Consider the following 113,527-nt stretch of genomic DNA (forward strand, 5'->3'; position numbering starts at 1 on the left):
GCCGAGCCCCAGCCCGAGCGCGTCCCAGGCGTTGCTGGTCAGGAGGCTCGAGTAGGTGTGGAGGAACGACGCGATGAACAGCAACACCGCTGCTCCGATCACCACGCCGTCGCCCCGAGTGAGGGAGCGGATATTCACGTCAGGTCCTTCTGGTTCGTCGTCTCGTCGGTGGAGGCGTCGCTGTCACCATCTCGCCGTCAGGCCGCGGTGCGAAGCGCGGGGGTGGCGCCTCATCGTACGGATGACACTATCGTCCGTACGGCCACGATGTCCGCCGGGATGAGTGCCCTGATCACGACCCGCGCAGGAAACTCACGATTCCCTCAGAGATCCCCTCTGCCGCCTTCTGCCGCCAGTTGCCGCTGGTGAGCGATGCCGCGTCCTTGCTATCGCGCATGTTGCCGCACTCGATGAACACCTTGGGAACCGTTGACAGATTGAGACCGCCCAAATCCTTCCGCGTGACGAGGCCGGTGCCGCCGCCGATGTAGTTGGACGGCGCCTCGCCCGTGACCCGGACGAAGTTGCCCGCGATGCGCTCGCCCAGATCCCGGGAGGAGGAGACGATCGGTCGGGTGTCGGCGGAGCCGGCGTGCACGGCCCCCGGGAGGATGACGTGGAAGCCGCGGTCGCCGGTCGCCGCGCCGTCGGCGTGGATCGACACGGAGGCGTCCGCGTGCGCGTTGTTGCCGATCCGGGCGCGCTCGTCGACGCACGGGCCCCAGGCCGGAGAGCCGCCGTCGTGGGTCAGCTTCACCGTCGCGCCCTGCGCCTCGAGCAGCGCGCGCAGCCGGTGGGCCACGTCCATCGTGAACCGGGCCTCGGTGTAACCGGCGTTGGTGGACGTGCCGGTGGTGTCGCACTCCTTGCGGTTGGTGCCGATGTCCACCGTGCGGTTGATCTCCGCCGTGTGCCGGAAGTTGCCCTGATTGTGGCCCGGGTCGATGACGACGACCTTGCCCCTGAGCGGGCCGGAGGCGGCGGGGGACCGGCCGGCCCCCTTGCCGTTCTGACCGGAGGAGGAGGGCGGCACCGGCTTCTCGGACGCCTTGGCCCCCTTGGACGCCTCGGACGTCTCGGACGCCGAGGGGGAGCCGGTCGCCGACGGCGGGGCCGCCGTGTCCGAGCCGCCGCCCGGGTCGCCCACCGCCTCGTACACCAGCCAGCCCAGCAGCGCGCCGGGCACCAGCGCCGCGAGGGAGACGGTCAGGAGCCCTCGGCGGAGGCGGCCGGGGCGCTCGGGCTGCGGGACATCGAAGTCGGGGCCTGTGTACGACACGTCTGCGACTCTAACGGCGGGTGCGGGTGCCTGCTTCGGTTCGCCGCAGTACGCGCAGCGATCCGGCCGCCGACTCCTCGGTGAAGGCGCCCGACTCCAGGGCCCGCAGGTAGACGCGGTACGGGGCCTGCCCGGTGAACTCGTCCACCGGGTCCGGGAACACGTCGTGGATGACCAGAAGCCCGCCTTCGGCCAGGTGCGGCGCCCACCCCTCGTAGTCGGCGCCGGCGTGCTCGTCGGTGTGACCGCCGTCCACGAAGACCAGGCCGAGCGGGGTGTTCCACAGGGCGGCGATCTGCGGCGAGCGGCCGACGAGTGCCACCACGTGCTCCTCGAGACCCGCCCGGTGCAGGGTCCTGCGGAACGTGGGGAGCGTGTCCATCAGCCCGGTCTCGGGGTCGACCGTCTCCGGGTCGTGGTACTCCCAGCCGGGCTGCTGCTCCTCGCTGCCGCGGTGGTGGTCCACGGTGAGCGCGGTGACCCCGGCCCGCCGGGCCGCGTCGGCGAGCAGGATCGTCGAGCGCCCGCAGTACGTGCCGACCTCCAGCAGCGGCAGCCCGAGCCGCCCGGCCGCCACGGCCGCCGCGTACAGCGCGAGCCCCTCGTCGGTGGGCATGAACCCCTTCGCGGCCTCGAACGCGGCGAGGACTTTCGGCTCGGGTGCCGCGGGCATGGGGGTCCTTCCTGTCGGTCGTGCATCCGTTCCGGCGCCATGCTGCCGCACCCCCTGCCGCGCGGGCGACAGGGGGTGCGGTGGCATATCTCTCAGGCGTACGGCTGCCTCAGGCGGTGACCGACTCGCCCGGCAGGGACAGGTCCAGGTCGACCGGGTGGTCCTCGCCGGGGTGGGTCGCCGCGCTCGCGTGCGGGCCGTGCCCGGCGGCGCGGGCGGCCAGGACGTACGGGCCCCTGGCCGGGACCGCGAGGGCGTAGCTGCCGTCCTCCGCGGAGAGCGTGGCGCCCGCCTGGCGGCCGCGGCGGTCGATCAGCGTGACCTTGGCACGGGCGACCGGGGTGCCGCCGGAGTCCAGGACCCGGCCGCGGAAGCCGCGCAGGACCGCCTCGGCCCGTGCCAGGTTGGCGTCCTCCTCGCTGCTCGCGCGCAGCCGCGGGCCCGTCGAGAGGTTCGGCCGGGGCAGGCACAGGGCCAGCGCCAGGCCCACCACGACGGCGGCCGTGGCGATCAGGAAGGAGACGCGGAAGCCGTGCATGGTGGGGATCGCGAGTCCGCCGGTGTGGTGCGCGGTGTCGGCCAGCACCATGCCGATCACGGCGCTGGACACCGAGGTGCCGATGGACCGCATCAGGGTGTTGAGGCCGTTCGCCGCGCCCGTCTCGGAGGCCGGGACCGCGCCGACGATCAGCGCGGGCAGCGAGGAGTACGCCAGTCCGATGCCGGCGCCCAGGACCACCGAGATGACGACGGTCTGCCAGGCCGCGTTCATCAGGCCGAGGCCGGCGGCGTATCCGACGGCGATGACCATCAGGCCGATGATCAGGGTGACCTTCGGGCCGTAGCGGGCGGACAGGCGGGCGTAGACCGGCGCGGTGAACATCATGGTCAGGCCCAGCGGGGCCACGCACAGACCGGCGACGACCATCGACTGACCGAGCCCGTAGCCGGTGGCGGCGGGCAGCTGGAGCAGCTGGGGCAGGACGAGGGAGACGACGTAGAAGCTGACGCCGACCATGATCGAGGCGAGGTTGGTCAGCAGCACCTCGCGGCGGGCGGTGGTGCGCAGGTCGACCAGCGGGGCCGCGACGCGCAGCTCCATCAGGCCCCACAGGAGCAGGACGACGACGGCCGCGGCGAACAGGCCGAGCGTGGTGGGCGACGACCAGCCCCAGTCGCTGCCCTTGGTGACGGGCAGCAGGAGCAGGACCAGGCCGACGGACAGGCCCAGCGCGCCCGGCAGGTCGAAGGAGCCCTCGGCGCGCGCCGGGGACTCCGGTACGGCGAGGAGGGTGAGGCCGATGGAGAGGACGCCGAGGCCGGCGGCGCCGTAGAAGAGGGTGTGCCAGTCGGTGTGCTGGGCGACCATGGCCGCGGCGGGCAGGGCGAGACCGCCGCCGACGCCGATCGAGGAACTCATCAGCGCCATGGCGGAGCCGAGCCTCTCGCGCGGCAGCATGTCCCGCATCAGGCCGATGCCGAGCGGGATCGCGCCCATCGCGAAGCCCTGGAGCGTGCGGCCCGCGATCATGGGCAGCAGGGCGGAGGTGAACGCGCTGACCAGCGCGCCGACCACCATCACGGCGAGGCTGGCGATCAGCATGCGGCGCTTGCCGTACAGGTCGCCGAGGCGGCCCATGATCGGCGTGGCCACCGCGCCGGACAGGAGGGTGGAGGTCAGGACCCAGGTGGCGTCGCTGGGCGAGGTGTCCAGCAGTTGCGGCAGGTCCTTGATGACCGGGACGAGCAGGGTCTGCATCACCGCGACGACGATCCCCGCGAAGGCGAGCACCGGGACGACGGCCCCGCTCGCTCTCCGTTCGGGCCGTCCGGTCGTCGTGAGCGTCATCGAGTGGAGCCTCCGGGCCGTGAGGGTGGAGCGTGCGGTCATCCGTGCGGAACGAGCGCTGGGTCAACCCCGTAGGCCGAGGCAGCTATTCCGATGCTTTGGCGTACTAACTATTTCTTGACCGTTCCGTGAGGATCTGAACGCCTGTCAGGCGGCCCGCGGGCCGGGGGAGTGGAGGAAAAACCGGGGCCGGCCCGGCCGTGGAAGCCCTTCTCCGGCTCTTGGGCGCGGGTGCGGGCGGAGTTTCGCACCGGGCCGGGGGTGAGGCCTCTCCGGTCCCCGCCGCGGCCCGGCACCCGCGCGGACAGCGATCCCGCAGCAGCCCGCGGACACCCACTGACCTGGGCTTTCGTGGTGCCCGACCCTAGAATTGGCCCACTTGGGCCCACTTGGCCCATTCGAGCACGTCGAATGCGGAAGGGGGTCGTATGGAGCGGGACATACGCACGGTCGACGATGTGCTGGCGCTGCTGGACCGGCTGTTCGCGCCGGACGCCGACCGGTGGACGGGTGGCGCGGCCGGCTGGTGGGACGGGTTCTACGCGGACCGGACCCGTCCGGTGCCGTTCTTCGCGGACAAGCCGGACGAGAACCTCGTCGAGTGGCTGGAGCGGGGGCTGATCGGCGGCCACCGGGCACTGGACCTCGGGTGCGGGCCGGGGCGCAACGCCCTGCACCTCGCCGAGCGCGGCTTCGAGGTGGACGCGGTCGACCTGTCGCCGCAGGCCATCGCCTGGGCCCGGGAGAGGGCCCGGGAGACGGGGGCCGAGGTGCGGTTCCTGTGCCAGGACGCCTTCGGTTCCGCCGGCTCGCCCCTCATCGGCCCGTACGACCTGGTGTACGACTCCGGCTGCTTCCACCATCTGCCGCCGCACCGCCGGATCAGCCACCTGGCTCTGCTCGACCGGGTCCTGGCCCCCGGCGGCCACCTGGCCCTGACCTGTTTCGCGGCCGGAGCCATGGGCTGCGAGCTGTCGGACGCGGAGCTGTACCGCAGCGGCAGTATGCACGGTGGGCTCGCGTACACGCCCGAGTCGTTGCGGCGGATCTTCGCGGACCTGACCGAGGTGGAACTGCGCCGGATGCGGGACGAGCCGGAGGGGTCGCCCTGCTTCGGGGAGGCGTTCCTGTGGGCGGGGCTGTTCCGGCGGGAGCCGGGGTAGCGAACGCCCGGGGCGCGTCCGGGCGGCGGAGTCACAGCCAGCCCTGGCGGCGGGCCTCCCGTACGGCCTCCGTGCGGTTGCGGGTGCCGGTCTTGCCGATCGCGGCGGACAGGTAGTTGCGGACGGTGGACTCCGACAGGTGCAGCTTCGCGGCGACGTCGGCGACCGTCGCCCCGTCGGCGGAGGCCCTCAGCACATCGCACTCGCGGGCGGTGAGCGGACTGGGGCCCGCGCTGAGGGCGGCCGCGGCGAGCACCGGGTCGACCACCGTCTCCCCGGCCAGCACCCGGCGGATCGCGGCCGCCAGTTCCTCCACCGGCCCGTCCTTGACCAGGAAGCCCCCGGCCCCGGACTCCATGGCCCGGCGCAGATAGCCGGGCGGGCCGAAGGTGGTCAGGATCAGCACCCGGCAGCCGGGAGCCTGCTCGCGCAGCTCGGCGGCGGCGTCCAGACCGCTCATCCCGGGCAGTTCGATGTCCAGCAGCGCCACGTCGGGGCGGTGGGCCAGCGCGGCGTCCACGACGGCGTCGCCCGCCGAGACCTGGGCGACGACCTCCATGTCGTCCTCCATGCCGAGCAGGAGGGCGAGCGCGCCCCGCATCATCTGCTGGTCCTCCGCGAGCAGGAGGCGGATGGGCTTGGCGGGACGGCGGTCTCCGGGCGTCTCGGTCACGGGCCAAGGGTATTGACTCGCGCCCCGCGGGCGCGGGCGCGCGGACCGGTCACCTCGACGACGAGCCGAGCCGGACGCCGTCCTCCACCGGCTCCCCGCCGTCCACGGGCACTTCGGCGGTCACCGTGAAACCGCCGCGGGGCGAGGGGCCGGCCCGCAGCGAACCGCCCGCCGTCGCGAGGCGTTCGGTCAGTCCCTTCAGACCGGTGCCATCCACCCCGGTCGGGTCCGCGTCCCCGGCCGGCCCGGCGGACGCGTCGTACCCGTCGTCGACGACCGTCAGGCGGGCCCGCCCGGCCGTGCCGGTGACGCTGATCTCGCAGCGGCTCGCGCCGCTGTGCCGTACGGCGTTGGTCACCGCCTCGCGCACCACCCAGCCCAGCAGCGCCTCGGCGCCCGGTGTCAGCGGAGGGCCCGACCGGCGCACCACGGGCTCGATGCCGGCGGCGGTCAGCGCCGAGCGGGCCCGGTCGAGTTCCGTGCCGAGGCCGCCCTCGCGGTAGCCGGTGACCGCCTCGCGGATCTCGGTGAGCGCCTGCCGCCCGACGGACTCGATGTCGGTGATCTGCGTCAGCGCCGCCCCCATGTCGCGGGGCGCCAGCCGCCGGGCCGCCTCCGACTTCACCACGATCACCGACAGCGTGTGGCCGAGCAGGTCGTGCAGGTCCCGGGAGAAGCGCAGCCGCTCCTCCTCCACCGCGCGGCGGGCCAGCTCCTCCCGGGCGGCGCGCAGTTCCCGCACGGCGTCGGACAGGCTGAGGATCACCGCCGTCACCACCGTCGACAGGAACGTGCCGTAACCGATGTTGATCCCGTTCCAGCCCTCGCGCAGCCCGGCGACGACCCCCGCGAACAGGCCAAGACCCACACCGATCCGGCCGAGCAGCGGCCCGCGCAGGGCCGCGCCCGTCGCCAGGCCGAACAGCGGCAGGAACAGCAGCCAGGTACCGCCGTACCCGATGGCCAGAGCGCACGTCACCAGGAACAGCAGCAGCAGCGCGAGGCGGGTGGAGCGAGCCGTACGCGTTCGCTTGTGGAAGGCACGGAACACCACATAGATGTAGAGCGAGTTGAAGGCCAGCAGGCCGAGGCCGCCGATCCACGGGTTCGGGGCCTTGCCCTGGAACAGGTTGGAGAAGGCGCCCATCCCCATCAGCAGCCAGGGCAGCAGGGAGAAGCCGGTGGGCGGCGGCCCCGGGTGCTCGGACTCCTGCCCGCCCCCGTGCCCCGTCCCGTGTTCCACGCGGCAGGAGACCCTGCGTGACCAGTTCATGTTCGCGCTCCCCGATCAGACCTTGCCGGCATGACGGCGGTAGGACAGCACGGCGTACGAACCGAACAGCGACAGCCAGCCCGCCAGTACGAGGATGGCACCCGCCGCCGGAGCGTGGCCCTCCGCGACCGACACTCCGAGTTCGGCGATCCCGTGCGTGGGCGTGTACCCGGACAGGGCGCGCAGCCAGTGCGGGAACAACTCGACGGGGAACCACAGGCCGCCGAGCACCGCGAGCCCCAGGTTGCACACCATGTTGACCACGCCCGTGGTCTGCGCGGTCAGCCCGTAGCCGTTGCCCAGGCCGAGCAGTGTGAACGGGACCGAGCCCAGCCACAGCAGCAGCGCCGCCGACGCCCACTGCCACGCCGCCAGCCGTACGCCGTTGAGCAGGCCGCCCGCCAGCAGCACCGCGCAGATCGCGGGCAGCACGGTCACCGAGGCGGTCAGCGCCCGCCCGGTGACGACCTGGCGCGGGGTCATCGGGGTCACCCTGAGCTGCCGCAGCCAGCCGACCGTACGGTCCTCGGCGACGCCGCCGCCGGTGTTGAGGGCCGAGCCGACCGCGCCGTAGGCGGCCATGCCCACCATGGAGGCGGTCCGCCAGCCCCGGTCGGCGCCGTCGCCGAGGTTGGTGAACAGCAGGTACATCATCACCGGCATCGCGATCCCGCCGATCACGAAGCCCGTGTCGCGCAGGGTGCGGCGCACCTCCAGCCGCAGGTAGTCCAGTACGTCGCGCATCACGCCGCCTCCCCTTCGAACTCCGTGGCCGCCCGCGCGCCCGTCAGGGCCAGGAAGGCGTCGTCCAGCGAGGCCGGTGCGACCTCCAGCCCTCGAACGGCACCCAGCCCGGCCAGGGCGATCACGGTCGCGTCCGGGTCGTCGGTGCGCAGCCGCGCCCGGTCCCCGCGCACCTCCAGCGACCGCACGCCGGGCAGGAGTTCCAGGCCCTCGATGCCCCGCCCGGCCAGGTCGAAGGCGACCAGGCCGCCGCCCGCCGCCCGCCGCAGTTCCTCGCCGGTACCGTCGGCGACGAGCCGGCCGTGGTCCAGGACGAGGATCCCGTCGGCGTGCGCGTCGGCCTCCTCCAGGTAGTGCGTGGAGAACAGCACGGTGCGACCGCCGCGCGCGTAGGCCCCCATCGCGTCCCAGAAGGCGTGGCGCGCCTCCACGTCCAGGGCCGCCGTCGGCTCGTCCAGCACCAGCAGCGCGGGGTCGCCGGCCACCGCGACCGCGAACCGCACCCGCTGTGCCTGGCCACCGGAGAGCCGGTCCACCCGCCGTCCGGCCAGATGGGCGATCCCGGCCAGCTCAAGGGCGCGGGCGACGGGCAGCGGCGCCGGGTAGCGGCCGGCCACGAAGGCCACCAGCTCGCGGACGGTGACCCGGGGCACCGCCCGCGCCTCCTGGAGCATGGCGCCGACCAGACCGGCGCGCACCGCCCGCTCGGGCGGCCCGCCGAACAGCTCGACCATGCCCGCGTCGGGCGGGAGCAGGCCGAGCAGCAGCGAGATCGCCGTCGACTTGCCGGCGCCGTTGAGGCCGAGCAGGGCCACCGTCTCGCCGCGCTCGATGGTCAGGTCGACGCCGTCGACGGCGCGCACGGCGCCGAAGGCCTTGACGGCCCGTGTGAAGGACACGGCACGCCCTGTCCGTGTCATGTCTGCGACGTGTGTCATGCCTACGACGCTACGAACTCCCGTGCCGCGCCCGGCAGATGCGCTTGTACGGACTCCGGCAGGACAAATGTCACGGCCGGCCGGCCCGCTTCGTAATGATCTGACTGTGTGTCAGGTGTCTTCACAGCCGAACAGCGCTGGGCTATACAGGAGGGCGCCAGGAGACTCTGATTCCGGAGACCCATGCCCATCGACGCAGCCCAGGCCCTCGCGGCCGAACCCCGAACCGTTGAGATCTCCTGGAGCCCCAGGGACGTCCTGCTCTACCACCTCGGTATCGGCGCGGGCCTGCCCGCCACCGACCCCGGCGAACTGCGCTACACCCTGGAGACGCGGCTGCACGTCCTGCCGAGCTTCGCCACCGTCGCCGGCGGCGGCTCGCCCGGCGTGATCAGCGGCCTGTCCATGCCCGGCGTCGACGTCGACCTCGCCCGCGTCCTGCACGGCGGCCAGTCGCTGACCGTGCACCGCCCCCTTCCGGTGGCGGGCACCGCCACCGCCACCAGCCGCATCGCCGCCGTCTACGACAAGGGCACGGCGGCCGTCCTGGTCATGCGCACCGAGGTCGCCGACGGCGACGGCCCGCTGTGGACCCATGACGCGGAGATCTTCGTCCGGGGCGAGGGCGGCTGGGGCGGTGAGCGCGGTCCCTCCGCCCGCTCCGCCGCGCCGGCCGGCGAGCCGGACCGCATCGTCGAGCGGACGGTCCGCGAGGACCAGGCCCTGCTCTACCGTCTGAGCGGCGACTGCAACCCGCTGCACGCCGACCCGGAGTTCGCCGCGCGCGCCGGCTTCGAGCGGCCCATCCTGCACGGGCTGTGCACCTACGGCATGACCCTCAAGGCGGTCGTCGACACACTGCTCGGCGGGGACGTGACCCGCGTACGGTCCTGCACCACGCGCTTCGCCGGGGTGGTGTACCCGGGCGAGACCCTGCGCATCCGCATGTGGCGGAGGGAGGGCGGGGTCCGGGTGACGGTGGGCGCCGTCGAACGGGAGGACGCGCCGGTGCTGACCGGCACGATCGTCGACCACAGCTGAGACGAAACGGCCCCGCCGTCAGCTGACGGGCGGGGCCGTTTCGTTCGACGTGCCGTCAGGCCGCCGATTCGTTCTGCTCCGCAGGCCTGCGGTGGCGGCCGCTGGGTGCGGCCTCACCGTCGCCGACCGAAACCGGACCCCGGTGCTTTCCGTGAGCCGCGGACTCTTCGACGTCGGCGGCGGACGGCTGGGTCGTGCTGGCGTCGCTCATCGGAAGAAATTCACCCCGTCAACAATGATCTTTCGTACAGCCGGGCGAGTCTAACCGGCACACCTCGGGTCGAATCCAGCCGGGCACGCCAACCGGCACTACTTCGTTACAAGCCGCCCCAGCGGCGCCTGTTGAAGTGGAACCGGGCGGGGGGCGGGGCGGGGGTCGAGAGAGGGCGGAGGGCCGGATTCCGGTGCGGGGGCGGGCGCGGGCGCGGGGTGCGGTCCGGGTACGGATTCGTCTTCCGGTCCGGGGCCGGGGTGAGGTCCGGCGTGTGGTGGGGCTTCGGGGGCGGGGTGGGGTTCGGTTCCGAGTCCGATGCGGAATCCGGTTCCGAGTGTGGAGTGGGTTCTGGCTCGGGGTGTGAGGTGCTGGTGCGAGGTGGCTTCGCGTGGGGCGGGGAGCCTGCTTTCGGGTCCGACGGGGGGCCGGGCCTCGGGTGTGGCGTGGGGGTTGGGTGCGGGCCTGGCCTCGGGTGTGGCGTGGGGGCCGGAGTCCAGACCGGCCCCGGGTGTGGCGTGGGGTTCGGGTGCGGGGTGCGGTCCGGTTCCGGGTGTGGCGTAGGGCCCGGGCTCGGTTTGTGGTTCGGGTTCGGCGGGCGGTCCGGGTTGGGCTCGTACTCCGGGCACGGAGGGCGGTTCGTGTTCGGCTCGTGGTCCAGCGTCGGCTCGTGGTCCGGATTCGGCTTGTGGTCCGGGCTCGGTTCCGGGGCGTGGTCCGGGTGCCGTGGCCCGGTCCGGCGCGTCGTGCGGAGCGTCGGGCGGGGTGGGGATCGGGATGCGTGCCCCCGTCCCCGCCCCCGCTCCCGCCAGTCCCGGTCGCGGCGCCGACTGCCTCGTCGGTGCCGTCCACCGCGCCACACCGCACGGCACCGCGCTCGTGGCGTAGGGCAGACGCAGTACGCCGTCGTCGGTCCAGAGTCCGGACCCGGCCAGCCACCCCTCGGGCGCCGGGAGATGACGTACCTGCCGCTCGGCGGGCCGCCACACGGCCACCCAGCTGCCGACCGCGCCGTCGCAGCGCAGCGCCACCCCGCACTGCTCGGGGGTGAGCACCTGCCCCGGCTGGATCGCGAACGGCGTCGCCACGCAGTCCGGCAGCCGGAGGCACTCGGGGAAGCGCACCGGCTGTGTGCTGCCCAGCACGCCCCAGCCGAGCCGTTGCTGCCCGGGGGAGGGGGCGTCCGAGCGGATCAGCAGCAGTCCGCTGTCGGGGTCGGCGAGCAGCAGCCGGTCGTCGCTGGCGGCCGCGATCTGGAGCAGCGGCGACGTCTCGCCGCCGCGCTCCAGGTCCACCACGACCGCCTTGGTGCGCCCGCCGGTCTCCCGGTCCAGGGCCAGCATCCGCCCGGCGCGGTCCAGCCAGACCCCGCCCGAGCAGCGGCCCGGCACCTCGGCCAGGTGCTCGGGCCCGAAGTCGCCGCCCACCACCAGCCACACCGCCGAGGACCGCTGGCCCACGGCGAGCGCGTAGGCCCGCTCGCCGCCGGGCGCGGGAGGCAGCAGCCGCAGCCCGGTGCCCTCCGGGCACTCGATGGCGCCGAGCGGCAGCTCGCCGGTGCCCGGTCCGGTCGGATACAGCAGCGAGAAGGTGTGCCGGCCGTCCACCAACCGCCGGATCAGCACCCGGCCGTCGCCCATCGGCAGCACCTCCGTGCCGGGCTCCTCGGGCTGGTTGCCGGGCAGCGGCACCGCGTACGGCTCGGGACCGTCCAGCGTCCAGCGCTCCGGGTACCAGGAGTCGCCGCTGCGTGCGAGCCGGGCGGCGTAGGCACCGTCCTTCGTGATCGTGCAGCCCGCCCGCGGGGTACCGTCGTCCGCGCCGGCCGCCGAAGTCTCGACAATGCAGGCTGTCATCGTTCGGTCACCTCCTGCCAGGACGGTAGTTTTCCTACACACACCGGGCGGACCGGCGGGCGGCTGCTTCACACATACGGGTGGCCGAAAAACGATTCGCCTGTGGAAACCGAGACCGATGTGCTGGACGGCCCCGGTCCGGACGTGGGGCGACGGCACCGGTTCAGCCGCGGCGAACACCCAGGTAGCCTTGCACCCGTGCCCCGTCTGTCTGAAGTCATCGCCGCGCTGGAGAACCTGTGGCCCGCCGAGCGGGCCGAGTCCTGGGACGCGGTCGGCACCGTCGTGGGCGACCCCGAGCAGGAGGTCGGCCGGGTCCTGTTCGCCGTCGACCCGGTCCAGGAGATCGTCGACGAGGCGGTGAAGCTGGGCGCGGACCTGCTGGTCACCCACCACCCGCTCTATCTGCGCGGTACGACGACCGTGGCGGCCTCCACCTTCAAGGGCCGCGTGGTGCACACCCTGATCAAGAACGACATCGCCCTGCACGTGGCCCACACCAACGCGGACACCGCCGACCCGGGCGTCTCCGACGCGCTGGCCGGGGCGCTGGATCTCAGGGTCGTACGCCCCCTGGTGCCGGACGCCACCGACCCGGAGGGCCGCCGGGGCCTGGGCCGGGTCTGCGAACTGGACCACCCGCTGACCCTGCGGGAACTCGCGGCCCGCGCCGCCGAGCGGCTGCCCGCCACCGCACAGGGCATCCGCGTGGCCGGCGACCCGGAGGCGCTCGTCCGCACGGTCGCGGTCAGCGGCGGCTCCGGCGACAGCCTCTTCGACGACGTACGGGCGGCCGGCGTCGACGCCTTCCTCACCGCGGACCTGCGCCACCACCCGGCCTCCGAGTTCATCGCGGACCGCGCCCACAGTCCCCTCGCGCTGCTCGACGCGGCGCACTGGGCCACCGAGTGGCCCTGGTGCGAGTTGGCCGCCGCCCAGCTCGACGAGATCTCCGACCGGAACGGATGGGGCCTGCGGGTCCACGTCTCCAAGACGGTCACCGACCCCTGGACCGCCCACGCGGCGTCCGCCGCCACCCTTGCGACGAGCGCTTCGCGCGCCCCGTCCGCTACTTCCTCTTCTTCCTCTACTAGCTAACGGGAGCCCCCAACTGAACGCCGCGCCCGCCGACCAGATCCGACTCCTCGACGTCCAGGCCCTCGACGTCCGCCTCCAGCAGTTGGCCCACAAGCGGAAGTCGCTGCCCGAGCACGCCGAGATCGAGTCGCTGAACCGGGACCTCACGCAGGTGCGCGACCTCCTGGTGGCCGCGCAGACCGAGGAGAGCGACTGCGCCCGCGAGCAGACCAAGGCCGAGCAGGACGTGGACCAGGTGCGCAAGCGTGCCGTCCGTGACCAGCAGCGCCTCGACTCCGGCGCGATCACCTCGCCCAAGGACCTGTCGAACCTCCAGCACGAGATCGTGTCCCTCGCCAAGCGGCAGGGCGACCTGGAGGACGTCGTCCTGGAGGTCATGGAGCGCCGCGAGTCCGCGCAGGAGCGGGTCACCGAGCTGACCGGCCGCGTCGCCTCCGTCCAGGCGAAGGCCGACGACGCGACCGCGCGCCGGGACGCGGCCTTCGAGGAGATCGACGGCGAGGTGGCGTCCGTGACGAAGGAGCGCGAGGTCATCGCCGGCGCCGTACCCGCGGACCTGCTGAAGCTCTACGACAAGCTGCGCGGGCAGCAGGGCGGCATCGGTGCGGCCAAGCTGTACCAGCGCACCTGCCAGGGCTGCCGGCAGGAGCTCGCCATCACCGAGCTGAGCGAGATCCGCGCCGCCGCCCCCGACACGGTCGTACGCTGCGAGAACTGCCGCCGCATCCTGGTGCGCACCGCCGAGTCCGGTCTGTAGGCCGGTCTTCGGTCGGGTCTGTAGTCGCGTCTTCAGTCGGTTCGGTAAGGAGCGAGCGGCGTGCGGGAGTTCATCGTCGAGGCCGACGGCGGTTCGCGGGGCAATCCGGGGCCCGCGGGCTACGGGGCGGTGGTGCTCGACGCGGTGACGGGGGAGACCCTGGCGGAGCACGCGGAGTACCTGGGCGTGGCCACGAACAACGCGGCCGAGTACCGGGGCCTGCTGGCCGGCCTGCGCGCCGCGCACGCCCTGGACCCCGCGGCAACCGTGCACGTCCGCATGGACTCCAAGCTCGTCGTCGAGCAGATGTCGGGCCGCTGGAAGATCAAGCACCCCGACCTGAAGCCGCTCGCGACGGCGGCGGCCCGGGAGTTCCCGGCCGACCGGGTCACCTACGAGTGGATCCCCCGGGAGCGCAACAAGCACGCCGACCGCCTGGCCAACGAGGCGATGGACGCGGGCGCCCGCGGTGAGCAGTGGTCCGGTCCGTCCCTGGACACGTCGGGCAGCCCGAGCGGTGGCCCGGTCCCCGGCACCGATACCGACGCCTCGTCGGCCTCCGGGGGGCCCGCTTCCGCCGACACCGGCGCGGGCGCCGACGTCCGGGCCGCGCGTGCCGCCGCCGCTGGTGGTGGCGCGGCTTCCGGTGCTGGTGGAGGCCCGGGGCCCGATGGGGCGGTCGCCACGCCCGGCTGGGCGCCCGCCGATCTCGGTGCGCCCGCCACCTTCGTGCTGCTGCGGCACGGGGAGACGCCGCTGACGCCGCAGAAGCGTTTCTCGGGCAGTGGCGGCACCGATCCGTCGCTGTCCGGCGTGGGCCGCGAGCAGGCCGAGAAGGTCGCGGCGGCGCTCGCCCGGCGCGGCACCATCCAGGCCGTCGTGTCCTCGCCGCTCACCCGCACCCGCGAGACCGCCGGTGTCGTCGCCGCCCGCCTCGGACTCGACGTGACCGTGGAGGAAGGGCTGCGCGAGACCGACTTCGGCGCCTGGGAGGGGCTCACCTTCGGCGAGGTGCGCGAGCGCTACCCGGACGACCTGAACGCCTGGCTGGCCTCCCCGGACGCCGAACCCACCGGCGGCGGCGAGAGCTTCGAGGCCACCGCGGTCCGGATCGCCGCCACCCGGGACAAGCTGGTCGCCGCGCACGCGGGCCGTACGGTGCTGCTCGTCACGCACGTCACCCCGATCAAGACGTTCGTCCAACTGGCCCTCGGCGCACCGCCGGAGTCCCTGTTCCGCATGGAGCTGTCGGCGGCGTCCCTGTCGGCGGTGGCGTACTACGCGGACGGCAACGCGAGCGTCCGCCTGTTCAACGACACGTCCCACCTGCGCTGACCGCCACGGCCGCGCCGGCCGACCGCCCGACCCGGGCCCCGTCCTGGGCGGCCACCGCCGACACCGTGGACACCTTCGGCACCATGCCGAGCCCACCACCGCGTCCGGCACCGCATCGGCGGTCGTCCGGGGTGCGTCGAGCGCGGCCGGTGTCCGCGGTGTCGCCTTGATCGCGGGCCGCCCGCCGGCCACCAGCGCCCGTGCTCCGGCGGCGTGGTGTCGGGTGGGTGCCCGCGTCAGTGGATCTCCGTCACCACCACGTCCAGTGCCCACGGACGCCCCGCCCTGCCCGGCGGCTCCGCCTCCACCACGTACCCGAGGTCCCGCAGCGCCTCCACCAGTCCGGCCGGGTTCTTCGGGGCGGCCCCCTCGGTCAGCAGGGCGCGTACGATCCGGCCCTTCGTGGCCTTGTTGAAGTGGCTGACCACGGACCGCTTCTCCACCCCGTCCACGATCTGCGAGTGCAGCACCCGCACGGTCGCCGTCCGGCCCGCGACCTCGCCCTTCGGCTTCCACGCCGCCGCGTACGCCGAGGACCGCAGATCCAGCACCAGCCCGTCACCGGCCGCCTCGGGCAGCGCCGAGGCCATCGGCGTGCGCCAGTACGCGGCCAGCGCGCCAAGACCGGGCAGCTTCACACCCATCGAGCAGCGGTAGGAGGGGATCCGGTCGGTCACCCGTACCGCACCCCACAGGCCGGAGAAGACCAGCAGCGAGCGTGCGGCGCGCCGCTTGGCCGACGGGTCGAGGGAGGCCAGGTCCAGGGCGTCGTAGAGCACACCGGTGTAGATCTCCCCGGCGGGCCGCGTGCCCGCCGCGCGCAGCCCGGCGTTCTTGGCGACCTCGCCGCGCAGGCCCTCGCTCAGCCCGAGCACCTCGCGTGCCTTCTCCTCATCCCCGGTGCACAGCTCGACCAGTTCCGTCAGCACCGTCTCGCGGGCGGCGGCCAGCCCCGGCAGCGACAGCGACTCGGGCCTCAGCGGGGCGCCGCGGCCGGAGGCGGCCTTGCCTTCGGACGGGGGCAGCAGCACAAGCACGGGGGTTGCTCCTTCGGGTAGCGCTCCGCGACAGCGTACGGCGTGCCGCCCGTGCGCCCCCGCCCTACGCTCGCTGTATGCCTCGCCGCCCGCTCCGCGTGACCGGTGCCCCCGAAGGACCCCTGAGGGCCGCCCTCGCCGCACTGCGCACCACGCTCGGCGTGCCCGGAGGCTTCCCGCCCGAGGTGCTCGCCGAGGCGGAGCAGTCCGCGCGGGACCCCGCCCTCCCCCTGCACGACGCCACCGACGTCCCGTTCTTCACCCTCGACCCGCCCGGCTCCGCCGGCCTCGACGGGACCGGCCTCGACCGGGCGACGCACCTGTCCCGCCGCCGGGGCGGCGGCTACCGCGTCCGCTGCGCCGTCGCCGACGTGGCCGCCTTCGTCGCACCGGCGGGCGCCGTGGACGCCGAGACGCACCGGCGGGCGAGCACCCTGTACCTCCCCGACGGCGGAGTCCCGCTGCACCCGGCCGTCCTGGGCCAGGGCGCCGCGAGCCTGCTGCCCGGGCAGACCCGGCCCGCCGTGCTGTGGACGGTCGACCTGGACGCGGAGGGCCGCACGCGGGCCGTCGACGTCCGCCGCGCCCTGGTCCGCAGCCGGGCACAGCTGGACCGTGCCGGAGTGCAGAAGGAGATCGACGCCGGGACCGCCGACGAACCGGTCGCGCTGCTCCGGGACGTGGGGCGGCTGCGGGAGCGGCTGGAGGCCGAGCGCGGCGGCATCTCGCTCGTGGTGCCCGAGTTGGAGGTCGTGGAGCATCCGGCGGACGTGCCCGGAGGCCGCGCGTACGAGCAGGTGTACCGCGCCCCGCTCCCGGCCGACCGCTGGAACGCCCAGCTCTCCCTGCTCACCGGCATGGCCGCCGCCGAACTGATGCTGGCCCACGGCACCGGCGTACTGCGCACCCTGCCGGCCGCCCCCGACGGCGCGGTCGGCCGGCTGCGGCGCGGCGCGCACGCCCTGCGCGTCGACTGGCCGCACCACATGTCGTACGCCGCCCTCCTGCGCACCCTCGACGCGGACCGGCCGCGGCACGCGGCCTTCCTGCGCGAGTGCGCGACCCTGCTGAGCGGCGCCGGCCACACCGTCTTCCGGGACGGCGGGCTCCCGGCGATCACCACGCACGCCGCCGTCGCCGCGCCCTACGCGCACTGCACGGCACCCCTGAGCCGCCTCGCCGACCGGTACGCCACCGAGATCTGCCTGGCCGCCGCGGCCGGCCGGGACGTGCCCGAGTGGGTGCTCGCCGCGCTGGACACGCTGCCGGACCGGATGGCCGAGGGCGCCCGGCGCGCGGCCGCCGTGGAGCGGGAGTGCCTGGACGTGGTGGAGGCCGCGCTGCTGAAGGACCGCGTCGGCGAACTCTTCGACGGCGGTGTGATCGACGTCGACGAGCACCGCCCCACCGCCGGCACCGTCCACGTGGAGTCCCCGGCCGTCGTCGCCCGCGTCGAGGGCGGCACCGCACCGCTGCCGCTGGGCGAACGGCTCCGGCTACGGCTCACCCGAGCCGACCCGTCCGCCCCACCACCGGCGAGGGTGCGCTTCACGCCCGCGTGAGCGCCCGCACGAGCACCCCGGCGTCCTCGGCGTGGAACCGTACGAGCCGCACCCGCCTGCGCCTGCCGAGGAGGGTGACGTGCTCGACCGGCGCGGTCAGTTCGAGGGTGACGGAGGTCTGCGAGCCGACCGGCACGTCCAGCTCGCCCTCGGCCCGCTCGTGCGTCGTGCGCGTCTCGCGGCGCACGGACGCGATCCGGTCCAGCGGAATGCGCAGATCCACGTGGACGGCGTGCCGTATGCGCAGATGGTCCGCGCCCAGCACATGCGGCCGGACCACCGAGGCCGCGTGCAGGGACACGACGAAGACGACGGTGTACACGTCGAGGAACAGCACCACCGCGTGCACGGCCGGCCAGTTCCGCAGCAGCACGGCCATCGCCAGCGTCTCGATCACGCAGACGAACGCCAGCCCGGCCATGACCGGGCCCTGACCGCGGGCGTACCCGAAGGCCTGCCCGCCGCCGGTGCCGTGGGTGCGGCGCGCCAGCCACAGGGCCAGGCCGGCCAGCAGCCGCAGCTCGTGCCGGGCGAGACGGAACGCCGCCCGCACCGCGGCACTCATCGCCGTCCCTCCCAGAGGATCCGCAGGGCCTGCCGGATCGCCTCGGCCTGGGCCGGTGCGAAGTCCGCGTAGAGGGCGCGCAGGAATCCGTGGGCCTCGTCGGGACGCGCCTCCTGCGGCAGCATCTCGCGGGGAACGAACCCGGCGATCGCACGGGCCGCCTCCGCGATCCGCGGATCGTCCGGATCCGTCTCGGCGTCCACGTCGGCCAGCGCGTCCAGCAGCGCGTAGGCCTCCCGCGCCCGTGCGGCCCCGTCCGGCGAGCCGAAGACCGTGCTCACGGCGCCCATCAGCCGCTCCCGGTCCGCCGGTGCCGCGGCCGTCTCCAGCAGCGCGAGGACCTCGCGGTCCTTGGCGGCAGCCGGGGAATCGGGCAGCTCGGCCGCCGTCGCGGCGAACAGGGCGGCCAGCTCGGGGGAGACCGGCCCCTCGGCGGGCACCTCCCCCACGTCGAGCAGGGCGCGCAGCCGGACCCTGCGGTCCCGGATCGCCGCCTCCTGCCGCGCCAGGTCGGCGTCGAGCTCTTCGAGCACCTCGGCCAGGTCCTTCCCGGCGTCGTCGGCGAGTACGTCCCGCACTTCCGCCAGGCCCAGCCCCAACTCGGTCAGCCGCCGTATCCGGGCCAGTGCGACGGCGTGCCGCAGGCCGTAGTGCCGGTAGCCGTTGGCCCGCCGCTCCGGCTCGGGCAGCAGCCCCAGGTGGTGGTAGTGCCGCACGGTCCGCGTCGTGACACCGACGGCCGCGGCGAGTTCTCCGATCCGCATACGACCAGTACAGACGTTGACGTCGCGTGAAGGTCAAGCGCAGGGTGCGGCGGCCGGCCGGGGCCTGACCTGGGCCGGGCCGGTGCCGGGCCGGAAACGGCGCGGTCCGCGCGACCGGTACCATGGTGCCTACGGCAGACGAGCCGGGCGGACGGCCGCGTGGAGCCCCCTGGGGCTTCCCGAGGAACGTCCGGGCTCCACAGGGCAGGGTGGTGGCTAACGGCCACCCGGGGTGACCCGCGGGACAGTGCCACAGAGAACAGACCGCCGGGGATCTCGGTCCTCGGTAAGGGTGAAACGGTGGTGTAAGAGACCACCAGTGCCCAGGGTGACCTGGGCAGCTAGGTAAACCCCACTCGGAGCAAGGTCAAAAGGGGCCGCGGTAAAAGGCGCGCCCTGCGCGGACGTTCGAGGGCTGCCCGCCCGAGTCCGCGGGTGGACCGCACGAGGCCGGCGGCAACGCCGGCCCTAGATGGATGGCCGTCGCCCCGGGTTCCGCGAGGAACCCGGGGAACAGAACCCGGCGTACAGCCCGACTCGTCTGCCGCTCCACTTCCCCGGGGCGTGCCGTCCTGCCGCCGGCCGGGGTTCCCCCTCAGTCGTCACTGTCCCTGCCTGTCGCAGTCGTCGCAGTCGTCGCCGTCCCTGCCAGGTGTCCCAACAGTCTTAGATGTTGGGCGTGTTGGGCTTCGGCTTCCGAGTGGTTGGCTGGAAAGTGGCTGCTGGCGTGCGGAGTTGAGGTTTCAGGGGGCGCTCGTATTTACAATTTTGACACTTCGTCAACCCGTTTGGCAGCCTGCGCCTGTGCGTCAGCCGGGTCGAGGTGGTCTCAACTTCCTTATCACGGCGGGTCGTTCGGCCGATCGGTTCACGACGAACTTGGGTCGTTGGCGGACTGGGCAGCCAGTCAGATTCTCTCGCGCAGCAGTGTGGCTAGCATGAGCCAGTACCCGGTCGGAAGATCGTCGTCCTCTTGGCGACCCCCTTTCCGGCCTGCGGCCGCCGAGTGTCGGCTGCCCCGTTTCTTCTGATCTCATGGACCGAGGGACCGCGGAATGTCAGTGCCTGCACCGCCCATTCAGCAACGGTCGGCGAAGGCGCCGCACACCTCGTCGACCGCGCCCCTGGTCGTGCTGGTGGTGAGCGTCGCGGCCGGCGGTGCGGCCGTCGCCCTGGCGCCGTCCGGCGCCCGCACCTGGGCGCTGACCGTGGCGGTGGTCGCCTGGGTGTGCGTCGCAGCAGTCGTCCTCGTCAGCCATCGGCTCGTCCGCCGGGCCCGGCGCACGGCGGCCGTGCAGGCCTCCGAGACCGGTCGTCTCAAGGCGCAGTCGGCGCAGCTGTCGGCGGAGACCGCGCACCTGGTCAACGTGACGCTGCCCGCCGTGGCCAAGCGGTTGCGGGACGGCACGAGCGCGGCCGACGCGGTGGGCGGCGTGACGCCGCCGTCCGACCCGCAGCTGGGCCGGATCGTGCACACCTTCGCCGACGCCGTCGAGGAGGACGTTCAGCACGCGGCCGCCCTGGACGGCGAGCGCCGACAGGCCCGGCACGAGCTGAACGAGGCGGCAGCGGCGCTGGAGCGGCTCGCGCAGGAGACGCTGCCCGCCGCGGTCGCCCGGCTGCGCGAGGGCCAGTCCGCCGACACGGTGCTCGCCGAACTCGACCTGCCCGAGCTGCTCATGGTCCGCACCCCGACCGAGTCGTTCATCCGTGAACTCGCCCACAGCGAGCGGCGCGCCGCCGCGGCACAGGCCGCCTCCGCCAAGGCGCTCAGCCGCGTCCAGGCCAAGTCCGTCAGCATGCTCGCCGACCTGCGGGAGATGCAGGAACGACACGGCGAGGAGGTCTTCGGCGACCTGCTGAAGCTGGACCACAGCACCTCCCAGCTCGGTCTGATGACCGACCGGCTGGCGCTGCTCATGGGCGGCCGGTCCAGCCGCGCCTGGAACAAGCCGATCGTGATGGAGAGCATCCTGCGCGGCGCCGTCGGCCGTATCGCCGCCTACCAGCGGGTGCGCCTGCACTGCTCCACCACCGCCGCGATCTCCGGCTTCGCCGCCGAGGGCGTCATGCATCTGCTCGCCGAGCTGATGGACAACGCCGCGAACTTCTCCCCGCCCATCGACGAGGTGCACGTCTACGTCGAGGACCGCAGCGCCGGCATGGTCGTCACCATCGAGGACAGCGGTCTGAAGATGGCCGACGCGGCGATGCGCCGCGCCGAGGAGGCGGTGTCCGGTCACATGACCGACCTCGCCTCGCTCCAGGGCACCCGGCTCGGCCTCGCCGTGGTCGGACGGCTCGCGGGCAAGTACGGCATCAGCGTCAACTACCGTCCCTCGTCGCGCGGCGGCACCGGCGTCGTCGTCCTGCTGCCGCCGCAACTGCTCGCCCAGCAGCGCGAGTCGGTGTCGCGTGAGGCGACCGGCCGCCCCGCCGCGGGCACCGCGGCCACGCCCGGCCCCGCCCCGGCCGTGTCGCCCGCTCCGGCCCCGGCGCCCGAGGCCACCTCGCGCCCCGGAGTCCCGGAGCGGCCCGCCGCCCGGCCGGAGCCGCCCGAACAGGGGCAGCCCCGAAGCGCCACCGGCTCCACGCTGAACGGACTGCCCGTCCGCGCCCCCGGCCGCACCATGGCCGAGGCGGAACGGGAGCGCGAGCAGCGCCGGTCGGCGTCCGGGGCGGCGTCCGCAGCGGCGTCCGAGACAGCGGACGGAGCCGGCCCGGAGCAGCGTCCGGCACGCGACGCCGGTTCACGGTTCGGCGCCTTCCACCGCGGGCGCCGGTCCGCGGGCGGCACCGCCGGACCGGATGCCCGGCCCGGGTCCGAGCCGCCGGCCGCCCCGTAGCCGCCCCCCTTCCCGTACGGCGCCCGGGACGTCGGCGCCCACTTCCCGCTCGAATTCCTGAGATTGGAGGAACGGGCCGGTGACCGGTCAACCGGGCACCACCGTCCCATCACCCATCATGCAGACCACCGACAACAGCCTCACCTGGCTCCTCCAGAGCCTCCTGGAGCGCACCCCCGGCACCCGGCACGCTCTCGCCCTGTCCCGCGACGGCCTGAAGCTCTGCTGGACCGAACACCTGACGCTCGACCAGGCCGACCAACTCGCCGCCATCTGCTCCGGCATCCAGGCCCTCGCCCAAGGCGCGTCCATGGAGTTCGGCGACGGCACCGGCGGCGTCCGCCAGTCCATGACCGAGTTCCACGGCGGCCTGCTGTTCATCGTGGAGGCCGGCGAAGGAGCGCATCTGGCCGTACTCGCCGAGGAGGACGCCGACCCCGGCGTGGTGGGCCACCAGATGTCGGAGCTGGTGGAGCAGATCGGCGAGCACCTGCGCGCCGAGCCCCGAGAGCCCGTTCCGGGGAGTGCCGCGTCGTGATGCGCAAGCCCGTGGACACCGGTGACCCCGACCGGCTCTACACGGTCACGGCCGGCCGGAGCCGCGCCGACGAGTCCTTCGACCTGGTCACCCTCATCGTCAGTGAGTGCCGGCCCACCGCGGGAATGCAGTCGGAGCACGCCCGGATCCTGGAGCTGTGCCAACACCCCACGGCCGTCGTCGAGATCGCCGCGGAGCTGAAGCTGCCGATCACGGTGGTGCGGATCCTGCTCGGCGACCTGCTCGACACGGGCCGCATCACCGCCCGCCACCCGCGCGCGGCGCAGTCCGTCGCCTCGCTCCCCGATTCCGCCCTTCTCAAGGAGGTGCTCCATGGGCTCCGCAACCTCTGAGCTGCCCTCCCACCGCACGCCACTGGCCGACGCGGCGGAGACCGGCCTGAAGATCGTCATCGTGGGCGGCTTCGGCGTCGGCAAGACGACCCTGGTCCGCTCGGTGAGCGAGATCCGGCCGCTGAACACCGAGGAGGTGATGACGCAGGCCGGCGTCGGCGTCGACGAGACCAGCGAGGTCGCGACGAAGACGACCACGACGGTGGCGTTCGACTTCGGACGGATCAGCCTCAACGAGCGCATGGTGCTGTACCTGTTCGGCGCGCCGGGCCAGGAGCGCTTCTGGTTCCTGTGGGACAGGCTGTTCTCCGGAACGCTGGGCGCCGTGGTGCTCGTGGACACGCGCCGGATGAACGACTCCTGGTACGCGATCGACCGGCTTGAGCACCACAAGACGCCGTTCGTGGTGGCCGTCAACCGGTTCGACGACGACACCCACCGGTACTCCCTTGACGAGATCCGCCAGGCGCTCGCGCTGCCCGAGCACGTGCCGATGCTCGACTGCGACGCGCGGGTCCGGCAGTCCGGCAAGGACGTGCTGGTCACCCTCGTGGACCACCTGTACGAACTGGCCATGGCCCAGGAGGCGACACCGTGACCGACCCCTCTTCCGCGCGACCGGCGCCGCCGGGCTGCCCCGCCCACCACCCCGACGCGGTGCGCCTGGGGGGCCTCGAGTACCAGCAGACGCCGTCGCAGCTGTACCGCGCGCTGCGCCGCGAGCACGGCGCGGTCGCGCCGGTGCTGCTCGACGGGGACATCCCGGCCTGGCTGGTGCTCGGCTACTCCGAGGTCACCTACGTGACCAGCCACGACGAGCTGTTCGCGCGGGACTCCCGGCGCTGGAACCAGTGGGAGAACATCCCGGCGGACTGGCCGCTGATGCCGTACGTCGGATACCAGCCGTCGGTGCTGTTCACCGAGGGCGACGAGCACCGGCGGCGGGCCGGGGTGATCACGGAGGCGCTGGAGGGCGTCGACCAGTTCGAGCTGGCCCGCAGCTGCCAGCTGATCGCCGACCGACTCATCGCCGACTTCGCGGGCAGCGGCCAGGCGGAGCTGATGACCGGTTACGCGCACGCCCTGCCGATGCGGGCCGTGGTGCAGATGTGCGGGATGCCGACCTCGGGTGAGGACACCCGGCAACTCGTCGAGGACCTGCGGATCTCGCTGGACGCGGCGGAGGGCGACGACCCGGTGGCGGCGTACGGGCGCGTGGGCGAGCGGCTGCGGCAGCTGGTGAAGGACAAGCGGGTCAGCCCCGGTCCGGACGTCACCTCGCGCATGCTGCTGCATCCGGCGGGGCTGTCGGACGAGGAGATCGTCCAGGACTTGATCTCGGTGATCGCCGCGGCGCAGCAGCCGACGGCGAACTGGATCTGCAACACGCTGCGGCTGCTGCTGACGGACGAGCGGTTCGCCGTGAACGTGTCGGGCGGCCGGCTCAGTGTGGGCGAGGCGCTCAACGAGGCGCTGTGGCTGGACACTCCGACGCAGAACTTCATCGGGCGCTGGGCCGTACGGGACACCCAGCTGGGCGGGCGGCAGATCCGGGCGGGCGACTGCCTGGTGCTGGGACTGGCCGCGGCCAACACCGATCCGCAGATCTGGCCCGATTCGCAGGTGGGCGTGGAGAACGCCGCGCATCTGTCGTTCAGCAACGGCGAGCACCGCTGCCCCTATCCGGCACCGCTGCTGGCGGACGTGATGGCGCGGACGGCGGTCGAGACGCTGCTGGAGCGGCTGCCCGACCTGGTGCTGTCGGTGGAGCCCGAGGAGCTGGCCTGGCGCCCGTCGATCTGGATGCGGGGGCTGACGGCGCTGCCGGTGCAGTTCACGCCGGTGGTGCAGTAGGCGGGCGCCTGCTGGTGCCGTGGAGCGGGCGTCCGGCAGCGGAGTGGACGGGCGCCTGGTGACACGGCAGTGCGGGCCACCGGGTGGTGCGGCAGCGCGGGCAGGCACATGGGCCCCTGGCAGGGGCCCATCACCTCGGCGGTGGTGCCGGTCGGACGGTCAGGCGGTCACGGGCGTGAACCGTACCGGCAGGCGCTGCGGGCCACGGGTGAAGACGCCCTCCTCCACCGGGTCGAAGCCGTCGGCGAGGCGCATGTCGGGCATGGCGTCCAGCAGCTGGCTGACGCCGATCTCGACCTCCGCCTTGGCGAGCAGCGCGCCCACGCAGAAGTGCCGGCCGAGCGCGAACGCGAGGTGGTCGGCGGCGGCGGAGAAGGCGGTCGTGGTGGTGAGGTCGTCGCGGAAGATGTCGAAACGGTCCGGGTCGCGGTAGCGGCTCTCGTCGCGGTTGGCGGCGCCTATCAGGCAGGTGACGGTGACGCCCGGGGGTATGGTCCCGCCGCTGAGCTTCACCTCGGTCGCGGACTGCCGCATGATCATGTGGACGGGCGGGGTGTAGCGCAGGGTCTCGGCGAAGGCCCGCGGGACCAGGTCGCGGTCCGCGCGGACGGCGGCGAGCTGGTCGGGGTGGAGCAGCAGGTTCGCGAAGATGCTGGCGATCGCCTTGTCGGTGGTCTCGCCGCCGGCGGCGAGCAGCAGGCTGCAGAACGCCTTGATGTCCTCGTCGCTCATCCGCACGCCGTCGACCTCGGCGGCGCACAGCGTGGACAGCAGGTCGTCGCCCAGGTTCTCGCGGCGTTCGCGGATGATCGGCAGCATGTACTCGGCGAACTCGACGCGGGTCCGCTCGCCCGCCGCGGCGACCTCGGGGTCGCCCGAGAGGTTGCCGAGGAAGGCGATGACGGTCGTGTACCAACGGTGGAAGCGCGCGTGGTCGGCCTTGTCGAGGCCCAGCATGTCGGCGATCACGTTGACCGGGAAGCGGGTGGCGTAGTCGTTGACCAGGTCGGCGGAGCCGGAGTTCCGGAAGGCGTCGATCAGTTCGCGCGAGTTGCGCTCGATGACGGGCAGGAACTTCTCCTGGAGGTCGGCGCCGCGGAAGGCGGGCGCGACGAGGGCGCGGCGCACGGCGTGCTCACGGCCGCTGAGCTGGAGGATCGTCTTGCCGTGCACGGGCTCGATCTGCCAGTCGTAGTTGTCGGTGGTGAACTCGCCGTTCTTGTCCTTGAAGACGCGCTCGACGTCCTCGTAGCGCGAGATGATGTAACTCTGCGTGGGCTCGTGCCAGATGAGGGGCGCGGTGTCGCGCATCAGACGGTACGCCGGGTAGGGGTCAGCGGCGAACTCGGGCGAGAGGATGTCGGGCACCTGCTGCGCGGTGGACATGGGGCTCCCTCAAGGTCAGTGACTGGCTTACGGCACAAGGTAATTGATCAAACGTCAACCAAGACAGCCCCCACTCCCTCACCAGCCGCCCCACAAGCACCCGTTGGCCGAAACCATGCCCTGAACGTGGCCAAGGTGACCAGGTCATCGTTTCAGCCCAGGCCCGGCTGAGGGTGCGGCAGCGCCCGGCCGCAGACTGCGGGGCTCAACTGCCTGTCGCCGACCGGCTTTCGAGCATGTGCCCTTCGGCTGGTCCAGGAGGCCCGCTTCGCTGCGTGGCGCAGTCGGTCGGCGGGTCGGTCATGCCCCGGTCGAGGTGCCGGCGCAGGGTGAGGGCGTCGTCCGCCAGGGCGCTGAGCAGGGTGGCGGTGGGGGTGAGGCGCATGACGGCCGTATCGGCGTCGCGGGGGGCGGGGTCGGCCGGGTGGGTGTCGGCCGGGCTGTCGGGGGTGATGACGAGCAGGGTGCCCAGGGCCCGGTGTCCGCCGGTCACGGCCGGGCCGTGCCAGCCCGGGATGCCGGGGCCGACGGCGAATTCCTGGTCGTGGAGGGGACGGCCGGCGAGGGTCACCCGTAGACGCTGGTGGACCGTGCCCGGGGTCTCGCCGTGGCGGCCCAGGAGCAGTTCCTCGCGGGCGAGCAGGCGGGCGCCCGGCTCCAACTCGACGCGCGTCGTGGCGTGGTGGTCGCAGCGGCCGGCGGCGATGACCGGTTCGGGCAGCCAGACCAGGGTGCCGGCCGGCGCGACCCGCAGGTGGGTCTCGGTGCGTGACGGACGGCCGTGCGGCCCCGGCAGCACCAGGGTCGCCGCCACGCTGCGTACGACGAGCGCCGCGCCCGCCGCGACCTCGACGTCCAGCCGCAGGTGGTCGCCGCCGATCGGGCCCGCGGCCGCGGCGGCCAGCGCCACGTGGGCGGCGCCGTCCGGGTTCCATCGGCCCGTCGGCTCGACGGCGGCGGTGGGGCGCAGGACCAGCGGCGCGTCGGAGCGGAGCCGGCTGATCCGGGTCCTGACCCGGCCGGACCGGTCCCGGTCCGCCGTCACCTCGAGGCGGGCGTGGGCACGCATCACCGGGCGGAAACGCCGAGGCACTGCCGCACCCACGCGGCGACATCGGCCGCGGTGGGGTCCCGGACCAGGGAGGTGAACAGCACGGGTAGATCACCGCGCTTGGCGCGGGCGTCGCGGTCCATGACGGCGAGGTCCGCGCCGACCTGCGGCGCCAGATCCGTCTTGTTGATGACCAGCAGGTCGGCCGAGGTGACACCCGGGCCGCCCTTGCGGGGAACCTTGTCCCCGCCGGCGACGTCGATGACGAAGATCTGGTGGTGGACCAGTCCGCGGCTGAACGTGGCGGTGAGGTTGTCCCCGCCGCTCTCCAGGAGGACGAGGTCGAGCGGCGGCAGGGTCGCCTCCAGCTCCTCCACGGCTTCGAGGTTGGCGGAGATGTCGTCCCGGATCGCGGTGTGCGGGCACGCCCCGGTCTCGACCGCGCGGACGCGTTCGGCGGTCAGTACGCCGTTGCGCAGCAGGAAGTCGGCGTCCTCGGTGGTGTAGATGTCGTTGGTGACCACGGCCAGGGAGAGTTCCGGGGCCAGTGTGCGGCACAGCGCCGCGACCAGTGCGGTCTTGCCGGAGCCGACCGGGCCGCCGATGCCGATGCGCAGGGCCCGGCCGGGGTGGCGGGGCAGGGCTCCCGTCGCCTGCCTGCCGGAGTGCGGGTGATCGTGAGAGTGGGCGGGTCGCGGTGTGGGGTCAGGACGCAAAGAGACGCACCTCCCAGGCGGCGTGGTGTTCGGCACGGATGTCGAGGAGAGGTCCCGCGCGGGACGGCAGCTCCTCGGGTGCCGTGTGCGCGTGGCGCGCCGCCTCGGCGGCGACGGCGGCGATCCGTGGTCCCAGCCGGGCGACCGTCGCGTGGACCGCGAACGGGTCGAGCCCGAGCAGCCGCACGGCGGCCGTCGCCGGGGTGAGTACCGCGTCGTGGGCGGCGGCCAGCGCCGCGGCGTCCGGACCCAGGCCCGCCGCGGCGGCCACCGCGCCCAGGGCCACCGGCTGATGGAGGCCGTGCCGGGGTGCGGCGCTCAGCTCGTCCAGGCGTGGGTGGGGCCAGATCGTACGGCCCGCCCGCAGCAGTTGACGCCCCAGGCGGCGGGAAGCGGTCCGCAGCGACGGTGACGGGGTCCTGGCGGCGAACTCGCGGTCCAGCACCTCCAGCGCCTCCACGGCCTCGGTGGCCCGCCGGCCCGTACCGCCGAAGGAGGCACACGCCGCCGCCGTGAACGCGGCGGTCACCACGCCGGTCGTCGCCAGGCGTCCCCGCAGGAACTCCTCCAGCGCGGCCAGGTCGTCCACGCCGTCCAGGGCCGCCGCCGCTTCCAGACCGCCGGAATGGGCGTGCCCGCCGGAGGGGAAGCGCCCGTCGGCGAGCAGCAGCAGCGCCGGCAGCGTCGCCTGCGGCTTCCGGTCCTGGGATTCCCGGGATTCCTGGGCGTTCATCGGAGGGCGGTGGTGGCGGGGGTCAGAAGAGGAAGTAGCGCTGTGCCATCGGCACTTCGGCCGTGGGCTCGTGCTCGATCAGCTCGCCGTCGACCCGCACGCTGTACGTGTCGGAGTCGACCTCGATACGTGGAGTGGCGGTGTTCTCCGGGAGGTCCCGCTTGCCGCGGCCGCGTACGTTCTCCACGGCCACGAGCCGCCGCCGCAGCCCCAGGCGGTCGGCGAGCCCGTCCTCGACGGCCGCCGGCGCGACGAAGGCGACGCCGCTCGCGGCGGCGGCCGGGTTGCCCACGTTGTAGCCCAGCCGGTTCAGCACCGGCTGGGGGGTGGGGATCGACGCGTTCGGGTCGCCGAGGGCGGCGCCGGCGGCCATGCCGGCCTTGAACACGACCGTGGGCCGGACCCCGAACAGGGCGGGCTGCCACAGCACCAGATCCGCCAGTTTGCCGGGCTCGACGGAACCGATCTCGCGTTCGAGGCCGTGGGCCACCGCCGGGCAGATCGTGTACTTGGCGACGTAGCGGCGGGCCCGCTGGTTGTCGGCCCGGCTGTCGCCGGGCAGTGAGCCGCGCAGCTCCTTCATCCGGTGGGCGGTCTGCCACGTCCGCGTCACGACCTCCGCGACCCGGCCCATCGCCTGCGCGTCCGACGACATGATCGAGAGCGCTCCGAGGTCGTGCAGCACGTCCTCCGCGGCGATGGTCGTGGGACGCACCCGGCTCTCGGCGAACGCGAGGTCGTTGGGCACCTGCGGGTTGAGGTGGTGGGCCACCATCACCATGTCCAGCGCCTCGGCCACCGTGTTGACGGTGAACGGGCGGGTCGGGTTGGTCGAGGCGGGCAGTACGTTCGGCTCACCGGCGATCCGGATGATGTCCGGCGCGTGGCCGCCGCCCGCGCCCTCGGTGTGGTACGCGTGGAACGTCCGGCCGCCGACGGCGGCGAGCAGATCCTCCACGAAGCCCGCCTCGTTGAGGGTGTCGCTGTGGATCGCGACCTGCACCCCGGCCTGGTCCGCGACGGTCAGCGCGGCGTCGACCGCGGCCGGGGTGGCGCCCCAGTCCTCGTGCACCTTGAACCCGCCCGCGCCGCCCCGCAGTTGCTCCCACAGCGCCTCGGGGGACACGGTGTTGCCGCGGGCCAGGAACAGCACGTTGAGCGGCCAGGGCTCGCAGGCCTCCAGCATCCGCCGCAGCCACCAGGCGCCCGGCGTGGCCAGGGTCGCCTTCGACCCCTCGGTCGGCCCCGTGCCGCCGCCGACGAACGTGGTGGTGCCCGCCGCGAGGGCTTCCTCGAACAAGTCCGGGCCGACGAAGTGCACATGGGTGTCGATCGTGCCCGCCGTCAGGATCAGCCCGTTGCCGGCCGCGATCTCCGTGGAGGGGCCGATGACGAGGCCGGGGTGGACCCCGTCCATGGTGTCGGGGTTGCCCGCCTTGCCCAGCGCCACGATCCGGCCGTCCCGGACGCCCACGTCGGCCTTGACCACGCCCCAGTGGTCCAGGACCACCGCGCCGGTGATGACCAGGTCGGGCGTCCCCTCGCCGCGGGTGGCCCGCGACTGGCCCATGGACTCCCGTATGGATTTGCCGCCGCCGAAGACGGCCTCGTCACCGCCGCCGCAGAGGTCCCGCTCGACCTCGATGAACAGGTTGGTGTCGGCCAGGCGGACACGGTCCCCGGTGGTCGGGCCGAACGAGGCGCCGTACTCCCGCCGGCTGATCTCAGCCATCGAGTTCACCTCCGCACAGACCCCGCAGTCCGGCCACGATCCGCCGGCCTCCGATCGGGACCAGTTCCACCTCCTCGACCGCGCCGGGCTCGAAACGCACCGAGCCGCCCGAGAGCACATTGAGCCGGCGCCCCCACGCGGCCTCGCGGTCGAACTCCAGCGCGGCGTTGACCTCCGCGAAATGGAAGTGCGAACCGACCTGGACGGGGCGGTCGCCGGTGTTCTCCACCCGCAGCCGGGTGACCTCCTTGCCGGCGTTGATCACGACCGGTTCGTCGCCGTAGAGCACTTCTCCCGGAATCAGCGGCCGGTCGGCCTCCGGCCGATCCCCCGTGTAGCGCTGCCGGGCCGCCTGCCGCGCCCCGGTCCCGACCCGCCGTGGCGGGCTGGGGCTGCCGACGCCGCTGGAGGGGTGGAGCACAGAGCCGTGCTGGTCCTGCCTGCCGGGGTCGTCGCTGGGATGCTCGCCGCTCTTCATCATCATGAGATCGGCCCCGTCACCGTGATCAGCTTCGTGCCGTCGAGGAAGGTCGCCTCGACCTGCACCTGCCCCAGCATCTCCGGCACCCCCTCCATCACGTCGTCGCGACCGAGCACCGCCCGTCCGGACTCCATGAGTTCGGTGACCGTACGGCCGTCGCGGGCACCCTCCAGCAGGAACGACGTGATCACCGCGGTGGCCTCCGGCAGATTCAGCTTCAGGCCCCGCTCCTTGCGCTCCAGGGCCAGCTTCGCCGCCGTGTAGATCATCAGGCGCTCACGCTCGTGCAACGTCAGAAGCATCGGCCGCCTCCACGGGGTGAGAGGAAGAACCACGCTCTTGCAGTTAATCCCAAACCTGCTCCCGTCGCAGAGCGAGAACTCACCCAGGGTGACGATCAGCGGAACCCTCCGACGCGTCGGACGTCCTCCGCGCGCACACCACCGGCCTGGGCGTCCGCCACGGTCGCCCGACGCGGCCGGCCGTGCAGGGTCAGATAGAAGATCTGGAGGGAATCCCGTGCTCCGCCCGTCTCGAAGCGGTTGAGGACCTTGCCCAGCGGGTTCCACAGACGCCCGTCCTGCATGCGGACGCCGACCGGCTGGCCGAAGTAGGCCCGCAGGTCGGCGTCGAAGTCCACCCAGGTCGCACCCGCGTGGCGCACCAACACCTCACCCACGTACGCCCCGAGGCCGAGCAGCGGCCCGCGTACGCGCTCGCGTGAGGCACCGCCCTTGCGCATGCCGTCGATCAGGAAGTCGACGAGCCGCAGACTCGCCACGGAGTAGTCCAGAGGCAGCCGGCTGCGCCCCGTGAGACGGGCGACCAGGGTTGCCGCGTGCAGGTGCATCCCCTCCGCGTCCGGGTTGCTCTCGTCGGCCTCGGCCATGGAATCCCACCCCTTCGCTTGCTGTGGGGCCTTGAAGGCCTCCCCGGTTAGCAAGCGGATTCCATCGCCGGAACGTCACGCGACGCCCGTACGGCGACCGGCGCCGCCGCCCCGGCCGATGGGGACAAGTCGGCCGATGGGGGACGGGGCGGCGGCGTGGCCGGGCGGGTCAGCGCGCGTGTAGCGGGACTGTCCGGCGGCGGTGCGGATGCCCGGCAGCGCGGAGTAGAGGGTCTTGCCGGGGCAGAGGGTGGCGTAGCCGTCCCGGTGGCCGGAGACGGTGTTCAAGACGGCCTTCTGTCCGGTCTTGTACACGCCGGTGTCGCCGGCCGCGGTGAGTGAGGGTGACCTTGGCCTGCGGGGCGACTCCGTCCAGACCGAGCTTCCAGGCGGCGAGGTCGGCGATGGCCTGCTTGGCGGCGGCGGTCGGGGTGCCGCCGTTATTCTGGCCGTTGCCCTGGCTCTGCCCGTTCCCCTTGTTCTGGCCGTTCGCCTTGCCCTTGCCCTGCGGGGTGGTGCCGGGGTCGATCAGGTCGAGGCGCAGTCCGTCGGGGACGGTGGTCTGCTTCCCATCGGCCATGACCCGTGCCTCGACCGCGTCGGAGGGGCCCACCCACAGCGGTTCGGAGGCGCCGCGGGTGCCCGCGGCGCGGCCCTCGGCGGTCTCGGGGCCGACCGTGTCGAAGTCGAGGTCGCGCCAGTCGGTCCACTCGCCGTCGGCGGCGGAGCGGGTACGTATCTGGGCGGTGCCGTCGAAGGTCCTGGCGCGGTCCTTCCAGGAGACGCCGATCAGGGAGAAGGCCTTGGTGTCGGTGCGGGGAAGGGCGCGCTTTTAGCCGGCGGAGCCGATGAGCGCGATGGTGTCCGCACTGGCCGGCCGGGCTTCCTCGCGCCCGTGCCCGAGGGGTGATCGGGGGCCAGGACCACGGCGGCCGTGGCCAGACCCGCGCCGCCGATCACGGTGGCACCGACGGCCAGCCAGACCCGGCGTCTGTCAGCACGTGCGCGGCGGGAACGGGATCTTGAGGAGCTCATGGTCTTCCCTCGGGGTTGTCGAGTGCGTGCTCTTCGCGATCAGGCAGCGCGCGGGGAATGCCGGTCGGCGGATTCGAATGTGACGCAACTCGATGACGTGCCGTCGTCATTTCCGTCCTCCCGCACATGCCATTTCGCTGTTGCGTGAATCGGCGTTTATACCCGGCGCCGGGAACGGTTGTCCACTGCACGGAAATAACGGACAATCGGCGCTCCCGCTTCGTTTGGAGTGTCAGCGAAGCCGACCAAGTGCTGCCAAGTGCCGGTAAAATCCGGTCGCTTGACATGGTGTCCGTGAGATGACTAGAAATTCGTGGGCGGCCGCCCATGGTGTTTACCGCCGACATCGCGAAGCGGAAATGCGGCGCACGGCGCGCACCGATCCGGAAAAAGGGAGTCCAATTCCGGGAATGCGGAATTCATGGCTCCGGAGAATCCGGCGGATCCCGCTCGGCGCGGAGCGAGGTGGATCGGCCGGGTCGTCGAGGAGGACTTCACCGGGCCCGAGAAGGGCCAACCTGCGCTAAAGTACGTCAAATTCGGGCTGTTTCACCCCTGGGAGAGTCCCGTGGCTCAGCAGGAGCGTGCCATCCGGACCCGCCGCGCGGTGCTCGACGCGGCCGCCGCGGTCTTCGCCGAACGGGGTTACGCCGCGGCCACCGTCGCCGAGATCCTCAGCCGGGCGAAGGTGACCAAGGGCGCCATGTACTTCCACTTCGACTCGAAGGCCTCCCTGGCCCGGGGCGTGCTCGCGGCGCAGACCGGCATCGAGCACCACGTACCCCGCGAACTCAAGCTCCAGGAATGGGTGGACGCGGGGATGACCCTCGCCGTCCGCCTCCCCAGGGAACCCCTGCTCCTCGCCGGTGTGCGGCTCTCCGCCGATCTCCAGGGCAGTGACGTCTTCGGCAGCGTCTGGCCCGCCTGGACGCAACGCACCGCGGACTTCATCGAGGAGGCCAAGAGGCGCGGCGAAGTGCTGCCGCACGTCGTGCCGGAGACGACCGCACACCTCTTCCTCGGGGCCTGGATCGGCGTCCAGTTCGTCTCCCAGGCGGTCGCCGGATGGGCCGATCTGGAGCGGCGGATGGCCGATCTCTTCGAGCACGTGCTGCCGGCCATCGCCACCCCGGCGGTACTGGCCCGGCTCGACACGGCTCCCGACCGGGGAAGCCGTGTCATCGCGGAGTTGGAGGCGGAGGCGGAGGCGAGGTCGGAGGCCGTGGCGCTGACCGTCGTGGCCGCCGGCGGCGGATGAACGGCGGGGCGCTCCCCGCACGGCCGGTCGGAACCGGCCAGCCGGAACCGGCCGATCGGAACCGTTCCGGTCAGGCCTCCCCGCCCGACCCCAGTGACCGCTGCTTGACCCGCTCCAGGTGCCGAGTGAAGACCTCCCGGGTCTGAGGGGTCAGGGTGCGCAGGGCCACCAGAGCGGTGATCACCACGTCGCACAGTTCCGCCTCGACGTCGTCCCAGGTGTGGGTGGTGCCCTTGCGCGGGTTCCGGCCGGTCGCGCCGATCACCGCCTGGGCGACCTCGCCGACCTCCTCCGACAGCTTCAGGACTCGCGGCAGTACCGCCGCCTCCCGGCCCTCGTCGAGGGGGCGGTGCGCGTCCAGCCAGGCCCACAGGTCGTCGACGGTGGACCAGATGTCCTCGTGCGGTGCCGGCGCGGTGCCGGGGTGCTGATCGCTCATGCAGCGCAGCCTGCCACGACCGCCGGTTCCTGTTCCCGGCCTTGCGGCGGCCCGCCACGGCCGTCGGACCTGTTCCCGCCCGCGCCGCGGCCCGCCACGACCGCCGCGTCCTACTCCTCGAAAAGCGCCTCCTGCTCCCCCTCCTTCTCCTTACGCAGCCGCCGCACCCGCGCGCCCAGGACCACGGACGTCGCCGCGGCCACCGTCGCGAACGCCGCCGGGACCATCCAGCCGCGGTTGACGGTGTGTCCGAGGGCGTGATCCACGGAGAGCCGGCCGGGGCCCGCGATCGCCAGGCCCGCGGAGGTCAGGCCCAGCGAGGCGGCGTACTCGTAGCCGCCGCTCTGGGCGAAGAAGCCGCTGGGCGCGTGCACCGCCGCCGCCCCCGCCATCGCGCCGGCCGCCGACGCGCCCGCCGCCGGGGTCGCCAGGCCCATGGCCAGCAGCAGACCGCCGCCGGCCTCCGCCAGCCCCGCCGCCATCGCGCTCGCCTTCCCCGGCCGGTAGCCCACCGACTCCATGAACCGGCCGGTCTCCTCGATCCCGCCCCCGCCGAACCAGCCCAGCAGCTTCTGCGCGCCGTGCGCGGCCAGCACGCCGCCGGTACCCAGCCGGAGCAGCAGCAGGCCCAGATCGCGTCGGTCGTAACAGGTCACGGTGACTCCCCAGGCAGACGGCGGATGAACAGCGGCATCGGACTCACTCCGGGTGTCCACCGTCGCACCGCCCACGCCCGCCGTGCTTGTCCTGCGTTCCGTTCGGGTGGCGGGGTCCGGGGACCGGTGTGACGCTGCCGACATGACGATTCAGACCGCCAGACTGAGCGACCCGGCCGTCCGTGCCTTCGTCACCGCCGTCAACGCCCACGACCGCGAGGGCTTCATGCAACTCCTCGCGCCCGGCGCGACCATGGCGGACGACGGAGCCGACCGCGACCTCGCCGAGTGGATCGAGCAGGAGATCTTCTCCACGCACGGCCACATGGAGGTCGACAAGGAGTCCGCCGGCGGCCGCGCCCTCCTCGCCCGCTACAGCAACGACACCTGGGGCGAGATGCGCACCCGGTGGTCGTTCACCATCACCGACGACGGCCGGATCTCGCGTTTCGAGACCGGCCAGGCGTAGCACGGCACCTGCTGTCGTCGCCGAGGGGCGAGCACTGCACGGCCGTGCGGTGCTCGCTGAACGTGCTCCAGGACGCGTCTTCGATGCTCGCGCTGTGCGAGGAGCGGGACCTCGCCGGCGCCGACCCGCAGTCGCCGGCCCGCGCCGAGGCGCTGCGCGAGGTCCTGACCAGCGGCGGCCGTACGCTCGCCCAGGGCGCCCTGGCCCGGCTGTGGGCGCGCAGCGCGCGGACCGTTCCCATCCCCGGGTTCCGCTCGGTCGCCCAGGCGAGGAGAACGCGGGCGCGCTCGCCAAGGGCCCGCTGACCACCGCCCAGCCGGCCGAGACCGACCGCGTCCTGGGGCGGTGAGCGGGCGTGGAGCCGACCGTGAGGGCAATCCGACAGGGCATTCGGTAACCTGCCCTTTGATGATCTTTTGATCAGGCTTTGAGGACATGTCACGCGCGGGCTCGGGCTCGCTTTGTACGGTCCCCGGGTGCTTGATTCCTCTCGGTCCCCCCACCATCTGTCCCGGCGTTCCCTGCTCACCCTGGCCACGGCCGCCCCGCTGACCGCCATGACCGCTGCCGGCCCGGCCGCGGCCGTGCCCCCCGCCCGCACCGCCGGCGTGATCGGTGGCGAGCGGCTGGCCCGTGCGGGGGTGCAGGTGAGCGGTGCCACCGGCCTGCCCGACCGCCTCACCGCCCGTGCCTGGCTCCTCGCCGACTGGGAGACGGGTCACGTGCTCGCCGCCCACCGCGCGCACCAGCCCCTCGCGCCCGCCTCCACGCTGAAGATGCTGTTCGCGGACACGGTGCTGAGGAAGTTCCATCGCGCCGAGCGGCACACCGTCACCGACGCCGAGCTGGCCGACATCCCCATGGGATCCAGCCTCGTCGGGATTCAGGCCGGGACCACCTACACGGTGGAGCAGCTGTGGCAGGGCGTGTTCCTGCGGTCGGGCAACGACGCCGTGCACGTGCTCGCCCACATGAACGGCGGGGTGGCGAAGACGGTCGCCGAGATGCAGGCCAGGGCGGAGGACCTCCAGGCCCTGGACACCCACGTGGTCAGCCCCGACGGCTTCGACCACCCCGGTCAGCTGTCCTCGGCGTACGACCTGACGCTGATCGCCCGGCACGGGCTGCGCAACGCCGACTTCCGCGGCTACTGCGGCACGCACGAGGCCGACTTCCCGGCCGGCCGGAACAAGAGCTTCCAGATCCAGAACACCGACCGCCTGCTGACCGGCGCGTGGGGACTGAGGGCGTACAAGGGCCTGATCGGGGTGAAGAACGGCTACACCAGCGACGCCGGAAACACCTTCACCGGCGCGGCCGTACGCGGCGGCCGCACCCTGCTGGCCACGGTGCTGAACCCCCCGACCGGCAGCAACGCCGTCTACGAGGAGACCGCCGCCCTGCTCGACTGGGGCTTCGGACAGGGGCGTTCCGCGCAGCCCGTCGGCACGCTGGTCGAGCCGCTGAGCGAGGGCGGGGCGAAGGCGGACGCGGGCCCCCCGCTCGGGAAGCAGGCCGCCGCCGGTCCGCCGGGCGTGGCGGCCGGCAGCCCCTCGGCCTGGCGGCTGCTGGAGGGCGCGGGCGGGACGGTCGTGCTGCTGACCGGCGGCATGTGGGCGCTGCGCCGGCGCCGGGCCGCGGCCGCCGACTCCGGAGGCCGCCACCGGCGCTGAGTCGCGGCCGTCCGAGTCGCGGCCGTCCGAGCTGTAGCCGTCTGAGCCGCAGCCGTACGTGCGGCAGCCGTTCCACGCACCGGTGCGTACCCCGCGGTCCCCCCCCTCGCGGGGTCCACCCCCGACCGGTGGCGTGGAACGACTGCCGCCTTCCCCCCGAGATGTGGCTATGGGTCCGTCCGGCGGAAGCGTGTCGCTCCAACTGTGAAGCTCTGATGGAGGAGATGTCGAGCATAGGTGTGCTACCGGCCCCGACGGTACGGAGGTTGGAACTCCGCTTGTGCAGATTGCCCGTCGGCGGCCCGTTTCGCCGTCCGTCCCGGGCCGTTCGGCTCCGTTCCGGACCGCTCAGCCCCGCCCCACGTACGGCATCGTCGTCGCCAGCACCGTCGCGAACTGCACGTTCGCCTCCAGTGGCAGCTCGGCCATGTGCCGCACGGTGCGGGCCACGTCGGCGACGTCCATCACGGGTTCCGGGACCACCTCCCCGTTGGCCTGGAGGGCGCCCGACTCCATCCGGGCCGTCATGTCGGTGGCCGCGTTGCCGATGTCGATCTGCCCGACCGCGATCCGGTACGGCCGCCCGTCCAGGGAGAGCGCCTTGGTCAGGCCGGTCAGGGCGTGCTTGGTGGCGGTGTAGGGCGCCGAGTGGGGCCGGGGTGTGTGCGCCGAGATCGAGCCGTTGTTGATGATCCGGCCGCCCTGCGGGTCCTGCTCCTTCATCTGCCGGTACGCCGCCTGCGCGCACAGGAAGGTCCCGTTGAGGTTGGTGTCCACCACGTGCCGCCACGCCTCGTAGGACAGGTCCTCCACCGGCACGCCGCCCGGTCCGAACGTGCCCGCGTTGTTGAACAGCAGGTCGACGCGTCCGAACCGCTCGACGGTGGCCGCGAACAGCGCGGCCACGTCGTCCGGCCGGGCCACGTCGGTGCGTACGGCGAGGGAGGCGGCCTCGGGGGCGAGCGCCGCCGTCTCCGCCAGCGTCTCGGGGCGACGCCCCGCCAGGGCCACGGACCAGCCCGCGCGCAGCAGTTCCACGGCGACGGCCCGCCCGATGCCCGAGCCGGCGCCGGTCACCACGGCGATCTTCGATTGCCTGTCGGTCATGGCACGGAGCGTACGAGGACGGTCCGCCACGCGGAATCCACTGTCCGCCATACGGATGCCCGCCCGATGCCGCGGGGCTCAGGCGAGCGCGGGCTCCCGGTCCTGGCCGGCCTCCGGTCCGCCCGCCTCCCCCGGATACCGCACGCCGATGCGCTCCCGCACCGCGTCCAGTGTCCGCATCACCGCCAGGGTGCTTTCCAGCGGTACGAGCGGCGACTCCGTCTCGCCGGCGCGCAGGGCCCGCATCACCTCCAGCGCCTCGTGCCGCAGGCTGGTGCGCGGACCGTCGGCCGGGTCCGCGGTGAACTCCTCCGGCTCACGCCCGTGCCGGCGCAGCACGAAACGCTCCGGGTGGAAGAAGCCGGAGGGCACGTCGATCCGGCCCTCGGAGCCGGTGACCGAGGCGCAGGTCGCCGTGGAGCCCGTGATGGAGCAGTGCAACTGCGCCAGCGCGCCGCCGTCCCAGGACAGCAGCGCGCCGGTCTGGAGGTCGACGCCCTCCGCGGAGAGCACCGCCCTGGCCGTCACGTCCGACGGCTCGCCGAGCAGCAACTGCGCGAACGACACCGGGTAGACGCCGAGGTCGAGCAGCGCCCCGCCGCCCAGGCGCGGGTCGCGCAGCCGGTGCGAGGGCGGGAAGGGGCCGGCGAGCCCGAAGTCGGCCTGGACGGTGCGCACTTCGCCGATCACGCCGTCCTCGACCAGTGCCTTCAGGCGCCGTACCAGTGGATTGCAGTACATCCACATGGCCTCCATCAGGAACCGGTCGTGTTCCCGGGCGAGCGCGACGAGTTCCCGGGCCTGCCGCAGGTTCAGCGTGAACGGCTTCTCGCACAGCACGTTCCGCCCGGCCTCCAGGCACAGGCCGGCGGCCGCCCGGTGGGCCGCGTGCGGGGCGGCGACGTAGACGACGTCGACGTCCGGGTCGTGGGCGAGCGCCTCCCAGTCGCCGTAGGCCCGCGGGATCCCGAACCGTTCCGCGAACGCCTTCGCCGGCTCCTCGGTGCGCGAGGCCACCGCCACGACCTCGGCGTCCGGCAGGTCCACCAGGTCCGCGGTGAACGCGGCCGCGATCTGGCCGGTCGCCAGGATCCCCCAGCGCACCGTCTGTTCCGCCACCCCGGACACTTCCGACATCCCGGACCCCACCCTCGATCACGCGTTCCTCGGCACGGTGTACGAGCTGAGAGCATAGGCGGCGGATCAGACGGAGAGGGCCGGACAAGGCCGAAGACGGCCGGTGAGGGCCGGAGAGGGAGGGCCACACATGTCGGAGGGTGGGGCGCCGGCGCCACACGCGCCGCGGACGGCCGTACCGGAGCGAGGACTCGCCGGATCACCGGCGCGCGCGGCCCGCAGCGCCGGGCTGCTGGTGACCCTGATCCTCGGCGGGCTGACCGCGACGCCCCCGCTCGCGATGGACATGTACCTCCCGTCGCTGCCGGAGGTCACCCGGTCCCTGCACGCCCCGGCCGCGACCGTCCAGCTCACGCTGACCGCCTGCCTGGCCGGCATGGCGCTCGGGCAGATCGTGGTCGGCCCGATGAGCGACCGGTGGGGGCGCCGCCGCCCGCTGCTGGCCGGGCTGGCCGTCTACGTCCTCGCCACCGCGCTGTGCGCGTTCGCCCCGAACGTCGAGACGCTGGTCGCCTTCCGGCTGGCCCAGGGCCTGTCGGGCGCGGCCGGCATCGTGATCGCCCGCGCGGTCGTCCGGGACCTGTACGACGGCGTGGCCATGGCCCGCTTCTTCTCCACCCTGATGCTGATCTCCGGGGTCGCCCCGATCGTGGCGCCGCTGATCGGCGGGCAGATCCTGCGGGTGACGGACTGGCGGGGCGTGTTCGTCGTCCTCACGGTGGTCGGGGCGCTGCTGGCCGTCGTGGTCTGGACCCGGCTCCCGGAGACCCTGCCGCCCGCCCGGCGGCACGGCGGCGGGGTGGGGGAGACGCTGGGCTCGATGCGCCGGCTGCTCGCCGACCGCGCCTTCACCGGGTACCTGCTCGCGGGCGGCTTCGCCTTCGCCGCGCTGTTCGCGTACATAGCCGCCTCGCCGTTCGTGATCCAGGAGATCTACGGCGCCTCCCCGCAGACGTACAGCCTGCTGTTCGGGGTCAATTCGGTCGGGCTGGTCATCGTGGGCCAGATCAACGGCCGGGTGCTGGTCGGCCGCGTCCGCCTGGACCGGGTGCTGGCCGTCGGCCTCGCCGTGGTCATCCTGGCCGCGACCGGCCTGCTGCTGATGGCCGCGGGTGTCTTCGGGGACGTGGGCCTGGTGCCGGTGGCCGCCGCGCTGTTCGTGCTCATGTCCGCGATGGGCGTCACCCTGCCCAACACCCAGGCGCTCGCCCTGATGCGCACCCGGCAGCATGCCGGTTCCGCGTCCGCCCTGCTCGGTACGTCCTCCTTCCTCATCGGCGCGGTCGCCTCCCCGCTGGTCGGGATCGCCGGGGAGCACACCGCCGTGCCCATGGCGCTGGTCCAACTGGCGGCCGCACTGGTGGCGCTGGCCTGCTTCATGGGAATGTGCCGTCCCTGGAGGCCACGTGCGGCCGAGAGCCCGGGGGAGGAGAGCTGAGCGCACCGAGACTGCGCGGGGACACACCGGAGAAGGCCGGACTGGACCCCGCCGAGCTGCGTCACCTCGTCCGCGAGGTCCACGACCTCACCAACGGGGAGAACCCCTGGGCGGCGGGCGCCGTCGTGATCGCCGGGCGTGGTCCGGTGGTCGCCGTCGCGGAGGCGGCGGGCTGGGCGGTGCGGTACGCGTCCTACGACCCCGCCACCGACCGGGGGGTCGAACTGCCGCCCGCCCAGCGGGTGCCGATGACCCTGGACACGCCGTTCGACCTGGCCTCCCTCACCAAGCTGTTCACCGCGGTCGCCGCCGTGCAGCAGATCGAGCGGGGCACGCTGGGCATCGACGCGCGGGTGGGGGCGTACCTGCCGGAGTTCACGGCGGCCGCCGCGCACGGCGTCACCGTACGGCAGTTGCTCACCCACACCTCCGGGCTGCGCTCCGAACTCCCGCTGTACGACTGCCCCGACGACGCCTCCCGGTCGGCGATGCTGCGCGCGGAGGCCCCGGTGGGCCTGCCCGGCACGTACACCTACTCGGACCTCAACCCGCTGCTGCTCCAGCACGTCCTGGAGCGGATCACCGGCCGCACCCTGGACGTCCTGGTCCGCGACGGGATCACCCGCCCGCTGGGCATGGCGTCGACCCGCTTCGGCCCGTGCCCCGGCGCGGCGGCGACCGAGGACCAGCGGCGGCCGTGGGCCAAGGCGGACCGGGGGATGCTGCGCGGCGAGGTCCACGACGAGAACGCCTGGGCGCTGGGCGGTGTGGCCGGGCACGCGGGCCTGTTCTCGACGGCCCCCGACCTCGCGGTCTTCTGCCGCACGCTCCTCGCGGGCGGCTCGTACGGCCCCGCCCGGATACTCGGCCCCGACTTCGTCGAGCTGCTGCTCGCCGCGCCGGGCCTGGGTTTCGCCGTGGACCAGCCGTGGTTCATGGGCGAACTGGCGGGCGGCGGCGCGGCGGGCCACACGGGCTTCACCGGCACGTCCCTGGTCCTCGACCCCGCCACGGACGCCTTCCTGATCCTCCTCGCCAACACGGTCCACCCCCGCCGCCGCCCACCGACAAGCACCCCACGCGCGGCAGCGGCGACCCGCCTGGCCCGAGCGGCACGGATGGCCCGCCGGGCCTGAGGGGCGCGAGCGGGTCTGGAGAGGCTCGCCGCAACCCGCCTGGCCCGAGCGGTACGGGCGGCCCGCCGGGCTTGAGGGGCGTGGGGGTCTGGGCGGTGTGTCGGGCCTGGGAGGCGTGGGTGGTCTTGGCGGTGTGCCGGGCCTGAGGGGCGTGGGCGGGTCCGGGGTGGCTCGCCGCAACCCGGCTGGCCCGAGCGGTACGGGCGGCCCGCCGGGCTTGAGGGGCGTGGGGGTCTGGGCGGTGCGTCGGGCCTGGGAGGCGTGGGTGTCTTGGCGGTGTGTCGGGCCTGGGAGGCGTGGGCGGTCTTGGCGGTGTGCCGGGCCTGAGGGGCGTGAGTGGTCCGGGGCGGCTCGCCGCAACCCGGCTGGCCCGAGCGGTAGGGGCGGCCCGCCGGGCCTGAGGGGCGCGGGTGGTCCGGGCGGCCTGCGCAGCGTGAACGGCGGGAGCGGTCCGGGGGCCTGTGGGGCATGAGAGGCGAGAGTGATCTGGGGGCGGCCTCCGGGGCTTGATTGAGGCGTGAGTGTTCCGGGCGGCCTGCCGGGCATGAGAGGCGTGAGCGGTCCTGGCGGCCCGCCGAGCCCGGGGGCGCGGCGGTTTGGGTGGCCTGCGCAGCATGAGCGGCGGGAGCGGTCCGGGTGGCCCGCCGGGCCTGGGGGACGCGCGCGGTCCGGGTGGCCTGCCGGACCTGAGAGAATCGCACGGTGAACGACGTCGTACCCCCGTCGGAGACCCTCCGCTCCGCGCTCTCCGGTCTGCTCGACGGGCTGCCGCCCCGGCAGGCCGCGGGTGCCGTGGAGCGGCTGATCGCCAACTACCGGGGGAGCACCCCGACCGACGCGCCGATCCTGCGCGACCGCGCCGACGTGGTCGCCTACGCCGCCTACCGGATGCCGGCCACCTTCGAGGCGGTCCGCTCGGCGCTGGAAGCGTTCGCGGAGGCCGCCCCCGAGTGGACGCCCGGCAGCCACACCGACGTCGGCGGCGGGACCGGCGCAGCCGCCTGGGCCGTCGGCGCCACCTGGGACGGCGTCCGGCCGGTGACCGTGCTCGACTGGGCCCCGCCCGCGCTCGCCCTCGGCCGGGAGATCGCCGAGGCCGACCCGGCCCTGCGGGACGCCCGCTGGCAGCGCGCCCGGATCGGCGCGGCGCTCACCCTCGACGACACCGACCTCGTCACCGTCTCCTACGTCCTGGGCGAGCTGACCGAGGCCGACCGCGCGGCCGTCGTGGACGCCGCCGCGGCCGCCGCCCGCGCCGTCGTGGTCGTCGAACCCGGCACACCCGACGGCTACGCCCGCGTCATCGAGGCCCGGGACCGGCTGATCGCCGCCGGCTTCCAGGTCGCCGCGCCCTGCCCGCACAGCGCCGCCTGCCCGATCGTGCCCGGCACCGACTGGTGCCACTTCTCGGCCCGGGTCAGCCGGTCCTCCCTGCACCGGCAGGTCAAGGGCGGCTCCCTCGCCTACGAGGACGAGAAGTTCAGCTACGTCGCCGCCACCCGCTTCCCGGTCGTCCCGGCCTCCGCGCGCGTCGTCCGCCGCCCCCAGATCCGCAAGGGCCAGGTCCTGCTGAACCTGTGCGCGCCCGACGAGGGCCTGCGACGGGAGACGGTCACCAAACGCCACGGCGACCTGTACAAGGCGGCGCGCGACACGGACTGGGGCGACCCCTGGCCGCCCCCCGACCCGACGCGCTAGCCACCGGCCCCGCACGGTGCGGAAGGAGCGGCGAGACGCGCCGTCTCACGCCCCTGCTACCGTCGGCGCATGCCCGACAAGCCCGCCCCCGACGCCAGCCGCCGCAGTGAGAAGTCCCGCCGCGCGATCTACGCCGCCGCCCTCGCGCTCGTCGCCGAGACCGGGTACCCGAAGACCACGATCGAGTCGATCGCCGCGCGGGCCGGCGTGGGCAAGCAGACGATCTACCGCTGGTGGCCTTCGAAGGCGGACGTGCTCATGGAGGCGTTCCTCGACCTCGGCGAGCAGGCGGCGGCCCGGCAGGGGGACGCGCAGGGGGAGGGGCAGCCGGACGGCATCCCCGACACCGGCGACCTCGCCGCCGACCTCAAGGCCGTCCTGCGCGCCACCGTCGACGAGCTGTTCGACCCGGTGTTCGAGGCACCCGCCCGGGCCCTGGCCGCCGAGGGCGTGGTGAACGAGCAACTTGGCCGGGAGTTCGTGGCCAAGCTGCTCCAGCCGCAACTGGAGCTGTACGTCCGCAGGCTGCGCTCGGCCCAGGACGCCGGCGCCGTACGCCCCGGCGTCGACCCGCGCATCGCCCTGGAGCTCTTCGTCTCCCCGCTCGCCCAGCGCTGGCTCCAGCGCACCGCGCCGATCTCCTATGAGTACACCGACACCCTCGTCGACTACGCGCTGTACGGGCTCGCGCCGCGCTGAGCGCCGCCGCGGCCACCCCGGAGGCGGGCGCGGCCACCCCGGTTGCGGGCTCCGGCCCCCCGAGACGGAGGATGGTGGCAGCATGGGGCATGCTGTCCACACCAGCGAGGTCAGGGGATAGATGAGCGCGGAGTTCGGCGACCGCACCGGCCGGCAGGGCAAACTCACCAGGTGGCTGCGGGGACGCCGCCCCAAGGAGACGGCCGGCGACGGCGGTCGTGAGGACCTGCTGCTCGCCGCCGCCACCGCGGGACTTCCCCTCGCGCCCGCCGCGCACCCGGCGACCGGATACGGCTGCTCCTGCGACCGCGTCGGCTGTCCCACGCCCGCCCGGCACCCGGTGTCGTTCGCCTGGCAGACGCAGTCGACCACCGACCGCGCCCAGATCGAGCGCTGGGCCCGGCACCAGCCGCAGGCCAACTTCATCACCGCGACCGGAATGGTGCACGACGTCCTCGACGTGCCTCTGGAGGCCGGCCGCAAGGCCCTGGAGCGGCTGCTCGCCGAGGGCGTCGAGGTCGGTCCGGTCGCCGAGAGCGACGACGGCCGCATGCTGTTCTTCACCCTCACCCGCGGCACGCCCGAGGACGAGGACGAGTGGTGGCCCTGCGAGCTGGACTGCCATCCGGAGACCATGGACGAGCACCCGGGTCTGCGCTGGCACTGCCGCGGCTCCTACGTCCTGGTCCCGCCGGCCCGCCTGCCCGGCGACGACCAGCAGGTGCGCTGGCTGCGCGGCCCCGAGTGCGCCCTCCCGGACCCGCTGAGCCTCCTGGAACCCCTCACCGACGCCTGCGCCCGCTACGCCGCCCAGGAGCCGGACTCCCACTCCACCACCTGGCCCCTGCACCACTGAACCTTCGTGGTCCGGGGGTTTCGTCCCGGACGCCGTGTGCGTGGTCCGTGCGCTACTCGCCCTGGGCCGAGGTGAGGCCCTGGACGCGGGCCAGTATCGACACCCGCTGTCCGGCCGCGCCCCTCGGCGGGTCGAGGGCCACCTGGTTGGATATGAACTCCATCGTCAGGGACTGCCTGACCTCGCCCGTGGTGAGAGCCTGGACGTCCTTGTTGGGGGTGGGGACGGAGGCCCCCTCGGCGGCGGTCTGCTTCTCGTAGTGGCGGGTGGCGAAGAACACCAGCGCGCCGCCGTCCGCGGTGCGCAGCGCCAGCGGGGCGTAGGCGCCGTCCGCCATGGGCTGGTCGATGTACTGCCGCGCCAGCCCCGGCCGGCTCGCGGCCTTGGTACGCAGCTTGCGCCAGCCGGTGGTGTGCGTGCCGTCGGCGAAGGCGTCCCCGCCGCTGCCCAGGTACGTCGCGTAGTCCTTGCTCAAGTCGCCGGGCGCGGCCGCCAGTTCGGTGCTGCTCTCGGGCAGGGCCTCGGCCAGGCCGTCCGTGTCCTTCCGGAACTCCGGCACGTCGCCGGGGGCCGCCAGCGTCAGATACGCCACCCGCCACTCCTCGGTGGCGCCGTAGCGCAGGAACACCAGCAGCCACCGCTGGTCGCCGCCCTTGTTCCCCTTGGCGTCGGCGAGGAACCAGCGCGGCCAGCCCGCCTTCTTGGGGATCGTGAACTTCGCGTCCGTCAGCGTCAGCGGCGTGTGCGCCGAGTTGCCGCCCGGGTTGTTGGTGCGCCCCGCCTTCAGCCGCGCCCCGTCGATGGCGCCGAGCGCGCCGGTGACGAAGTCCGCGTCCAGGGTGCGGTCGTAGGCCTTGTCGGCCTCGTTGTAGGCGTCGGTGAACCGTGTCAGCGCCTTCGCGGCATCCGCGGGGGTGGTGGCCGGAAGCACCTCACGCTCGCCGTGCACCACCACGCACCCGCTCGCCGTCAGCGTCAGCGCGACCGCCGTGACCGCCGCCGTCGCCCAACGCTCAAGCCTGCGAAGCCTGTGAGGGCCGCGAACCCTGCTCATCAGCCACCGAAACCTTCCTCTTCCCGGAGGCGAACCCTACCGGGGCGAAGAAGAGCGTGAGCGTCGGGACCAGGTACAGCAGCCACACCGTGACCTGGAGGATGGTCGGGTCGGGCTGGAAGTTGAACACGCCCTTCAGCAGCGTGCCGTACCAACTGTCCGGCGGGATGGTCCCGCTGATGTCGAAGGCGAGGTTGCCCAGCCCCGGGATCCAGGCGGCCTCCTGGAGGTCGTGGACGCCGTACGCCAGCACCCCCGCCGCGACGACGACCAGCATGGCGCCGGTCCAGGTGAAGAACTTGGCGAGGTTGATCCGCAGCGCGCCCCGGTAGAACAGCCAGCCCAGGAAGACCGCCGTGGCCAGGCCGAGGGCGACCCCGATCAGCGGGCGCGGGGTGCCGTCGGAGGCCGCGTGGACCGACGCCCACACGAACAGGGCGGTTTCCAGGCCCTCACGGCCCACGGCCAGGAACGCGGTGGCGACCAGCGCGCCCGTGCCCATCGCCAGGGCCTGGTCCAGCTTGCCGTGCAGTTCGGACTTCAGATGCCGGGCGGTGCGCCGCATCCAGAAGACCATCCAGGTCACCAGGGCGACGGCGAGGACCGACAGGCCGCCGCCGAGCGCCTCCTTCGCCTCGAACGTCAGCTCCTGGGAGCCGAATTCGAGGACACAGCCGAAGCCCATGGCGATGGCGACCGCGATGCCGATGCCGGCCCAGACGGGCTTCAGGGCGTCCCTGCGGCCGGTCTTGACCAGATAGGCGATGAGGATGCACACGACGAGGCTGGCTTCCAGCCCCTCGCGCAGGCCGATCAGATAGTTGGAGAACACGGGTCACGCCTCCTCGGACAGCAGGGTGCGTCCCCACCAGTCGTGCGGATCACGCACGCCGGGCGGGATCGCGAAGACCGCCGAACCCACGTGCTGGATGTACTGGTTGAGCGCGTCCGACGCCGCCAGCTTGCGCTGGAGCGGGATGAACCCGTTGCGCGGGTCGCGCTGGTAGGCCAGGAAGAACAGTCCGGCGTCCAGGCGGCCGAGGCCGTCGGTTCCGTCGGTGAAGGAGTAGCCGCGGCGCAGGATCGTGATCCCGCCGTTGGCGTCGGGGTGCGAGAGCCGTACGTGCGCGTCGGGCTTCATCGCCTTCAGGAACGGCTCGTCGTGCTCCTTGGCTTTGCCGACCGGTGCGCCCTCGCCCTTGTCCCGGCCGAAGATGTCCTCCTGCTCCTGGAGCGGAGCCCGGTCCCAGGTCTCGATGTTCATCCGGATGCGCCGGGCCACGAGGTACGAACCCCCGTGCATCCAGGTGTCATTCGCGGCGCCGTCCTTGTCGCCGACCCAGACGAACTTGTCCAGCCGGCCGTTCTCGGTGCCCGCGATGTTGCGGGTGCCGTCCTTGAACCCGAAGAGGTTGCGCGGGGTGTGGGCGTCCGGGGTGGTGGAGGAGGTCTTGCCGAAGCCGAGCTGGGACCAGCGGACGGCGACCTTGCCGAAGCCGATACGGGCCAGGTTGCGGATCGCGTGCACGGCGACCTGCGGGTCGTCCGCGCAGGCCTGGATGCACAGGTCGCCGCCGGTGCGGGAGCGGTCCAGGTTGTCGCCGGGGAACTTGGGGAGGTCCACCAGGGCGGCCGGCCGCCTGTCCCCCAGCCCGAACTTCTCGAACAGCGACGGCCCGAAGCCGATGGTCAGCGTCAGCCGCGAGGGCTTGAGGCCCAGCGCCTCGCCGGTGTCGTCGGGCGGCGCCTCGGCGAGTCCGCCGTACGCGCCCTCACCGACCTCCTTGCCGGCGGTCATCCGGCGCGCGGCGGCCGTCCAGTCCTTCAGCATCCGCACGAACTCGGCGCGGTCGTCGGTCTTCACGTCGAACGCGGCGAAGTGCAGCCGGTCCTGCACGGGCGTGGCGATGCCTGCCTGGTGGACGCCGTGGAACTCCACCGCGCCGCCCGCCTCCGCGCCGACCGGGTCGAGGTCGGAGCCGGCCTTGGTCATCGCCACCGCGCCGCCGGCCGCGACGGCGCCGAGCGCGATCCCGGCCCCGCCCCAGCCGATCACGGCGCGGCGGGACGGAGTGCTGCCCTGGGTCTCGGTCATCTCCCGCCCTCTACTTCACAACGGCCGCGGCGAGCTTGGACAGCGGCTCGGCGAGCGCGTTCACCGCGTCCGAGAGCTCCTTGCGGTCGTCCTTGCCGACCTTGTCGTAGGAGACGAACTCGTACGACGCCTTGTCCGTGCGGTACTTGTCGAGAAGCGCCTCGAGCGCGGCGAACTGCTTGTCGAGCTCCTCGGCCAGCGCCGGGTCGTTCTTCGAGGCGACCGGCTTGAGGAGTTCGTACGCCTTCTGCGCGCCCTCGACGTTGCCCTTGAAGTCGACCAGGTCGGTGTGGGCGTAGCGGTCCTCCTCGCCGGTGACCTTGCCCTGGGCGACCTCGTCGAGGAGTTCCTTGGCGCCGTTGGCCATGGAGGTCGGGGTGATCTCGGCGGTGCCGACCCGCTTCTGCCAGTCCTGGAGGTCGGTGAGGAGCTGCCCGGCGAGCGTCTTCTCCTCGGCGCCGATCTTGCCGTCCTTCCACAGCGCCTTCTCCAGGCGGTGCCAGCCGGTCCACTTCTGGCCGTCCTCCAGGCCGTCCTCGCGGACGTCGACCTTGGGGTCGATGTCGCCGAAGGACTCCGCGACCGGCTCGGTGCGCTCCCAGCCGAGGCGGGAGATCGCGTACGCCTTCTTGGCGGCCGGCAGATCGCCGGCCTTGATCGCCTTCACGAAGGCCTCGACGCGGGGCAGGGTCTCGTCGGCCTGCTCCTGGACGTACTGGCGGTACTGGGCCACGGCCGCGTCCAGCTTGGGGTCGCGCTTGGCGGCCGTGCCGCCGGCCGCCTTGACCTCCTGGCGGATGCCCTTGCCCTTCATGCCCGGCTTGCAGGCGATGACGTAGGCGCCGGCCTTCACCTCGGCGGTGACCTTCTGCTTGATGCCGGGGCCGATGTTCTCGCGCTCGGCGACGATCCGGTCGTCCGGGAAGAGGAGGTAGACCTCGGTGATCTTCGAGCCCTTGTTCTCGATGGCGAGTTCGACGTGCCCGGCCGGGAACTCCTTCTTCGAGATCTCGCAGGCGTCGTCCTTCGCGGTCACACCGACCACGCGGTCGCCGTCCTGTGTGTCGCTCTTCTGCGTACAGGCCGTCACGGCGGTCAGAGCGACCGCTGCGGCGGCGGTGATGACGGAGAGGCGGACGGCTCGCATGCGAGGGCTCCCGGAAGTGGCTGGAAGGTGACCTGACGCCCCACGACCATTGGTGAGGCTTGCCTAACTTAACCGAGGCTTACCTGGTTCCTACCCGTGCGGACCGTGATTCAGGTCTCATGATCCGCGTACGGGAACGAACTGATCGCGAATGCGTCAAGCAGGGGCAAAGGGATGTCCAAAGACAGGTCAAGGACTTCGTCTGGGGGTCACCAGGACCGCGCCCGTACGCGGGTGCGGAAGCACTTCCACCCGCTGGTCGCAGACCCGGGAGAGCAGCGCCTCGGAGAAGACCTCGGCGGGCGGTCCGTCGGCCACGACACGGCCGGCGCACAGGATCGCGGCCCGGTGCGCGTACGCGGCGGCCAGCCCCAGGTCGTGCAGCACCACGGCGACCGCGTCCCCGGCGTGCGCCCTTGCCCGGCACAGCCGCAGCACCATCTCCTGGTGCTTCAGGTCGAGCGCGGCGGTCGGCTCGTCGAGCAGCAGCAGCGGTGCCCGCTGGGCCAGCACCCGGGCGAGCGCGACCCGGGCCCGCTCGCCGCCGCTGAGCGCCGGGAACGGGCGCGCGGCGAACGCGGTCACCTCGGTGGCGGCCATCGCCTCGGCCACGATCCGCTCGTCCTCGTCCGGGGAGGCCGAGGAAGCGTGCGGGGCTCGGCCCATCCGTACGACCTCCTCCACTGCGAAGGGGAAGGAGAGCGCCGCCGACTGCGGGAGCACGGCGCGGCGCAGCGCGAGTTCGGGTGCGGACCACTCGTGGGCCGGACGGCCGTGGACGCGCACCACGCCCCGCGTGGGCGGGAGATCGGCGGCGAGCGCGCCCAACAGGGTCGACTTCCCGGCGCCGTTGGAGCCCACCAGGGCCAGCACCTCACCGGCGCGGACCGCGACGTCGACGCCGTCGAGCACCTCGCGGGCGCCCCGGCGCACATGCAGCGCCTCCGTCTCGGCGAGCACGTCACCGGCCCGGGCCGGGGCGGGAGGAACCGGTCGGATCCTCGGCAGTCTCATGCCCAGCCTCCTTGCCTGCGGCGGGTGCGGCCCAGCAGCCAGAAGAAGAACGGGCTGCCGACCAGTGCGATGAGCACGCCGAGCGGAAGCTCGGCGGGTGCGGCGACGGTGCGGGCGGCCAGGTCCGCGGCGAGCAGGACGAGCGCGCCGAGCAGGGCGCTGCCCGGCACCAGGAAGCGGTGCCCGGGCCCGGCCGCCATCCGCAGGCAACGCTGACCGAGGCCGGTGCCAAGGCGTTCGGCGGCTTCTACGACAAGGGCACCGCGCTCGACCCGGTGAGCCTGTCCGTCGCTCTCACGAAGGGCGCCGAACTCCCCTCCGGCAACGGCACTTCGGGCGGCGGCTCCGGCACGGGCGACACGGGGGGTACGGGTTCGGCGACCGGGGGCATCGGCTCCACCACCGGCGGCATCGGCGGCAGCATGGCCGCCACCGGCTCGGACGTCCCGGTGGGCGCCCTGGGCGGGGCCGCCGCGGCGACCGTGGCGGCGGGCGCGGGCGTGCTCTTCGCACAGCGCAGGCGGCGCGACACGCAGGCCTGAGGCGCGATGGTGGCGGTACCGTCCCGTTCGGACGGCACCGCCGCCGCGATGCTTCAATGCCCGGGTGACTGACTACGACGTCCTGCGCGTCTTCTGCGGGCCGCGCGGCGGCTACGGCAACGAACTCGGTGTCGTACGCGACGGCTCGCTCGTCCCCGACCAGGACGACCGCCAGGAGCTGGCCGCCAAACTCGGCTTCAGCGAGACGGTGTTCGTCGACGACCCCGAGCGCGGCGTCATCGACATCTACACCCCCACCCTGCGCCTGCCGTTCGCGGGCCACCCCTGCGTGGGGGTGGCGTGGCTCCTGGACGTGCCGGAACTGGTCACCCCCGCCGGCACCGTGGGCACCCGCCTGGACGGCGAGTTCACCTGGATCGAGGCACGCCCGGAGTGGGCCCCACCGCGCACCCTGCGCCAGTACGCCACCGCCGCGGAGGTCGACGACCTGCCCGTACCGCCACCCGGCGAGTGGATCTACGCCTGGTCCTGGGAGGACGAGGCCGCCGGCCGCGTCCGCGCCCGCGCCTTCCCCGGCCGCGACGACGGCATCGACGAGGACGAGGCAACAGGCGCGGCGGCCCTGCTGCTCACGGCCCAACTGGGCCGTGCCCTGAACATCGTCCAGGGCGCGGGTTCGCAGATCCTGACGGCACCCCAGCCGGGCGGCTGGGCGGAGGTCGGCGGCCGGGTGATCCTGGAACGCTGACGGGCACGGGCCGTGCCCCCCTGACTCCCGGCCAGGGTCACGCCGACAGGGGGAACTCCTCGCCCAGGGCGTGGAAGACCGCCGTGTTCAAGGAGAACGCCTTCTTGCACTCGGTCACGATCCGCTGCCTCTCCAGGTCGTCGGCGTTGACGGTGTCCAGGAGTTCGCGGTAACTCCGCTTGAACGCGGCCGGGTTGGGGATCTCCTCGAAGACGTAGAAGCGGACGCCGTCGCCCTTCTTCGTGAAGCCCCACGTCTTCTCCGCCTTGTCGCGGATGATCTGGCCGCCGGAGAGGTCTCCGAGGTAGCGGGTGTAGTGGTGGGCGATGTAGCCGGCCGGCCACCGCTCGGCGCACTCGCGCACCCGTGCCGCGTACGCCTCGGTCGCGGGCAGCACGCTCACCTCCGAGCGCCAGGAGGCACCGCGCAGATGCTCCAGGTCCCGCTCCAGCGCGGCCAACCGGAACAGCTCGGGCCGGATGAACGGGCCCGCCACCGGATCCGACGCCAGCCGTCCGGCCCCGTCCTCCAGCGCCTCGTACACGAACCAGAGCTGCTCGGTGTACCGCGCGTACGCGTCCACGCCGAGCCGGCCGCCGAGCAGATCACTCATGAAGGTCGAGGTCTCCGCCTCCGTGTGCTGCTCGTGGGAGGCGGTGCGGATGAGTGTCGAGAAGGAATCCATGCGGCACATCCTCTAAGGTAAGCCTTACCTAAGTCAATGAGTTTACCGACACCCTGTCGGGAAAACTGTACGTCGAATTCCGGTCAAACGGATACATGAGGATGCAAGAAAAGGCCCGCCCCCGAAGGGAGCGGGCCACAGCCGAGGCCGGCGCGGTCCTACGGCAGCGTGAGGATCTCCGCCCCCGTCTCCGTCACCACCAGCGTGTGCTCGAACTGGGCGGTGCGCCTGCGGTCCTTGGTGACGACCGTCCAGCCGTCCTCCCAGACGTCGTACTCGTACGTGCCCAGCGTCAGCATCGGCTCGATCGTGAAGGTCATTCCGGGCTGGATGACCGTCGTGGCGTGCGGGCTGTCGTAGTGCGGGACGATCAGCCCGGAGTGGAACGACGTGTTGATGCCGTGACCGGTGAAGTCCCGGACCACGCCGTAGCCGAACCGCTTGGCGTACGACTCGATGACCCGGCCGATGATGTTGATCTGCCGCCCGGGGCGGACCGCCTTGATCGCGCGGTTGAGGGCCTCGCGGGTGCGCTCCACCAGCAGGCGGCTCTCCTCGTCCACGTCACCCACGAGATACGTCGCGTTGTTGTCCCCGTGCACCCCGCCGATGTACGCCGTCACGTCCAGGTTGACGATGTCGCCGTCCCGCAGCACGGTCGAGTCCGGGATGCCGTGGCAGATGACCTCGTTGACCGAGGCGCACAGCGACTTGGGGAAGCCGCGGTAGCCGAGCGTGGAGGGATAGGCGCCGTGGTCGCACATGAACTCGTGCGCCACCCGGTCCAGCTCGTCCGTGGTGACGCCGGGCGCGATGTGCCGCGCCGCCTCCGCCATCGCCTGCGCGGCGATCCGCCCGGCGATCCGCATCGCCTCGACGGTCTCCGGCGTCTGCACCTCCGGCCCGGCGTACGGTTTCGGCGCCGGCCTGCCGACGTACTCGGGGCGGCGGATGTTTCCGGGCACGGAACGGGGCGGGGACAGCTCCCCGGGGACGAGCAACGACTGGCCAGACATGTCGGCGAGTCTATCCGGGGGCGATGGGGGAACATGTCCGTGGCGAGAGGAGCTGGTCATGGCCCTGTTCAAGAAGCGGACCGCCGGAAAGCCGGGCGAGTGGTACTACTGCCTGGAGCACAAGAAGGTCGAGGAGGGGCCCGAGTGTCCCGCCAAGGACCGGTTCGGCCCGTACGCCTCGCGCGAGGAGGCCCAGCACGCGATGGACACCGCCCGCGAACGCAACCTCCAGTGGGAGAACGACCCCCGCTGGCACGACGCGCCGACGGGCGGCACCGAGGAGGGCAGCGGGGGCTGATCAGGCCCGAAGGCGCCGATCACATCGATCACGCCGATCGGAGCGATCACGCGGCCGCGCGCACGGCGGCGGCCGCGCGGTCCTCGCGCAGCCGCACCGCGTGCTCGTTCGTCCGGGCGTCGTACCGCATCAGCCCCGGCAGGCACAGCGCCAGCAGCCCCACCGCGCCCCCGCACAGCAGCCCGCCCGACCACACCGACGCCCGTACACCCCACCACGCGGCGAACCCGCCCGAGCGGACCTGCCCGAGCTGCGGGCCCGCCGAGTAGGACAGCAGCTCGATCCCGGCGAGCCGACCGCGCAGCGCGTCCGGGATCGTCTGGTTCCACATGGCGCCGCGGAAGACCCCGCTGACCATGTCGCAGCCGCCGGCCACGGTCAGGAACAGCAGCACCAGCCACACGTTGCCCACGGCACCGGCGGCGGCCACCGCCAGCCCCCACAGCAGCGCCGCCAGTACCACCATCCGCCCGTGCCGGTGCACCCGGGAGGTCCAGCCGCTGGTCAGGCTCACCAGCAGCGAGCCGAGCGGCACGGCGGCGTACATCAGTCCCAGCGCCCAGCGGGCGTCCAACTCGTCCGCGAGGAAGGGCAGCACGGCCAGTGGCATCGCCAGGAACATCGCGGCCAGGTCGACCACGTACGTCCCCAGGAGCTCCTTGCGGCCCCAGGCGTACCGGGCGCCCTCGGCGATGGCCCGCAGGGACGGCTTCGCGGCCTCGTGGGTGGCCGGCTGGGCGGCGATGCGCACGACCAGGACGACCGAGACCGCGAACGTCACCACGTCCGCGGCGTACGCCCAGGACAGGCCCGCGTACGCCACCACCACTCCTGCCGCGGCCGGACCCGCCACCCCGCCGACCGTCCAGCGCAGGGAGTTGAGCGCGGTCGCCGCCGTGAGGTGCTCGTGGGCCACGATCCGCGGCCACAGTGAGTCCAGCGCGGGCCGCTGTACGGAGGTCAGGGCGGCACAGAGGGCGGCGATCACGTACAGCGGCCACACAGCCGGGTGCGGCAGCAGCGCCCCGGCCAGCAGCGCCGCGCTGAGCAGCCCCTGCCCCACCTCGGTCCACACGATCAGCCGGCGCTTGTCCAGCGCGTCCGCGAGTGCCCCGCCGTACAGCCCGAACACGATCAGCGGGACCAGCTCCACGGCCCCGAGCGCGCCCACCGCCGCGGCCGAACCGGTCAGCTCCTTCAGCTGCACCGGCAGCGCGACGAAGGTGAGGAAGCTGCCGAAGTTCGAGATCAGGCCCGACACCCACAGCCGCCGGAAGTCGCGCGAGGCCTTCCAGGGGGAGAGGTCGGGGAGCACGGCCCGCAGGCCGGAGACGGGGGCGGGGGAGTCGTCGGTCACGAGGGGCCATCGTCGGCAGGCGGAGGTCCGGCGGCAACCGGTTTTCCGCGCGGCCCGCTACCAGCGCGGCGGGGGAGGCGCCGTCAGGAGGTCCGTCAGCCGCGACAAGCGGTCCCGGAAGCGGCCGCGGCCCCGCGGGGCCGGCAGCGCGTTCTCCCCGGCCGCCGCGCTCACCAGGTGCTGCACGGTGTCCAGGTCCAGCTCGGCCCCCGGCGGCACCGCCAGCGTCTCGTGCGCCATCGCCTCCAGCTCGCCCCCGCCGGAGCCCAGGGCCAGCACCGTCGCTCCGGCCCGCCTGGCCTCGTGCACCCGCTCCAGGAGCGGGGCGGGCTCCTCCGGGGCCACCACGAGCAGCGTCTCGCCGCGCCGGGCCGCCGCCAGCCGCCCCAGACCCACGGCCAGGTGCTCCCGGTCCGCGGGGCGTGGGGCGTGCCGGACGAGCGTCGGGGCCAGCTCCGGGGTGCCCGACCAGGCGGCCTCGTCCACCAGATGTGCCGCCAGGTGCCAGGGCTCGTCCTCCGGGGTGCCCACGAGCAGCAGCCCGCCCCCGTGCGACACCACGGCCCCCCGCAGTACCCCGGCGAACCGCCGGGTGGCCCCCAGCCACTCCGTTCCGGCGAGCACCTCGCGCAGCAACGTGACCCGTACGGCGTCCATACGCGCGCATCCTGCCGCAAACAGGCAGGGCCGGCGCGGACTTCGGTCCGCCTTCGCTCTTCCGGGGGACCCGGCGGCAGCGGGGGCCGCGGACGTAGAGTCGGCGCATGACCTCTAGCGACAGTGCACACAAGGCCCCCGCCAAGGACCCCTGGGACCTCCCCGACGTCTCCGGGCTGATCGTGGGCGTGCTCGGGGGAACCGGTCCGCAGGGCAAGGGCCTGGCCTACCGGCTCGCCCGCGCCGGGCAGAAGGTGATCATCGGCTCGCGCGCCGCCGAGCGGGCCCGGGCGGCGGCCGAGGAGACCGGGCACGGCGTCGAGGGCGCCGACAACGCCGAGACCGCGCGCCGCAGCGACATCGTGATCGTCGCCGTGCCGTGGGAGGGCCACGGCAAGACACTCGAGGCCCTGCGCGAGGAACTGGCCGGCAAGCTCGTCGTGGACTGCGTCAACCCGCTCGGCTTCGACAAGAAGGGCGCCTACGCGCTCAAGCCGGAGGAGGGCAGCGCCGCCGAGCAGGCCGCGGCCCTGCTGCCGGACTCACGGGTGACGGCGGCCTTCCACCACCTGTCGGCGGTTCTCCTCCAGGACTCCGGCATCGAGCGGATCGACACCGACGTGATGGTCCTCGGCGAGGAGCGCGCCGACGTGGAGACCGTCCAGGCGCTGGCCGGCCGCATCCCCGGCATGCGGGGCGTCTTCGCCGGGCGGCTGCGCAACGCCCACCAGGTGGAGTCGCTGGTCGCGAACCTGATCTCGGTCAACCGCCGCTACAAGGCGCACGCGGGACTCCGCATCACGGACGTATGAGCCGATGGGGGACACTGTTGCCGGACGCTTCCGCACGGAGGCCTCCGCCACGCTCGAAGCAGTGTCCCCGACAGGAGCCGACCGCCATGCAGCCCTCGCCCCCGTCCAGCCCGGCCCGGCGACTCGCCCTCTACGCCCTGATCGTCTGCGTGCTCGCGGTGGCCGCGGCCGTCGTCTCCTTCGTCCAGGGCAGCTGGCTCGGGGTGGTGTGGATCCTGCTGGCCGGGCTGTCGTCCAACATGACCTGGTACTACGCCCGCCGCGGCCGGACGGGGCAGGACCGCTCCGTCACCGGCTGACCGTGCACAACGCGCTGGGGCTTTCCCAGAAGCGATACAGGTTCCCGCCGCAGGCCTGGTCCAGGTACCCGACGCCCAGGTGACCCAGGATCGCGTGGATCATGTCGAAGAAGGCGCTCCCGACCGACGGCAGGAACAGCAGCGCGAAGACCAGCAGCACGCCGAACGGCGCGATCGACTGCACCTGGCGCTTGACGCCCTGCGACAGCCAGGGCTCGATGACGCCGTAGCCGTCCAGGCCCGGGACCGGCAGGGAGTTCAGGATCGTCGCCGTCACCTGGAGCAGCGCGAGGAAGGCCAGCGCGTACCGGAACTCGCGGGGCACGCCGTCCAGCGCGTCGAGCCAGAACGGGGCCGTGCACACCACCGCGAACAGCGCGTTCGTCAGCGGTCCCGCCGCCGAGACCAGGCTGTGCCGCCAGCGGCCCCGGATCCGGCCGCGCTCGATGAACACGGCGCCGCCGGGCAGCCCGATCCCGCCCATGATCAGGAACAGGAGCGGAAGCAGGATGCTCAGCACGGCGTGCGTGTACTTCAGCGGGTTCAGCGTCAGGTAGCCCTTGGCGCCGACCGTGACGTCACCGCTGTGCAGCGCGGTGCGCGCGTGCCCGTACTCGTGCAGGCACAGCGAGACGACCCAGGCCGCGGTCACGAACAGGAACACCGACAGGCCCGGGCGGGCCGGAATCGGATGGAATCCGGTCCAGGCGGCCCAGCCCGCGACCGCGGTGACGGCCAGGATGCCGAGGAAGACGGGGCTGATCCGGCGGTCGCCGCGGCGGGTGGTGACGGACGTCATGGGGGACGGCTCCTGTGCTCGTACGGTTCGTCCGGCGAGCCCGACCGTACCGGGCACACGGGGAGAACGTCCCGCCCCGGGCCGCGGGTTCCGGGACCGACCGGGCGCCGCGCCGCCGAAATCCCGTGACCGGCCGTGACCTCACCGGAGACAATGGACCCCGTGCGCTACCGCATCCTCGGCACCACCCAGGTGCTCCGCCCCGACGGCACCGCCGTCCCGGTCGGCGGGGCGCGGCTGCGTGCCCTGCTGACCGTGCTCGCCCTGCGTCCCGGCCGTACGGTCCCGGTGCGCGTCCTCGTCGGCGAGGTGTGGGACGGCGAGCCGCCCGCCGACGCCACGGGCGCGCTCCAGGCCCTGGTCGGGCGGCTGCGCCGGACCCTCGGCGCGGACGCGGTGGCTTCCGCGGAGGGCGGCTACCGGCTCGCCGCCGCGGCCGACGACGTCGACCTGCACCGCTTCGAGCGGCTGTCCGGGGAGGGCCTGCGCGCGCTGGCCGACGGCGACCCCGCGAAGGCGGCCGTCGTCCTCGACGACGCCCTCGCGCTGTGGCGCGGCCCCGCCCTCGCCGACCTGCCCGACCGCACCGCCGAGGCGGCCCGCTGGAACACCCGCCACCTGGACGTGCGCCGCGCCCGCCTCACCGCCGCCCTCGCCCTCGGGTACGCCGAGCAGAGCCTGCCCGAGCTGACCGCCCTGTGCGACACCCACCCCCTGGACGAACCCCTCCAGACCCTACGCCTGCGCGCCCTGCGCGACGCGGGCCGCACCGCGGAGGCCCTGGCCGCCTACGAGGACGTACGCCGTCTGCTGGCCGACCGCCTCGGCTCCGACCCGGGCCCGGAACTGCGCGCGCTGCACGGGGAACTGCTGCGGCCGCACGGGCCGCGCCCCGCCGGCGGGCCGCGGCAGGCGCCCGGCCCGGCCGCGGGCGCCGGGGTCCGGACCGCCGCGCCCGGTTCCGGCACGGTGTCGGGGCCGCGCGCCGCCGAGGACACCGCCGCCCCCGCGACGGCACCCTTCGCCGGGCCCGCCGCCGGCGTCCCGGCCGGCGCCGGGGGCGAGCAGGAGGACCCCGCCGCGGCCCCCGTGACGGTCACCTCCCGGCCCCCGAGCAACCTCCGCGCCCGGCTCACCTCCTTCGTGGGCCGCGAGGCCGACATCGAGACGATCCGGGCCGACCTCGGGGCCGCGCGTCTCGTGACGCTGCTCGGGCCGGGCGGCGCCGGGAAGACCCGGCTGTCGCAGGAGGCCGCCGAGGCCCTGCGGCCGGTGCCGCGGGACGGGGTGTGGCTGGCCGAACTCGCCCCCGTCGACGACGCCGAGGCCGTGCCCGAGGCCGTGCTCACCGCCGTCGGCGCCCGCGAGACCGTGCTGTACGGCGCCGGGGCCGAGGAGATGCGGGCCGTGGTCGCCGAGCGGCACGACGACCCCGTCGACCGGCTGGTGGAGCACTGCGCCCGGCGCCGCATGCTGCTCCTGCTCGACAACTGCGAGCACGTCGTCGACGCGGCCGCCCGCCTCGTCGAGGAGCTGCTCGCCCGCTGCCCCCACCTCACCGTCCTCGCCACCAGCCGGGAACCCCTGGGCATACCCGGCGAGGTGCTGCGGCCGGTCGAGCCGCTGCCCGAGCCGGTCGCGCTGCGGCTGCTCGCCGACCGCGGGGCCGCCGTACGGCCCGGGTTCCGCCCCGACGCCGACCAGGACACCGCGGACGCCTGCGCCGAGATCTGCCTGCGCCTGGACGGGCTGCCGCTCGCCATCGAACTCGCCGCCGCCCGGCTGCGGATGCTGGCCCCACGGCAGATCGCCGACCGGCTCGACGACCGCTTCCGCCTGCTCACCTCCGGCAGCCGTACCGTCCTGCCCCGCCAGCAGACCCTGCGGGCCGTCGTCGACTGGTCCTGGGACCTGCTCGACGCCGAGGAGCGGAACGTCCTGAGCCGGCTGTCCGTCTTCGCCGGCGGCTGCGACCTCGCCGCCGCCGAGGCCGTGTGCGGCCCCGCCGCCTTCGACGCCCTCGCCTCCCTCGTCGACAAGTCCCTCGTGGTGGCCACCCCGGCCGCCGACGGCGGGATGCGCTACCGGCTGCTGGAGACCGTCGCCGAGTACGCCGGGGAACGGCTCGACGAGGCCGGCGGCCGCACCGAGACCGGGCGCGCCCACCTGACGTACTACCGCGAACTGGCCCGCACCACCGACCCGTTGCTGCGAGGCCCCGGTCAGCGCGGCGCCATCGAGAAGCTGGAGCGGGAGTACGAGAACCTGCGCACCGCCCTGCGCCAAGCCGTCGCCGTGCGCGACGAGCAGGAGGGGCTGTGCCTGATCCTGTCGCTCGTCTTCTACTGGCAGCTGCGTGACGCGCGCATCGAGGCCCGCAACTGGTGCGGCGAGGTCATGGCGCTCGGCCCCGACCCCTTCGCCGAGCCGGTTCAGCGCGCCGCCCCGGTCCGGCAGCGGTGCACGGACACCCCGCCGCCGATGACCGGCGAGGTCCTCGCGGAGGCTCGTCGCGGCCTGCACCTCGCCCATCTGGCCTGCATGGATACCGAGTTGGAAGCCTGGGAGTCCCCGGAGGCGCAACGCAAGCTGCGCGTCATCACCGAGGTCTACGAGCCGGGTATGCCGCAGGTCTGCCGCAGCCCCGGCGTGCTCTGGATGTTCGCGGTGATGCTGACCGGTGACGTGGAGCGTCTGCGCGAGGTCAGCGACGCCGCCGTACGCACCTGCCGCAGCGATCCGGGATTCGAATGGGAGCTCGCCCACGCCCTCCAGTGGCGTGCCAACCTGCTGGCCAACCGCACCGACTCGGCCGGGGACGCCTGCCGCGACGCCGACGAGTCGCTGGAGATCTTCCGGCGCCTCGGGGACGCCTGGGGCACCGCCGAGGCGCTCTCCGCGCGCGCGGAGGCGCACGAGCGCACCGGAGCCCACTTGGCGGCCGCCGCCGACTACCGCGCGGCCGTCGAGCACGCCGAACGCCTCGGCGCCCACGCTCAGATCGCCGTCCTCAACGTCCGCCTCGGCGGCGTCCTGCTGGAGACGGGCGAGGCCGAACAAGGCGAGCGGATGCTGCGCGAGGTCGTCGAGCGGAGCGACGGCGGCCACAACGAGGCCCTGCCGGCCGCCCGGATCTTCCTCGCCGGCCGGCTCAGCATGACCGGTCGCATCCCCGAGGCGCGCGAGCAACTGCGGCTCCTGCGCGAGGAATTCACCATCTCGCACTTCGTCGTCTTCGACGCCTTCATCCTCGGCGCGGAGGCTTGGCTGGATGCGGCCGACGGCCACTACGAGAACGCCCTCGACAAGTCCCGCCGGGCGCTGGAGCAGGCCCAGAACCCGCTGTCCCAGGCCATCGCGCCCCATATGCACTCGGTGTACCTGACCATCGGCGCCACGGCCCTGGCCGGTGTGGACGGCGGACGCCGGGCCCGGGACGCCGCCCGCTGCGTCGGCGCCGCCGACGCCCTGCTGCCGCCCCGCCATGTCTTCTCGTCCCTGGAACGCCATGTCCGTGACGAGGTTGTCGCGCGGACGCGGGCACTGCTCGGCGAGGAGGCGTACCAGGCCGCGTACGCGGAGGGCGGCGGCCTGTCCCCGCAGGAGGCCGCCGCCCTGATCTGAGCCGCACCGGCGCGCAGCCGTGCGGTCAGCTCTTGGTGCGGAACTTGTGGATCGCCACCGGCGCCATCACCGCCGTGAGCGCCGCCGACCAGGCCAGGCTCACCCACAGGCTGTGTGCCACCGGGCCGCCCACCATCAGCCCGCGGGCGGTGTCCGCGAGCGCGGACAGCGGGTTGTACTGGGTGAAGGTCCGCAGCCAGCCCGGCATCGTCCCGGGCGGGGCGAAGATGGACGAGCCGAACTGGAGCGGCATCAGCACCAGGAAGCCCATCGCCTGCACGGACTGCGCGTTCTTCATCACCACGCCGAGCGTGATGAACACCCACATCAGCGCCGAGCCGAACACCGCCGACAGGCCCACGGCGGCGAACAGGCCGGGCCAGTTCTCGATGTCGAAGCCGACCAGGACACCGACGATCAGCAGGATCGCGGTGGCGATCAGCATCCGCAGCAGCTCCACCGCGATCTTGGCGAACAGCACCGAGCCGCGCCCGATCGGCAGGGACCGGAAGCGGTCCATGACACCGGAGTTGAAGTCCTGGTTGAAGCCTGTGCCCACGCTCTGGGCCAGGTTCATCCCCATCATGGCCATCAGGCCGGGCACGATGTACTGCACGTACTGCTGCTGCCCGCCGCCCAGCGATTGCCCGATCGAGCCGCCGAAGACGTACACGAACAGCAGCGTGAAGATCACCGGAAACAGGATCGCGTCGAACATCGACTCCGGGTCCTGCCGGATCCACAGCAGGTTGCGGCGGACCAGCGCGCCGGTGTGCCGCAGATGGCTGCGCAGCGGGATCCGGGCGTCGGCCTTGAGGCCGGGGGAGCCCAGGGGGGTCGTGGCATCCAAGGAGGCGGCGCGGAGCGCCTCGTTCAGGGTGGTGGTGGGCGACGGGTGGGCGCTCATGCGGCGACCTCTTCGCGGGTGTCGGCGGGCACGGTGTCCTGCGGGGCACTGGCGCGGTGGCCGGTGAGGGACAGGAACACCTCGTCCAGGCTGGGCAGTTCGGTGGTGATGGAGCTGATCGTGATGCCGCGCGCGGTGACCGCGCCGACCACGGCGGTCAACTGCTCGTCGCTGAGGACCGGCACGAGCAGGGAGCCGGACGCGGCGTCGACGGTCGTCGCGGCGAGCCCGGTGATGCCCAGCTCGTCGAGCATCCCCGCCAGCGGGCCCAGTTCGAGCGCGTCGGCCGGCTTCACCCGCAGGGTGCGCCCGCCGACCTTCGCCTTCAGCGCCTCGATGCCGCCGCCCGCGACGACCTTGCCGCGGTCGACGACGGTCAGCTCGGAGGCGAGCTGTTCGGCCTCCTCCATGTACTGGGTGGTCAGCAGCACGGTGACCCCGTCGCCGACCATCGCCTTGACCTCGCTCCACACCTCGTTGCGGGTACGGGGGTCGAGGCCCGTGGTCGGCTCGTCCAGGAACAGGACGTTCGGCCGCCCGATCATCGAGGCGGCGAGGTCGAGCCGCCGCCGCATGCCGCCGGAGTAGGTGCGGGCCGGCCGCCGCGCGGCCTCGGTGAGCGAGAACCGCTCCAGCAGTTCGTCGGCGCGGGCGCGGGCCTCCTTGCGCGGCAGGTCGAGGAGCCGGCCGATCAGGTACAGGTTCTCCCAGCCGGGGAGCTTCTCGTCCACGGAGGCGTACTGCCCGGTCAGCCCGATGACCCGGCGCAGCTGCCGGGGCTGCCGTACGACGTCGTAGCCGGCCACGGTGGCCTGTCCGGCGTCCGGGGCGAGCAGGGTGGACAGGATGCGTACGAGGGTGGTCTTGCCGGCTCCGTTCGGCCCGAGTACGCCCATCACGGTGCCCTCGCGCACGTTCAGGTCCACGCCGTCCAGTGCCTTGGTCTCGCCGTAGTGCTTGACCAGCCCCCGCACGGTCACGGCGTTCGGCACGCCGCCGGGGTTGTCGTCGATTCGCGTCATGCCCCGTACGGTGCCAGCCCCCACCGACAAACCACCGACAGCCCACCGACAGACAGCCGACCAGCCGGCGCAGCCGCGGTGAGCCGACCCACCCCAGCCGCGGCACCGGCCCACCGTTCAGGAAACCGGCAGCCCCCGCCGACGGGGGAAGATCGGCGGGGGCTGCCCTGGTACCGCGATGGCTCAACTGGAGGTCAGTGCACCGAGTGCTCCTCCAGCGGGAACGTCCCGCCCACCACATCCTCCGCGAAGGCCTTGGCCGCGTTGCCCATGACCTCGCGCAGGTCGGCGTACTTCTTGACGAACTTCGGCACGCGCCCGCCGGTCAGCCCGAGCATGTCGGTCCACACCAGCACCTGCGCGTCCGTGTCGGGACCGGCGCCGATGCCGACCGTCGGGATGTGCAGCACCCGCGTCACCTCGGCGGCCAGTTCGGCCGGCACCAGCTCCAGCACCACCGCGAACGCGCCCGCGTCCTGAACGGCCTTCGCGTCCCGCAGCAGTTGCTGCGCCGCCTCCTCGCCGCGGCCCTGGACGCGGTAGCCCATGGCGTTGACGGACTGCGGGGTCAGGCCGATGTGGGCCATGACCGGGATGCCGGACTCCACCAGGAGCCGGATCTGCTCGTGGGAACGCTCGCCGCCCTCCAGCTTCACCGCGCCGACACCCGCCTCCTTCACCAGCCGGGTCGCCGAGCGCAGCGCCTGCACCGGGCCCTCCTGGTAGGAGCCGAAGGGGAGGTCGCCGACGATCAGGGCGCGGTGGGTGCCGCGGACGACGGCGGCCGACAGCATGGTCATCTCGTCGAGCGTGACGGGGACGGTCGTCTCGTAGCCGAGGTGGCAGTTGCCCGCGGAGTCGCCGACCAGCATCACCGGGATGCCGGCCTCGTCGAAGACGGACGCGGTCATCGCGTCGTAGGCGGTGAGCATGGGCCACTTCTCGCCGCGTTCCTTGGCGAGGGAGATGTCGCGAACAGTGATGCGGCGGGTGCCCTTCCCCCCGTACAGCGCCTTGCTGCCGTCGGAGGGCTTGTTGTGGGCAGCCGAAAGCTGCGTCATGACAACGGCTCCTTCAGTCATCTCGGGGCGCCCTTACGGCGTCCCCGGATCCCTCTCATGGTGGCACCTCGTGCCGGACGCGGCCAGAGGAGCCCCATGTGCGCAACGTCTCGGCACGGAGGGCGTAAGATCTGGGTAAAGGATTGCGATACGAAACGGTCTCGTATCGGAAGTGGCCCTACGCTCGGCGCCATGACTACTCCTGCCGACCGCGCCGCCCACGGCCTCCGGGTTCCGGAAGCGGTGCACCGCCGCCGTTGGGCGATTCTCGGCGTGTTGATGCTGAGCCTGCTGATAGTGGTGCTCGACAACTCGATCCTGAACGTCGCGATCAAGATCATCTCGACCCCCGCCCCCACCGGCCTGGGCGCCACGCAGAGCGAACTGGAGTGGGCGATCAACGCCTACACCCTCGTCTTCGCGGGCCTGTTGTTCACCTCGGGCCTGGTCGGCGACCGCATCGGGCGCAAGAAGGTCCTGATCGGCGGCCTCGTCGTGTTCGGCGTCGGCTCCGCGCTGGCCGCCGAGTCCGGCTCGCCGGGCCAGCTCATCGCCTTCCGCGCCCTGATGGCCCTGGGCGCCGCCTTCGTCATGCCGGCCACCCTGGCCGTCCTGATGAACGTCTTCGAGCGCGAGGAGCAGCCCAAGGCCATCGGCATCTGGGCGGGCGGCGTCGGCCTGGCCATCGCGATCGGCCCGATCACCGGCGGTCTGCTCCTGGACCACTTCTGGTGGGGCTCGGTCTTCCTGGTCAACGTTCCCATCGTCATCCTCGCGGTCGCGCTGATGCTGTGGCTGGTGCCCGACTCCCGCGACCCGCGGCCCGGCCGCCTCGACCCGATCGGTGTGGTGCTGTCCGTCGTCGGCCTGGTCCTGCTCGTCTACGGCATCATCCGGGGCGGCGAGCTCGCCGACTTCACCAACGCGACCGTGCTGTCGACGATCGTGGCGGGCCTGCTCGTCCTCGCGGCCTTCGTGGTCTACGAAAAGCGCAGCGACCACCCGTCCCTGGACGTCACGTACTTCAAGAACAAGGTCTTCTCGGCCGCCATGACCGCCATCGCGCTGGTCTTCTTCGCACTGATGGGCGTGACGTTCTTCGGCGTCTTCTACACCCAGAGCGTGCGCGGCTACTCGCCGCTGGAGTCCGGTGTGCTGATGCTGCCGCTCGCCGTCGCGCAGTTGATCTTCGCGCCGCGGGCCCGGCTGGTCGTCGACCGCTTCGGCAACAAGGCCACCACCACAGGTGGACTGATCCTGCTCGCCGCCATGCTGGCCGCCTTCGCCGGCTTCGAGGCCGACACGCCGATCTGGCTGCTGGAGGTCGTCTTCTTCCTCATGGGCACCGGCATGGCGCACATCATGACGCCGACCAGCGTCGTCATCATGCAGGCGCTGCCCCGCGAGAAGGCCGGCTCGGCCTCCGCGCTCAGCAACACCTTCCGCCAGGTCGGCGGCGCCCTCGGCATCGCCGTCCTCGGCTCGGTGCTCTCGACGGCGTACCGCAACGACATCGAGGGCAAGCTCGGGCTGCTGCCGGCCGGACTGCGCGACAAGGCCGGCGAGTCCATCGAGGCCACCCTCGGCATCGCGGCCAAGCTCGGCCCGCAGGGCAAGGCCCTGATCGGTCCGGCCAACGACGCCTTCCTGCACGCCATGCACGTCACCGCGTTGTGCGGCACCGTGGTCGCGCTCGTCGGCGCGGTCGTGGTGGCCGTGTTCCTGCCGGGCAAGGAGGCCCTGCCGCAGAAGGGCGAGGAGGAAGAGGAGCTGGTGGCCGCGGTGGAGTAGCCGGGGCACGGGGGCCACGCGGCGACGGGGGACTGCCGGCCGGGGGAGGCCGTCGGTGGGTTGAACCCACCGGCGACCGCCCGATAGGACAATCTCCCTGTACGACGAAAGGACGGCCTACGTGAGCCTTGCCGACAGCCACGCCGCTGCCGCCGCCCCCGTGCGGGGGCGCCCCCGCAGCGAAGCGGTGGAACGCGCCATCGTGGAGGGCGTGATGAAGCTGCTGGAGGACGGTGTGCCGCTGGCCGAACTCTCCATTGAACGCATCGCCCGCACCGCGGGCGTTGGCAAGGCCACCATCTACCGGCGCTGGAGTGGCAAGGAGGAGCTGTTCGTCGACGTCGTACGTGGTACCGAGCCCCCCGACCCCGAACTGCCGGGCACCTCCATGCGTGACGACCTCGTGGCCATCCTCGAACAGCTGCGCCGTCGCGGCCTGGTGAGCCGCAGCTCACTCATCCTGCACAACGTCTACGCCCAGATGAAGAGCAGCCCGAAGATCTGGTGCGCCTACCACGCGACCGTCATCGAGCCGCGGCGCAAACTCCAGGTGGAGGTCCTGCGCCGCGGGCAGCGCGACGGCGAACTGCGCCGGGACATCGACGTCGACCTGCTGGGCGACCTCTTCGTCGGCCCCATGCTGGTGCGCAGCGTGATGCGCCCCGACGCCGGCCTGCCCGAGGGGCTGTCGGAGCAGATAGTGGACGCGGTGCTCGAAGGGCTACGGCCTGTCAGTTCCCCGCGTTGATGTGCGCGTTTCGTCACAGATGGGGCTGCGGGCGGCGCGACCGGAACTCCGCGCGCCGACTTCTTCGTCCTCCTGCCCGTACGGCCGTCAAGGACGGCGGGAACGGTGCCGATCATCCCCTAGGGTCGTAGAGCGCGGGGGTGAACGGTGTGCACGGCAGGCAGTGAGGCGACGGTATGGCGCGACAGGCGTACGTGACGGAGGCGGCGGGCGGCTCGGGGCCCGAGCGCCCAGGGGACCGGCTCCGGCGCCTGGCGCGCGGCTTCTCCGACGGCCGGCGTGGCGACGCGGGGATCTGGCGCCGGGGCCTCCTTCTCGCCGCGTTCGCGGTCGCCCTCGCCCTGGTGATGCTGATGCACGCGCAGATCCCCAACCGGATCGGCAACCTCGGCAGCCTCATCGAGACCTTCCTGCCGTGGGCGGGCCTCTTCGTGCCGGTGCTGCTGGTGCTGGCCCTGGTGCGCAGGTCGCCGATCGCGCTGATCGCCGTGCTGCTGCCCGGGATCGTCTGGTTCAACCAGTTCAGCAGCCTGCTCACCGACAAGACGGGCACCGGCGGCGAACTGATGGTCGCCACGCACAACGTCAACGCCGACAACCGCGACCCGTCCGGCACCGCCCGGGATCTGGCCGCCTCCGGGGCCCAGGTGCTCGCCCTGGAGGAGCTGCAGACGTCCGCGCTGCCCGTCTACGAGCGGACGCTCGCCCCGGCGTACCGGTACCACACGGTGCAGGGCACGGTCGGGCTGTGGAGCAAGTACCCGATCAGCGGCGTCCGCTCCGTCGACATCAAGCTGGGCTGGACGCGCGCCCTGCGCGCCAGCGTGGGGACGCCCGAGGGGGCCGTCGCGGTGTACGTCGCCCATATGCCCTCGGTGCGGGTGAAGCTGAACGCCGGGTTCACCGCCGCGCAGCGCGACGAGAGCGCGGACGCGCTGGGCGAGGCGATCGCCGGTGAGCGACTGCCCCGGGTGGTCCTGCTCGGCGATCTGAACGGCACCATGAGCGACCGCTCGCTCAACGCGGTCACCTCCCAGATGCGCTCCACCCAGGGCGCCGCGGGCAGCGGGTTCGGGTTCAGCTGGCCGGCGTCGTTCCCGATGGCGCGGATCGACCAGATCATGGTCAGGGGAGTGGAGCCGGTGAGCTCCTGGACCCTGCCGCGCACGGGCAGCGACCATCTGCCGGTGGCCGCGCGTGTGAACGTCACCACATCGGCAACCGGGTCGTAACCTGCCGGAATACTGGGCCTGAGAGGCTTTGTTCCGTCTCTGAACATACGCGGATCATCGCGGTACGGAACTCCTGCACCGCACGCTTCGAAGCTCTGAAAGGCCCTCCATGCCCCTGGCTGTGCTCGCCCTCGCCGTGGGCGCCTTCGGCATCGGTACCACCGAGTTCGTCATCATGGGGCTGCTCCCCGACGTCGCCGACGACCTGCACGTCTCGATCCCCGCCGCCGGGCACCTGGTCTCGGCGTACGCGCTGGGCGTCGTCATCGGCGCTCCGCTGCTGGCCGCCGTCACCTCGCGGCTGCCCCGCCGGCACGTCCTGATCGGCCTCATGGCCCTGTTCGTCGTCGGCAACGCGCTGTCCGCCCTCGCCCCCGGCTACGACTGGCTGCTGGCCGCCCGCTTCCTCAGCGGACTGCCGCACGGCGCCTTCTTCGGTGTGGGCGCCGTCGTCGCCGCGACCATGGTGCCGCCGGAGCGCAGGGCCCGGTCGGTGTCCCTGATGATGCTCGGCCTGACCCTGGCGAACGTCGTCGGTGTCCCGGCCGCCACGCTCATGGGCCAGCGCCTCGGCTGGCGGGTGACCTTCCTCGCGGTCAGCGTGATCGGGGTCGCCGCGATAGCGTCCCTCGTCCTGCTGGTCCCGCGCGACCGCGGCCACGCCCCCGCGGCCGGCCTGCGCCGCGAACTGGCCGCCCTGCGCTCCCTCCCGGTCTGGCTGGCCCTGCTGACGACCGTGGCGGGCTTCGGCGCGCTGTTCTCGGCCTACAGCTACATCACGCCGATGCTCACCGGCTCCGCCGGGTACGCCGAGGCGGGAGTGACGCTGCTGCTGGCCCTGTTCGGGGTGGGCGCGACCGTCGGCAACCTGCTGGGCGGGCGCCTGGCCGACCACTCGACGCGGGGCACGCTGTTCGGCGGGCTCACCGCGCTGGCGGTCGTGCTGGCGCTGTTCCCGCTGCTGATGCGGACCGAGTGGAGCGCGGCCCTCGCGGTGGCCCTGCTGGGCACGGCGGCGTTCGTCACCGGTTCGCCGCTCCAGCTCATGGTCATGGAGAAGGCGTCCACGGCCCCCTCCCTGGCCTCCGCGGCCAACCAGGCCGCGTTCAACCTGGCGAACGCGGGCGGCGCCTGGATCGGCGGGCTGGCGCTCGCCGCGGGCCTCGGCGTGACCTCGCCGGCGCTCGCGGGGGCCGTCCTCGCGGTGCTGGGCCTCGCGGTGGCCGGCCTGGCGTACCGGGTGGACCTGCGGCGGGCGGGTGGCGTGCGGGTCGGGCGGGAGCGCGTGGTCGCCTCGCACATGCCGTCCGCGGCCCGTACCGGGGTCCCTTCCCACTCGACGAGCACGGGGGAACTCCGGGACGGGGCCGTCCGGGCCGAGGGTGGTGCGGGCGGGCCGGGAGCCTAGCCCCGGGGACTCCCGTACCCCGTTACCCCCGTATGGGACCCGGTGCCTACGCCGATTCCCGCCAGCCGTTCGTGATCGGCAGGCGCCGGTCCTTGCCGAAGCCCTTCGCGGAGATCTTCGTGCCCGGCGGGTACTGGCGCCGCTTGTACTCGGCCGTGTCGACCATGCGGAGCGTCTTCGTGACCAGCTCGCCGTCGTATCCGGCCGCGACGATCAGGTCGGCGCCCTTGTCCTGGTCGACGTAGAGCTCCAGGATCGCGTCCAGCACCGGGTAGTCCGGGAGCGAGTCGGTGTCGACCTGGCCGGGGCGCAGCTCCGCGCTCGGCGGCTTGGTGATGGAGTTCTCCGGGATCGGCGGGACCTCGCCACGCTGGGCCGCGGCCCGGTTGCGCCACTCGGCCAGCCGGAAGACCGACGTCTTGTACACGTCCTTGATCGGACCGTACGCGCCCACCGAGTCGCCGTACAGCGTCGAGTAGCCCACCGCCAGCTCCGACTTGTTGCCGGGCGCGAGGACGATGTGGCCCTCCTGGTTGGAGACCGCCATCAGCAGCGTGCCGCGCAGCCGGGACTGGAGGTTCTCCTCGGCCAGGCCCGTCAGGCCCAGGGAGCCCATGTACGCGTCGAACATCGGCGCGATCGGGACGGTGCGGAAGTTGAGGCCGGTGCGCCGTGCCAGCTCCGCGGCGTCGTCCTTGGAGTGCTCCGAGGAGTACTTGGACGGCATGGAGACGCCGTACACGTTCTCCGCGCCCACCGCGTCGCAGGCGATCGCCGCGACCAGCGCGGAGTCGATGCCGCCGGACAGGCCGATCAGCACGGAGCGGAAGCCGTTCTTGCGCACGTACGCGCGCAGGCCCACGACCAGCGCCGTGTAGACCTCCTCGTCGTCGTCCATGCGCGCGGCGTACTCGCCGGTCGGCTCCGGCTCGTAGGCCGGCAGCGGCTCCTCGGACAGCACCACGCGGTCGATGCGCAGACCGTCGTCGACCACGCCCGTGGGCGCCTGCGCCGAGGCGGCCGGCAGGTCCAGGTCCAGCACCATGAGGTCCTCGGCGAACTGCGGCGCCCGCGCGACCACCTCGCCGTCCGGGGCGACCACGATCGAGTCGCCGTCGAAGACCAGCTCGTCCTGCCCGCCGGTCATGGCGAGGTAGGCGAGGGTGCAGCCGGCCTCCTGGGCCCGCTTGCGGACCAGGTCGAGGCGGGCGTCGTCCTTCAGTCGCTCGTACGGCGAGGCGTTGATCGAGACCAGCAGCCCGGCGCCCGCGCTGCGGGCGGCCGGCACGCGGCCGCCGTCCTGCCACAGGTCCTCGCAGATGGCGAGCGCGACGTCGACGCCGTGCACCCGCAGGACCGGCATGGTGTCGCCGGGGACGAAGTAGCGGAACTCGTCGAAGACGCCGTAGTTCGGCAGGTGGTGCTTGGCGAAGCTCAGCACCACCTCGCCGCGGTGCAGCACCGCCGCCGCGTTCTGCGGCGCGCCGGCGGGCATGCCGTACTTCGGCTGGGCGGTCTCACCGCGGTCGAGGTAGCCGACGAGCACCGGCAGCTCCCCGAGGCCCTCCGCGGCGAGCCGTGCGGCGAGGGCGCGCAGCGCGGCGCGGGACGCCTGCACGAAGGACGACCTGAGGGCCAGGTCCTCGACGGGGTACCCGGTCAACGCCATCTCCGGGAACACCGCGAGATGCGCTCCGCGCTCGGCGGACTCCCGGGCCCGGCGGACGATCGCCTCGGAGTTACCGGCGAGGTCTCCGACGCGCGAGTCGATCTGGTTCAGGGCGAGACGTAGTTGAGGCACGCGCCCAGTGTAATCGTCAAAGCGACGCGATAGCCGGGCGCGGAGGTGTGGGCCACCCCACGCCGTCCCGGCCCGCGCGCGTGGCGGTGACCGCCACCGTGCCCGTGCCCGTGCGCTCGCCGCGCGCCTGGGGCGGTGGGCTGTCCGGGCGTCTGCCCCTGCTGGCCGGTGCCTGGCCGCGAGGAGTCGCCCGCACTCATGTGACCCGTCCGCCGACCGGCAGGGTTCGCTCGCGGGCGTGACGGTCCCGCCCCGTGCGCTCGCTCGGCTGTCCGGGCGCCCGTCCTCGTCGGACGGTGGCCGTTCGCGTGGGGGCTTGCCCCGTGTTCCCGCGGCTCGCGCTGTCATGATGCTCCTACGGACCACGCGGGAGGACGTACCCATGACCTTCGTCCGCGTCGACGGCGTCGTCCACCACGTCGTCGTCGACGGCAGCGGGCCGCTCTGTGTGCTGAGTCCGGGGCTCGGGATGTGCTGGTTCGACTGGGACGGTGTGGCCGCGCTGCTGGCTCCGTACCGGACGGTCGTGCGGTTCGACCGGCCCGGGCTCGGGCTCAGCGGGCACGCGCGTGCGTGGCCGACGCTCGGGGCGGAGGCCCGGCGTATCGCGGCCGTGCTCGACGCGGTGGGCGCGGACGGGCCCGCCGCGGTCGTCGGGCACTCGATCGCCGGGTTCCACGCCGAGGCCTTCGCCCGGATGTTCCCCGAGCGGAGTGCCGCACTCGTGCTCGTCGACTCCAGCGTGGAGGAGGACCCCCGCCCCCGCCGGGCGCGCGCCGCCCGCGACGCCGCCACGCGCGCCTGCGGCGCGCTGGCGAGCGCGGCCGGCCTGCCCCGCGCCGCCGGACCGCTGCTGCGCCGCGCGGCGGTCCGGGCGGGCCGGGTCGGGGGAGGCGAACCGGCGCCGTACGACCGGGTCCGCAGCGCCTACTCCACGAGCCGCTGGCTGCGTGCGGCCCTGGCCGAGAACGCCACCTACGCCGACCAGGCCGTCGAACTCGCCGCCCTGCGGCGGTCGCGGACGCTGCCGCCCGGCCTGCCGGTCACCGTGCTCGCCGCCGACGACCCGCGCCGGCCCGTGCCCCGGCGGGAGCGGTGGCTCGCCCGGCAGCAGGCGCTCGCCGCGGTCCTGGGCGGCGCGTTCCGGCCGAGCGCACCCGCCGGCCACCTGCTCATGCTCGACCGCCCCGAGGACGTCGCCGGCGCCGTGCTGCACGCACGCGTGCGCCCGCCCCTCCCTGAGGAGAAGCGGGCGCACGGCCGCTGACCTGTCGTCAGCGGCGGTAGGACTCCACATAGCCGTTCGCGGGAGAGCCGACGCCGGTGACGGTGTCGTAGCCCTTGACCGCCTTGAGCGAGCTGTCCTTGCCGAGGCTGCGGACGGAGACGCTCAGGCCGTCCGCGGCGTCGACGCCGTTGACGTAGTCGACCCGCGCGACCGCGAGGTCCTTGCCGGTCGGCTGGTCCACCACGTCGTGGTAGACCTTCGAGCCGTACTTGGCGTAGATCGCCGGGTTGGCGAAGCCGATCGCCTTGCCGCCGCGGGCCTCCTGGGCGAGGCCCTGGACGGCCGCCATGACCGGCGCGGCCAGCGAGGTGCCGCCGATGCGGTACTCGCTGTACCGCTGCGACCCGTCCGGGAAGGTCTGCGTCTGCCCCACCAGGAAGCCGGTGTTCGGGTCGGCGACCGCCGCGATGTCCGGGACGACGCGGTTGCCGGCCTTGTTGTTGGCCGTGGCCAGCGCCTTCGGCACGACGCCCGTCTGGTACGACGGCTGCGGCACGGTCCGGCTGGTGCCACCGCCCGCGCCCGAGGTGAACGCGCCGGGGAAGCCCGCCCAGCTCCTGCCGTCCGCGGACAGCGAGGCCTTCTGGGTGCCCCAGCCGGTCTCCCACAGGTACTTGTGGCCCTTGCCGACGGCCAGCGAGGTACCGCCGACGGCGGTCACCCACGCCGAGTTGGCCGGGGTGTCGACCTGCTTCGTACCGGTGTTGGCGACCTCGTCGCCGTCGTCACCGGAGGAGAAGTAGAAGCCGATGCCCTCGACCGCGCCGAACTGGAAGACCTGGTCGTAGGCCGCCGCGACGTCCGGCGTCTCGTTGGCCTCGATGTCGCCCCAGGAGTTGGAGACGATGTCGGCCAGGTGGTTGTCGACGATCTTGCTCAGCGAGTCGAGCAGGTCGTCGTCGTAGCAGGAGGCGGCGCCCACGTAGACGACGTTCGCGTCCGGCGCGACCGCGTGCACGGCCTCGACGTCGAGGGTCTCCTCGCCGTACCAGCCGGCCGCCCCGCACTCCTCGGTGTCCGTGTAGCCGGCCGGGAGCACCTGGCGCAACTGGCCCGTCTTCCAGGGCTTGTCGCCGTTCTTCTTCGCGTAGGTGGCCGCGTCGACGGCGATGGTCGGCGAGGCGTACGCGTCGGTGATGGCGATGCGGACGCCCTTGCCGGTGTACTTGCCGGCACCGTAGGCGGACCGCAGCTCCTTGCCGGTGTAGCCCTTGACGGCGTACGGGACCTTCTGGCCGTACGCGGAGGGCAGTGTGCTTGCCACGTTCGAGCCGTAGTACGTGGAGAACGGCCCGGCGTTCTTGAACACGTCGTCCGGCGGCGGCAGCTGGTCCTTGTGCTTCGCCTTGTGCGGCGCGTTGTCCAGGCCGGTGACGGTCAGGACGGTGCCGTTCAGTGAGGCCGGCACCGAGGCCGTCCGCGCCGGGGCGCGGTAGGTCCTCGACCCCTTGGCGAAGTTGTGCAGCTGGGTGCCGAACGCCTTCTCGGCGGCGGCGACGTCACCGGAGACGGCGACGTAGTGCGCCGTCACGGAGGTGACCTTCAGCCCCGACGACGCCAGCCACGACTTCACGGCGTCCACCTGGGCCTTCGTCGCGCCGAAGCGCGCCTGCGCCTCCTGGGCGCTCAGGTACTTGCCGTACGAGGCCGAGGACGGGTCGGACACCGCCGCGGCGTACCGGGCGAGGCCGGCGGCGTCCCGTCCGGCCAGGTAGACCCGGGCGTGGACCTGGGCGCCGTCCGAGGTGGCGCCCTTGTCCGCCGTGGCCGTCGCCCAGACGGGTTTGGTGCCCGCGAGCGCGCTGCGGCCCGGGTTGTCCGCAGCGTGCGCGGGTATGCCGAGCGCCAGTGCGCCGGCGAGCAGCGGCAGGGTCGCCGCCAAGCTCATTCCGGCGCGCGCTGTGGCACGGTTGGATCTCATAGAACCCCCTGCGATGCGTTCGCATGTGACGCAATGAGTGGTCGGTCCTCGCGCAATCCGCGTAGAGCCCGCGGCGGTAAGGGTCTTTCGTCTGGATCACACGATCGGGGCCACTCTTCCCGATGAACCGTTCATGCCAGGGGAATGTGAAGGCCAAGAGAAACCCAAGGAACCGGCAGGCGCGGCGAATTGCGGCTTTCGCGCCCGGCCCGGAGTCGGGGAATGGCGCGTCCGGGTCACGAAGGGAGCGTCCGGGTCACGAAGGAGGTACCCGGGGTTACGAACCGGGGCCCCGGTTATGAACGGGGCACCGCTCCACGCTCCTTGAGCATGTCGGCCATCAACCGCATCTCCGACCGCTGCGATGCGACCATGCCCCGCGCGAGCCTCTTCTCCACCCTCACCGTGCAGCGGGCGACACAGCCCTTGGCCATGTGGACGCCGCCCTTGTGATGGTCCGTCATCAGCTGGAGGTAGAACACCTCGGCCTGCCTGCCGCCGAGTTCGCCGAGCCTGCGCATCTCCGAGTTGGTCGCCATGCCGGGCATCAGCGCGCCGTCCTCGCCGGCGGGCATGTCGCCCATGCCCATCCACGTCATCGGCGGGTCCGCCGACACCTTCGGCAGCTCCCACAGGTCGAGCCAGCCCAGCAGCATGCCCCGCTGGTTGGCCTGCGTCTGCGCGATGTCGTAGGCGAGGCGGCGCACTTCGGTGTCCGTGGTGCGGTCGCGCACGATGAACGACATCTCGACGGCCTGCTGGTGGTGGACCGCCATGTCCCGGGCGAAACCGGCGTCCGCGGAGCCGGCGGTGGGCGTCTTCGCGGCGTAGCGCGCCCCGCCGCTGTCCTCGGCGACCGCGTAGGTGATCGCCCCCGTCGCGACCAGCGCGGCCGCCGCGGCTCCGGCGATCAGCCCGATGTGCCTCAACGGTCCAGCCCGCCCGTGCAGGTGGCACCCGGCTCGGGCGTCTGCGGGCCCTGGACGAACTCGGCGAGGAACTTGTCCACTTGCGGGTCCTTCGCGCTCGTCACCGTGCGCTGGTGCGCCCAGGCGGACAGCATGAGGGGGTCCTTCTGGTCCTCGACCGGGCTCATCAGCGTGTACGGCGTCTTCCTCACCTTCGCCGCGAGCGCGGCCACGTCCGCCTTGGACGCCTTGCTGTTGTACGTCACCCAGACGGCGCCGTGCTCCAGCGCGTGCACGGCGCTTTCGTTCTTCACCGGGTCGGTGTACACGTCGCCGTTGCAGTTCTGCCAGACCGGGTTGTGGTCGCCGCCGACCGGGGGCTCCATCGGATAGGTCACCGGGGCGGTGGTGTGGTTGCGCTCCAGCGTGCCCTTCCAGGTTCGTACGCCGTCCGCGCGGGTGACGAAGTGGCCGCCGTCACCGCCCTTCTCGTCGCTCGCCGCGGCCGGCGCGGCGTCCGAGGACCCCGAGTTCAGGAGCACCACGCCGCCCGTGACCAGCCCGGCCACGACGACCACGCTCGCGGCCACCGTGAGCAGCCGCGTGCGCCGCTCCCGGACGCGCTCCGCCTGGCGCATCTCCTCTGTACGGGCCTTGTGCTGTCCAGTGTCGGTCCGGTGCGCGGAGTCCATGGCGGAGTCCTTCGTGGGGAAGGGGCGGGCGGGGGTGGCGTGCGGGGAGTTGAGCGTGCCCGAGGGGCCCGCTGATCGTAGTGGGACGGAAGCGCCCGCAGGGAGACCGCCGATAAGTTGAACGGCGGATGCGCATTATCTACCCTTGGCCGCATGCGGCTGCTGCGCTTCACCGACATGGCGCTGCGCGTCCTGATGAGGCTCGCCGTCGCCGGCGAGTCGAGCCCCACGACCCGGGAGGTCGCGGGCGACATGGGCGTGCCGTACACGCATACCGCGAAGGTCGTCGCCGAGCTCCAGCACCGCGGTCTGCTCGCGGCCCGCCGCGGCCGCGGCGGCGGACTGACGCTCACCGAAGCGGGCCGCGACGCCTCGGTCGGCGCTCTCGTACGCGCCCTGGAGGGCGAGGGCGACGTGGCCGACTGCGAGGGCAGCATTCCCTGCCCGCTCAGCTCCGACTGCCGTCTGCGCGGCGCCCTGCGGCGGGCCCAGGAGGCCTTCTACGCCGCGCTCGACCCCCTCACGGTCGCCGATATGGTCGCGGAGCCGACGGGACCGCTGCTGCTGGGGCTGCCCGCCATGCGGCCGCCGACCTGAGCGCGCGGGCGCGCACGGTCAGCCCCGGGGAGACCCGGAAGAGCGAGCACACCGGAAGGCCGCAGCACATCGGCCGGATCAGCCGGGGGCGGACTTGTCAGGCCGCCGGCTGGGCCGGCCACAGGTCCGGGGGCGGATCGGTCAGGCGGCCGGCTGGGCCAGCCACAGGTCCGGGCCGAAGACCTCGTAGTGGATGTCGGCCGGGGACACACCCTTGCCGATCAGCTGCTCGCGCACCGCCCGCATGAAGGGCAGCGGGCCGCACAGGTACGCGCGCGTGCCGGCCAGGACGTCGACGTCGCCGAGGTCGACCAGGCCGGGCCGCCCGGCGCCTGCCGTGTCCTCGTCCTCGTCGTACTGCTCGTAGAAGAAGACCGGCCGCGCGTCCGGCAGCTTGGCCGCGTACGCCTGGTGGTCGGAGCGGAGCGCGTGCGCGGTGGGGGAGCGGTCGGCGTGGACCACGGTCACCGGGGCGCTGTGGCCGGTGAGGGCGAGCTGCTCCAGCATGGCGATCATCGGGGTGACGCCGATGCCCGCGGAGGCGAGCAGCAGCGGCGCCTCGGTCTCCTCCAGGACGAGGTCGCCGTACGGGGCGGACAGCTGGAGGACGTCACCCACGCGCACGTGTGCGTGCAGGTGGTTCGAGACCTCCCCGTCGGGCGTCGTGGCGTCGCCGGCCACTCGCTTGACGGCGAACTGCCGCACCGGCGATCCGGGGGCCGCGGTCAGGCTGTACTGGCGGATCTGGCGGGCCCCGTCGGGGAGCTCGACGCCGACCGAGACGTACTGGCCGGCGCGGTAGCCGGGCACCGGGGCGTCGTCGGCGGGGCGCAGCTTGAAGGTGGCCACGTCCGCGGTCTCCTCGATCCGCTCCACGACCTCCCACTCGCGCCAGCCGCGCTGCTCGCTCTGCTCGTACAGGCGCTTCTCGATGGCGATGAGGGCGTTGGCCATCAGCCAGTAGACCTCGGTCCAGGCGGCGGCGACCTCCGGGGTCACCGCCTCGCCGAGCACCTCGGCGATGGCCGCGAACAGGTGCTCGTGGACGACCGGGTACTGCTCCGGCGTCACCCCCAGGGAAGCGTGCTTGTGGGCGATGCGCTGGAGCATCAGGTCGGGGCGCTGGTCCGGGTTCTCCACCAGGTAGGTGGCGAAGGCGGCGATGGAGCCGGCCAGGGCCTGCCGCTGCGTGCCGGCGGCCTGGTTGCCGCGGTTGAACAGATCACGCAGCAGCTCGGGGTGGGCGTCGAACAGTCTGGCGTAGAAGCGCTCGGTGACCTGGCCGATCGCCGCGCCGACGGCGGGGAGGGTGGCGCGGACGGTGACTGCTGACTGCTCGGACAGCATGGTGACTCCTCGATGACTCGATCGGATGGGCTCGATCGCTCGACTGATCAAAACGGTATTGAAACTTGCATTTGAGATGCAATTTATGGAGGCGTGTCGTCGGTCACGTGGGTGACGGTTCGGCCATTACGGATGACGGTGCGAGCGGGCAAGATGGGCGACAGAGCGGTACGCCTGCCGTACGCGGGGCGAGCGCCCCGGCACGACGGCCGGGCGACCGGGCTCCGCAACACGTGTGAAACGCGGCCGTGGTGGGATGCTCAGGTGCCCGACGGTCTCCCGTGACACCGAACACAGGCGGCCTGACCAGCAAGGATGGGGAAGCGGAAGATGGACAAGCAGCAGGAGTTCGTGCTCCGGACGTTGGAGGAGCGCGACATCCGGTTCGTACGCCTGTGGTTCACGGACGTGCTCGGCTTCCTCAAGTCCGTGGCCGTCGCGCCCGCCGAGCTGGAGCAGGCCTTCGACGAGGGCATCGGCTTCGACGGCTCCGCCATCGAGGGCTTCGCCCGGGTCTACGAGTCCGACATGATCGCCAAGCCCGACCCGTCCACCTTCCAGATCCTGCCCTGGCGCGCCGAGGCCCCCGGTACGGCCCGCATGTTCTGCGACATCCTCATGCCGGACGGCTCCCCCTCCTTCGCCGACCCGCGCTACGTCCTCAAGCGCGCCCTGGCCCGCACCTCCGACCTCGGCTTCACCTTCTACACCCACCCCGAGATCGAGTTCTTCCTGCTCAAGAACCGCCCGCTGGACGGCTCCCGCCCCACGCCCGCGGACAACTCCGGCTACTTCGACCACACTCCGCAGGCCATCGGCATGGACTTCCGCCGTCAGGCGATCACCATGCTGGAGTCGATGGGCATCTCGGTGGAGTTCTCCCACCACGAGGGCGCCCCGGGCCAGCAGGAGATCGACCTGCGCTACGCCGACGCCCTGTCCACCGCGGACAACATCATGACGTTCCGCCTGGTCATGAAGCAGGTCGCGCTCGAGCAGGGCCTTCAGGCCACGTTCATGCCCAAGCCCTTCTCGGAGTTCCCCGGCTCCGGCATGCACTCGCACCTGTCGCTGTTCGAGGGCGACCGGAACGCCTTCTACGAGTCCGGCGCCGAGTACCAGCTCTCGAAGGTGGGCCGCTCCTTCATCGCCGGCCTCCTCCGCCACGCCGCCGAGATCTCCGCGGTCACCAACCAGTGGGTGAACTCCTACAAGCGCATCTGGGGCGGCTCCGAGCGCACCGCGGGCGCCGGCGGCGAGGCCCCCTCGTACATCTGCTGGGGCCACAACAACCGCTCGGCCCTGGTCCGCGTCCCGATGTACAAGCCCGGCAAGACCGGCTCCGCCCGCGTGGAGGTCCGCTCCCTCGACTCCGGCGCCAACCCCTATCTGGCCTACGCCGTCCTCCTGGCCGCCGGCCTGAAGGGCATCGAGGAGGGCTACGAGCTCCCTCCGGGTGCCGAGGACGACGTCTGGGCCCTGTCCAACGCCGAACGCCGCGCGATGGGCATCGAACCGCTCCCGCAGAACCTCGGCGAGGCCCTGACCCTGATGGAGAACAGCGACCTGGTCGCCGACACCCTCGGCGAGCACGTCTTCGACTTCTTCCTCCGCAACAAGCGCGCCGAGTGGCACGAGTACCGCTCGGAGGTCACGGCGTTCGAGCTGAAGAAGCATCTGCCGGTGCTGTAGGCACAGGTCGGGGCGGGTTTCCCGCCCATCCGGCGGACGGGGTCGACGGTCGCGAACCGTCGGCCCCACGGCGTCTCACCGCCCCTGGACTACGACACCTTCCCGACCATCGCCGACAGGTTCAGCGAACTGGCCGCCCGGCATCTCGGTACCCGCACCGACGTCCTCGCGGTGCCGCTGACGCATGACACCCCGGATGAACTCGCCCAGCCACGACGGCAACGGTGGGCAGGCGGTCGATGGCCTTGAAGACCTGGTCGCGCAAGTCGGTGAGCATGTTTCAGAAAAAGTGTCTTCGGCCAGGTCAGATGGGGTTTCGAGCGCGACACCTTGATGCTCTTGAAAGCCGTCGTGGCGCTAGCCACGGTAGCGGTGCAGTGTGGAAGGCGTGGGCTCCAGGCAGGGACGTGTGGGTCTCGGGCAGCCGTGGCAGCCGAGCCACCCGCTGTTGTTCATCCCTGTTGTCCTCATCGTTGTGATCACTGCCGCGGACATCGCGACTGGGCCAACCATCGTTCTCAGCCCCCTGCTGGTGGTCGCGCCCACGCTCACCGCGTGGTTTGCGGGCCCCTGGACGACGGGCGGCATCGGGGTCCTGGCCATGGCGGGCGAAGCGGTCAGCGGCTGGCGCACCGGAACGCTGTCTACGCGGAACGTGGTGGTGGAGGTGATTGCCATCGCGGCGATCACCTCGTTGATCGTGGTCCTGTGTGCGGTGCGCGACCGGCACGCACGCCAGATGGCCCGGGTCCGGTCGGTCGCCGAGGCCGCCCAGCAGGTGGTGATGTGGCCGCTGCCGAGCCGGCTCGGCCCGCTGCGGCTCGCCTGTGTTTATCTGGCTGCCGAGGAGGAGGCCGAGATCGGCGGCGACCTGTATGCCGCCGCCCGCACCGGCAGCGCGGTCCGCGTGATGATCGGCGACGTGCGGGGCAAGGGCCTGCCCGCCCTGGGCGAGGCCGCCCTCCTGCTCGGCGCCTTCCGCGAGGCCGCACACCAGCACGCCTCCCTGCCCGACCTGGCTGCCTCCCTGGAACGGAGCATGACCCGCCACCTCGCCGACTTCGAACCGGAGGGCGAGGCGGGGGAACGCTTCGTGACCGCTCTTCTGGTCGAGATCGCCGACGCCGAGCCCCTGGTCCGCATGACCAGCTGCGGTCACCCGCCACCCCTGCTGCTCAGCCCGGACAACACCGTCCACGTGCCCCGCCTCCACCCCGGGCCCCCACTTGGCGTCGGCGTCACGGATCCCGACAACCACGTCGTGGATGTCCTGCCCTTCGGCCCTGGGGACACGCTGCTCCTGTACACCGACGGTGTCATCGAAGCCCGTGACCACAACGACGTCTTCTACCCGTTCGCGGAACGCGCAGCCCAGTGGACCGACCACCCTCCCGAGGCGCTGCTCGACCACATCGAACGCGACCTGCTCGCCCACACCGGCGGACGCCTCGGCGACGACGTCGCCCTCCTCGCCATCCGTCGTGCCCATATCCCCCATGACGGAGCGGAAGAAGGCGAAGATCGACAGCGGTACGAGCGGAATGCCGAGCCCTCCCCGGAGGTCACTGGCACGCTACGGGCGCCGCGGTCTCAGTTCCGGTCTCAGCCATTGCTCGTTCCGCACAAGATCGGACAACTCGTGAGCGTGCTCCCGCGCGAAGGCGGCGGTCGAACACTTCCACAAGAAGCCCAGGATGGGCGCCGCCACGGCGACTGACAGGCGCTCACAGAAACTTCAAATTCCCGTACAACCAACCCCACCGGTGAGGGATCTGATCACGTGAGTCAAACAGACTCCATGATCATTGGGCCTCGCGCCGAAGGTGAACCGCGAGGAGCGACCGGCGCCTGGCCCCTTTCTCCACCTGAGGAACGCATGCGTATACGAGCCACCGTGGCCGCCGTCTCCGGCGCCCTGGCCCTCTCCGCCCTCGCCATGCCCGCCGCGCACGCCACCGCTCCCGGTGACAACGGCACGGTGAAGATCCACGACGCCAAGACAGGCGAAGAGCTGCGCCGCAACGAACCGCACGTCTGCACCTTCTACCTCGACGCCTTCGGCTTCGACGCGGTCCAGAAGGTCGACTGGCACATCGAGGCCTGGGCCCCGACCGCCGCCACCAAGGGCGAGACCGTGAAGTCCGGAGCCATCACCCTGGATGCCGAGGGCCACGGCCGTACGGCGGACCTGTCCCTGCCCGACGGGCACTACAAGCTGTTCTGGAACTTCGACGGCGAGAAGGGGGCCGCCAAGCACAAGATGTTCTGGACGGACTGCAAGGGCTCCGAGGGCGGTGGTGGCGGTACGACGCCGTCCGCCTCGGTGCCGCCCTCCTCGTCGGAGTCGTCCTCGCCTTCGAGCCCGGCCGATGCGACCGCGCCGAGTGACTCCTCGTCGGAGTCGTCCTCGCCTTCGGGCCCGGCCGGTGCGACCGCGGCGCCGAGTGCCTCCTCCGGCGAGGGCGGGGCGGCCCCGTCCGCTGCCGCCTCCTCGTCCGCGCAGGGCGGCGGCGATCTGGCCGGTGATCTGGCCGAGACCGGTAGCAGCGCCCCGGTGGGCCTGCTGTCGGGTGTCGCGGCAGCACTGGTGGCCGCGGGCGGTTACCTGGTGCTGCGGCGTCGTAGGGCCTCCCGGGGCTGACGTCTGCAGTGAGTGGCGTCCTGGCCATCCTCTGTCCAGGACGCCACTGGCTGGTCTCGCGCTGATTGAAAACGTCCAGGTCACGGGCCAAGTCGGGCGCGATCGTCGGCCGGTCTTGAAAACCGTCGTGGCTCAGTCACGGTGGGTTCACATCCCACCTCAAGATCATTTGCGGGTGTCAAGTCACGGCATTCAGTGGCGTGACGACGCATGACCCGTTCGGGCTTACTCGAAACACGACCTCACCGATCCGGAGTGAGGCTCATCCACCGAAAGAAGGACGGTGCCGTGTTTCGAACGCGTAAGAGGATCGCCAAGGTCGCGGCCATCACCGTAACCGCCGCAGGGGCGCTCCTGGGCGGCGGCGCCGCCGCCCAGGCCGCACCCGCCACGACGCACGCGATCCTTCTCCTCATCTCCGGCTACTCATCGGACGGCAACGGTGGCAACGGCATCGCGGACAAGTCACCGAAGGAGATCCGGCACCAGGCGCACCAAGCCCTGCTCGGCGCCAAGTCCGTCCGTATCGCGCTGAAGGACACGGGGTCAGACGCCCAGAAAGGCAATCGGCCCAGCTCGGCGGACCTCTCGTACGACCAGGCCGGCTGCACCGGCTCGATAGCCATGGGCACCCAGGGCAGCTTCCAGATCGTCAAGCGCGGCACCGAAGCATGGATGAAACCCGACGCTACGTTCTGGAAGACGACCAAGGTCCCCGGCAGCGAGGGCACAGCAGGCGCGGAGCGCTTCAAGAACCGGTACATCCATGGCACGACCAACGACGCGATCTTCAAGAAACTGGCCGACGTCTGCAGCATCAAGGTCTTCCAGAAGCCCCTCGGCGGCGTCGCGCCGTTCACGGACGTCAAGAAGGGCACCGAGACCACGTTCAACGGAATGAAGGCCATCCCGCTGACCGGGAAGGTGGACGGAAGGGCGGCCACGTACTACGTGGCGACGCAGGGCAAGCCATACCTGATCGGGGGCACCCAGAAGGGCAACGGCACCGATCTGACCTTCACCCTGTCCGACTATGACAAGCCGATCCCGTCGGCGACACCGTCCGCCAACGAGTCGGTGGAGGTCTCCCAGCTGGAGAGCCAGCTTCAGGGCGCGTCCTGAGCCCATTGCTCATCGCCGTGCTTGCCGCGACCGCTGATCGTGCTGGGGAACGGTATGGCGCGTGGAGGGACGGGTGTGGCTCAATTGCCGTCGGCGGGACGCCGTGGGCACGACGGCGCGGAGGGGGAGGGCGGAAGGCGTCGTGGTGAGCGGGGACCGGCCGGTGATGTGGGCCGAGGCGGCCAGGGTGGCGGCGGGGTGCGTGGTGGTGCTCGCCCTCACGTGGGCCGCTCTGGAGTTGCTCGACGAGCGGCAGTTCCCGGTGGCCGCACCACCGGTGATGGTGCTGGGCCGGTGGTTCTACGACAGGCACCGTCACTGGGGCGCCGGTCTGGTGGCCACGGTCTCCGGCTCGGTCGTGGTGTTCACCTCGGTCGACCGGCTGCGACCTCATCTGGACCGGCTGCTCGCCGACACCACGGCGACCGCGGCGGGGCTGGTGGTCGCCATGGCCGTGTTCACGCTCTGCTCCCGCGTGCGGCGGAGGGCCTGACATGCCGTACGAGGGCGACGACCGACGTGGTGCCCGGCGTGGCCTGCACCTGCGTACCCACTGGCACCGCTGGTCACCGTGGCCGACATCTTCATCGTGGTGCCCTGGACCTGCGTGGCGCCGTCCCATGAAAGGGCCCGCACCCCCCGGTGCGGGCCCTTTCATGTCCGATGCCGGTGCCGGCACCGGGGTGTCCGGCGCGCGTTACGCGGGGCGGACGACGCTGTGGATCGGCATGTAGTAGATCGACTCCTCGCGGACGTTCGTGCCCGGGCGCGGCGCGTGGATCATCATGCCGTTGCCGATGTAGATCCCGACGTGGCTGATGTCGTTGTAGAAGAAGACCAGGTCGCCGGGTTTGGCCTCGGAGACGGGGACGGTCGTGCCGGCCTCCACCTGGCTCCAGGTGGTGCGCGGCAGCGAGATTCCGGCGGACTTCCAGGCGGCCAGCGTGAGCCCGGAGCAGTCGTACGAACCGGGGCCGGTCGCGCCCCACACGTACGGCTTGCCGATCTGGGCCCGCGCGAAGTCGAGGACCTTGGCGGCCTTGGCGGCATAGCCGGTGCTCGATCCGGCATCCGTGCTCGTGCCCCCGCCCGTACCCGTGCCCGAGCCCGTGCTCGATCCCGAGCTCGTGCCCGTTCCGCTGCTCGCCTTCGCGTCGGAGCTCTTGGCCGCCTGCTCCTCCTTGCGCTTCTGCGCGGCCGCCGCCGCCTCCTCCGCCGCCTGCCGGCGGGCCAGCTCCGCGGCCTTCTGCCGGGCGATCTCCTGCTTCTTCTTCTCGATCGCCGCCAGTCGCGCCTTCTCCTCGGCGGTCAGCGTCGACAGCAGATGGCGCGCCTCGCTGAGCTTCGTCTGGACGTCGAGCTTGCTGGTCCTCAGATCGTCCTGCGAGGTTGTCAGCGACTCCAGGATCTTCGTCGCCTCGGTGCGCTTCTTCGTCGTCGCGAGCTGCGCGGTCTGGTAGTCGTCGACGGCCTTCTTCTGGCGCTCGGTGAGCTGTCTCATCAGATGGTCCTGGTCGAAGTACTGCTGGGGATCCTTCGCGAGCAGCAGCGTCGCGGTGCCGGACATCCCGCCCGTGCGGTACTGGGCGGCGGCGAACATGCCGAGCTCGCGCCGCGCCTCGTTCAGCTTCGCCGTGCGCTTCGCCACGTCGTCGAGGAGGCCGTTCACGCGTGTGCGCTGCGTGGCGGTCTTCTCCTTGGCCTCGTTGTACTTCTCGGTGGCCACTCCGGCCTGGTGGTAGAGGTCGTCGACTCTCTTCTGCACCTCTTCGAGGCTGGGCTTCCGGGGCTGCGCGGGCGCGGCGTTCGCCGTCTGGGACAGCAGCGCCACGGAGGTGAGGGCCGCGGTCGTCAGACCGAGGGCCGGGGACGTGCGCAGTCCGGCGATCCGGGTGGCCGTGGTCCGGGCTTTGCGGTGCGACGCCAAGGGTGGCGCCTCCTTCCATAGACCGCCTACCGGGTTAGCTGTCGGGTTCGGGCGGGTGGTCGGAAGGGCTGCCCTACCGTCCCGTGCGCGCTGTGGGGGACACGCGAACGGGACCGATTCACCCCAGGGATGAGTGGGTCCCCGGCTCCGGCTGCCGTGAGGCGCACCGGATTCGGCGCAGGCCACCCGTCCCGGCGTTGTTCGCCGGCGGGGGTACGGGGTGCCCGCCGGGCACGCTAGCCAACGCTTGTGACTGCTGTGAAGGTTGGTGCGTGATATGTCCGCTACGTTTTCGTGACTTTCACGGTACGCATACGGTTGGCTGCACTCCGATGTTTTCGGGACCGTCGGACCGTACGTGCGGTGGGCGGCGGGTGTCCCCGTTTCCGGAGCTCCCCGACGACCTCCGACCGGCGCGGAAAACGGGACCGCCGTCAGGGCTCAGGACCGGGAGTCCGGATAGGCTCTGGCCAGGACGGGCTTGATCCGACGGGAGGCCGGGATGACGGCGCCGGGGCGCAGGAGCAGTACCTTCACGCGGCTGCTGCGGCACGGCTTCATCCATGCCTCGGACGCAGAGCGGCTGCTGGACGGGCCGGAGCTCGCGCCGCTGAGGGACGATCCGGTGCTGCTGGAGGCGCTGGGCGCCACAGCCGACCCGGATCTCGCGCTGGGCGGGCTGGTCCGGCTGCTGGAGGCTCAGCCGGAGTCCAAGGCCCGCCGCGAGCTGCTCGACACGCTGATAGCGGCCAAACCGCTGCGCGACCGGCTGCTCGGCGTGCTCGGCGCCTCCACCGCCCTCGGCGACCACCTCGCCCGGCACGCAGGCGACTGGCGGGCGCTGGTCACCTACGAGCCGCGCGACCTGCACCCGGGCGTGGAGGAGTTCGAGCACGGGCTCGCCGAGGCCGGCGATCCGGTCGCGCTCCGCGTCGCCTACCGGCGCTGCCTGCTGTCCATCGCCGCCCGCGACGTGTGCGGCACCACGGATGTCGCCGAGACCGCCGCCGAGCTGGCCGACCTCGCCACTGCCACTCTGCGCGCCGCGCTCCGGCTCGCGCGGGCCGCCGCGCCCGAGGACGACGCGCTGTGCCGGCTCGCGGTGATCGCGATGGGCAAGTGCGGCGGCCACGAACTCAACTACGTCTCCGATGTCGACGTGATCTTCGTCGGTGAGGCCGCGGACGGCGCCGACGAGGTCAAGGCTCTGCGCGCCGCGACCGCGCTCGCCTCGCACATGATGCGGATCTGCTCCGAGACGACCGTGGAGGGCTCGATCTGGCCGGTCGACGCCAACCTGCGGCCCGAGGGCCGCAACGGGCCGCTGGTGCGCACCCTCAGCAGCCATGTCGCCTACTACCAGCGATGGGCCAAGACCTGGGAGTTCCAGGCGCTGCTCAAGGCCCGCCCGGTGGCCGGCGACCTGGAACTGGGCGGCCAGTACATCGCCGCGCTCGGCCCGCTGGTCTGGCAGGCCGCCGAGCGCGAGAACTTCGTCGCCGACGTGCAGAAGATGCGCCGCCGCGTGGTCGAGACCATCCCCGTGGGCGAGGTCGAGCGCGAGCTGAAGCTCGGGCCGGGCGGCCTGCGCGACGTCGAATTCGCCGTGCAGCTGCTTCAGTTGGTGCACGGGCGGACCGACCCGTCGCTGCGCAGCGGCTCCACCCTCGACGCGTTGCAGGCACTGGCCGCCGGAGGGTACGTAGGCCGTGTGGACGCCGTGCAACTCGACGACGCCTACCGGTTCCTGCGCTCCCTGGAGCACCGCATCCAGCTGTTCCGGCTGCGGCGCACCCACCTCGTCCCCGAGGACGAGGCCGATCTGCGCCGGCTCGGACGGTCGCTCGGCCTGCGCAGCGACCCGATCACCGAGCTGACCCGTGAGTGGAAACGGCACACCAGTGTCGTACGCCGGCTGCACGAGAAGCTGTTCTACCGGCCGTTGCTCGACGCGGTCGCCCAACTCGGCCCCGGCGAGGCCAGGTTGAGGCCGGAGGCCGCGCGGGAGCGGCTGGTCGCGCTCGGGTACGCCGATCCGGCGGCCGCGCTGCGGCATCTGGAGGCGCTGGCCTCCGGCGTCACCAGGAAGGCGGCCATCCAGCGGACCCTGCTGCCCGTGCTGCTGGGGTGGTTCGCGGACTCCGCCGATCCGGACGCCGGGCTGCTGAACTTCCGCAAGGTGTCGGACGCGCTCGGCAAGACCCCCTGGTATCTGCGGCTGCTGCGGGACGAGGGGGCCGCCGCCGAGAACCTCGCCCGGGTGCTGTCGGCCGGGCGGCTCGCGCCCGACCTGCTGATGCGCGCGCCGGAGGCCGTGGCACTGCTGGGCGACGGCGACGCGGGCGGCCTCGAACCGCGCGGCCGCGCCCAGCTGGAGCAGGAGGTCCTCGCCGCCGTCCGCCGCGCCGAGACCCCCGAGCAGGGCGTCACGGCGGCGCGCGGCGTACGGCGGCGGGAGCTGTTCCGCACGGCCGCCGCCGACATCGTCGGCTCCTACGGCACCGAGACCCGGCCAGCCGAGGCCGACCAGGGCGCGCTCGTGGACCAGGTGGGCGGCGCGGTGTCCGACCTGACGGCGGCGACGCTCGCCGGCACCCTGCGGGCGGTCGTGCGCAAGGGATGGGGGGACACTCTGCCGACCCGGTTCGCGATCATCGGTATGGGGCGGTTCGGCGGACACGAGCTGGGCTACGGCTCGGACGCGGACGTGCTGTTCGTGCACGAGCCGTGGGAGGGCGCCGACGAGCGGGAGGCCGCCGAGGCCGCGGCCCGGGTGGTCGCCGAGACGCGGCGGCTGCTCCAGATCCCGAGCGCGGATCCGCCGCTGCTGGTCGACGCGGATCTGCGGCCCGAGGGGAAGTCCGGGCCGCTGGTGCGCACGCTCAAGTCGTACGAGGCGTACTACCGGCGGTGGTCGCTGGTGTGGGAGTCCCAGGCGCTGCTGCGGGCCGAGCCGGTGGCCGGGGACGAGGACCTGGGGCGGCGGTTCATCGAGCTGATCGACCCGTTGCGGTATCCGCGCGGCGGGCTGAGCGAGGAGGCGGTGCGGGAGATCCGGCGGCTGAAGGCCCGGATGGAGTCCGAGCGGCTGCCGCGCGGCACCGACCCCAAGCTGCACACCAAACTGGGGCCGGGCGGGCTGTCCGACGTGGAGTGGACCGTGCAGCTGCTCCAGATGCGGCACGCGGCGGGGGAGGCGTCGCTGCGGACCACACGCACGCGGGAGGCGCTGACGGCGGCGCGGGAGGCGGGACTGGTGTCCCCGGAGGACGCCTCGACGCTCGACGAGGCGTGGGTGCTGGCCACCCGGGTGCGCAATGCGGTGATGCTGGTGCGGGGCCGGGCGGGGGACACGTTCCCCACCGAGTCGCGGGAACTGGCCGCGGTGGGACGGTACCTGGGATACGGGCCGGGGCACGTGGGCGACATGCTCGACGCGTACCGGCGGACGGCACGCCGGGCCCGGGCGGTCATGGAGGAGCTGTTCTACGGTTCGTGAAACGGCGGCTCGGCGCCGCCGGCACCACTACGGAGCTACGCCTCCGCCGGCCGCAGCGCCGGCGTCAGCCGCGGCAGCGCGTGCGGCAGCGCCCCGTACCAGGCGCGGGCCACCGTGAATCCGAAGGAGAGGCACAGGACCCCGCCGACCGCGTCGAGCCAGAAGTGGTTGGCGGTGGCGACGATGACGACCAGGGTGGCCACCGGATAGAGCAGGCCGAGGACGCGCAGCCACGGGATCGTGCACAGGGTGAAGACGGTCAGTCCGCACCACAGGGACCAGCCGATGTGCATGGACGGCATCGCGGCGTACTGGTTGGACATGTTCTTGAGGTCGCCGGAGGCCATGGAACCCCAGGTGTGATGGACCTGGACCGTGTCGACGAAGTGGCCGCCGGTCATCAGGCGCGGGGGCGCCAGCGGGTACAGGTAGTAGCCGAGCAGCGCCACGCCCGTCGTCACGAAGAGGGTGAGCCGGGCCGCCGCGTAGCGGCCGGGGTGCGTGCGGTACAGCCACACCAGGACGCCGATGGTGACCACGAAGTGCAGCGTCGCGTAGTAGTAGTTCATACCGATGATCAACCAAGTCACTGAGTTCACGGCATGGTTGACCGAGTGTTCGACGGCGATGCCCAGCTGGTGCTCGGTGTTCCAGACCCAGTCCGCGTTGCGCAGCGCCTTGGCCTTCTGCTCCGGGACCGCGTTGCGGATCAGCGAGTACGTCCAGTAACTCACCGCGATGAGCAGGATCTCGAACCACAGCCGCGGCCGGCGGGGAGTGCGCAGCCGCTCCAGGACGGTGGGGGACTGCTCGTCCGTGACGAGGGGCGGAACGGCCTCTTCCCGGCCTTCCAGTCGTGTCACGGTCGAGTCACCCATAGGCACAGAGTCTGCCAGAAAAGCGTTCGTCCACCGATCATCCCCCGGCCGGGTTCCGTTCGCATGTTCTCCGCCTCAGGGACGAGGGCGGTCCCCAGGGGCCGAAGCGGTCGAACCGCGCACCACCAGTTCCGGCATGAACACGAACTCGCTGTGCGGTGCGGGCGTCCCGCCGATCTCCTCGAGCAGCGTGCGCACCGCCGCCTGGCCCATCGCCGGCACCGGCTTGCGGATGGTCGTCAGGGGCGGGTCGGTGAAGGCGATCAGGGGGGAGTCGTCGAAGCCCACCACGGAGACGTCCCGGGGGACCTCCAGGCCGCGCTGCCGGGCCGCCCGGATCGCGCCGAGCGCCATCATGTCGCTCGCGCAGACGATCGCCGTGCAGTCCCGTTCGATGAGCGCGGTGGCCGCGGCCTGGCCGCCCTCCAGGGTGTAGAGGGAGTGCTGGATCAGCTCCGACTCGACGACGTCCGGGGCCAGGCCGAGCTGGTCCCGCATGGCGCGCACGAAGCCCTCGATCTTGCGCTGGACCGGCACGAAGCGCTTCGGGCCGAGGGCCAGGCCGATACGGGCGTGCCCCAAGGAGGCGAGGTGGGTGACCGCCAGGGTCATCGCGGCCCGGTCGTCGGGGGAGATGAACGGCGCCTGCACCTTGGGAGAGAAGCCGTCCACGAGGACGTAGGGCACGCCCTGGGCGCGCAGGCGCTCGTAGCGCTCCATGTCGGCCGTGGTGTCCGCGTGCAGACCGGAGACGTAGATGATCCCGGCGACCCCGCGGTCCACCAGCATCTCGGTCAGCTCGTCCTCCGTGGACCCGCCGGGGGTCTGGGTGGCGAGCACCGGGGTGTAGCCCTGCCGGGTCAGCGCCTGGCCGATGACCTGCGCCAACGCGGGGAAGATCGGGTTCTCCAGCTCCGGGGTGATCAGGCCCACCAGGCCCTCGCTGCGCTGCCGCAGCCGCACCGGGCGCTCGTAGCCGAGGACGTCGAGGGCGGCCAGCACGGACTGGCGGGTGGTGGCGGCGACGCCCGGCTTCCCGTTGAGGACGCGGCTGACGGTCGCTTCGCTCACTCCCGCCTGGGCGGCGATGTCGGCAAGCCGTGTGGTCACATGACCGGACTGTACCGGTCGGCCCCCGCCCTGCACACCGACGGGGCGCCTGGTGCGAGCCGTTGAACGGCCCGCTGCGGGCTGCTGCGTCATCGCGATCCCTCGTGTTCGGTCGGCGGCCGGTCGACGTCCGGGTCTCGGCGTCCGGTCCGCAACGGGATGATTCCTCCCCCACCATCGTCTGGCAAGGGCTTGCAGAGTCTTGCACAAGTGTCCGAGAGGCCGCCTGCCCGCGTGAAATCAGGGCCGTAGGGCCTGTCCCGACAGATCACGAAGTGGTAACTCGCCTGCCGCCTTGCACTTTTTTTCTGCAAGGTCTTTCGCGGAGCTTGCAACGCTGTTACGTTCTCGGTCGCCCGGCGGCGGCAACGGCGCGGTCGGCAAGTCGGCAGGGCGGCGGACGGGACCGTTCCCTGTTCACGGGCTTAACCCTCAAGGAGAACTCATGCGGCGTGGCATAGCGGCCACCGCACTGGTGGCGTCCCTCGCTCTCGCGGCGACGGCGTGCGGCGGGAGCGACAACGGCGGCAAGGCCGACGGTCCGGTGACCATCACCTGGTGGGACACCTCCAACGCCACCAACGAGGCACCGACGTACCAGGCCCTCGTCAAGCAGTTCGAAGCGGCCAACAAGGACATCAAGGTCAAGTACGTCAACGTCCAGTTCGACCAGGCGCAGAACAAGTTCGACACGGCCGCCGGCTCCAAGGGCGCCCCGGACGTGCTGCGCTCCGAGGTCGGCTGGACCCCGGCCTTCGCCAAGAAGGGCTACTTCGTGCCGCTGGACGGCACCGAGGCCCTCGCCGACCAGGACAAGTTCCAGCCCAGCCTGATCAAGCAGGCCCAGTACGAGGGCAAGACCTACGGCGTCCCGCTGGTCACCGACACCCTGGCCCTCGTCTACAACAAGGCCCTGTTCAAGAAGGCCGGCATCACCGAGGCCCCCAAGACCTGGGACGAGCTGAAGTCCGCCGCCGCCAAGATCAAGGACAAGACGGGCGTCGACGGCTACTGGGGCTCCACCCAGGCCTACTACGCCCAGAACTTCCTCTACGGCGAGGGCGCCGACACCGTCGACGCCGACGCCAAGAAGATCACCGTGAACTCGGCGCCCGCGAAGAAGGCCTACGGCACCTGGCTCGGCATGTTCGACGGCAAGGGCCTGCACAAGGCCGACACCACCGCCGACGCCTACGCCCACATCCAGGACGCGTTCGTCGGCGGCAAGGTCGCCGCGATCGTCCAGGGCCCCTGGGAGATCACGAACTTCTACAAGGGCTCCGCCTTCACGGACAAGTCCAACCTGGGCATCGCCACCGTCCCGGCCGGCTCCACCGGCAAGGCGGGCGCCCCGACCGGCGGCCACAACCTCTCCGTCTACGCCGGCTCGGACAAGGCCCACCAGGACGCGGCCCTGAAGTTCGTGCGCTGGATGACCTCGGCGAAGACCCAGGAGGCCATCGCCCTGAAGAACTCCACGCTGCCCACCCGCGACGACGCCTACACCGCGGAGGTCAAGGCCGACCCCGGCATCGCCGGCTACCAGGGCGTCCTGCCCGCCGCCCAGCCGCGCCCGGCGCTGCCCGAGTACAGCTCCCTGTGGGGCCCGCTCGAAACCGAGCTGGCCAAGGTCGCCGCCGGCAAGGAGTCCCTGGACAAGGGCCTGGGCAACGCCGAGCTCGCGATCTCCAAGCTGCTCCCCGACTTCGGCAAGTGAGCCCGCGTGGCCGTCGGAGTCCTCCCACGACGGGGAGGACTCCGACGGCCACCGGCCTGTGCCCGGCCCAACTCCCCGATCTTGCAAAAGGTGTCGAACCATGACAGTCGCCATCGACCGCGCGACCGGCAGGCGCCGCGGTGACCGCGCGCCTCGGCCCGGGCTGGGACAGCGCCTGAGGAACGGATTCCAGAAGCACTGGTACGCCTACGCGATGATCGCGCCGGTGGTGCTCGTGCTCGGCGGCATCGTGGGCTACCCCCTGGTGCGTGGCTTCTACCTGACCCTCACCGACGCCAACAGCCTGAACTCGGCGCGCACCATCGGCGTCAACCACATCGAGGCCACCTACAAGTTCATCGGGCTGGACAACTACCAGGACATCCTGTTCGGCCCGACCTCGTACGACCGGTTCTGGTCGCACTTCCTGTGGACCGTCTTCTGGACGGCCGCCTGCGTGTTCCTGCACTACACCATCGGCCTCGGCCTCGCGCTCATGCTCAACCAGAAGCTGCGCGGCCGCACCTTCTACCGGCTGCTGCTGGTCCTGCCCTGGGCCGTGCCGGCCTTCGTCACGGTCTTCTCCTGGCGGATCATGCTCGCCGACTCCGGTGTGCTCAACCAGGTGCTCGGCAGCCTGCACCTGCCCCAGCCGCAGTGGCTCGAGGACACCTTCTGGCAGCGGTTCGCCGCGATCATGGTCAACACCTGGTGCGGGGTGCCGTTCATGATGCTCTCGCTGCTCGGCGGCCTCCAGTCCATCGACTCCACGCTCTACGAGGCCGCGGAGATGGACGGCGCGAGCGCCTGGCAGCGGTTCCGGCACGTCACCCTGCCGGGCCTGCGCTCGGTCAGCTCCACCGTGGTGCTGCTCGGCGTGATCTGGACCTTCAACCAGTTCGCCATCATCTTCCTGCTGTTCGGCCCCACCAGCGCGCCCGACGCCCAGATCCTCGTCACCTGGGCCTACTACCTGGGCTTCGGACAGCAGCCGCGCGACTTCGCCCAGTCAGCCGCGTACGGCGTACTGCTGCTGTCGATCCTCACCGTCTTCACCTCCTTCTACTTCCGCTGGCTGAAGCGCAATGACCAGCTCGCCGTCTGACGCCGCAGGAGCCGCCCCCATGAGCACCACGACCCTCGAAAAGACACCGGCCGGGCCGGCCCCCGCCCCGGCGACCCCGCGCCGGACCCCCCGGCGGGGCGAGCGCGGCCGGCTCGGCGGCGCCCTGCTGCACGGCGGCCTCACCGTGGCGAGCCTCATCGCGCTGGCGCCGGTGGCCTGGCTGTTCTTCCTGTCCCTCGGCCCGGACAAGGACGACTACCTGCACCCCGGCAAGATCGTCGGCAAGCTGACCTTCTCCAACTACGCCTTCGTGCTCCAGCACACGGCCTTCTTCGACTGGTTCCGGTCCACGATGATCGTGGCCCTCGGCACCACCCTGATCGGCGTCTTCGTCGCCGCCACCACCGGCTACGCGGTCTCCCGCATGCGGTTCCCCGGCTACAAGCAGCTGATGTGGGTGCTGCTTCTCACCCAGGCCTTCCCGATCGCCATCCTGATCGTGCCGATGTACGAGATCTTCAGCCGGTTCGGTCTCATCGACACCTACTGGGCCCTGATCGTCATCAACTGCACCACGGCCGTGCCCTACAGCGCCTGGCTGCTCAAGGGATACTTCGACACCATCCCCTTCGAGATCGACGAGGCCGGACGCGTGGACGGGCTCAGCCCCTTCGGCACCTTCGTACGGCTGATCCTGCCGCTGGCCCGCCCGGGACTGGCCGTCGCGGCCTTCTACAACTTCATCACCGCCGTCGGCGAGGTCGCGTTCGCGACCACCTTCATGCTGGACGACTCCAAGTACACCTTCGCGGTCGGTCTGCAGAGCTTCGTCAGCGAGCACGACGCCCAGTGGAACTACATGGCCGCCACCGCGGTGTTGATCGCCGTTCCGGTGTCGGTCTTCTTCTACCTTGTCCAGAAAAACCTCGTCACCGGTCTCACCGCGGGCGGCACCAAGGGCTGACCCCCACCCACGGTCGACGGCTCCCGCGCACCTGCCCGCGCGGGCGGCGGCCGCGGTGCCCTCCCCCAGGCTCTTCGGGCAGGGACCCCCGGACCCCGCTGTCACCGCGCCCGCCTCGTCACCCGGACGCCGTCTCCCGCACCCACGACAAGCAATCGCCTGACAAGCAATCACACCCCCGAGCTCTCGCCTTCGCCCGAGTAGGGGAACCCGACGCACCAAGGACGCCATGAGCAAGCAGCACTTCCCGGCCGAATCCCCCCTCTCCGAAGCGGCTGCCGCCACCGTCGCCCCGCGTCGCGACTGGTGGCGGGACGCGGTGATCTACCAGGTCTATCCGCGCAGCTTCGCCGACGGCGACGGCGACGGCATGGGCGACCTGGAGGGCGTACGCTCCCGCCTGCCGTACCTGCGCGACCTCGGTGTGGACGCCGTCTGGCTCAGCCCGTTCTACGCCTCCCCGCAGGCCGACGCCGGCTACGACGTCGCCGACTACCGTGCCGTCGACCCCATGTTCGGCAACCTGCTGGACGCCGACGCGATGATCCGCGACGCCCACGCGCTGGGCCTGAGGGTCATCGTCGACATCGTGCCCAACCACTCCTCCGACCAGCACGAATGGTTCAAGCGCGCGCTCGTGGAGGGCCCCGGCTCCGCCCTGCGCGACCGCTACCACTTCCGCCCCGGCAAGGGCGCGAACGGCGAACTCCCGCCCAACGACTGGGAGTCCATCTTCGGCGGCCCCGCCTGGACCAGGGTCACCGAGCCGGACGGCACCCCCGGCGAGTGGTACCTGCACCTGTTCGCGCCCGAGCAGCCCGACTTCGACTGGGACCACCCGGCCGTCGGCGACGAGTTCCGCTCCATCCTGCGGTTCTGGCTCGACATGGGCGTCGACGGCTTCCGCATCGACGTGGCGCACGGCCTGGTCAAGGCCGAGGGCCTGCCCGACCTCGGCACCCACGACCAGCTGAAGCTGCTGGGCAACGATGTCATGCCGTTCTTCGACCAGGACGGCGTGCACGCGATCTACCGGCAGTGGCGGCACATCCTCGACGAATACCCGGGCGACCGGATCTTCGTCGCGGAGGCGTGGACCCCGACCGTCGAACGCACCGCGAACTACGTGCGCCCCGACGAACTGCACCAGGCGTTCAACTTCCAGTACCTGAGCACCGCGTGGGACGCCGACGAGCTCCGCGAGGTCATCGACCGCACCCTTGAGTCGATGCGCCCGGTGGGTGCCCCGGCCACCTGGGTGCTGTCGAACCACGACGTCACCCGGCACGCCACCCGCTTCGCCAACCCGCCCGGCCTCGGCACCCAGATCCGCAGCGCCGGCGACCGCGATCTCGGCCTGCGCCGGGCCCGCGCGGCCACGCTGCTGATGCTGGCGCTGCCCGGTTCGGCCTACGTCTACCAGGGTGAGGAGCTGGGCCTGCCGGACGTCGTGGACCTGCCGGACGAGGTGCGCCAGGATCCGGCGTACTTCCGGGGCGAGGGCCAGGACGGGTTCCGCGACGGATGCCGGGTGCCGATCCCGTGGACCCGCGAGGGCTCCTCCTACGGATTCGGCGGCGGTGGCAGCTGGCTCCCGCAGCCCGCGCACTGGGGCCGGCTGAGCGTGGCGGCCCAGCAGGGCGTGCCGGGCTCCACCCTGGAGCTGTACCGCTCGGCCCTCGCCGCCCGCCGCGCCCACCCCGACCTGGGCGCCGGCGACGCGGTGGAGTGGCTGCGCGCGCCCGAGGGCGTCCTCGCCTTCCGGCGCGGCGAGTTCGTCTGCGTGGCGAACACGACCGGCGAGTCGGTGACCACTCCGGCGTACGGCCGGGTGCTGCTCACGAGCGGCGAGGTGACGGAGGCGGACGGCGAGGCGAAGGTCCCGTCCGACACGACGGTGTGGTGGACCACGGCCTGACCCGACAGGTCACGGTTTCACATCAACTCCCCACGGCCCGCTGCCCGTTGAGGCAGCGGGCCTTCTACCATCCGGGGTCATCGACTTGCTGAACCTTTCAGCAAGGTCCTTCAACGAAGAAGGAACCCCCACATGACCATCCGCAGCCCCCTTTCATGCGCGGCCGCCCTCGCCGTGGCCGCCTCGGTGGCCCTCGCGGCCCCCGCCGCCGCCTCCCCGCCCGGCACCAAGGACGTCACCGCGGTCCTCTTCGAGTGGAACTACGCCTCGGTCGCCAAGGAGTGCGCGAACACCCTCGGCCCGGCCGGCTACGGCTACGTCCAGGTCTCCCCGCCCGCCGAGCACATCCAGGGCTCGCAGTGGTGGACGTCGTACCAGCCGGTGAGCTACAGGATCGCCGGCCGGCTCGGCGATCGTGCCGCGTTCCAGAACATGGTCAACACCTGCCACGCGGCGGGCGTGAAGGTCGTCGTCGACACCGTCATCAACCACATGTCGGCAGGCAGCGGCACCGGCACCGGCGGTTCCTCGTACACGAAGTACGACTACCCGGGCCTGTACTCGGTCTACGACTTCGACGACTGCATGGCCCCGATCACCAACTACCAGGACCGCTGGAACGTCCAGCACTGCGAACTGGTGGGCCTCGCCGACCTCGACACCGGCGAGGAGTACGTCCGCAAGACCATCGCCGGCTACATGAACGACCTGCTCTCCCTCGGGGTCGACGGCTTCCGCGTCGACGCGGCCAAGCACATGGACACGGCCGACCTCGCCAACATCAAGTCCCGCCTGACGAACCGCTCCGCCTACTGGAAGCAGGAGGTCATCCACGGCGCCGGCGAGGCGGTCCAGCCGGGCGAGTACACGGGCAACGGCGACGTCCAGGAGTTCCGCTACGCCTACGACCTCAAGCGGGTCTTCACCCACGAGAAGCTCGCGTACCTCAAGAACTACGGCGAGGGCTGGGGCTATCTGAGCAACTCGGTGGCCGGCGTGTTCGTCGACAACCACGACACCGAGCGCAACGGCTCGACCCTCAACTACAAGAACGGCGCCAACTACACGCTGGCCAACGTCTTCATGCTGGCCTGGCCCTACGGCGCCCCCGACATCAACTCCGCCTACGAGTGGTCCGACGCGGACGCCGGTCCCCCCAACGGCGGCAAGGTCAACGCCTGCTGGCAGGACGGCTGGAAGTGCCAGCACGCCTGGCCGGAGATCAAGTCCATGGTCGCCTTCCGCAACGCCACCCGCGGCCAGTCGGTGACGAACTGGTGGGACAACGGCAACAACGCCATCGCCTTCGGCCGGGGCACCAAGGGCTTCGTGGCCGTCAACCACGAGACGGGCACCCTGACCCGCACCTACCAGACGTCCCTCCCGGCGGGCACGTACTGCAACGTGCAGAACAACACGACGGTGACGGTGAACGGCTCCGGCCAGTTCACCGCGACACTCGGCTCCAACACGGCACTGGCCCTCTACTCGGGCAAGCCGAGTTGCTGACGACCCGGAGCCTGCTCCTGCGGCCGGTCGAGCCGGACGACGTACCGGCTCACGCCGCCTGTGGACCGACCCGCTGGTGCGCCGCCATCTCGGCGGGCCGGTCCCCCCGGAGACGGTCGCCGCCCGCGAGCGGGGCTGCGTGGGCGCCCCGGGCTACCCACGCGAGGCGTCGGCCCTTGCCGGGGTGGGGGCCTTGGTGAAAAGAATTGCTGTGACTTGCAGATGTCTTGCTGTAATCCTTGCGCAGGCGATACGGTCGCGCCCACGCCCGGCGTCGTCGATGCCGGGGCGAGGGGCCGCAATCAAGTGAGCCGTACCGCCAAGGAGTTCACCCCGTGATACCGAGATGGCCGGCGCCCTCGCGGCGCCGCACCCCGTCAGGCGGACGCGTCGCCGCCGTCACCGCGGCCGCGCTCGCCGCGGCGCTCGTCCCACCGCTCACGGCGCAGGCGGCCGGGAAGCCGCCCGCGCCGCCCTCGGACGCGAAGCTCGCCGCCGAGCCGGCGCGGCACGACGCGACCCGGGAGCAGTTCTACTTCGTCCTGCCGGACCGTTTCGCCAACGGGGACACGTCCAACGACCGGGGCGGGCTGACCGGTTCACGGCTCGCCACCGGCTACGACCCCACCGACAAGGGCTTCTACCAGGGCGGCGACCTCAAGGGCCTGACGAACCGGCTCGACTACGTCAAGGGCCTGGGCACCACGGCCATCTGGCTGGCGCCGATCTTCAAGAACCAGCCCGTGCAGGGGACCGGCAAGGACGCGTCGGCCGGCTACCACGGCTACTGGATCACCGACTTCACCCAGGTCGACCCGCACTTCGGCACCAACAAGGACCTCGAAACCCTCATCTCCAAGGCGCACGCCAAGGGCATGAAGGTCTTCTTCGACGTCATCACGAACCACACCGCCGACGTCATCGACTACGAGGGCGGCTCCCACGAGTACCTGTCCAAGGGCGCCTTCCCGTACCTGACCAAGGACGGCCGGCCCTTCGACGACGCCGACTACGCGGACGGCACGAAGAAGTTCCCCGAGGCGGACGCCTCGTCCTTCCCGCGCACACCGGTCGTCCCGGTCGCCAAGAAGAACGCCAAGGTCCCGTCCTGGCTCAACGACCCGGCGATGTACCACAACCGCGGCGACTCCACCTACGCCGGCGAGAACTCCACCTACGGCGACTTCTCCGGCCTCGACGACCTGTGGACCGAGCGCCCCGAGGTCGTCAGGGGCATGGAGAAGATCTACCAGCGCTGGGTGAAGGACTTCGGTGTCGACGGCTTCCGCATCGACACCGTCAAGCACGTCGACATGGAGTTCTGGACCCAGTGGGCCACGGCGCTCGACGCGTACGCCGCCGCCCACGGCCGCAAGGACTTCTTCATGTTCGGCGAGGTCTACTCCGCCGACACCTCCGTGAACGCCCCGTACGTCACCGAGGGCCGCCTCGACGCCACGCTCGACTTCCCGTTCCAGGACGCGGCCCGCGCCTACGCCTCCCAGGGCGGCAGCGCGAAGAGGCTCGCGGGCGTCTTCGGCGACGACTACAAGTACACGACCGACAAGGCCAACGCCTACGAGCAGGTCACCTTCCTCGGCAACCACGACATGGGCCGCATCGGGTACTTCCTGAAGCAGGACGACCCGAAGGCGACCGACTCCGAGATCCTGCGCAAGGACAAGCTCGCCAACGAGCTGATGTTCCTCAGCCGCGGCAACCCCGTCGTCTACTACGGCGACGAACAGGGCTTCACCGGCTCCGGCGGCGACAAGGACGCCCGCCAGACCATGTTCGCCTCCCGGGTCGCCGACTACCTCGACGACGACCGGATCGGCACCGACCGCGGCCACGAGAGCGACGCCTACGACACCACCGCGCCGCTCTACCGGCAGATCGCCGACCTGGCGAAGCTCCGCAAGGACAACCCTGCCCTCACGGACGGCGTCCAGACCGAGCGCTACGCCGCGGACGGGCCCGGTGTCTACGCCTTCACCCGCACCGACGCCCGGACCGGGGCCGAGTACGTCGTCGCCTTCAACAACGCGGGCGAGGCGAGGACGGCCACGTTCGCCACCGGCTCCGCGCGGATGATGTACCGAGGGATCCACGGCACCGGGGCGGCCGTGACCTCCGACGCCGACCGCAGGGTCACCGTCACCGTCCCGGCCGGATCCGCCGTCGTCCTCAAGGCCGCGGGCACCCTCGACCGGCCCGCCACCAAGCCCGCCGTCACCCTCACACCCCCCGCCGCGGGCGCCACCGGCACCGTCGAGCTGAGCGCCGACGTCACCGGTGGGCAGCTCAACCGGGTCGTCTTCGCCGCACAGACCGGGAACGGCCCCTGGAAGGTGCTCGGCTCCGCCGACCACGCCCCGTACCGGGTCACCCAGACCCTGGCCCGGACCGTCCCGGCCGGCACCGCCCTGCGCTACAAGGCGGTCGTCGTCGACTCGGCGGGCCGCACGGCGAGCGCGACCGCGGACTCCACCAGCGGCACCCCGCCGGCCCCCGAGATCCCCACCGCCTCCTCCCGCGAGTACGCGGTCGTCCACTACAAGCGCGCCGACGGCGACTACGCCAACTGGGGCCTGTACACCTGGGGCGACCTCGCCGACGGCGAGGCGACCGCCTGGCCGAACAGCCACCCCTTCACCGGCCGGGACGCCTACGGAGCCTTCGCCTACGTCAAGCTGAAGCCGGGCGCCTCCGACGTCGGCTTCCTGGTCATCGACAAGGACGGGAACAAGGACGTCTCCGCCGACCGGTCCATCGACGTCACCAGGACGGGTGAGGTCTGGATCGAGCAGGGCAAGGAGGACGTGCGGACCGCCCGCCCCGACTATCCGGCGCAGGACCCGGCCAAGGCCGTCCTCCACTACCACCGGGCCGACGGGAACTACGACGGCTGGGGCCTGCACGTCTGGACCGGCGCCGCCAATCCCACCGACTGGTCGAAACCCCTCCAGCCGGTCAAGACTGACTCCTATGGCGCGGTCTTCGAGGTACCGCTCACCGACGGTGCCACCAGTCTCAGCTACATCATCCACAAGGGCGACGAGAAGGACCTGCCCGCCGACCAGTCCCTGGACCTCAAGGCGGCCAACGGCCACGAGGTGTGGCTGATGAGCGGCCAGGACAAGCCCCTGCTGCCGCAGCCCACCGGCGGCGCGGGCGCCCTCGACCTCACCACCTCCAAGGCGGTCTGGATCGACCGGGACACGGTGGCCCTCAAGGGCGTGGAGGGTGCCGCCTCCACCCAGCTCGTCTACTCCCACGACGGCTCGATCACCGTCCAGAACGGGACGCTGACCAGCGACGACGAGCGCTGGCTGCGGCTTGCCAGGACCACGCTCACCGACACCCAGAAGGCGAAGTTCCCGCATCTGAAGGACTACACCGCCTGGTCCGTCGACTCGCGCGACCGCGCCCGCGTCCGCGAGGCCCTGCGCGGCCAGGTCGCCGCCTCCCAGCGGGGGGCGAACGGGGCCGTGCTCGCCGCGACCGGAGTCCAGCTCGCGGGCGTGCTCGACGACGTGTACGGCCCCTCGGCCGTCAAGGCACAGCTCGGCCCCGTCTTCCACCAGGGCAGGCCCACGCTGAGCGTGTGGGCGCCGACCGCGCGGAGCGTGGCCCTGGAGCTGGACGGCAAGTCGGTCGCCATGTACCGCGACGACACGACCGGCGTCTGGTCCGTGACGGGCCCGGCGTCGTGGAAGAACAAGCCCTACCGGTACGTCGTGACGGTATGGGCGCCCACCGTCCGGAAGGTGGTCACCAACAAGGTCACCGACCCGTACTCGGTCGCCCTCACCGCGAACTCCGAGCGCAGCCTCGTCGTCGACCTGGACGACCGGGCGCTGGCCCCGAGCGGCTGGTCGCGCCTGGCCAAGCCCAAGGCCGTACCCCTGCGCGACGCCCAGATCCAGGAGCTGCACATCCGGGACTTCTCCGTCGCGGACGGGACGGTCCCGGCCCGGGACAAGGGCACCTACCTGGCCTTCACGGACAAGAACAGCGACGGCTCCCGGCACCTGCGGGAGCTGGCGAAGGCGGGCACGTCGTACGTGCACCTGCTGCCCGCCTTCGACATCGCCACCATTCCCGAGAAGAAGGCCGACCAGGCGACCCCGGACTGCGACCTGGCCTCCTACCCGGCCGACTCCGAGCGGCAGCAGGCGTGCGTGGCGGCGACCGCCGCGCAGGACGCCTACAACTGGGGCTACGACCCCTACCACTACACGGTCCCCGAGGGCTCCTACGCCACCGACCCGGACGGCACGGCCCGTACCGTCGAGTTCCGGCAGATGGTCAAGGCGCTCAACCAGGACGGGCTGCGCGTCGTCATGGACGTCGTCTACAACCACACGGCCGCCGCCGGCCAGGCGGACACCTCCGTGCTCGACAGGACCGTGCCCGGCTACTACCAGCGGCTCCTCGCCGACGGGACGGTGGCCAACAGCACCTGCTGCGCGAACACCGCGCCCGAGAACGCCATGATGGGCAAGCTGGTCGTGGACTCGGTCGTCACCTGGGCCAGGCAGTACAAGGTCGACGGCTTCCGCTTCGACCTCATGGGCCACCATCCCAAGGCCAACATGCTCGCCGTCCGCAAGGCGCTCGACGCGCTCACGCTCGAGAAGGACGGCGTGGACGGCAGGAACATCATCCTGTACGGAGAGGGCTGGAACTTCGGCGAGGTCGCCGACGACGCGCGGTTCGTCCAGGCCACGCAGCGGAACATGGCGGGCACGGGCATCGCGACCTTTTCCGACCGGGCCCGTGACGCGGTCCGCGGCGGCGGCCCCTTCGACGACGACCCGGGCGTCCAGGGCTTCGCCTCCGGCCTCTACACCGACCCCAACTCCTCCCCGGGCAACGGCAGCAGGGCCGAGCAGAAGGCCCGCCTGCTGCACTACCAGGACCTGATCAAGGTCGGCCTGAGCGGCAACCTCGCCGCGTACCGCTTCACCGACACCGGCGGGAAGGAGGTCACCGGAGCCGAGGTCGACTACAACGGCGCGCCCGCCGGATACGCGGACGCCCCCGGCGACGCCCTCGCCTACGCCGACGCGCACGACAACGAGTCGCTGTTCGACGCCCTCGCCTACAAACTGCCGTCCGCCACGAGCGCGGACGACCGGGCCCGGATGGAGGTCCTGGCGATGGCGACGGCCGCGCTGTCCCAGGGGCCGGCGCTGTCCCAGGCCGGGACCGACCTGTTGCGCTCGAAGTCCCTCGACCGCAACTCCTACGACAGCGGCGACTGGTTCAACGCCATCCACTGGAACTGCGCCGACGGCAACGGCTTCGGCCGCGGGCTGCCCATGGCGGCCGACAACCAGGACAAGTGGCCGTACGCCAAGCCGCTGCTCACCTCCGTCGCGGTGGGCTGCCCGCAGATCCAGGGGGCCTCGGCCGCGTACCGGGACCTGCTGCGTATCCGCACCACGGAGCGGGCCTTCTCCCTGGGCACGGCCGCGGAGGTGCAGCGGAAGCTGTCCTTCCCGCTGTCGGGCGGCGACGAGGCGCCCGGCGTGATCACCATGAGGCTCGGTGACCTCGTCGTGGTGTTCAACGCCACGCCCGAACGGCAGCGGCAGCGTGTCACAGAGCTCGCGGGGACCGGCTACCGGCTGCACCCGGTGCAGACGTCGGGCGCCGATCCGGTGGTGAAGACCTCGTCGTACGAGAGGGCGACCGGGACGTTCACGGTCCCGGCGCGTACGGTCGCGGTGTTCAGGAACTAGCGCGGGTCCCCGGTCGACCCGGAACAGGAGTGCTCATGCCGCAGATCACCGTCGACTACTCCGAGCGGCTGGCCGACGCCTTCGACCGGCGTGCCTTCGCGCGGGAGCTGCACGCCCGCACGGTCGAGATCGCGGCCGCCAAGCCTCCGGCGTGCAAGACGCAGTTCCGCCGGAGCGAGGACACCGTCGTCGGTCCGGACACCGAGGGGCACGCGATCGTGCACGTCACCATCGGCCTGCTGGCCGGCCGCACCGACGAGACCAAGGCACGCCTGACGGAGGCGGTCCTGGAGGCGCTGCGGCAGCATGTGAAGCCGGTCGACGGCCTGGCGCTGCACGCCTCGGCCGAGGTCCGCGACCTCGACGCCTCGTACCGGAAGTTCGACGCCTAGTGCTGTGACCGGAAAGGTTTGCCGGGAAGCGGCGTCAGGAGGCGAGAGCGACGAGCCGGCCGATCAGGTCCACGAAGGGGCCCTCGGCCGGCTCGTCCTTGAAGACCCGGCGCATGAGCGCGCCCATCTCCTCGTCGTGGGCGGCGCTGACCGCGACGAGCGCGCCGAAGTCGTGCACCAGCTGGAGTTCCAGCTCGGCGCGCGGGATGCGCCGGCCGTCCAGCCAGATCAGCGCCGTCGACTCCGCGAGCGAGATCCACGAGCGGACGACCAGCTCCAGCCGCGCGGGCGGCTCCTCGACCCCCAGGTGGGAAAGGATCTGGTCATAGGCGGCCTGCCGGACGGAGTCGATGAGCGCGTTCGTCGTCGACGAGCCCACGGCCGGTCCGCCGCGCATCAGCGCCGAGAAGCCGGGTCCGTGCTCGTCAACGAAGTCGAAGTACCGGCGCATCACCCGCAGCAGCCGCGCCCCCAGCGGGCCCTCGCGCGGCTCCGCGAACCGGCCCGCCAGATCGTCCGAGGCGCGCTTCAACGCGGCCTCGTACAGGCTGAGTTTGCCCGGGAAGTAGTGGTAGACCAGCGGGCGCGAGATGCCCGCCGCCGACGCTATCTCGTCGATGGAGACCTCGTCGGGCGAGCGGCGGCTGAACAGTTCGAGGGCGACGCCGATCAACTGCTGCCGTCGTTCCTCGACTCCCATCCTGCGGCGAACCCCGGTAGTCATGCGAACACCTTACCGATCGATTCCAGCCCCGAACGGACCGGAGAGGACCGACCGGGGTGTTCGACCTCGGGGCGTCACACCCTCCCACGCCGGCCGGTCACTTCTGGCGCAGCGCGTCCACGGACCTGCCGTCGTCCAGCTTCCCCTTCAGGTCGGCCTGGGCGCCCTGCCGGGTCCGTACGGCGAGCAAGTGGCCCTGGGAGGAGGCGCTGACCCCGCCTGTGGCGCTGATCGAGGCGGTGTCCCGGCCGCCGGCGGCGAGCAGGTACCAGGTGCCCGCCTCCGACTTCCACAGCACCCCGGCCAGAACGTGCGGATCGCGGGCGCCGCACTCGGGCACGTTCTCTGCCTTGGCCGCGACTGCCGCGTACTTCCCGCCGGGGGTGTGGAATTGGGCGAGCACGCGGGGCCCGTCGCCCCGCCAGGTCTCGGCCCGGGTGCACACCCACGCGGCCGTGCCGGTCGCGTCGGGCAGCGGCTGCTCGGCGTACTGCCAGGCGTTGACCGACCGGACGCCCTGTGCGCGCACGGAAGCCAGTGAGCAGGCCAGCGGCGCCCAGGCACGCAGCCCCGCCGCACCGGACGCCTCCTGCGGGGCGTCCGGGCGGCCCGTGGTGAGGCGGGCGGGGGTCAACTCGCCGAGGTCGGCCAGGACATGCGTGCCGGGTTCGCCGGTCAGCTGGAGCACGTTCCACGAGGTGCAGGCGCCGGTCTGCTGGACCGGGCTGGCCAGCGGCCCGGTGACCCCGTCCGTGATGCCGAGGTCCATCGCCCCGGCGTCCGGCTTGAGCAGGTCCCGCTCGGCCGCCGCCTTCACCCAGGGCGCCGTCAGATAGCGGACGTTGCCGTCGGAGCGGCTGAGCACCACCGCGCTCGCCTCCGCACCGGCGGCGCCGTCGACCCGGGCGAAGTCGAGGGCGGCCCCGGCCGCGGAGTCCTTCGGCTCGGCGTAGCGGGCGATGCGCAGACCGTCGTGGAAGAGCACCACGCGCGCGTTGTCGACGTCGCCGGCGTAGAGCAGTTGCGGCGGTCCGGCGGGGCCGCCCGTGGCGGTGCCGGGGGTGGCCGAGACCCGTACGGACCCGCCCGGGCGGGCCCAGACGGCGAGGGCGCGGCGCAGCAGGGCCGTGTCGCCGGCCCGGTCGCCGCGGGCCGCCCATACGGAGAGGTCCAGCCGCGCGGAGGTCCGCCAGGCGGTGGGGGCGGCCCTGGTCAGCCTGCCCGGGACCAGGGCGGCCTCGGCGGACGGGTTCTGCGCGTAGGCGGGCGCGGCGGCGCCGTCGGGGCCCCAGCCGCCGCCCGGCAGGGCGAACAGCGCCCCGCACACGGCGAGGGCCGCCGCCGCGGCGAGCGCGGCCTTGGCGTGCTGCCTGCGCCGCTTCAGGTCGGTGGGCCGGGCCTGCAACGAGCAGGGGTCGAACTCGGGGGAGTCGAGGAGCGCGTACTGGGCGGGCAGGCGGTCGGCCTGGCGGAGCGCTGCGACCGGGTCGGTCACGCCCGCGGCCTTCAGTACGTCCCGGACGGCGTGGTCCGGGAGCCTTTCCAGGCCGCGCAGGACGTAGGCGGCACGGGCCGGCCCGGACAGGGTCGCCAGCTTCTGGTCCAGGGCGAGTTCGTCGGCGCCGCCGGTGTGTGGGAACAGGCGCAGGCCCCACACCAGGGGCATCATCGGCGGCAGTTGGGCGCGTCCGGACCGGATCCGGCGCCTGAGCGGGCGGCCCGCCCCCAGGGCCGTGCGGATCACCTGGAGGCGGACGAAGGCGTAGCCCGGGTCGGACTCGCGGCCGGCCGACTGGGCCGGGATCACGGACGCCGAGGACCGGCCCCGCGGCAGCGCGCGCTGTGCCAGTGCGTGCGCGGTCAGCACGCGGCGGCCCCGCCCGAGCCCGGGCGGCAGCACCAGATAGGCGAGCCGGACCAGACGCGGATAGTGCTCGACGAGTGCGGCCTCGGCCCGCTCGGCATCGACGACCGGCCCGGGGGAGGACTTGTGGCGCGGGGCGACATGCTGTGACTGCACGTCCAGGCAAACGAGCGAGCCGGTCCTTGGTCACATCGCCGCCCAGCGTTCTCAGCTCTCCGGTTCGACCAGCAGCCGGGCGTAGTTCGCCATCGAGCGCTGGTAGCGGGGCAGATGGGGCGCGAGGGCGCCGAGGACGAGGGACAGACCCTCGCGGTCACGGCCCAGACTGGACAGGCACAGGGCCAGACACGCCCGGACAGCGTCGTCCAACTCGTCGGAGGGTCCGTCCAGTTCGGGCGTGAGCAGCTTGACGCCCTCCTCCGGATGGCCGATGTTCCGCAGCGAGCTGGCCAGTTGGATCCTGGTCCGGCGGCCCCGGTAGCCGCTCAGCCCGCGCGCCAGTGCCTCCCGGTAGAGCGGCACCGCGCGGTCCGAGTGGCCGGTGGAGTCCCAGGCGCAGGCCTGCTCGAACGGGCCGAGCGGGCTGCCGTCGGGCAGTTCGGCGACGAGCGCGTCGATCCGCGCCCGGAACGCGGGCGCCTCGTCCTCGGAGTAGTCGTCGAAGCGGGCCCAGGCGGCGGCCACGCGGTCTTCCCAGTCCTGGTTCACCGGCTCACGCTCGCACGCGTGTGCAGGTGGCGTCCACCCGATTGAGCGCTGTGTGCGCCGGAGCCGTATCGGAGGGCGGCCCCTGCCGGGGCCCGGTGCGGCATGCTTGTGGCTCGTGCCGCCGGGAACGGAGTGCCGGAAGCGACCGGAGGAACAGATGAGGGTGACCCGACCGATGCTCGCGGTGGCCGGTGCCGCGGCGGCACTGGTACTGACGGGGTGCGGCTCCGGTGACGGGGAGGCGGCGAAGGTGCCGCCGACGGCGACCGGCAGCCTGGAGAGCCTGGCCGCCGAGGTGAAGTGCGAGCCGGACATGCAGACCGACGCCGACACCATCCGGCAGGCGATCTGCACCAACTCCGCCGGCAAGTTCGTCCTCGCCACCTTCGCCACCGACCGCGGCCAGCGGGAGTGGATCGACGACGCGAAGGACTACGGCGGCTCCTACCTCGTCGGTCGCAAGTGGGTCGCCGTCGGCGACAGCGGCGTGGTCACCGCGCTGCGCTCCACCCTCGGCGGTGACGTGGAGACCGGCACCGACCACAGCGCCCACGGCGGCTGAGCCACCGCCCCCCAACTCACGAGCCAACGGGTACACGGCGAAGGCCGGCGGCGGGATTTCCCGCCGCCGGCCTTCCTCAACGGATCACCAACGGCTCACCGGTTCAGTGCGTCACTTGCAGTTCCGGCCCGAGTTGACGCAGTCGGCGATCTTGTTCGCCAGGCCGCCGGTCGTGATGTTGATGAAGTCGTCGTGGTCGGTGGCCGCCTTGTGCAGCTGCTCCGGGAAGCCGTCGACCGCGTAGGCGTTCTTCACCACGCCGTTCTCGATGGCCGGCTGCGGCGCGTCGTAGACCAGGCGCATCGTCAGCTGCGGGATGGCCTTGAACCCGCCGGGGCAGTTGCCGCGCTGGTCGGCGAAGGCCACGTGCGTACGGTGGTTGGCGCTGTCGGTGTTCTGCCCGTCCCAGCAGCTCTGGAAGGCGAACGTGCGGACCATCTGGCTGCCCTGCGGGCAGATCGGGTACTGCTCCGTCAGCTGGACCTTGTTCTCGAAGCCGGTGCAGCTCCAGTGCGCGTTGGCGTTGGCCAGACCGTTGGTCGTGGTCTTGGCGTCACCGGTGATGATGCGCAGGAACTGCGGCATGGCGACGACCTTGCCGGTCGGGCTGCCGACGTACGTGATCTGCGCCTGGACCGGCTTCAGGATCCGGCCGACGTTGCCCTCCTTGCCACCGCCGTCCGCGTCCTGGTCGAAGTCCTGCGTGCCGTCCTGGACCCGGACCACCGGCCAGTAGTACGACGACAGGTCGTTCTTGTTCTGGCAGCTGGTGCCGCCCCGGAGGAACGTGTCGTTGCTCGCGAACGCGTCGATCTTCTGGTTGCCGACGTAGTCGTGCAGGTGGTGGGCGCCGTTGGCCACACCGGGCGCCACGATCACGTTGTCGGTGTTGTGGTTGCCGTTGGCGTTCACACCGCAGCGCGTGGTGAAGGAGCCGGTCGAGGCGTTGCGGTTCTTGCGGGGCTTGGCCGGGACGTTGGGCTGGACCGTGGTGATGTCCACGAAGTCCGCCGCGACCGGGCCGTTTCCGGCCTGACCGCCGACGCCCTGCTGCCCGTCGTCGCCCGGCTGGCCGCCGTCGTTCTGGCCACCGTCGTTCTGACCGCCGTTGTCGCCCGGCTGCCCGTTGTCCTGGCCGGTGTCCTGCCCGTTGTTCTGGCCGGTGTCCTGGCCGGGCTCACCGCCGCCCGCGTCCGTCTGGTTCTGCTCGACGGGGGTGCCGGTGCAGGGTGCGAGATTGTCCAGGTCGCCGGGGGTGTTGCCACCGGCCCGGTTGATCTCCAGCTTGATCCGGTCGAGGATCACCTTCCGCCGGTCCTTCAGCGGGCCCAGGATGGCATTCTGGACGAAACTCGCGTCCCTGGCCTGCGCGTCGCGCGTGGTGGCCAGCCGCTGGTAGGCCTCGGTGATCTGCTGGTCGAGCGTGGCGAGTTCGCCGTCGACCTCCCCACGGGCCCGCTCCGGCACGGCGGTGAGCTTCTGGCCGACGTCCGGGCACGAGATCGTCGCGACCTGTGCGTTGACGGCCTTCGTCCGGTTGCCTCCCCACGCGTCGTTCTTCGACTCGTGCGCGGATGCGTAGTAGTTCGCCCAGACAAGCCCGCCCCCACCGAGCGCTAGGGCCGCCGCCCCGGCTATGGCCTTGGTGGCCAGCGGCATTCGGCGTTTGCGTGTGTTGCGTCCCATGGAACTCCTCTGATCCTTGCGGGGCAGCATCGAGGCGCCCGACAGGAGTGAAGCGGCTCCCATGGATACGGACACGGTCCCGGACGTGTTCAGCCGACTCACGAATTCATTCGCGATCCGTGGGTCAATCGGGCCACAACTGCCGCTTTTTCACCGGCAGTTGTTGCAGTACCGGCTAAGATCCGGGCTCTTCCGCCTGTGGCCCGCCTACAGCCCGAGCACCTTCGCCTCCAGGGCGGGATCCACGCCCACCGGAGGCCGGTCCGGCCGCTGGGGCGCCGTACCGCCCAGGCCCTGGAGCCAGGTCCAGGTGTCCGCGACCGTCTCGTCCACGGGACGGCAGCGCAGACCGGTCGCGAGGGCCCGGCCGACATCGGCACCGTGCAGCGCGTCGTGGCCCTCGCTGCCCGGTGGCATCCACACCGGCAGCTCCGTCCAGGGTTCGATGCCCGCGGCGAGAATCGTCTCCGGATCGGTCCAGCGCAGTTCGGCGTTCGCGCCGGTGGCCCGCACACAGGCCTCCAGCAGCTCGCCCATCGTCGCGTGCCCCTGCGGGCTGATCATGTTGTACGGCCCGCTCAGCTCCCCCTCCACCGCGCCGAGGATCCACGCGGCGAGATCGCGGACGTCGATGTACTGAAGGGGCAGGTCCCGTGGACCGGGCGCCAGCACGGGCCCGCCGCGCGCGATCCGGTTCAGCCACCACGGCAGTCGCCCGATGTTCTCGTGCGGCCCGAGGATCAGCCCGGCCCGTACGAGCACCGAGCGGTCCGCCCCGAAGGCCTCCACCGCGGCCAGTTCGGCGCCCAGCTTGTCCTGCGGGTAGTCCGTCTGCTCGGCACCGGCGTCGGCGCCCTCGACCAGCGGCGCCGCCTCGGTGTAGCCGGCGGGCGGGGCCCAGGCGTACACCGAGCAGGTGGACACGTACACATACCGGCCGGCGCGGTCCCGCAGCAGCCGCGCCGCGTCCCGGACCGCGCGGGGCGCGGCCGACCAGGTGTCGACGACCGCGTCCCACGCGCCGTCCGTCAGGGCCGCGAGCCCGTCGGGCGCGGTGCGGTCGCCGTGCAGCGACCGCACCGCGGGAACGGGCGCGTGCCGCCCCCGGTTCAGGACCGTCACATCCCAGCCGCGCCCGGCCGCCGCCTCGGCGACGGCCCGCCCCGCGAACTCCGTACCACCCAGCACCAGAAGTCTCATACCGGTGACTGTGCCCGTCAGGGCGGTGGCAGGGAACCGGGTTCTGCCCTCGGCAGAGATCAACGCCCGGTCGGCGGAGCGTACTTGTAGCCTACGCGGCGTACGGTCTGGATCGTCCGGCGGTGTTCGGCGCCCAGCTTGCGGCGCAGCCGGGCGATGTGGACGTCGACGGTGCGGCCGTCGCCCACGTGGCCGTAGCCCCAGACCGTGGTGACCAGCTGGTCGCGGGTGTGCACCCGGTGCGGATGGGCCACGAGATGGGAGAGCAGCTCGAACTCCAGGTAGGTGAGGTCGAGTTCGCGCCCGTCCACCTCCGCGATCCGCCGTACGGAGTCGATGCGGACGAGCGCGTCGCCGGCACCGGGCGCGGTGTCGGCGGCCGTCCCGGCCTCCGGGTGGTCCGGCACCGCCACCGGCAGGTACGGCGGCTGCTGGTCGGCGGGCACGAGCACCAGGTAGCCGACCATCGGGGGCCGGCCCGGCAGCCTGGGCAGGGCGTGCTGCGGAGCCGGCAGCCAGGTGGCGCCGGGCGGCAGGAGATCGGCGATCTCCACGACCTCGTCCCGGTCCACGGCCCGCAGCCGGTGCCGTGCGGAAGCGGGGGAGCGGGAGGAGGCGGAGGAGGCAAGGGCGGTGTCGGTCAGAGAACGGGTGGTCGCCATGACAGGTCAGCTCTTTCGCGGGAGAGGTTCGCCGGGGGACCGACGGCCGCGAGTTCGTGGTCGGGCGCGTCGGGGACGTACGTCGTTCCGCGCTGGCCGGAGGCCGGGGTGTACGGCTTTACCGGGCCCGCGCGCTCGGCGCGCGGCAACAGAGCCGGTCGAAGTCGTGGTGCTGACGGGAGGGCCAGAACGGCTCCAGGTCGTCGCGACTCGTCGCGACGCACTCCCGGAAGCCGACCATGCCCCCATTGAAGCAGACCCCGTGTCCGGACAGGACCCTCTTCCCGCCGCTTCTCACTGCGCGGACACCTCCTCGCCGGGAAGCCGGCGCCCCGCGGTCGGGCCACCCGTTCGGATCAGACCTGCCCGGCCTTCTCCAGGGCGGTGCAGCAGGTGTCGATCAGCAGGCGCGTGACGACGTACGGGTCGACGTTGGCGTTCGGCCGGCGGTCCTCGATGTAGCCCTTGCCGTCCCGCTCGACCTGCCACGGGATGCGGACCGAGGCGCCGCGGTCGCCGACGCCGTAGGAGTACGCGTCCCACGGGGCGGTCTCGTGCAGGCCGGTGAGGCGGTCGTCGATCCCGGCCCCGTAGCTCTTGACGTGGTCCATCGGCCTGGAGCCCTCGCCGAGCGCCTCGCACGCGGTGATGATCGCGGCGTAGCCCTCGGGGCCCTCGCGCATCGCCCTGGTGGAGAAGTTGGTGTGGGCGCCGGCGCCGTTCCAGTCGCCCTTGACCGGCTTGGGGTCGAGGGTGGCGGAGATGCCGTGGCCCTCGGCGGTGCGGTAGAGCAGCCAGCGGGCCACCCACAACTGGTCGGCGACCTGGAGCGGGGACAGCGGGCCGACCTGGAACTCCCACTGGCCCGGCATGACCTCGGCGTTGATGCCGGAGATGCCGAGCCCCGCCGTCAGGCAGTTGTCCAGGTGCTCCTCGACGATCTCCCGGCCGAAGATCTCGTCGGCGCCGACACCGCAGTAGTAGCCGCCCTGCGGGGCCGGGAAGCCGCCCTCGGGGAAGCCGAGCGGGCGGGAGCCGTCGAAGAAGGTGTACTCCTGCTCGATGCCGAAGACCGGCTCCTGCGCGGCGAACCGCTCCGCGGCCTCGGCCAGCGCGGTCCGTGTGTTGGACGGGTGCGGGGCGAGCGTGATGTCGAGGACCTCGCACAGCACGAGGATGTCGTCGCCGCCGCGGATCGGGTCCGGGCAGGAGAAGACCGGCCGCAGGACGCAGTCGGAGGTGCGTCCCTCGGCCTGGTTGGTGGAGGACCCGTCGAAGCCCCAGAGCGGCAGTTCGGCGCCCTTGGCGTCGTCGCCGAGGATCTTCGTCTTGGAACGCAGCTTGGCCGTCGGCTCGGTGCCGTCGATCCAGATGTACTCAGCCTTGAAGGTCACGGGCCACATCCTCCGGGGTCTCACTCGCGCACGCTCACGGGCGGCGCGGCGCCGCGGCACGGTGCGCCGCGGCGGCTGTTCAGCAGCCTGTCAACGGGCGGTTTCCCGGCGGTTGCCCGAATGTGAACCCCATGTTTCCCGGCGCCGTTGTGGCGCGGTTCACGCGGTACGGGTGAGGGCCTGCCTGCTCCCGGCCGGGAGCAAGCAGGCCCTCACCCATGGGGGTCGGCGTCAGCCCACCTTCTCGATCACCGCGCGCCGGATCAGGAACTTGCCCGGCTCCCGGACCTCCTCGAAGGCCGCGTCGTTGAGCAGGACGCAACTGCCGGAGACGGACGTGACCTTCACCGTGGTGGACTTGTTGTTGTCCAGGTTGGTGACCTTCAGCGTGGTGCCCGCCGGGAACTGGTTGCTGGACGCGGCCGGTGCGCCGCCCTCGCCGGAGAGCGTCACGGTGGAGCCCTGGCACACCTGCTGGCCGGACGCCGCGACGCCGCCGCCGGCGTTCCCGGCCGCACCGTCCTGCTGACCGGCCTGCTGCCCGTTCTGCCGGCCGGCCTGCTGGCCCGCCTCCTGCCCGTTCTGCCGGCCCGCCTGCTGGCCGTTCTGCGCCTGCTGCCCGGCCTGGGAGTCCTGAGCCGACTCCCCCACCGTGCACCCGGACGCGGCCTGCTTGCGCTTGATCTCCTCGATGACCGCCTCCCGGTTGGCGA

99 protein-coding genes, 1 other RNA gene, 3 pseudogenes and 1 riboswitch (2 of these 104 running past the window's edge) are annotated in these 113,527 nt (G+C 72.4%); of the genes and pseudogenes, 48 read left to right on the forward strand and 55 right to left on the reverse strand.

The window, feature by feature from the left end; genetic code table 11:
- From ABZ818_RS01520 to ABZ818_RS01535, 4 genes are all read right to left on the reverse strand, one after another.
- Positions 1–138: the beginning of a hypothetical protein gene (locus tag ABZ818_RS01520; RefSeq protein ID WP_361409029.1), read on the reverse strand. Its footprint begins 627 nt before the window's first position; only the first 138 of its 765 coding nucleotides appear in the window; the start codon lies at positions 136–138; its stop codon lies off the left edge, out of view.
- A gap of 154 nt (positions 139–292) precedes the next feature.
- Complete coding sequence (locus ABZ818_RS01525; RefSeq protein WP_361409032.1) at positions 293–1,279, reverse strand: N-acetylmuramoyl-L-alanine amidase; 987 nt, start codon at positions 1,277–1,279, stop codon at positions 293–295.
- A 10-nt stretch (positions 1,280–1,289) separates the two neighbouring features.
- Entirely contained in the window at positions 1,290–1,952 is a 663-nt protein-coding gene (locus ABZ818_RS01530; RefSeq protein ID WP_361409035.1) for a class I SAM-dependent methyltransferase, read from the reverse strand.
- Positions 1,953–2,061: 109 nt separating this feature from the next.
- Positions 2,062–3,801 carry an MFS transporter gene (locus ABZ818_RS01535; RefSeq protein WP_361409038.1) on the reverse strand — a complete coding sequence of 580 codons (1,740 nt, stop codon included), beginning with the start codon at positions 3,799–3,801 and terminating at the stop codon, positions 2,062–2,064.
- A gap of 428 nt (positions 3,802–4,229) precedes the next feature.
- On the opposite strand from ABZ818_RS01535, the gene ABZ818_RS01540 reads away from it, so the two are divergent.
- Complete coding sequence (locus ABZ818_RS01540; protein ID WP_361409041.1) at positions 4,230–4,964, forward strand: class I SAM-dependent methyltransferase; 735 nt, start codon at positions 4,230–4,232, stop codon at positions 4,962–4,964.
- Positions 4,965–4,995: 31 nt separating this feature from the next.
- On the opposite strand, the gene ABZ818_RS01545 is transcribed toward ABZ818_RS01540, so the two are convergent.
- From ABZ818_RS01545 to ABZ818_RS01560, 4 genes are read right to left on the reverse strand one after another with little or no spacing between them, the layout of a single operon-like run.
- On the reverse strand, positions 4,996–5,637 hold the full coding sequence (locus tag ABZ818_RS01545; protein ID WP_361409044.1) for a response regulator transcription factor: 642 nt from the start codon (positions 5,635–5,637) through the stop codon (positions 4,996–4,998).
- Positions 5,638–5,686: 49 nt separating this feature from the next.
- Complete coding sequence (locus tag ABZ818_RS01550; protein WP_361409047.1) at positions 5,687–6,910, reverse strand: sensor histidine kinase; 1,224 nt, start codon at positions 6,908–6,910, stop codon at positions 5,687–5,689.
- Between the two features lie 15 nt (positions 6,911–6,925).
- On the reverse strand, positions 6,926–7,654 hold the full coding sequence (locus ABZ818_RS01555) for an ABC transporter permease (RefSeq protein WP_361409050.1): 729 nt from the start codon (positions 7,652–7,654) through the stop codon (positions 6,926–6,928).
- Positions 7,654–8,592: an ABC transporter ATP-binding protein gene (locus ABZ818_RS01560; RefSeq protein WP_361409053.1), complete on the reverse strand. Its 939-nt coding sequence runs from the start codon at positions 8,590–8,592 to the stop codon at positions 7,654–7,656. Before ABZ818_RS01560 ends, ABZ818_RS01555 begins: the two co-directional genes overlap by 1 nt.
- Positions 8,593–8,775: 183 nt before the next feature.
- On the opposite strand from ABZ818_RS01560, the gene ABZ818_RS01565 reads away from it, so the two are divergent.
- Positions 8,776–9,633, forward strand: a complete 858-nt coding sequence (locus tag ABZ818_RS01565) for a MaoC/PaaZ C-terminal domain-containing protein (RefSeq protein ID WP_361409056.1) — start codon at positions 8,776–8,778, stop codon at positions 9,631–9,633.
- Positions 9,634–10,683: 1,050 nt separating this feature from the next.
- Here the strand turns inward: ABZ818_RS01565 and ABZ818_RS01570 are convergent.
- A pseudogene (locus ABZ818_RS01570) lies at positions 10,684–11,700 on the reverse strand (hypothetical protein); the annotation flags it as partial.
- Between the two features lie 198 nt (positions 11,701–11,898).
- Here ABZ818_RS01570 and ABZ818_RS01575 point away from each other — a divergent pair.
- From ABZ818_RS01575 to ABZ818_RS01585, 3 genes are read left to right on the forward strand one after another with little or no spacing between them, the layout of a single operon-like run.
- Entirely contained in the window at positions 11,899–12,798 is a 900-nt protein-coding gene (locus ABZ818_RS01575; protein ID WP_361409059.1) for a Nif3-like dinuclear metal center hexameric protein, read from the forward strand.
- A 13-nt stretch (positions 12,799–12,811) separates the two neighbouring features.
- Positions 12,812–13,555: a C4-type zinc ribbon domain-containing protein gene (locus ABZ818_RS01580; RefSeq protein WP_361409593.1), complete on the forward strand. Its 744-nt coding sequence runs from the start codon at positions 12,812–12,814 to the stop codon at positions 13,553–13,555.
- Between the two features lie 60 nt (positions 13,556–13,615).
- Positions 13,616–14,890 carry a bifunctional RNase H/acid phosphatase gene (locus tag ABZ818_RS01585; protein ID WP_361409062.1) on the forward strand — a complete coding sequence of 425 codons (1,275 nt, stop codon included), beginning with the start codon at positions 13,616–13,618 and terminating at the stop codon, positions 14,888–14,890.
- A gap of 236 nt (positions 14,891–15,126) precedes the next feature.
- Here the strand turns inward: ABZ818_RS01585 and yaaA are convergent, their stop codons facing one another.
- Positions 15,127–15,927 carry a peroxide stress protein YaaA gene (yaaA, locus tag ABZ818_RS01590; protein ID WP_361409065.1) on the reverse strand — a complete coding sequence of 267 codons (801 nt, stop codon included), beginning with the start codon at positions 15,925–15,927 and terminating at the stop codon, positions 15,127–15,129.
- Positions 15,928–16,004: 77 nt separating this feature from the next.
- Between yaaA and ABZ818_RS01595 the strand changes: the two genes are divergently transcribed.
- Positions 16,005–17,489, forward strand: a complete 1,485-nt coding sequence (locus ABZ818_RS01595) for an RNB domain-containing ribonuclease (RefSeq protein ID WP_361409068.1) — start codon at positions 16,005–16,007, stop codon at positions 17,487–17,489.
- Here the strand turns inward: ABZ818_RS01595 and ABZ818_RS01600 are convergent.
- Positions 17,476–18,054 carry a hypothetical protein gene (locus ABZ818_RS01600; protein ID WP_361409071.1) on the reverse strand — a complete coding sequence of 193 codons (579 nt, stop codon included), beginning with the start codon at positions 18,052–18,054 and terminating at the stop codon, positions 17,476–17,478. The genes ABZ818_RS01595 and ABZ818_RS01600 overlap by 14 nt on opposite strands.
- Complete coding sequence (locus tag ABZ818_RS01605) at positions 18,051–18,818, reverse strand: MerR family transcriptional regulator (RefSeq protein WP_361409074.1); 768 nt, start codon at positions 18,816–18,818, stop codon at positions 18,051–18,053. The genes ABZ818_RS01600 and ABZ818_RS01605 overlap by 4 nt, the downstream gene beginning before the upstream one ends.
- 139 nt (positions 18,819–18,957) lie before the next feature.
- On the opposite strand from ABZ818_RS01605, the gene rnpB reads away from it, so the two are divergent.
- The 6 genes from rnpB (at position 18,958) to ABZ818_RS01635 (ending at position 24,409) form a co-directional block, all read left to right on the forward strand.
- An RNA gene (rnpB, locus tag ABZ818_RS01610) (RNase P RNA component class A) lies at positions 18,958–19,362 on the forward strand.
- A gap of 511 nt (positions 19,363–19,873) precedes the next feature.
- Positions 19,874–21,664, forward strand: a complete 1,791-nt coding sequence (locus tag ABZ818_RS01615) for an ATP-binding protein (RefSeq protein WP_361409077.1) — start codon at positions 19,874–19,876, stop codon at positions 21,662–21,664.
- 118 nt (positions 21,665–21,782) lie between these two features.
- Positions 21,783–22,202: a roadblock/LC7 domain-containing protein gene (locus tag ABZ818_RS01620; RefSeq protein ID WP_361409080.1), complete on the forward strand. Its 420-nt coding sequence runs from the start codon at positions 21,783–21,785 to the stop codon at positions 22,200–22,202.
- Positions 22,199–22,555, forward strand: coding sequence for a DUF742 domain-containing protein (locus ABZ818_RS01625; protein ID WP_361409083.1), 357 nt, complete (start codon positions 22,199–22,201; stop codon positions 22,553–22,555). The genes ABZ818_RS01620 and ABZ818_RS01625 overlap by 4 nt, the downstream gene beginning before the upstream one ends.
- On the forward strand, positions 22,536–23,153 hold the full coding sequence (locus ABZ818_RS01630; protein ID WP_361409086.1) for an ATP/GTP-binding protein: 618 nt from the start codon (positions 22,536–22,538) through the stop codon (positions 23,151–23,153). The genes ABZ818_RS01625 and ABZ818_RS01630 overlap by 20 nt, the downstream gene beginning before the upstream one ends.
- On the forward strand, positions 23,150–24,409 hold the full coding sequence (locus ABZ818_RS01635) for a cytochrome P450 (RefSeq protein WP_361409089.1): 1,260 nt from the start codon (positions 23,150–23,152) through the stop codon (positions 24,407–24,409). Before ABZ818_RS01630 ends, ABZ818_RS01635 begins: the two co-directional genes overlap by 4 nt.
- Before the next feature lie 159 nt (positions 24,410–24,568).
- On the opposite strand, the gene ABZ818_RS01640 is transcribed toward ABZ818_RS01635, so the two are convergent.
- The 9 genes from ABZ818_RS01640 to ABZ818_RS01680 all read right to left on the reverse strand — a co-directional run bounded on the left by ABZ818_RS01640 (position 24,569) and on the right by ABZ818_RS01680 (position 31,685).
- Entirely contained in the window at positions 24,569–25,795 is a 1,227-nt protein-coding gene (locus ABZ818_RS01640; protein ID WP_361409092.1) for a cytochrome P450, read from the reverse strand.
- 205 nt (positions 25,796–26,000) lie between these two features.
- Positions 26,001–26,864, reverse strand: coding sequence for an urease accessory protein UreD (locus ABZ818_RS01645; RefSeq protein WP_361409095.1), 864 nt, complete (start codon positions 26,862–26,864; stop codon positions 26,001–26,003).
- Complete coding sequence (gene ureG / locus ABZ818_RS01650) at positions 26,864–27,487, reverse strand: urease accessory protein UreG (protein WP_361409596.1); 624 nt, start codon at positions 27,485–27,487, stop codon at positions 26,864–26,866. Before ureG ends, ABZ818_RS01645 begins: the two co-directional genes overlap by 1 nt.
- Positions 27,488–27,551: 64 nt before the next feature.
- On the reverse strand, positions 27,552–28,295 hold the full coding sequence (locus ABZ818_RS01655) for an urease accessory UreF family protein (protein WP_361409098.1): 744 nt from the start codon (positions 28,293–28,295) through the stop codon (positions 27,552–27,554).
- Between the two features lie 22 nt (positions 28,296–28,317).
- Positions 28,318–30,027 (reverse strand): urease subunit alpha, encoded by a 1,710-nt coding sequence (locus tag ABZ818_RS01660; RefSeq protein ID WP_361409102.1) that lies wholly within the window; start codon positions 30,025–30,027, stop codon positions 28,318–28,320.
- Positions 30,020–30,511: an urease subunit beta gene (locus tag ABZ818_RS01665; protein ID WP_361409105.1), complete on the reverse strand. Its 492-nt coding sequence runs from the start codon at positions 30,509–30,511 to the stop codon at positions 30,020–30,022. The genes ABZ818_RS01660 and ABZ818_RS01665 overlap by 8 nt, the downstream gene beginning before the upstream one ends.
- The gene (locus ABZ818_RS01670; RefSeq protein ID WP_361409107.1) at positions 30,508–30,810 is read right to left on the reverse strand and encodes an urease subunit gamma; all 303 of its coding nucleotides are present in this window, start codon (positions 30,808–30,810) and stop codon (positions 30,508–30,510) included. The genes ABZ818_RS01665 and ABZ818_RS01670 overlap by 4 nt, the downstream gene beginning before the upstream one ends.
- A 95-nt stretch (positions 30,811–30,905) precedes the next feature.
- On the reverse strand, positions 30,906–31,358 hold the full coding sequence (locus ABZ818_RS01675) for a hypothetical protein (protein WP_361409598.1): 453 nt from the start codon (positions 31,356–31,358) through the stop codon (positions 30,906–30,908).
- Positions 31,359–31,472: 114 nt separating this feature from the next.
- Positions 31,473–31,685 carry a hypothetical protein gene (locus tag ABZ818_RS01680; RefSeq protein ID WP_361409110.1) on the reverse strand — a complete coding sequence of 71 codons (213 nt, stop codon included), beginning with the start codon at positions 31,683–31,685 and terminating at the stop codon, positions 31,473–31,475.
- On the opposite strand from ABZ818_RS01680, the gene ABZ818_RS01685 reads away from it, so the two are divergent.
- A complete protein-coding gene (locus tag ABZ818_RS01685) occupies positions 31,678–32,307 on the forward strand; it encodes a hypothetical protein (protein ID WP_361409113.1) in 630 nt (209 codons plus the stop codon). The genes ABZ818_RS01680 and ABZ818_RS01685 overlap by 8 nt on opposite strands.
- Positions 32,308–33,000: 693 nt before the next feature.
- Positions 33,001–33,690, forward strand: a complete 690-nt coding sequence (locus tag ABZ818_RS01690) for a ScbR family autoregulator-binding transcription factor (protein ID WP_361409116.1) — start codon at positions 33,001–33,003, stop codon at positions 33,688–33,690.
- A gap of 70 nt (positions 33,691–33,760) precedes the next feature.
- Here ABZ818_RS01690 and ABZ818_RS01695 read toward each other — a convergent pair whose 3' ends face one another.
- Positions 33,761–34,129 (reverse strand): MazG-like family protein, encoded by a 369-nt coding sequence (locus tag ABZ818_RS01695; RefSeq protein WP_361409118.1) that lies wholly within the window; start codon positions 34,127–34,129, stop codon positions 33,761–33,763.
- A 110-nt stretch (positions 34,130–34,239) separates the two neighbouring features.
- Positions 34,240–34,785: a DoxX family membrane protein gene (locus tag ABZ818_RS01700; protein WP_361409121.1), complete on the reverse strand. Its 546-nt coding sequence runs from the start codon at positions 34,783–34,785 to the stop codon at positions 34,240–34,242.
- 142 nt (positions 34,786–34,927) lie between these two features.
- Between ABZ818_RS01700 and ABZ818_RS01705 the strand changes: the two genes are divergently transcribed.
- From ABZ818_RS01705 to ABZ818_RS01715, 3 genes and pseudogenes are all read left to right on the forward strand, one after another.
- Positions 34,928–35,254, forward strand: coding sequence for a nuclear transport factor 2 family protein (locus tag ABZ818_RS01705; protein ID WP_361409124.1), 327 nt, complete (start codon positions 34,928–34,930; stop codon positions 35,252–35,254).
- A 26-nt stretch (positions 35,255–35,280) separates the two neighbouring features.
- Positions 35,281–35,603: pseudogene (locus ABZ818_RS01710) on the forward strand (aldo/keto reductase); the annotation flags it as partial.
- A gap of 127 nt (positions 35,604–35,730) precedes the next feature.
- The gene (locus ABZ818_RS01715) at positions 35,731–36,927 is read left to right on the forward strand and encodes a D-alanyl-D-alanine carboxypeptidase (protein ID WP_361409125.1); all 1,197 of its coding nucleotides are present in this window, start codon (positions 35,731–35,733) and stop codon (positions 36,925–36,927) included.
- Between the two features lie 348 nt (positions 36,928–37,275).
- On the opposite strand, the gene ABZ818_RS01720 is transcribed toward ABZ818_RS01715, so the two are convergent.
- Together ABZ818_RS01720 and ABZ818_RS01725 are read right to left on the reverse strand one after the other, a co-directional pair.
- Positions 37,276–38,034 (reverse strand): SDR family oxidoreductase, encoded by a 759-nt coding sequence (locus ABZ818_RS01720; RefSeq protein WP_361409128.1) that lies wholly within the window; start codon positions 38,032–38,034, stop codon positions 37,276–37,278.
- A 78-nt stretch (positions 38,035–38,112) separates the two neighbouring features.
- Positions 38,113–39,171, reverse strand: a complete 1,059-nt coding sequence (locus tag ABZ818_RS01725) for a Gfo/Idh/MocA family oxidoreductase (protein WP_361409131.1) — start codon at positions 39,169–39,171, stop codon at positions 38,113–38,115.
- A 130-nt stretch (positions 39,172–39,301) separates the two neighbouring features.
- Here ABZ818_RS01725 and ABZ818_RS01730 point away from each other — a divergent pair, with 130 nt between their 5' ends.
- The 5 genes from ABZ818_RS01730 (at position 39,302) to ABZ818_RS01750 (ending at position 44,998) form a co-directional block, all read left to right on the forward strand.
- Entirely contained in the window at positions 39,302–40,609 is a 1,308-nt protein-coding gene (locus tag ABZ818_RS01730; RefSeq protein WP_361409134.1) for a multidrug effflux MFS transporter, read from the forward strand.
- The gene (locus ABZ818_RS01735) at positions 40,558–41,745 is read left to right on the forward strand and encodes a serine hydrolase domain-containing protein (RefSeq protein ID WP_361409137.1); all 1,188 of its coding nucleotides are present in this window, start codon (positions 40,558–40,560) and stop codon (positions 41,743–41,745) included. The genes ABZ818_RS01730 and ABZ818_RS01735 overlap by 52 nt, the downstream gene beginning before the upstream one ends.
- 702 nt (positions 41,746–42,447) lie before the next feature.
- Entirely contained in the window at positions 42,448–43,443 is a 996-nt protein-coding gene (locus tag ABZ818_RS01740; protein WP_361409139.1) for a small ribosomal subunit Rsm22 family protein, read from the forward strand.
- Between the two features lie 69 nt (positions 43,444–43,512).
- Complete coding sequence (locus tag ABZ818_RS01745; protein ID WP_361409142.1) at positions 43,513–44,142, forward strand: TetR/AcrR family transcriptional regulator; 630 nt, start codon at positions 43,513–43,515, stop codon at positions 44,140–44,142.
- Positions 44,143–44,263: 121 nt separating this feature from the next.
- Positions 44,264–44,998 carry a bifunctional DNA primase/polymerase gene (locus tag ABZ818_RS01750; protein ID WP_361409145.1) on the forward strand — a complete coding sequence of 245 codons (735 nt, stop codon included), beginning with the start codon at positions 44,264–44,266 and terminating at the stop codon, positions 44,996–44,998.
- 52 nt (positions 44,999–45,050) lie between these two features.
- Here the strand turns inward: ABZ818_RS01750 and ABZ818_RS01755 are convergent, their stop codons facing one another.
- The 6 genes and pseudogenes from ABZ818_RS01755 to ABZ818_RS01780 all read right to left on the reverse strand — a co-directional run.
- Positions 45,051–46,052 carry a hypothetical protein gene (locus tag ABZ818_RS01755; protein ID WP_361409148.1) on the reverse strand — a complete coding sequence of 334 codons (1,002 nt, stop codon included), beginning with the start codon at positions 46,050–46,052 and terminating at the stop codon, positions 45,051–45,053.
- On the reverse strand, positions 46,012–46,884 hold the full coding sequence (gene efeU, locus ABZ818_RS01760; RefSeq protein WP_361409151.1) for an iron uptake transporter permease EfeU: 873 nt from the start codon (positions 46,882–46,884) through the stop codon (positions 46,012–46,014). Before efeU ends, ABZ818_RS01755 begins: the two co-directional genes overlap by 41 nt.
- A gap of 3 nt (positions 46,885–46,887) precedes the next feature.
- Complete coding sequence (efeB, locus tag ABZ818_RS01765) at positions 46,888–48,147, reverse strand: iron uptake transporter deferrochelatase/peroxidase subunit (protein WP_361409154.1); 1,260 nt, start codon at positions 48,145–48,147, stop codon at positions 46,888–46,890.
- A gap of 10 nt (positions 48,148–48,157) precedes the next feature.
- A complete protein-coding gene (efeO, locus tag ABZ818_RS01770; RefSeq protein ID WP_361409157.1) occupies positions 48,158–49,294 on the reverse strand; it encodes an iron uptake system protein EfeO in 1,137 nt (378 codons plus the stop codon).
- Between the two features lie 189 nt (positions 49,295–49,483).
- A complete protein-coding gene (locus ABZ818_RS01775) occupies positions 49,484–50,308 on the reverse strand; it encodes a heme ABC transporter ATP-binding protein (protein WP_361409160.1) in 825 nt (274 codons plus the stop codon).
- Positions 50,305–50,514 (reverse strand): annotated as a pseudogene (locus ABZ818_RS01780) (iron chelate uptake ABC transporter family permease subunit); the annotation flags it as partial. The pseudogene ABZ818_RS01780 and the gene ABZ818_RS01775, both read right to left, overlap by 4 nt.
- On the opposite strand from ABZ818_RS01780, the gene ABZ818_RS01785 reads away from it, so the two are divergent.
- Both ABZ818_RS01785 and ABZ818_RS01790 read left to right on the forward strand, forming a co-directional pair.
- Positions 50,488–50,850, forward strand: coding sequence for an HtaA domain-containing protein (locus ABZ818_RS01785; RefSeq protein ID WP_361409601.1), 363 nt, complete (start codon positions 50,488–50,490; stop codon positions 50,848–50,850). The pseudogene ABZ818_RS01780 and the gene ABZ818_RS01785 overlap by 27 nt on opposite strands.
- Positions 50,851–50,914: 64 nt before the next feature.
- Complete coding sequence (locus ABZ818_RS01790; RefSeq protein WP_361409163.1) at positions 50,915–51,559, forward strand: PhzF family phenazine biosynthesis protein; 645 nt, start codon at positions 50,915–50,917, stop codon at positions 51,557–51,559.
- 37 nt (positions 51,560–51,596) lie between these two features.
- Here ABZ818_RS01790 and ABZ818_RS01795 read toward each other — a convergent pair whose 3' ends face one another.
- On the reverse strand, positions 51,597–52,244 hold the full coding sequence (locus ABZ818_RS01795) for a biliverdin-producing heme oxygenase (protein ID WP_361409166.1): 648 nt from the start codon (positions 52,242–52,244) through the stop codon (positions 51,597–51,599).
- Between the two features lie 158 nt (positions 52,245–52,402).
- On the reverse strand, positions 52,403–53,260 hold the full coding sequence (gene map, locus ABZ818_RS01800) for a type I methionyl aminopeptidase (protein ID WP_361409169.1): 858 nt from the start codon (positions 53,258–53,260) through the stop codon (positions 52,403–52,405).
- A gap of 58 nt (positions 53,261–53,318) precedes the next feature.
- On the opposite strand from map, the gene ABZ818_RS01805 reads away from it, so the two are divergent.
- Positions 53,319–53,558, forward strand: coding sequence for a hypothetical protein (locus ABZ818_RS01805; RefSeq protein WP_361409172.1), 240 nt, complete (start codon positions 53,319–53,321; stop codon positions 53,556–53,558).
- Between the two features lie 46 nt (positions 53,559–53,604).
- Here the strand turns inward: ABZ818_RS01805 and ABZ818_RS01810 are convergent, their stop codons facing one another.
- Together ABZ818_RS01810 and ABZ818_RS01815 are read right to left on the reverse strand one after the other, a co-directional pair.
- Positions 53,605–54,915 carry an MFS transporter gene (locus tag ABZ818_RS01810; RefSeq protein WP_361409175.1) on the reverse strand — a complete coding sequence of 437 codons (1,311 nt, stop codon included), beginning with the start codon at positions 54,913–54,915 and terminating at the stop codon, positions 53,605–53,607.
- Between the two features lie 57 nt (positions 54,916–54,972).
- Positions 54,973–55,572, reverse strand: a complete 600-nt coding sequence (locus ABZ818_RS01815; protein ID WP_361409178.1) for a hypothetical protein — start codon at positions 55,570–55,572, stop codon at positions 54,973–54,975.
- A 107-nt stretch (positions 55,573–55,679) separates the two neighbouring features.
- On the opposite strand from ABZ818_RS01815, the gene npdG reads away from it, so the two are divergent.
- The gene (gene npdG, locus ABZ818_RS01820; protein WP_361409180.1) at positions 55,680–56,384 is read left to right on the forward strand and encodes an NADPH-dependent F420 reductase; all 705 of its coding nucleotides are present in this window, start codon (positions 55,680–55,682) and stop codon (positions 56,382–56,384) included.
- Positions 56,385–56,470: 86 nt separating this feature from the next.
- Entirely contained in the window at positions 56,471–56,683 is a 213-nt protein-coding gene (locus tag ABZ818_RS01825; protein WP_361409183.1) for a hypothetical protein, read from the forward strand.
- On the opposite strand, the gene ABZ818_RS01830 is transcribed toward ABZ818_RS01825, so the two are convergent.
- Positions 56,673–57,482, reverse strand: a complete 810-nt coding sequence (locus ABZ818_RS01830; RefSeq protein WP_361409186.1) for a site-2 protease family protein — start codon at positions 57,480–57,482, stop codon at positions 56,673–56,675. The two genes, ABZ818_RS01825 and ABZ818_RS01830, sit on opposite strands and share 11 nt — an antisense overlap.
- 153 nt (positions 57,483–57,635) lie before the next feature.
- Here ABZ818_RS01830 and ABZ818_RS01835 point away from each other — a divergent pair, with 153 nt between their 5' ends.
- Positions 57,636–61,106 (forward strand): BTAD domain-containing putative transcriptional regulator, encoded by a 3,471-nt coding sequence (locus ABZ818_RS01835; protein WP_361409604.1) that lies wholly within the window; start codon positions 57,636–57,638, stop codon positions 61,104–61,106.
- 25 nt (positions 61,107–61,131) lie between these two features.
- On the opposite strand, the gene ABZ818_RS01840 is transcribed toward ABZ818_RS01835, so the two are convergent.
- The 3 genes from ABZ818_RS01840 to panB all read right to left on the reverse strand — a co-directional run bounded on the left by ABZ818_RS01840 (position 61,132) and on the right by panB (position 64,096).
- A complete protein-coding gene (locus ABZ818_RS01840) occupies positions 61,132–62,013 on the reverse strand; it encodes an ABC transporter permease (RefSeq protein ID WP_361409189.1) in 882 nt (293 codons plus the stop codon).
- Entirely contained in the window at positions 62,010–63,035 is a 1,026-nt protein-coding gene (locus ABZ818_RS01845; protein WP_361409192.1) for an ATP-binding cassette domain-containing protein, read from the reverse strand. Before ABZ818_RS01845 ends, ABZ818_RS01840 begins: the two co-directional genes overlap by 4 nt.
- Before the next feature lie 194 nt (positions 63,036–63,229).
- Positions 63,230–64,096 carry a 3-methyl-2-oxobutanoate hydroxymethyltransferase gene (gene panB / locus ABZ818_RS01850; RefSeq protein ID WP_361409196.1) on the reverse strand — a complete coding sequence of 289 codons (867 nt, stop codon included), beginning with the start codon at positions 64,094–64,096 and terminating at the stop codon, positions 63,230–63,232.
- A 192-nt stretch (positions 64,097–64,288) separates the two neighbouring features.
- On the opposite strand from panB, the gene ABZ818_RS01855 reads away from it, so the two are divergent.
- The 4 genes from ABZ818_RS01855 to ABZ818_RS01870 all read left to right on the forward strand — a co-directional run bounded on the left by ABZ818_RS01855 (position 64,289) and on the right by ABZ818_RS01870 (position 69,275).
- A complete protein-coding gene (locus ABZ818_RS01855) occupies positions 64,289–65,887 on the forward strand; it encodes an MFS transporter (RefSeq protein ID WP_361409199.1) in 1,599 nt (532 codons plus the stop codon).
- Positions 65,888–66,008: 121 nt separating this feature from the next.
- Entirely contained in the window at positions 66,009–66,635 is a 627-nt protein-coding gene (locus tag ABZ818_RS01860) for a TetR/AcrR family transcriptional regulator (protein WP_361409202.1), read from the forward strand.
- A gap of 176 nt (positions 66,636–66,811) precedes the next feature.
- Positions 66,812–67,867: an endonuclease/exonuclease/phosphatase family protein gene (locus ABZ818_RS01865; protein ID WP_361409205.1), complete on the forward strand. Its 1,056-nt coding sequence runs from the start codon at positions 66,812–66,814 to the stop codon at positions 67,865–67,867.
- A 109-nt stretch (positions 67,868–67,976) separates the two neighbouring features.
- Complete coding sequence (locus tag ABZ818_RS01870) at positions 67,977–69,275, forward strand: MFS transporter (protein WP_361409208.1); 1,299 nt, start codon at positions 67,977–67,979, stop codon at positions 69,273–69,275.
- Positions 69,276–69,321: 46 nt separating this feature from the next.
- On the opposite strand, the gene ABZ818_RS01875 is transcribed toward ABZ818_RS01870, so the two are convergent.
- On the reverse strand, positions 69,322–71,076 hold the full coding sequence (locus ABZ818_RS01875; RefSeq protein WP_361409210.1) for an NAD+ synthase: 1,755 nt from the start codon (positions 71,074–71,076) through the stop codon (positions 69,322–69,324).
- Between the two features lie 382 nt (positions 71,077–71,458).
- Here ABZ818_RS01875 and ABZ818_RS01880 point away from each other — a divergent pair, with 382 nt between their 5' ends.
- A complete protein-coding gene (locus ABZ818_RS01880; protein ID WP_361409213.1) occupies positions 71,459–72,343 on the forward strand; it encodes an alpha/beta hydrolase in 885 nt (294 codons plus the stop codon).
- Between the two features lie 7 nt (positions 72,344–72,350).
- Here the strand turns inward: ABZ818_RS01880 and ABZ818_RS01885 are convergent, their stop codons facing one another.
- The 3 genes from ABZ818_RS01885 to ABZ818_RS01895 all read right to left on the reverse strand — a co-directional run bounded on the left by ABZ818_RS01885 (position 72,351) and on the right by ABZ818_RS01895 (position 75,885).
- On the reverse strand, positions 72,351–74,285 hold the full coding sequence (locus tag ABZ818_RS01885; protein ID WP_361409216.1) for a S53 family peptidase: 1,935 nt from the start codon (positions 74,283–74,285) through the stop codon (positions 72,351–72,353).
- A gap of 296 nt (positions 74,286–74,581) precedes the next feature.
- Positions 74,582–75,214, reverse strand: a complete 633-nt coding sequence (locus ABZ818_RS01890) for a DUF305 domain-containing protein (protein ID WP_361409219.1) — start codon at positions 75,212–75,214, stop codon at positions 74,582–74,584.
- Complete coding sequence (locus ABZ818_RS01895; protein WP_361409222.1) at positions 75,211–75,885, reverse strand: DUF3105 domain-containing protein; 675 nt, start codon at positions 75,883–75,885, stop codon at positions 75,211–75,213. Before ABZ818_RS01895 ends, ABZ818_RS01890 begins: the two co-directional genes overlap by 4 nt.
- 153 nt (positions 75,886–76,038) lie before the next feature.
- Between ABZ818_RS01895 and ABZ818_RS01900 the strand changes: the two genes are divergently transcribed.
- Positions 76,039–76,482: an Rrf2 family transcriptional regulator gene (locus ABZ818_RS01900; protein ID WP_361409225.1), complete on the forward strand. Its 444-nt coding sequence runs from the start codon at positions 76,039–76,041 to the stop codon at positions 76,480–76,482.
- 141 nt (positions 76,483–76,623) lie between these two features.
- On the opposite strand, the gene ABZ818_RS01905 is transcribed toward ABZ818_RS01900, so the two are convergent.
- On the reverse strand, positions 76,624–77,829 hold the full coding sequence (locus ABZ818_RS01905) for a globin domain-containing protein (RefSeq protein WP_361409228.1): 1,206 nt from the start codon (positions 77,827–77,829) through the stop codon (positions 76,624–76,626).
- Between the two features lie 330 nt (positions 77,830–78,159).
- On the opposite strand from ABZ818_RS01905, the gene glnA reads away from it, so the two are divergent.
- The 5 genes from glnA (at position 78,160) to ABZ818_RS01930 (ending at position 83,777) form a co-directional block, all read left to right on the forward strand.
- Positions 78,160–79,521 carry a type I glutamate--ammonia ligase gene (gene glnA / locus ABZ818_RS01910; RefSeq protein ID WP_141361480.1) on the forward strand — a complete coding sequence of 454 codons (1,362 nt, stop codon included), beginning with the start codon at positions 78,160–78,162 and terminating at the stop codon, positions 79,519–79,521.
- A 475-nt stretch (positions 79,522–79,996) separates the two neighbouring features.
- Complete coding sequence (locus ABZ818_RS01915; RefSeq protein WP_361409233.1) at positions 79,997–81,238, forward strand: PP2C family protein-serine/threonine phosphatase; 1,242 nt, start codon at positions 79,997–79,999, stop codon at positions 81,236–81,238.
- 219 nt (positions 81,239–81,457) lie between these two features.
- Positions 81,458–82,162, forward strand: coding sequence for an LPXTG cell wall anchor domain-containing protein (locus tag ABZ818_RS01920; protein ID WP_361409607.1), 705 nt, complete (start codon positions 81,458–81,460; stop codon positions 82,160–82,162).
- 288 nt (positions 82,163–82,450) lie between these two features.
- Positions 82,451–83,284 carry a hypothetical protein gene (locus ABZ818_RS01925; protein ID WP_361409236.1) on the forward strand — a complete coding sequence of 278 codons (834 nt, stop codon included), beginning with the start codon at positions 82,451–82,453 and terminating at the stop codon, positions 83,282–83,284.
- A gap of 145 nt (positions 83,285–83,429) precedes the next feature.
- A complete protein-coding gene (locus tag ABZ818_RS01930) occupies positions 83,430–83,777 on the forward strand; it encodes a hypothetical protein (RefSeq protein WP_361409238.1) in 348 nt (115 codons plus the stop codon).
- Between the two features lie 204 nt (positions 83,778–83,981).
- Here the strand turns inward: ABZ818_RS01930 and ABZ818_RS01935 are convergent, their stop codons facing one another.
- The gene (locus ABZ818_RS01935) at positions 83,982–85,211 is read right to left on the reverse strand and encodes an NlpC/P60 family protein (RefSeq protein ID WP_361409241.1); all 1,230 of its coding nucleotides are present in this window, start codon (positions 85,209–85,211) and stop codon (positions 83,982–83,984) included.
- A 7-nt stretch (positions 85,212–85,218) separates the two neighbouring features.
- Positions 85,219–85,399: riboswitch (cyclic di-AMP (ydaO/yuaA leader) on the reverse strand.
- Between the two features lie 314 nt (positions 85,400–85,713).
- Between ABZ818_RS01935 and ABZ818_RS01940 the strand changes: the two genes are divergently transcribed.
- Positions 85,714–88,710, forward strand: coding sequence for a bifunctional [glutamine synthetase] adenylyltransferase/[glutamine synthetase]-adenylyl-L-tyrosine phosphorylase (locus ABZ818_RS01940; protein ID WP_361409244.1), 2,997 nt, complete (start codon positions 85,714–85,716; stop codon positions 88,708–88,710).
- Positions 88,711–88,745: 35 nt separating this feature from the next.
- On the opposite strand, the gene ABZ818_RS01945 is transcribed toward ABZ818_RS01940, so the two are convergent.
- Together ABZ818_RS01945 and ABZ818_RS01950 are read right to left on the reverse strand one after the other, a co-directional pair.
- On the reverse strand, positions 88,746–89,588 hold the full coding sequence (locus ABZ818_RS01945; RefSeq protein ID WP_361409247.1) for a phosphatase PAP2 family protein: 843 nt from the start codon (positions 89,586–89,588) through the stop codon (positions 88,746–88,748).
- Between the two features lie 75 nt (positions 89,589–89,663).
- Positions 89,664–90,698, reverse strand: a complete 1,035-nt coding sequence (locus ABZ818_RS01950) for a LacI family DNA-binding transcriptional regulator (protein WP_361409249.1) — start codon at positions 90,696–90,698, stop codon at positions 89,664–89,666.
- A gap of 445 nt (positions 90,699–91,143) precedes the next feature.
- Between ABZ818_RS01950 and ABZ818_RS01955 the strand changes: the two genes are divergently transcribed.
- The 7 genes from ABZ818_RS01955 (at position 91,144) to ABZ818_RS01985 (ending at position 104,014) form a co-directional block, all read left to right on the forward strand.
- Positions 91,144–92,415 carry an extracellular solute-binding protein gene (locus ABZ818_RS01955; RefSeq protein ID WP_361409252.1) on the forward strand — a complete coding sequence of 424 codons (1,272 nt, stop codon included), beginning with the start codon at positions 91,144–91,146 and terminating at the stop codon, positions 92,413–92,415.
- A gap of 100 nt (positions 92,416–92,515) precedes the next feature.
- Entirely contained in the window at positions 92,516–93,520 is a 1,005-nt protein-coding gene (locus ABZ818_RS01960; RefSeq protein WP_361409255.1) for a sugar ABC transporter permease, read from the forward strand.
- A 19-nt stretch (positions 93,521–93,539) separates the two neighbouring features.
- On the forward strand, positions 93,540–94,445 hold the full coding sequence (locus ABZ818_RS01965; protein ID WP_361409257.1) for an ABC transporter permease subunit: 906 nt from the start codon (positions 93,540–93,542) through the stop codon (positions 94,443–94,445).
- 229 nt (positions 94,446–94,674) lie between these two features.
- Positions 94,675–96,363 (forward strand): glycoside hydrolase family 13 protein, encoded by a 1,689-nt coding sequence (locus ABZ818_RS01970; RefSeq protein WP_361409260.1) that lies wholly within the window; start codon positions 94,675–94,677, stop codon positions 96,361–96,363.
- A 132-nt stretch (positions 96,364–96,495) separates the two neighbouring features.
- Positions 96,496–97,872: an alpha-amylase family protein gene (locus ABZ818_RS01975; protein WP_361409263.1), complete on the forward strand. Its 1,377-nt coding sequence runs from the start codon at positions 96,496–96,498 to the stop codon at positions 97,870–97,872.
- A gap of 335 nt (positions 97,873–98,207) precedes the next feature.
- The gene (pulA, locus tag ABZ818_RS01980; RefSeq protein WP_361409266.1) at positions 98,208–103,622 is read left to right on the forward strand and encodes a pullulanase-type alpha-1,6-glucosidase; all 5,415 of its coding nucleotides are present in this window, start codon (positions 98,208–98,210) and stop codon (positions 103,620–103,622) included.
- Between the two features lie 35 nt (positions 103,623–103,657).
- Positions 103,658–104,014 carry a 5-carboxymethyl-2-hydroxymuconate Delta-isomerase gene (locus tag ABZ818_RS01985; protein WP_361409269.1) on the forward strand — a complete coding sequence of 119 codons (357 nt, stop codon included), beginning with the start codon at positions 103,658–103,660 and terminating at the stop codon, positions 104,012–104,014.
- Between the two features lie 34 nt (positions 104,015–104,048).
- Here the strand turns inward: ABZ818_RS01985 and ABZ818_RS01990 are convergent, their stop codons facing one another.
- The 3 genes from ABZ818_RS01990 to ABZ818_RS02000 all read right to left on the reverse strand — a co-directional run bounded on the left by ABZ818_RS01990 (position 104,049) and on the right by ABZ818_RS02000 (position 107,310).
- Positions 104,049–104,738: a TetR/AcrR family transcriptional regulator gene (locus ABZ818_RS01990; RefSeq protein WP_361409272.1), complete on the reverse strand. Its 690-nt coding sequence runs from the start codon at positions 104,736–104,738 to the stop codon at positions 104,049–104,051.
- 97 nt (positions 104,739–104,835) lie between these two features.
- Complete coding sequence (locus ABZ818_RS01995) at positions 104,836–106,758, reverse strand: hypothetical protein (RefSeq protein WP_361409275.1); 1,923 nt, start codon at positions 106,756–106,758, stop codon at positions 104,836–104,838.
- A 51-nt stretch (positions 106,759–106,809) separates the two neighbouring features.
- A complete protein-coding gene (locus ABZ818_RS02000; RefSeq protein ID WP_361409278.1) occupies positions 106,810–107,310 on the reverse strand; it encodes a tetratricopeptide repeat protein in 501 nt (166 codons plus the stop codon).
- 157 nt (positions 107,311–107,467) lie between these two features.
- Between ABZ818_RS02000 and ABZ818_RS02005 the strand changes: the two genes are divergently transcribed.
- A complete protein-coding gene (locus tag ABZ818_RS02005) occupies positions 107,468–107,872 on the forward strand; it encodes a hypothetical protein (protein WP_361409281.1) in 405 nt (134 codons plus the stop codon).
- Positions 107,873–107,983: 111 nt separating this feature from the next.
- Here ABZ818_RS02005 and ABZ818_RS02010 read toward each other — a convergent pair whose 3' ends face one another.
- The 5 genes from ABZ818_RS02010 to ABZ818_RS02030 all read right to left on the reverse strand — a co-directional run.
- Positions 107,984–109,558, reverse strand: a complete 1,575-nt coding sequence (locus ABZ818_RS02010; RefSeq protein WP_361409284.1) for a DUF1996 domain-containing protein — start codon at positions 109,556–109,558, stop codon at positions 107,984–107,986.
- Positions 109,559–109,765: 207 nt separating this feature from the next.
- Positions 109,766–110,758 (reverse strand): NAD-dependent epimerase/dehydratase family protein, encoded by a 993-nt coding sequence (locus ABZ818_RS02015; RefSeq protein WP_361409287.1) that lies wholly within the window; start codon positions 110,756–110,758, stop codon positions 109,766–109,768.
- Positions 110,759–110,817: 59 nt separating this feature from the next.
- Positions 110,818–111,420 (reverse strand): winged helix-turn-helix domain-containing protein, encoded by a 603-nt coding sequence (locus tag ABZ818_RS02020; protein WP_361409289.1) that lies wholly within the window; start codon positions 111,418–111,420, stop codon positions 110,818–110,820.
- 356 nt (positions 111,421–111,776) lie between these two features.
- Positions 111,777–112,814 carry a glutamine synthetase gene (gene glnII / locus ABZ818_RS02025; RefSeq protein ID WP_361409292.1) on the reverse strand — a complete coding sequence of 346 codons (1,038 nt, stop codon included), beginning with the start codon at positions 112,812–112,814 and terminating at the stop codon, positions 111,777–111,779.
- A 231-nt stretch (positions 112,815–113,045) separates the two neighbouring features.
- Positions 113,046–113,527 carry the 3' portion of a hypothetical protein gene (locus ABZ818_RS02030; protein ID WP_361409295.1) on the reverse strand. Its footprint extends 244 nt past the window's final position, so only the last 482 of its 726 coding nucleotides appear in the window; its start codon lies off the right edge, out of view — the gene reads right to left on this strand; the stop codon is at positions 113,046–113,048.

This window comes from Streptomyces sp. NPDC047453 (genome assembly GCF_040643155.1).
GTDB lineage: Bacteria > Actinomycetota > Actinomycetes > Streptomycetales > Streptomycetaceae > Streptomyces.

Bases quoted from the DNA above. Each gene is read 5' to 3' on its own strand.
- ABZ818_RS02010 (WP_361409284.1), bottom strand. From the start codon at position 109,558: ATGGGACGCAACACACGCAAACGCCGAATGCCGCTGGCCACCAAGGCC.
- ABZ818_RS01675 (WP_361409598.1), bottom strand. From the start codon at position 31,358: ATGCACCTGCACGCGGCAACCCTGGTCGCCCGTCTCACGGGGCGCAGC.
- ABZ818_RS01550 (WP_361409047.1), bottom strand. From the start codon at position 6,910: ATGAACTGGTCACGCAGGGTCTCCTGCCGCGTGGAACACGGGACGGGG.
- map (WP_361409169.1), bottom strand. From the start codon at position 53,260: ATGTCTGGCCAGTCGTTGCTCGTCCCCGGGGAGCTGTCCCCGCCCCGT.
- ABZ818_RS01730 (WP_361409134.1), top strand. From the start codon at position 39,302: ATGTCGGAGGGTGGGGCGCCGGCGCCACACGCGCCGCGGACGGCCGTA.
- ABZ818_RS01605 (WP_361409074.1), bottom strand. From the start codon at position 18,818: ATGCGGATCGGAGAACTCGCCGCGGCCGTCGGTGTCACGACGCGGACC.
- ABZ818_RS01880 (WP_361409213.1), top strand. From the start codon at position 71,459: ATGACCTTCGTCCGCGTCGACGGCGTCGTCCACCACGTCGTCGTCGAC.
- ABZ818_RS01755 (WP_361409148.1), bottom strand. From the start codon at position 46,052: ATGAGCAGGGTTCGCGGCCCTCACAGGCTTCGCAGGCTTGAGCGTTGG.
- ABZ818_RS01725 (WP_361409131.1), bottom strand. From the start codon at position 39,171: ATGTCGGAAGTGTCCGGGGTGGCGGAACAGACGGTGCGCTGGGGGATC.
- ABZ818_RS01775 (WP_361409160.1), bottom strand. From the start codon at position 50,308: ATGAGACTGCCGAGGATCCGACCGGTTCCTCCCGCCCCGGCCCGGGCC.
- ABZ818_RS01530 (WP_361409035.1), bottom strand. From the start codon at position 1,952: ATGCCCGCGGCACCCGAGCCGAAAGTCCTCGCCGCGTTCGAGGCCGCG.
- ABZ818_RS01865 (WP_361409205.1), top strand. From the start codon at position 66,812: ATGGCGCGACAGGCGTACGTGACGGAGGCGGCGGGCGGCTCGGGGCCC.
- ABZ818_RS01975 (WP_361409263.1), top strand. From the start codon at position 96,496: ATGACCATCCGCAGCCCCCTTTCATGCGCGGCCGCCCTCGCCGTGGCC.
- ABZ818_RS01535 (WP_361409038.1), bottom strand. From the start codon at position 3,801: ATGACGCTCACGACGACCGGACGGCCCGAACGGAGAGCGAGCGGGGCC.
- ABZ818_RS01945 (WP_361409247.1), bottom strand. From the start codon at position 89,588: ATGGGTGACTCGACCGTGACACGACTGGAAGGCCGGGAAGAGGCCGTT.
- ABZ818_RS01645 (WP_361409095.1), bottom strand. From the start codon at position 26,864: ATGCGTGCCCACGCCCGCCTCGAGGTGACGGCGGACCGGGACCGGTCC.
- efeB (WP_361409154.1), bottom strand. From the start codon at position 48,147: ATGACCGAGACCCAGGGCAGCACTCCGTCCCGCCGCGCCGTGATCGGC.
- ABZ818_RS01630 (WP_361409086.1), top strand. From the start codon at position 22,536: ATGGGCTCCGCAACCTCTGAGCTGCCCTCCCACCGCACGCCACTGGCC.
- ABZ818_RS01705 (WP_361409124.1), top strand. From the start codon at position 34,928: ATGACGATTCAGACCGCCAGACTGAGCGACCCGGCCGTCCGTGCCTTC.
- ABZ818_RS01845 (WP_361409192.1), bottom strand. From the start codon at position 63,035: ATGACGCGAATCGACGACAACCCCGGCGGCGTGCCGAACGCCGTGACC.
- ABZ818_RS01895 (WP_361409222.1), bottom strand. From the start codon at position 75,885: ATGGACTCCGCGCACCGGACCGACACTGGACAGCACAAGGCCCGTACA.
- ABZ818_RS01840 (WP_361409189.1), bottom strand. From the start codon at position 62,013: ATGAGCGCCCACCCGTCGCCCACCACCACCCTGAACGAGGCGCTCCGC.
- ABZ818_RS01660 (WP_361409102.1), bottom strand. From the start codon at position 30,027: ATGGCTGAGATCAGCCGGCGGGAGTACGGCGCCTCGTTCGGCCCGACC.
- ABZ818_RS01720 (WP_361409128.1), bottom strand. From the start codon at position 38,034: ATGACCGACAGGCAATCGAAGATCGCCGTGGTGACCGGCGCCGGCTCG.
- panB (WP_361409196.1), bottom strand. From the start codon at position 64,096: ATGACGCAGCTTTCGGCTGCCCACAACAAGCCCTCCGACGGCAGCAAG.
- npdG (WP_361409180.1), top strand. From the start codon at position 55,680: ATGACCTCTAGCGACAGTGCACACAAGGCCCCCGCCAAGGACCCCTGG.
- ABZ818_RS01960 (WP_361409255.1), top strand. From the start codon at position 92,516: ATGACAGTCGCCATCGACCGCGCGACCGGCAGGCGCCGCGGTGACCGC.
- ABZ818_RS01965 (WP_361409257.1), top strand. From the start codon at position 93,540: ATGAGCACCACGACCCTCGAAAAGACACCGGCCGGGCCGGCCCCCGCC.
- ABZ818_RS01990 (WP_361409272.1), bottom strand. From the start codon at position 104,738: ATGACTACCGGGGTTCGCCGCAGGATGGGAGTCGAGGAACGACGGCAG.
- ABZ818_RS01555 (WP_361409050.1), bottom strand. From the start codon at position 7,654: ATGCGCGACGTACTGGACTACCTGCGGCTGGAGGTGCGCCGCACCCTG.
- ABZ818_RS02005 (WP_361409281.1), top strand. From the start codon at position 107,468: ATGAGGGTGACCCGACCGATGCTCGCGGTGGCCGGTGCCGCGGCGGCA.
- ABZ818_RS01830 (WP_361409186.1), bottom strand. From the start codon at position 57,482: ATGACGTCCGTCACCACCCGCCGCGGCGACCGCCGGATCAGCCCCGTC.
- ABZ818_RS01885 (WP_361409216.1), bottom strand. From the start codon at position 74,285: ATGAGATCCAACCGTGCCACAGCGCGCGCCGGAATGAGCTTGGCGGCG.
- ABZ818_RS01620 (WP_361409080.1), top strand. From the start codon at position 21,783: ATGCAGACCACCGACAACAGCCTCACCTGGCTCCTCCAGAGCCTCCTG.
- ABZ818_RS01985 (WP_361409269.1), top strand. From the start codon at position 103,658: ATGCCGCAGATCACCGTCGACTACTCCGAGCGGCTGGCCGACGCCTTC.
- ABZ818_RS01600 (WP_361409071.1), bottom strand. From the start codon at position 18,054: ATGAGTGCCGCGGTGCGGGCGGCGTTCCGTCTCGCCCGGCACGAGCTG.
- ABZ818_RS01560 (WP_361409053.1), bottom strand. From the start codon at position 8,592: ATGACACACGTCGCAGACATGACACGGACAGGGCGTGCCGTGTCCTTC.
- ABZ818_RS01640 (WP_361409092.1), bottom strand. From the start codon at position 25,795: ATGTCCACCGCGCAGCAGGTGCCCGACATCCTCTCGCCCGAGTTCGCC.
- ABZ818_RS01855 (WP_361409199.1), top strand. From the start codon at position 64,289: ATGACTACTCCTGCCGACCGCGCCGCCCACGGCCTCCGGGTTCCGGAA.
- ABZ818_RS01655 (WP_361409098.1), bottom strand. From the start codon at position 28,295: ATGAACGCCCAGGAATCCCGGGAATCCCAGGACCGGAAGCCGCAGGCG.
- ABZ818_RS01940 (WP_361409244.1), top strand. From the start codon at position 85,714: ATGACGGCGCCGGGGCGCAGGAGCAGTACCTTCACGCGGCTGCTGCGG.
- efeO (WP_361409157.1), bottom strand. From the start codon at position 49,294: ATGCGAGCCGTCCGCCTCTCCGTCATCACCGCCGCCGCAGCGGTCGCT.
- ABZ818_RS02015 (WP_361409287.1), bottom strand. From the start codon at position 110,758: ATGAGACTTCTGGTGCTGGGTGGTACGGAGTTCGCGGGGCGGGCCGTC.
- ABZ818_RS01745 (WP_361409142.1), top strand. From the start codon at position 43,513: ATGCCCGACAAGCCCGCCCCCGACGCCAGCCGCCGCAGTGAGAAGTCC.
- ABZ818_RS01615 (WP_361409077.1), top strand. From the start codon at position 19,874: ATGTCAGTGCCTGCACCGCCCATTCAGCAACGGTCGGCGAAGGCGCCG.
- ABZ818_RS01540 (WP_361409041.1), top strand. From the start codon at position 4,230: ATGGAGCGGGACATACGCACGGTCGACGATGTGCTGGCGCTGCTGGAC.
- ABZ818_RS02020 (WP_361409289.1), bottom strand. From the start codon at position 111,420: ATGGCGACCACCCGTTCTCTGACCGACACCGCCCTTGCCTCCTCCGCC.
- ABZ818_RS01825 (WP_361409183.1), top strand. From the start codon at position 56,471: ATGCAGCCCTCGCCCCCGTCCAGCCCGGCCCGGCGACTCGCCCTCTAC.
- ABZ818_RS01695 (WP_361409118.1), bottom strand. From the start codon at position 34,129: ATGAGCGATCAGCACCCCGGCACCGCGCCGGCACCGCACGAGGACATC.
- ABZ818_RS01665 (WP_361409105.1), bottom strand. From the start codon at position 30,511: ATGATGATGAAGAGCGGCGAGCATCCCAGCGACGACCCCGGCAGGCAG.
- ABZ818_RS01870 (WP_361409208.1), top strand. From the start codon at position 67,977: ATGCCCCTGGCTGTGCTCGCCCTCGCCGTGGGCGCCTTCGGCATCGGT.
- ABZ818_RS01955 (WP_361409252.1), top strand. From the start codon at position 91,144: ATGCGGCGTGGCATAGCGGCCACCGCACTGGTGGCGTCCCTCGCTCTC.
- glnA (WP_141361480.1), top strand. From the start codon at position 78,160: ATGGACAAGCAGCAGGAGTTCGTGCTCCGGACGTTGGAGGAGCGCGAC.
- ABZ818_RS01805 (WP_361409172.1), top strand. From the start codon at position 53,319: ATGGCCCTGTTCAAGAAGCGGACCGCCGGAAAGCCGGGCGAGTGGTAC.
- ABZ818_RS01815 (WP_361409178.1), bottom strand. From the start codon at position 55,572: ATGGACGCCGTACGGGTCACGTTGCTGCGCGAGGTGCTCGCCGGAACG.
- ABZ818_RS01595 (WP_361409068.1), top strand. From the start codon at position 16,005: ATGCCTCGCCGCCCGCTCCGCGTGACCGGTGCCCCCGAAGGACCCCTG.
- ABZ818_RS01905 (WP_361409228.1), bottom strand. From the start codon at position 77,829: ATGCTGTCCGAGCAGTCAGCAGTCACCGTCCGCGCCACCCTCCCCGCC.
- ABZ818_RS01670 (WP_361409107.1), bottom strand. From the start codon at position 30,810: ATGCTTCTGACGTTGCACGAGCGTGAGCGCCTGATGATCTACACGGCG.
- ABZ818_RS01970 (WP_361409260.1), top strand. From the start codon at position 94,675: ATGAGCAAGCAGCACTTCCCGGCCGAATCCCCCCTCTCCGAAGCGGCT.
- ABZ818_RS01795 (WP_361409166.1), bottom strand. From the start codon at position 52,244: ATGGATTCCTTCTCGACACTCATCCGCACCGCCTCCCACGAGCAGCAC.
- ABZ818_RS01565 (WP_361409056.1), top strand. From the start codon at position 8,776: ATGCCCATCGACGCAGCCCAGGCCCTCGCGGCCGAACCCCGAACCGTT.
- ABZ818_RS01835 (WP_361409604.1), top strand. From the start codon at position 57,636: ATGGACCCCGTGCGCTACCGCATCCTCGGCACCACCCAGGTGCTCCGC.
- ABZ818_RS01920 (WP_361409607.1), top strand. From the start codon at position 81,458: ATGCCCGCCGCGCACGCCACCGCTCCCGGTGACAACGGCACGGTGAAG.
- ABZ818_RS01900 (WP_361409225.1), top strand. From the start codon at position 76,039: ATGCGGCTGCTGCGCTTCACCGACATGGCGCTGCGCGTCCTGATGAGG.
- ABZ818_RS01750 (WP_361409145.1), top strand. From the start codon at position 44,264: ATGAGCGCGGAGTTCGGCGACCGCACCGGCCGGCAGGGCAAACTCACC.